The organism is Stenotrophomonas sp. TWI700, from assembly GCF_039673645.1.
Lineage (GTDB): Bacteria > Pseudomonadota > Gammaproteobacteria > Xanthomonadales > Xanthomonadaceae > Stenotrophomonas > Stenotrophomonas maltophilia_AA.
Genome location: NZ_JBDJMB010000004.1, coordinates 1 through 112623, shown reverse-complemented (window position 1 = coordinate 112623; position 112623 = coordinate 1). Strand labels below are relative to the sequence as shown.

General features: G+C 66.6%; 107 protein-coding genes, 13 tRNA genes, 1 other RNA gene and 1 pseudogene (1 of these 122 only partly in view). 84 read left to right on the top strand and 38 right to left on the bottom strand.

Annotation, left to right across the window (positions count from 1 at the left end):
* The 7 genes from ABE473_RS05245 to ABE473_RS05215 form a co-directional block, all read left to right on the top strand.
* Positions 1 to 1284, top strand: partial view of an RHS repeat-associated core domain-containing protein gene (locus ABE473_RS05245; protein ID WP_346488745.1) — the 3' portion only. 1743 nt of this gene lie to the left of the window's left edge; only the last 1284 of its 3027 coding nucleotides appear in the window; its start codon lies beyond the left edge, outside the window; it ends in the stop codon at positions 1282 to 1284.
* Between the two features lie 2 nt (positions 1285 to 1286).
* Entirely contained in the window at positions 1287 to 1793 is a 507-nt protein-coding gene (locus ABE473_RS05240) for a hypothetical protein (protein WP_346488744.1), read from the top strand.
* 197 nt (positions 1794 to 1990) lie between these two features.
* Positions 1991 to 2479: a hypothetical protein gene (locus tag ABE473_RS05235; protein ID WP_346488743.1), complete on the top strand. Its 489-nt coding sequence runs from the start codon at positions 1991 to 1993 to the stop codon at positions 2477 to 2479.
* Between the two features lie 222 nt (positions 2480 to 2701).
* Positions 2702 to 3238, top strand: coding sequence for an RHS repeat domain-containing protein (locus ABE473_RS05230; protein WP_346488742.1), 537 nt, complete (start codon positions 2702 to 2704; stop codon positions 3236 to 3238).
* Between the two features lie 117 nt (positions 3239 to 3355).
* The gene (locus ABE473_RS05225; RefSeq protein WP_346488741.1) at positions 3356 to 3859 is read left to right on the top strand and encodes a hypothetical protein; all 504 of its coding nucleotides are present in this window, start codon (positions 3356 to 3358) and stop codon (positions 3857 to 3859) included.
* Between the two features lie 283 nt (positions 3860 to 4142).
* Positions 4143 to 4637, top strand: coding sequence for a hypothetical protein (locus tag ABE473_RS05220; RefSeq protein WP_346488740.1), 495 nt, complete (start codon positions 4143 to 4145; stop codon positions 4635 to 4637).
* Between the two features lie 71 nt (positions 4638 to 4708).
* Entirely contained in the window at positions 4709 to 5770 is a 1062-nt protein-coding gene (locus ABE473_RS05215) for a suppressor of fused domain protein (protein ID WP_346488739.1), read from the top strand.
* Positions 5771 to 5849: 79 nt separating this feature from the next.
* Here the strand turns inward: ABE473_RS05215 and ABE473_RS05210 are convergent, their stop codons facing one another.
* The 5 genes from ABE473_RS05210 to ABE473_RS05190 all read right to left on the bottom strand — a co-directional run bounded on the left by ABE473_RS05210 (position 5850) and on the right by ABE473_RS05190 (position 11175).
* Entirely contained in the window at positions 5850 to 6461 is a 612-nt protein-coding gene (locus ABE473_RS05210; protein ID WP_346488738.1) for a glutathione S-transferase N-terminal domain-containing protein, read from the bottom strand.
* Positions 6462 to 6550: 89 nt separating this feature from the next.
* Positions 6551 to 7009, bottom strand: coding sequence for a cell wall hydrolase (locus ABE473_RS05205; protein ID WP_346488737.1), 459 nt, complete (start codon positions 7007 to 7009; stop codon positions 6551 to 6553).
* Between the two features lie 292 nt (positions 7010 to 7301).
* Positions 7302 to 9335: an NADPH-dependent 2,4-dienoyl-CoA reductase gene (locus ABE473_RS05200; protein WP_346488736.1), complete on the bottom strand. Its 2034-nt coding sequence runs from the start codon at positions 9333 to 9335 to the stop codon at positions 7302 to 7304.
* A 105-nt stretch (positions 9336 to 9440) separates the two neighbouring features.
* Positions 9441 to 10052, bottom strand: coding sequence for a hypothetical protein (locus ABE473_RS05195; RefSeq protein WP_346488735.1), 612 nt, complete (start codon positions 10050 to 10052; stop codon positions 9441 to 9443).
* 97 nt (positions 10053 to 10149) lie between these two features.
* Entirely contained in the window at positions 10150 to 11175 is a 1026-nt protein-coding gene (locus ABE473_RS05190) for a zinc-binding alcohol dehydrogenase family protein (RefSeq protein ID WP_346488767.1), read from the bottom strand.
* A gap of 374 nt (positions 11176 to 11549) precedes the next feature.
* Between ABE473_RS05190 and ABE473_RS05185 the strand changes: the two genes are divergently transcribed.
* The 4 genes from ABE473_RS05185 to ABE473_RS05170 all read left to right on the top strand — a co-directional run bounded on the left by ABE473_RS05185 (position 11550) and on the right by ABE473_RS05170 (position 14650).
* Positions 11550 to 12641, top strand: a complete 1092-nt coding sequence (locus ABE473_RS05185; protein WP_179460865.1) for an OmpA family protein — start codon at positions 11550 to 11552, stop codon at positions 12639 to 12641.
* Positions 12642 to 12833: 192 nt separating this feature from the next.
* Entirely contained in the window at positions 12834 to 13343 is a 510-nt protein-coding gene (locus ABE473_RS05180) for a hypothetical protein (protein ID WP_179460866.1), read from the top strand.
* Positions 13344 to 13362: 19 nt separating this feature from the next.
* Positions 13363 to 14214 carry a pseudouridine synthase gene (locus ABE473_RS05175; protein WP_346488734.1) on the top strand — a complete coding sequence of 284 codons (852 nt, stop codon included), beginning with the start codon at positions 13363 to 13365 and terminating at the stop codon, positions 14212 to 14214.
* Between the two features lie 91 nt (positions 14215 to 14305).
* Positions 14306 to 14650, top strand: coding sequence for a hypothetical protein (locus ABE473_RS05170; protein ID WP_346488733.1), 345 nt, complete (start codon positions 14306 to 14308; stop codon positions 14648 to 14650).
* Between the two features lie 59 nt (positions 14651 to 14709).
* On the opposite strand, the gene kbl is transcribed toward ABE473_RS05170, so the two are convergent.
* Complete coding sequence (kbl, locus tag ABE473_RS05165; RefSeq protein WP_346488732.1) at positions 14710 to 15921, bottom strand: glycine C-acetyltransferase; 1212 nt, start codon at positions 15919 to 15921, stop codon at positions 14710 to 14712.
* Between the two features lie 197 nt (positions 15922 to 16118).
* Between kbl and ABE473_RS05160 the strand changes: the two genes are divergently transcribed.
* A complete protein-coding gene (locus tag ABE473_RS05160) occupies positions 16119 to 16820 on the top strand; it encodes a TorF family putative porin (RefSeq protein WP_137190938.1) in 702 nt (233 codons plus the stop codon).
* A gap of 198 nt (positions 16821 to 17018) precedes the next feature.
* Here the strand turns inward: ABE473_RS05160 and tdh are convergent, their stop codons facing one another.
* A complete protein-coding gene (gene tdh / locus ABE473_RS05155) occupies positions 17019 to 18041 on the bottom strand; it encodes an L-threonine 3-dehydrogenase (protein WP_346488766.1) in 1023 nt (340 codons plus the stop codon).
* 146 nt (positions 18042 to 18187) lie between these two features.
* Between tdh and ABE473_RS05150 the strand changes: the two genes are divergently transcribed.
* The 8 genes from ABE473_RS05150 to ABE473_RS05115 all read left to right on the top strand — a co-directional run bounded on the left by ABE473_RS05150 (position 18188) and on the right by ABE473_RS05115 (position 27795).
* Positions 18188 to 20350, top strand: coding sequence for a S46 family peptidase (locus ABE473_RS05150; RefSeq protein ID WP_346488731.1), 2163 nt, complete (start codon positions 18188 to 18190; stop codon positions 20348 to 20350).
* A gap of 607 nt (positions 20351 to 20957) precedes the next feature.
* Entirely contained in the window at positions 20958 to 21602 is a 645-nt protein-coding gene (locus ABE473_RS05145; protein ID WP_346488730.1) for a histidine phosphatase family protein, read from the top strand.
* A gap of 105 nt (positions 21603 to 21707) precedes the next feature.
* Positions 21708 to 22214: a hypothetical protein gene (locus ABE473_RS05140; protein ID WP_346488729.1), complete on the top strand. Its 507-nt coding sequence runs from the start codon at positions 21708 to 21710 to the stop codon at positions 22212 to 22214.
* Entirely contained in the window at positions 22196 to 23467 is a 1272-nt protein-coding gene (folC, locus tag ABE473_RS05135; RefSeq protein ID WP_346488728.1) for a bifunctional tetrahydrofolate synthase/dihydrofolate synthase, read from the top strand. The genes ABE473_RS05140 and folC overlap by 19 nt, the downstream gene beginning before the upstream one ends.
* 98 nt (positions 23468 to 23565) lie before the next feature.
* Positions 23566 to 24594 (top strand): SPOR domain-containing protein, encoded by a 1029-nt coding sequence (locus ABE473_RS05130; RefSeq protein WP_346488727.1) that lies wholly within the window; start codon positions 23566 to 23568, stop codon positions 24592 to 24594.
* Between the two features lie 55 nt (positions 24595 to 24649).
* Positions 24650 to 25429, top strand: coding sequence for a CvpA family protein (locus tag ABE473_RS05125; protein WP_346488726.1), 780 nt, complete (start codon positions 24650 to 24652; stop codon positions 25427 to 25429).
* A 29-nt stretch (positions 25430 to 25458) separates the two neighbouring features.
* Entirely contained in the window at positions 25459 to 26925 is a 1467-nt protein-coding gene (gene purF / locus ABE473_RS05120) for an amidophosphoribosyltransferase (RefSeq protein WP_019185825.1), read from the top strand.
* Between the two features lie 9 nt (positions 26926 to 26934).
* Positions 26935 to 27795 (top strand): ferritin-like domain-containing protein, encoded by an 861-nt coding sequence (locus ABE473_RS05115; protein WP_346488725.1) that lies wholly within the window; start codon positions 26935 to 26937, stop codon positions 27793 to 27795.
* Here the strand turns inward: ABE473_RS05115 and ABE473_RS05110 are convergent.
* Complete coding sequence (locus ABE473_RS05110; RefSeq protein ID WP_346488724.1) at positions 27768 to 29249, bottom strand: DUF2235 domain-containing protein; 1482 nt, start codon at positions 29247 to 29249, stop codon at positions 27768 to 27770. The two genes, ABE473_RS05115 and ABE473_RS05110, sit on opposite strands and share 28 nt — an antisense overlap.
* A 244-nt stretch (positions 29250 to 29493) precedes the next feature.
* On the opposite strand from ABE473_RS05110, the gene ABE473_RS05105 reads away from it, so the two are divergent.
* Positions 29494 to 30750: a zinc-dependent metalloprotease gene (locus ABE473_RS05105; RefSeq protein ID WP_346488723.1), complete on the top strand. Its 1257-nt coding sequence runs from the start codon at positions 29494 to 29496 to the stop codon at positions 30748 to 30750.
* A 39-nt stretch (positions 30751 to 30789) separates the two neighbouring features.
* Here ABE473_RS05105 and lpxH read toward each other — a convergent pair whose 3' ends face one another.
* The 8 genes from lpxH to ABE473_RS05065 form a co-directional block, all read right to left on the bottom strand.
* The gene (lpxH, locus tag ABE473_RS05100) at positions 30790 to 31533 is read right to left on the bottom strand and encodes a UDP-2,3-diacylglucosamine diphosphatase (protein ID WP_346488722.1); all 744 of its coding nucleotides are present in this window, start codon (positions 31531 to 31533) and stop codon (positions 30790 to 30792) included.
* Between the two features lie 86 nt (positions 31534 to 31619).
* Positions 31620 to 32153, bottom strand: a complete 534-nt coding sequence (locus ABE473_RS05095) for a phosphatase PAP2 family protein (RefSeq protein ID WP_346488721.1) — start codon at positions 32151 to 32153, stop codon at positions 31620 to 31622.
* Entirely contained in the window at positions 32134 to 33273 is a 1140-nt protein-coding gene (locus ABE473_RS05090; RefSeq protein ID WP_346488720.1) for a glycosyltransferase family 1 protein, read from the bottom strand. The genes ABE473_RS05095 and ABE473_RS05090 overlap by 20 nt, the downstream gene beginning before the upstream one ends.
* Before the next feature lie 131 nt (positions 33274 to 33404).
* Complete coding sequence (gene ppx / locus ABE473_RS05085; protein ID WP_179460880.1) at positions 33405 to 34931, bottom strand: exopolyphosphatase; 1527 nt, start codon at positions 34929 to 34931, stop codon at positions 33405 to 33407.
* A gap of 77 nt (positions 34932 to 35008) precedes the next feature.
* Positions 35009 to 37090, bottom strand: a complete 2082-nt coding sequence (ppk1, locus tag ABE473_RS05080; protein WP_346488719.1) for a polyphosphate kinase 1 — start codon at positions 37088 to 37090, stop codon at positions 35009 to 35011.
* Positions 37087 to 38427, bottom strand: a complete 1341-nt coding sequence (gene phoR / locus ABE473_RS05075) for a phosphate regulon sensor histidine kinase PhoR (protein WP_346488718.1) — start codon at positions 38425 to 38427, stop codon at positions 37087 to 37089. Before phoR ends, ppk1 begins: the two co-directional genes overlap by 4 nt.
* 97 nt (positions 38428 to 38524) lie before the next feature.
* Positions 38525 to 39214 carry a phosphate regulon transcriptional regulator PhoB gene (gene phoB, locus ABE473_RS05070; protein WP_123728486.1) on the bottom strand — a complete coding sequence of 230 codons (690 nt, stop codon included), beginning with the start codon at positions 39212 to 39214 and terminating at the stop codon, positions 38525 to 38527.
* 87 nt (positions 39215 to 39301) lie between these two features.
* A complete protein-coding gene (locus ABE473_RS05065; RefSeq protein WP_346488717.1) occupies positions 39302 to 40942 on the bottom strand; it encodes a M48 family metalloprotease in 1641 nt (546 codons plus the stop codon).
* 142 nt (positions 40943 to 41084) lie between these two features.
* Here ABE473_RS05065 and grxC point away from each other — a divergent pair, with 142 nt between their 5' ends.
* The 3 genes from grxC (at position 41085) to ABE473_RS05050 (ending at position 43160) form a co-directional block, all read left to right on the top strand.
* Positions 41085 to 41384: a glutaredoxin 3 gene (grxC, locus tag ABE473_RS05060; RefSeq protein ID WP_019185813.1), complete on the top strand. Its 300-nt coding sequence runs from the start codon at positions 41085 to 41087 to the stop codon at positions 41382 to 41384.
* Entirely contained in the window at positions 41381 to 41773 is a 393-nt protein-coding gene (locus ABE473_RS05055) for a carboxymuconolactone decarboxylase family protein (RefSeq protein ID WP_019185812.1), read from the top strand. Before grxC ends, ABE473_RS05055 begins: the two co-directional genes overlap by 4 nt.
* Positions 41774 to 42152: 379 nt before the next feature.
* Positions 42153 to 43160, top strand: a complete 1008-nt coding sequence (locus tag ABE473_RS05050; protein WP_176990731.1) for an isocitrate dehydrogenase — start codon at positions 42153 to 42155, stop codon at positions 43158 to 43160.
* 140 nt (positions 43161 to 43300) lie between these two features.
* Here ABE473_RS05050 and ABE473_RS05045 read toward each other — a convergent pair whose 3' ends face one another.
* Positions 43301 to 44059, bottom strand: coding sequence for a Bax inhibitor-1/YccA family protein (locus ABE473_RS05045; protein ID WP_319214360.1), 759 nt, complete (start codon positions 44057 to 44059; stop codon positions 43301 to 43303).
* 179 nt (positions 44060 to 44238) lie between these two features.
* On the opposite strand from ABE473_RS05045, the gene ABE473_RS05040 reads away from it, so the two are divergent.
* The 16 genes from ABE473_RS05040 (at position 44239) to ABE473_RS04965 (ending at position 54565) form a co-directional block, all read left to right on the top strand.
* A tRNA-Pro gene (locus tag ABE473_RS05040) sits at positions 44239 to 44315 on the top strand.
* A gap of 45 nt (positions 44316 to 44360) precedes the next feature.
* Positions 44361 to 44437, top strand: a tRNA-Arg gene (locus ABE473_RS05035).
* Positions 44438 to 44473: 36 nt separating this feature from the next.
* Positions 44474 to 44550 (top strand) — tRNA-His (locus tag ABE473_RS05030).
* Between the two features lie 80 nt (positions 44551 to 44630).
* Positions 44631 to 44706 (top strand) — tRNA-Lys (locus ABE473_RS05025).
* Positions 44707 to 44867: 161 nt separating this feature from the next.
* Positions 44868 to 44943, top strand: a tRNA-Lys gene (locus ABE473_RS05020).
* Positions 44944 to 45041: 98 nt separating this feature from the next.
* Positions 45042 to 45126: transfer RNA gene (locus ABE473_RS05015), tRNA-Leu, on the top strand.
* A 233-nt stretch (positions 45127 to 45359) separates the two neighbouring features.
* Positions 45360 to 46652, top strand: a complete 1293-nt coding sequence (gene tig, locus ABE473_RS05010; RefSeq protein WP_179460886.1) for a trigger factor — start codon at positions 45360 to 45362, stop codon at positions 46650 to 46652.
* A 66-nt stretch (positions 46653 to 46718) separates the two neighbouring features.
* A complete protein-coding gene (clpP, locus tag ABE473_RS05005; RefSeq protein WP_179460887.1) occupies positions 46719 to 47345 on the top strand; it encodes an ATP-dependent Clp endopeptidase proteolytic subunit ClpP in 627 nt (208 codons plus the stop codon).
* A gap of 126 nt (positions 47346 to 47471) precedes the next feature.
* Positions 47472 to 48761, top strand: a complete 1290-nt coding sequence (gene clpX / locus ABE473_RS05000; RefSeq protein WP_019185803.1) for an ATP-dependent Clp protease ATP-binding subunit ClpX — start codon at positions 47472 to 47474, stop codon at positions 48759 to 48761.
* A 142-nt stretch (positions 48762 to 48903) separates the two neighbouring features.
* Positions 48904 to 51378 (top strand): endopeptidase La, encoded by a 2475-nt coding sequence (gene lon / locus ABE473_RS04995; protein ID WP_176990735.1) that lies wholly within the window; start codon positions 48904 to 48906, stop codon positions 51376 to 51378.
* A gap of 207 nt (positions 51379 to 51585) precedes the next feature.
* Positions 51586 to 51858 carry an HU family DNA-binding protein gene (locus ABE473_RS04990; protein WP_019185801.1) on the top strand — a complete coding sequence of 91 codons (273 nt, stop codon included), beginning with the start codon at positions 51586 to 51588 and terminating at the stop codon, positions 51856 to 51858.
* Positions 51859 to 51869: 11 nt separating this feature from the next.
* A tRNA-Val gene (locus ABE473_RS04985) sits at positions 51870 to 51944 on the top strand.
* Positions 51945 to 51973: 29 nt separating this feature from the next.
* Positions 51974 to 52050: transfer RNA gene (locus ABE473_RS04980), tRNA-Asp, on the top strand.
* Positions 52051 to 52133: 83 nt separating this feature from the next.
* Positions 52134 to 52210: transfer RNA gene (locus tag ABE473_RS04975), tRNA-Asp, on the top strand.
* Between the two features lie 90 nt (positions 52211 to 52300).
* A tRNA-Asp gene (locus ABE473_RS04970) sits at positions 52301 to 52377 on the top strand.
* Positions 52378 to 52591: 214 nt separating this feature from the next.
* Complete coding sequence (locus ABE473_RS04965; protein ID WP_346488716.1) at positions 52592 to 54565, top strand: peptidyl-prolyl cis-trans isomerase; 1974 nt, start codon at positions 52592 to 52594, stop codon at positions 54563 to 54565.
* 201 nt (positions 54566 to 54766) lie between these two features.
* Here ABE473_RS04965 and ABE473_RS04960 read toward each other — a convergent pair whose 3' ends face one another.
* Together ABE473_RS04960 and gloB are read right to left on the bottom strand one after the other, a co-directional pair.
* Positions 54767 to 55981: a transglycosylase SLT domain-containing protein gene (locus ABE473_RS04960; protein WP_346488715.1), complete on the bottom strand. Its 1215-nt coding sequence runs from the start codon at positions 55979 to 55981 to the stop codon at positions 54767 to 54769.
* Positions 55978 to 56745 carry a hydroxyacylglutathione hydrolase gene (gene gloB, locus ABE473_RS04955; protein ID WP_346488714.1) on the bottom strand — a complete coding sequence of 256 codons (768 nt, stop codon included), beginning with the start codon at positions 56743 to 56745 and terminating at the stop codon, positions 55978 to 55980. Before gloB ends, ABE473_RS04960 begins: the two co-directional genes overlap by 4 nt.
* Positions 56746 to 56756: 11 nt before the next feature.
* On the opposite strand from gloB, the gene ABE473_RS04950 reads away from it, so the two are divergent.
* From ABE473_RS04950 to dnaQ, 3 genes are read left to right on the top strand one after another with little or no spacing between them, the layout of a single operon-like run.
* Positions 56757 to 57401, top strand: coding sequence for a methyltransferase domain-containing protein (locus tag ABE473_RS04950; RefSeq protein ID WP_346488713.1), 645 nt, complete (start codon positions 56757 to 56759; stop codon positions 57399 to 57401).
* Between the two features lie 11 nt (positions 57402 to 57412).
* Positions 57413 to 57865 (top strand): ribonuclease HI, encoded by a 453-nt coding sequence (rnhA, locus tag ABE473_RS04945; RefSeq protein ID WP_121042991.1) that lies wholly within the window; start codon positions 57413 to 57415, stop codon positions 57863 to 57865.
* A gap of 4 nt (positions 57866 to 57869) precedes the next feature.
* Complete coding sequence (gene dnaQ / locus ABE473_RS04940) at positions 57870 to 58601, top strand: DNA polymerase III subunit epsilon (protein WP_176990740.1); 732 nt, start codon at positions 57870 to 57872, stop codon at positions 58599 to 58601.
* Positions 58602 to 58649: 48 nt separating this feature from the next.
* Here the strand turns inward: dnaQ and ABE473_RS04935 are convergent, their stop codons facing one another.
* Positions 58650 to 59354: a protein phosphatase 2C domain-containing protein gene (locus tag ABE473_RS04935; protein ID WP_176990741.1), complete on the bottom strand. Its 705-nt coding sequence runs from the start codon at positions 59352 to 59354 to the stop codon at positions 58650 to 58652.
* Positions 59355 to 59519: 165 nt separating this feature from the next.
* Between ABE473_RS04935 and ABE473_RS04930 the strand changes: the two genes are divergently transcribed.
* Positions 59520 to 59610 (top strand) — tRNA-Ser (locus ABE473_RS04930).
* A gap of 286 nt (positions 59611 to 59896) precedes the next feature.
* Positions 59897 to 60304 (top strand): DUF6165 family protein, encoded by a 408-nt coding sequence (locus ABE473_RS04925; RefSeq protein WP_179460893.1) that lies wholly within the window; start codon positions 59897 to 59899, stop codon positions 60302 to 60304.
* Here ABE473_RS04925 and ABE473_RS04920 read toward each other — a convergent pair.
* On the bottom strand, positions 60283 to 61338 hold the full coding sequence (locus ABE473_RS04920; protein WP_346488712.1) for a glycosyltransferase family 9 protein: 1056 nt from the start codon (positions 61336 to 61338) through the stop codon (positions 60283 to 60285). The genes ABE473_RS04925 and ABE473_RS04920 overlap by 22 nt on opposite strands.
* A 21-nt stretch (positions 61339 to 61359) precedes the next feature.
* On the opposite strand from ABE473_RS04920, the gene ABE473_RS04915 reads away from it, so the two are divergent.
* The 3 genes from ABE473_RS04915 to ABE473_RS04905 are packed head-to-tail and all read left to right on the top strand — an operon-like array spanning position 61360 to position 63247.
* A complete protein-coding gene (locus tag ABE473_RS04915; protein WP_176990962.1) occupies positions 61360 to 62109 on the top strand; it encodes a 3-deoxy-D-manno-octulosonic acid kinase in 750 nt (249 codons plus the stop codon).
* Positions 62109 to 62876, top strand: coding sequence for an MBL fold metallo-hydrolase (locus ABE473_RS04910; RefSeq protein WP_346488711.1), 768 nt, complete (start codon positions 62109 to 62111; stop codon positions 62874 to 62876). Before ABE473_RS04915 ends, ABE473_RS04910 begins: the two co-directional genes overlap by 1 nt.
* 2 nt (positions 62877 to 62878) lie before the next feature.
* Entirely contained in the window at positions 62879 to 63247 is a 369-nt protein-coding gene (locus ABE473_RS04905; RefSeq protein ID WP_346488710.1) for a nuclear transport factor 2 family protein, read from the top strand.
* A gap of 44 nt (positions 63248 to 63291) precedes the next feature.
* On the opposite strand, the gene ffs is transcribed toward ABE473_RS04905, so the two are convergent.
* Positions 63292 to 63388, bottom strand: an RNA gene (gene ffs / locus ABE473_RS04900) — signal recognition particle sRNA small type.
* A gap of 278 nt (positions 63389 to 63666) precedes the next feature.
* Between ffs and ABE473_RS04895 the strand changes: the two genes are divergently transcribed.
* Positions 63667 to 63984 (top strand): multidrug efflux SMR transporter, encoded by a 318-nt coding sequence (locus ABE473_RS04895; protein ID WP_123728503.1) that lies wholly within the window; start codon positions 63667 to 63669, stop codon positions 63982 to 63984.
* A 95-nt stretch (positions 63985 to 64079) separates the two neighbouring features.
* On the opposite strand, the gene ABE473_RS04890 is transcribed toward ABE473_RS04895, so the two are convergent.
* Positions 64080 to 64532, bottom strand: a complete 453-nt coding sequence (locus ABE473_RS04890) for a GNAT family N-acetyltransferase (protein WP_346488709.1) — start codon at positions 64530 to 64532, stop codon at positions 64080 to 64082.
* A gap of 299 nt (positions 64533 to 64831) precedes the next feature.
* Positions 64832 to 64924, bottom strand: a tRNA-Ser gene (locus ABE473_RS04885).
* Between the two features lie 136 nt (positions 64925 to 65060).
* On the opposite strand from ABE473_RS04885, the gene dnaX reads away from it, so the two are divergent.
* From dnaX to ABE473_RS04865, 4 genes are all read left to right on the top strand, one after another.
* Positions 65061 to 67061: a DNA polymerase III subunit gamma/tau gene (gene dnaX / locus ABE473_RS04880; RefSeq protein WP_346488708.1), complete on the top strand. Its 2001-nt coding sequence runs from the start codon at positions 65061 to 65063 to the stop codon at positions 67059 to 67061.
* Between the two features lie 6 nt (positions 67062 to 67067).
* The gene (locus ABE473_RS04875) at positions 67068 to 67388 is read left to right on the top strand and encodes a YbaB/EbfC family nucleoid-associated protein (protein WP_019185335.1); all 321 of its coding nucleotides are present in this window, start codon (positions 67068 to 67070) and stop codon (positions 67386 to 67388) included.
* 99 nt (positions 67389 to 67487) lie between these two features.
* Positions 67488 to 68087, top strand: a complete 600-nt coding sequence (recR, locus tag ABE473_RS04870; RefSeq protein ID WP_121043040.1) for a recombination mediator RecR — start codon at positions 67488 to 67490, stop codon at positions 68085 to 68087.
* Between the two features lie 81 nt (positions 68088 to 68168).
* Positions 68169 to 68528 carry a histidine triad nucleotide-binding protein gene (locus ABE473_RS04865; protein ID WP_019185337.1) on the top strand — a complete coding sequence of 120 codons (360 nt, stop codon included), beginning with the start codon at positions 68169 to 68171 and terminating at the stop codon, positions 68526 to 68528.
* Positions 68529 to 68584: 56 nt separating this feature from the next.
* Here ABE473_RS04865 and ABE473_RS04860 read toward each other — a convergent pair whose 3' ends face one another.
* The 4 genes from ABE473_RS04860 to ABE473_RS04845 are packed head-to-tail and all read right to left on the bottom strand — an operon-like array spanning position 68585 to position 72962.
* Positions 68585 to 69109, bottom strand: coding sequence for a Slp family lipoprotein (locus ABE473_RS04860; protein ID WP_019185338.1), 525 nt, complete (start codon positions 69107 to 69109; stop codon positions 68585 to 68587).
* The gene (locus ABE473_RS04855; protein ID WP_346488707.1) at positions 69106 to 71058 is read right to left on the bottom strand and encodes a DUF3488 and transglutaminase-like domain-containing protein; all 1953 of its coding nucleotides are present in this window, start codon (positions 71056 to 71058) and stop codon (positions 69106 to 69108) included. The genes ABE473_RS04860 and ABE473_RS04855 overlap by 4 nt, the downstream gene beginning before the upstream one ends.
* Complete coding sequence (locus tag ABE473_RS04850) at positions 71051 to 72007, bottom strand: DUF58 domain-containing protein (protein WP_346488706.1); 957 nt, start codon at positions 72005 to 72007, stop codon at positions 71051 to 71053. The genes ABE473_RS04855 and ABE473_RS04850 overlap by 8 nt, the downstream gene beginning before the upstream one ends.
* 1 nt (position 72008) lies before the next feature.
* Entirely contained in the window at positions 72009 to 72962 is a 954-nt protein-coding gene (locus ABE473_RS04845; protein ID WP_346488705.1) for a MoxR family ATPase, read from the bottom strand.
* 40 nt (positions 72963 to 73002) lie between these two features.
* Between ABE473_RS04845 and ABE473_RS04840 the strand changes: the two genes are divergently transcribed.
* The gene (locus ABE473_RS04840) at positions 73003 to 74844 is read left to right on the top strand and encodes a glycosyltransferase family 39 protein (RefSeq protein WP_346488704.1); all 1842 of its coding nucleotides are present in this window, start codon (positions 73003 to 73005) and stop codon (positions 74842 to 74844) included.
* Between the two features lie 130 nt (positions 74845 to 74974).
* Positions 74975 to 76600, top strand: a complete 1626-nt coding sequence (locus ABE473_RS04835; protein WP_346488703.1) for a hypothetical protein — start codon at positions 74975 to 74977, stop codon at positions 76598 to 76600.
* Positions 76601 to 76603: 3 nt separating this feature from the next.
* Here the strand turns inward: ABE473_RS04835 and ABE473_RS04830 are convergent, their stop codons facing one another.
* A complete protein-coding gene (locus ABE473_RS04830; RefSeq protein ID WP_346488702.1) occupies positions 76604 to 77176 on the bottom strand; it encodes a Maf family nucleotide pyrophosphatase in 573 nt (190 codons plus the stop codon).
* Between the two features lie 113 nt (positions 77177 to 77289).
* On the opposite strand from ABE473_RS04830, the gene ABE473_RS04825 reads away from it, so the two are divergent.
* The 16 genes from ABE473_RS04825 (at position 77290) to ABE473_RS04750 (ending at position 89966) form a co-directional block, all read left to right on the top strand.
* Complete coding sequence (locus tag ABE473_RS04825) at positions 77290 to 77799, top strand: YceD family protein (RefSeq protein WP_121043054.1); 510 nt, start codon at positions 77290 to 77292, stop codon at positions 77797 to 77799.
* A gap of 108 nt (positions 77800 to 77907) precedes the next feature.
* Positions 77908 to 78105, top strand: a complete 198-nt coding sequence (gene rpmF, locus ABE473_RS04820) for a 50S ribosomal protein L32 (RefSeq protein WP_017357626.1) — start codon at positions 77908 to 77910, stop codon at positions 78103 to 78105.
* A gap of 88 nt (positions 78106 to 78193) precedes the next feature.
* Positions 78194 to 79171, top strand: a complete 978-nt coding sequence (locus tag ABE473_RS04815; RefSeq protein WP_176990974.1) for a beta-ketoacyl-ACP synthase III — start codon at positions 78194 to 78196, stop codon at positions 79169 to 79171.
* Positions 79172 to 79246: 75 nt separating this feature from the next.
* On the top strand, positions 79247 to 80029 hold the full coding sequence (locus ABE473_RS04810) for a serine/threonine protein phosphatase (protein ID WP_346479296.1): 783 nt from the start codon (positions 79247 to 79249) through the stop codon (positions 80027 to 80029).
* A gap of 88 nt (positions 80030 to 80117) precedes the next feature.
* On the top strand, positions 80118 to 81062 hold the full coding sequence (fabD, locus tag ABE473_RS04805) for an ACP S-malonyltransferase (RefSeq protein WP_346488701.1): 945 nt from the start codon (positions 80118 to 80120) through the stop codon (positions 81060 to 81062).
* A 74-nt stretch (positions 81063 to 81136) separates the two neighbouring features.
* Positions 81137 to 81880 carry a 3-oxoacyl-ACP reductase FabG gene (fabG, locus tag ABE473_RS04800; protein ID WP_346488700.1) on the top strand — a complete coding sequence of 248 codons (744 nt, stop codon included), beginning with the start codon at positions 81137 to 81139 and terminating at the stop codon, positions 81878 to 81880.
* Positions 81881 to 82033: 153 nt separating this feature from the next.
* Positions 82034 to 82273: an acyl carrier protein gene (acpP, locus tag ABE473_RS04795; protein ID WP_017357544.1), complete on the top strand. Its 240-nt coding sequence runs from the start codon at positions 82034 to 82036 to the stop codon at positions 82271 to 82273.
* A gap of 136 nt (positions 82274 to 82409) precedes the next feature.
* A complete protein-coding gene (gene fabF / locus ABE473_RS04790) occupies positions 82410 to 83672 on the top strand; it encodes a beta-ketoacyl-ACP synthase II (RefSeq protein WP_176990978.1) in 1263 nt (420 codons plus the stop codon).
* A 95-nt stretch (positions 83673 to 83767) separates the two neighbouring features.
* On the top strand, positions 83768 to 85123 hold the full coding sequence (locus tag ABE473_RS04785) for an aminodeoxychorismate synthase component I (protein WP_346488699.1): 1356 nt from the start codon (positions 83768 to 83770) through the stop codon (positions 85121 to 85123).
* A gap of 66 nt (positions 85124 to 85189) precedes the next feature.
* Positions 85190 to 86251, top strand: coding sequence for an endolytic transglycosylase MltG (gene mltG, locus ABE473_RS04780; protein WP_346488698.1), 1062 nt, complete (start codon positions 85190 to 85192; stop codon positions 86249 to 86251).
* Entirely contained in the window at positions 86248 to 86916 is a 669-nt protein-coding gene (gene tmk, locus ABE473_RS04775) for a dTMP kinase (protein ID WP_346488697.1), read from the top strand. The genes mltG and tmk overlap by 4 nt, the downstream gene beginning before the upstream one ends.
* On the top strand, positions 86909 to 87868 hold the full coding sequence (locus ABE473_RS04770; protein ID WP_346479301.1) for a DNA polymerase III subunit delta': 960 nt from the start codon (positions 86909 to 86911) through the stop codon (positions 87866 to 87868). Before tmk ends, ABE473_RS04770 begins: the two co-directional genes overlap by 8 nt.
* On the top strand, positions 87865 to 88218 hold the full coding sequence (locus tag ABE473_RS04765; protein WP_088432861.1) for a PilZ domain-containing protein: 354 nt from the start codon (positions 87865 to 87867) through the stop codon (positions 88216 to 88218). The genes ABE473_RS04770 and ABE473_RS04765 overlap by 4 nt, the downstream gene beginning before the upstream one ends.
* Positions 88219 to 88283: 65 nt before the next feature.
* Positions 88284 to 88358, top strand: a tRNA-Val gene (locus ABE473_RS04760).
* A gap of 240 nt (positions 88359 to 88598) precedes the next feature.
* Positions 88599 to 89216: a PoNe immunity protein domain-containing protein gene (locus ABE473_RS04755; RefSeq protein ID WP_346488696.1), complete on the top strand. Its 618-nt coding sequence runs from the start codon at positions 88599 to 88601 to the stop codon at positions 89214 to 89216.
* A 12-nt stretch (positions 89217 to 89228) separates the two neighbouring features.
* Entirely contained in the window at positions 89229 to 89966 is a 738-nt protein-coding gene (locus ABE473_RS04750) for a DUF6794 domain-containing protein (RefSeq protein ID WP_346488695.1), read from the top strand.
* An 82-nt stretch (positions 89967 to 90048) separates the two neighbouring features.
* Here the strand turns inward: ABE473_RS04750 and ABE473_RS04745 are convergent, their stop codons facing one another.
* Entirely contained in the window at positions 90049 to 91740 is a 1692-nt protein-coding gene (locus ABE473_RS04745) for a hypothetical protein (RefSeq protein ID WP_346488694.1), read from the bottom strand.
* 170 nt (positions 91741 to 91910) lie between these two features.
* Positions 91911 to 92192, bottom strand: coding sequence for a hypothetical protein (locus ABE473_RS04740; RefSeq protein ID WP_346488693.1), 282 nt, complete (start codon positions 92190 to 92192; stop codon positions 91911 to 91913).
* Between the two features lie 407 nt (positions 92193 to 92599).
* Between ABE473_RS04740 and ABE473_RS04735 the strand changes: the two genes are divergently transcribed.
* The 3 genes from ABE473_RS04735 to ABE473_RS04725 all read left to right on the top strand — a co-directional run bounded on the left by ABE473_RS04735 (position 92600) and on the right by ABE473_RS04725 (position 96000).
* Complete coding sequence (locus tag ABE473_RS04735; protein ID WP_346488692.1) at positions 92600 to 93301, top strand: hypothetical protein; 702 nt, start codon at positions 92600 to 92602, stop codon at positions 93299 to 93301.
* Between the two features lie 63 nt (positions 93302 to 93364).
* Positions 93365 to 93778, top strand: a complete 414-nt coding sequence (locus tag ABE473_RS04730; protein ID WP_346488691.1) for a hypothetical protein — start codon at positions 93365 to 93367, stop codon at positions 93776 to 93778.
* A 1301-nt stretch (positions 93779 to 95079) separates the two neighbouring features.
* Positions 95080 to 96000: a phage exclusion protein Lit family protein gene (locus ABE473_RS04725; RefSeq protein WP_346488690.1), complete on the top strand. Its 921-nt coding sequence runs from the start codon at positions 95080 to 95082 to the stop codon at positions 95998 to 96000.
* Positions 96001 to 96096: 96 nt separating this feature from the next.
* Here the strand turns inward: ABE473_RS04725 and ABE473_RS04720 are convergent, their stop codons facing one another.
* Together ABE473_RS04720 and ABE473_RS04715 are read right to left on the bottom strand one after the other, a co-directional pair.
* A complete protein-coding gene (locus tag ABE473_RS04720; protein WP_346488689.1) occupies positions 96097 to 96798 on the bottom strand; it encodes a LytTR family DNA-binding domain-containing protein in 702 nt (233 codons plus the stop codon).
* Positions 96786 to 98495 (bottom strand): histidine kinase, encoded by a 1710-nt coding sequence (locus ABE473_RS04715; RefSeq protein ID WP_346488688.1) that lies wholly within the window; start codon positions 98493 to 98495, stop codon positions 96786 to 96788. The genes ABE473_RS04720 and ABE473_RS04715 overlap by 13 nt, the downstream gene beginning before the upstream one ends.
* Positions 98496 to 98654: 159 nt before the next feature.
* Between ABE473_RS04715 and ABE473_RS04710 the strand changes: the two genes are divergently transcribed.
* The 5 genes from ABE473_RS04710 to ABE473_RS04690 all read left to right on the top strand — a co-directional run bounded on the left by ABE473_RS04710 (position 98655) and on the right by ABE473_RS04690 (position 102378).
* Positions 98655 to 100172, top strand: a complete 1518-nt coding sequence (locus tag ABE473_RS04710) for an alpha/beta fold hydrolase (protein ID WP_346488687.1) — start codon at positions 98655 to 98657, stop codon at positions 100170 to 100172.
* 99 nt (positions 100173 to 100271) lie between these two features.
* Positions 100272 to 100568: a hypothetical protein gene (locus ABE473_RS04705; RefSeq protein WP_346488686.1), complete on the top strand. Its 297-nt coding sequence runs from the start codon at positions 100272 to 100274 to the stop codon at positions 100566 to 100568.
* A gap of 120 nt (positions 100569 to 100688) precedes the next feature.
* Positions 100689 to 101072: a YbjQ family protein gene (locus ABE473_RS04700; protein WP_346488685.1), complete on the top strand. Its 384-nt coding sequence runs from the start codon at positions 100689 to 100691 to the stop codon at positions 101070 to 101072.
* A gap of 86 nt (positions 101073 to 101158) precedes the next feature.
* On the top strand, positions 101159 to 102037 hold the full coding sequence (locus ABE473_RS04695; RefSeq protein ID WP_346488684.1) for an SDR family NAD(P)-dependent oxidoreductase: 879 nt from the start codon (positions 101159 to 101161) through the stop codon (positions 102035 to 102037).
* 116 nt (positions 102038 to 102153) lie between these two features.
* Positions 102154 to 102378 (top strand): hypothetical protein, encoded by a 225-nt coding sequence (locus ABE473_RS04690; RefSeq protein ID WP_346488683.1) that lies wholly within the window; start codon positions 102154 to 102156, stop codon positions 102376 to 102378.
* Here the strand turns inward: ABE473_RS04690 and ABE473_RS04685 are convergent.
* Positions 102375 to 102785 carry a GFA family protein gene (locus ABE473_RS04685; protein ID WP_346488682.1) on the bottom strand — a complete coding sequence of 137 codons (411 nt, stop codon included), beginning with the start codon at positions 102783 to 102785 and terminating at the stop codon, positions 102375 to 102377. The two genes, ABE473_RS04690 and ABE473_RS04685, sit on opposite strands and share 4 nt — an antisense overlap.
* Positions 102786 to 102996: 211 nt before the next feature.
* On the opposite strand from ABE473_RS04685, the gene ABE473_RS04680 reads away from it, so the two are divergent.
* Together ABE473_RS04680 and ABE473_RS04675 are read left to right on the top strand one after the other, a co-directional pair.
* Positions 102997 to 103974, top strand: coding sequence for a DUF4105 domain-containing protein (locus ABE473_RS04680; protein WP_346488765.1), 978 nt, complete (start codon positions 102997 to 102999; stop codon positions 103972 to 103974).
* A gap of 38 nt (positions 103975 to 104012) precedes the next feature.
* On the top strand, positions 104013 to 105920 hold the full coding sequence (locus ABE473_RS04675; RefSeq protein WP_346488764.1) for an alpha/beta fold hydrolase: 1908 nt from the start codon (positions 104013 to 104015) through the stop codon (positions 105918 to 105920).
* 19 nt (positions 105921 to 105939) lie between these two features.
* Here ABE473_RS04675 and ABE473_RS04670 read toward each other — a convergent pair whose 3' ends face one another.
* Entirely contained in the window at positions 105940 to 107313 is a 1374-nt protein-coding gene (locus ABE473_RS04670; RefSeq protein WP_346488681.1) for an MFS transporter, read from the bottom strand.
* A gap of 91 nt (positions 107314 to 107404) precedes the next feature.
* Between ABE473_RS04670 and soxR the strand changes: the two genes are divergently transcribed.
* Positions 107405 to 107839 carry a redox-sensitive transcriptional activator SoxR gene (gene soxR / locus ABE473_RS04665; RefSeq protein WP_176990998.1) on the top strand — a complete coding sequence of 145 codons (435 nt, stop codon included), beginning with the start codon at positions 107405 to 107407 and terminating at the stop codon, positions 107837 to 107839.
* Positions 107840 to 107867: 28 nt separating this feature from the next.
* On the opposite strand, the pseudogene ABE473_RS04660 reads toward soxR, so the two are convergent.
* From ABE473_RS04660 to ABE473_RS04650, 3 genes and pseudogenes are all read right to left on the bottom strand, one after another.
* Positions 107868 to 108467, bottom strand: a pseudogene (locus ABE473_RS04660) (short chain dehydrogenase); the annotation flags it as partial.
* 187 nt (positions 108468 to 108654) lie between these two features.
* Complete coding sequence (gene proC / locus ABE473_RS04655) at positions 108655 to 109476, bottom strand: pyrroline-5-carboxylate reductase (RefSeq protein ID WP_319210784.1); 822 nt, start codon at positions 109474 to 109476, stop codon at positions 108655 to 108657.
* Positions 109477 to 109503: 27 nt separating this feature from the next.
* Complete coding sequence (locus ABE473_RS04650) at positions 109504 to 110184, bottom strand: YggS family pyridoxal phosphate-dependent enzyme (protein WP_346488680.1); 681 nt, start codon at positions 110182 to 110184, stop codon at positions 109504 to 109506.
* A gap of 108 nt (positions 110185 to 110292) precedes the next feature.
* Between ABE473_RS04650 and ABE473_RS04645 the strand changes: the two genes are divergently transcribed.
* Both ABE473_RS04645 and ABE473_RS04640 read left to right on the top strand, forming a co-directional pair.
* Positions 110293 to 111330, top strand: coding sequence for a type IV pilus twitching motility protein PilT (locus ABE473_RS04645; RefSeq protein ID WP_038690018.1), 1038 nt, complete (start codon positions 110293 to 110295; stop codon positions 111328 to 111330).
* Positions 111331 to 111381: 51 nt separating this feature from the next.
* The gene (locus ABE473_RS04640) at positions 111382 to 112518 is read left to right on the top strand and encodes a PilT/PilU family type 4a pilus ATPase (RefSeq protein ID WP_179460932.1); all 1137 of its coding nucleotides are present in this window, start codon (positions 111382 to 111384) and stop codon (positions 112516 to 112518) included.
* The last annotated feature ends 105 nt before the right edge of the window (positions 112519 to 112623 follow it).

The window sequence follows — 112623 nt, the reverse complement described above, 5'->3', positions numbered from 1 at the left end:
CTTACGGCGGCGTACTCACCGGCCTTCGGCGGTGACGGCTGGTACCGCTTCGGTTACGACGCGCTGGACAACCTGCGGACCTGGACCCAGCCGGGCGAAGGTCAGCGCCGCTATGACTACGACGGCAGCAACCGCCTTACCGTCGTGCGCAACGCCGGCGGTGCGGCCATCATCGGCCTGGGCTACGACGTGCAGGGCAACCTGTCGATCAAGAACGGGCAGGGCTACCAGTTCGACTTCGGCAACCGGCTGCGCGTGGCAACCTCGCTGGAGCGCTACCGGTACGACGGCCACGGCCGCCGCAGTTCAGTGGTCGATGCGGGCAGCGGCAAGAACCGGCACTACCTGTACAGCCAGGGTGGTGCACTGGCATATCTATGGGATCAAGGGACGGGCGAGCGCACCCAGTACATCCAGCTGGCGGGCAGCCTGGTGGCAGCGCGCAAGGTTGCTGGCAGTGGGGCAGTCAGTGTGCGCTACCAGCACACCGATGCGCTGGGCAGTCCGGTGGCGGAGACCAATGAGCAGGCGGCGGTGGTGCTGCGGACGGCGTACACGCCGTATGGCGCGAGCATCGGTGCCGCAACAGACGGGGTGGGGTATACCGGGCACGTGATGGATGCCAGTACCGGGCTGACGTACATGCAGCAGCGGTATATGGATCCGACGGTGGGGGTGTTCTTGTCGGTGGATCCGGTAGCCGTGGACTTAAAGGCTGGCGGAAAATTCAACCGATACTCTTATGTATTAGGTAACCCATATAAATTTACCGACCCTGACGGCCGTGATGAAGAGTGGTTCTCGAACGTTGATCAAATGGGGAATCCAGGATTCGGGAATGAGCTCGGAGATGATGCCTTTCACTACAATGGGACGGCTCTTGCAACTGTGGCTTTAGGTGGCTTCACTTTGCCAGGCATCATCAGATCAATCGCGGCGCCCTTCACGAGAGCGATGGGGTCGGAGATTGGAGGTCCTACCGTTGGAGGGGTAAGAGTCGGAAATAGTCCGGCCGACACCAGGTCAGCCCTGGAGGGCGCGGGATACAAGGGTGTGAAGATATCCAACGACTCAGGGACCGAGTCGGGTACTCTTCATAATGTTCCATCCATGAAGATGGATGTGCGAGTTATGGATGGTGGGCCCAAACATGAGCCAAGAGTGTCAGTAACGCGCGAAGGTCATCCCCGTCAGCCTGTAAATCCAGAGAATGGTAGGAATTTTGGAAATATCCCAAGGGCTGAGCAGCGTACGGGTAGTCACATTTTCTATAGGAAGAAATAATAATGGGTGGATTGACTGAGGTGGCTTGGGCGGATCCGGATTCGGCAAGTGATGCGCTAAAGAAGATGTTGGCAGAAGCGCAGTTTGATTCGTTCTGGGTAAGTAGTATTGAAGTGGCGCTTAGGTTTATAAGGCGTGTGAATTCTCTGGAATCTTCAGTGTATGTGGATGTAGTCTTTTCGTGTGCCGCTAAGGTTCGCGCAGGCGATAGTTTGACTGGCATATCGGAGCAAGACTTCTTTTATGGTAGGTCGAAGTTTCTGGCGGATATATATTCTTTCATTGGGATGGATGTTGAAGGCGTCTATTTGGGTGCTGGGGGGGCGTTATTGATCTCTATCGGAAAATCAGTTGTTGAATTGCAACTCTCACAAGAAGATTTAGAGCAGGATAGCTCGGTGTGGGAAGTTAAGGTGGATGTTCGAAAACCTCATCCACTCCCGTTTCCAGCGTCTGTTGCCTGTGTGGCAACTGGCGGGGGGGAGTATGTACTCACGATCGCTAGCTAGCGGCGACAGTGATCCCGCAGCTCGATTCGGCTGGCGCCTATCGCATCATTGGCAGGGCAGCCCAGTCTGCGGGGTTCCGACTCTGATTGTCGCCGCCTTCTGCCCCACTCTATTCTGTACCGTATCCTGATTGACCGCTGCGCTGGCGGCTACAAGCATGACCAAGAGGAACAAGCCCTAAAGGATGCTGGGATAAAATGAAGGGAATAGAAGTCCCGGTAAGAGCTTTCCTTAAGCTGCTCAACGCTGGTTGGACAGATGTGAGCAGCCTTCAGGTGGGAGCAAACCAGCCCAGCCTTCTGGATGATTGGGCGCAGGCATCCTGGGAAGCGATTGTCGAGGGGACCATCCCGTTTTCGGGACAGCCGGTCAGACTTGTTGTCTATGGGAATGGCGCCGATCTGCATGGCGGAAGCAGCCGATTCTCTTTTCCGGGCGATAAGGCTACGCATCAAATAAGATGCCAACCGGTGGGGGACAACGTCGTCGACTGCTTGTCAGGTAGGTTGTTACCTTACCCAGGAGATGGACAGGGCTACGCCTTGGACAGGTTCGTATCCATGTGGGGAGCTTGGTACAAAGAGGGGCCACCGTTCGATCACGCGCTTCTTGAGAGACAGGATGGCGAGTATGTGATCGCATTGGACCAGTTGGACTGGCTACTGATTGAAGTGGCCTCCGACTGACCGGCCTGCCGCTGGGCTCGGAAGAGACGCCGTCGCGATTTGATCGCTATCTGCTCTCAAGAGAATCCGAAGGGCGTGCGGTTTCTCGGGTTACCTTGATCCGGTCTACATCCGTGCGCGTGGCAAGCATCGTCATCCGACTAGAGACGATGGTCGGGATTCGTGCCTACGTCCGGTGGATCAGAATCCAGTTTCCACCGAAGCTTGGCGAAGAGGAGGGCGGTGTCGCATGACGCGCTGGACAACCTGCGCACTTGGACCCAGCCGGGCAAAGGTCAGCGCCGCTATGACTACGACGGCAGCGACCGCCTCATCGTCGTGCGCAACGCGGGCGGTGCGGCCATCATCGGCCTGGGCTACGACGTGCGGGGCAACCTGTCGCTCAAGAACGGGCAGGGCTGCCAGTTCGACTTCGGCAACCGGCTGCGTGTGGCAACTACGCTGCAGCGCTACCGGTACGACGGCCACGGCCGCCGCAGTTCGGTGATCGATGCGGGCAGCGGCAAGAATCGGCACTACCTGTACAGCCAGGGTGGTGCACTGGCGTATTTATGGGATCAGGGGACTGGCGAGCGCGCGCAGTGGATCCAGTTGGCTGTCTGGTGGCGAGAGCCAATGAGAAGGAGGCACAGGTGCTGCGGACTGCGTATACGCTGTACGGCGCTGGCATGGGGGCCGCAAAGGCCGGAGTGGGGTATACCAGTAAGGTGTGTCAGAAATACTCTGCAGACCATGGCTGGGAGATCAGTGCGGAGATAGTGCATCGTGACGGTGGCGCATTCCATATTTCCGATATCGCTGCATCCTCATCTTCTCGCGCAGATGACTAAGGGAGTACTTTTGCAGGGATCCCGTAGCTTGGAGGAATCGATGTTCATGGAAAAGTTCGTGGGCTTGGGACTCATGCTGTTTGCAGTCGTACTGCTGGGATGTCAACAGCGAGCCGCCCCCATCGGGGAAAACCAGGATTGCGGTAGTACAGTCGAAACGCCATGTCGCGCGAGTTTTCGATCACTTGCGGCAAGTCCTTCGTCTTACGAAGGAAGGGCGGTTCGATTAGAGGGGTATCTGACGGTAGAGCGAGAGACGTTCGTTCTTTATTCGTCGAAGGAGTTGTTCGAGGCGGGGGTCCAGGAAGAGGTGGCTGTCAAGTTGCGAGGTCCCATTGAAGCTCAAGAGAGGATATTCAATCAGCATGCCTATTCCTGGGTCTCGCTGGTGGGAAAGTTCATGGCTAGGCAAACTGATGGAACAACGGAGGATCTTCTTTTGGGTGAGGTGCACGCGCCGCTGGTAGTTCGGCCCCTGCGATCTCTTGGTCCACCAGCAAAGCGCACGTTCGGAGACGTGATTCTTGACATGGAGGACCTTGGGAAATAATGGTGTTGCTGCTCCAGAGTGATGTCGCCTTGTTCTTGAGTTTTTAGTCTGAGGAGGCAGGCGGACGTCCATGGCAGCCACCGATCGGCGTCTACGCCTGCGGGAACCGCCGCCCTGGAGTAAGCTCCCGACGTGATTACCCGCAGAGGGGGGGAAGGGCCGGCGCCGGGGGATACGGCCAGGGCGGCTCCCGGGATGTCCGTCGAGTAATCACAAGGGGGCGTACGCGTATCGGCCGTGGGTCGAAGCGGCGCAGCACGGCACCACGTGAAAGGGGGAGCACATGGCGTACATCCATGCCAAGACGGCCGCTGGCCGTCAGGAAATCGAGGATCGTGCACGGCGCCTGCCGCCGGCGTTGCGGTCCATTCTGCTGATGGTCGATGGTCAGCGCGATGACACCGCGTTGACCGCGCTGCTGCCGGGCCTGCGTGCGCCGGACGATGCGCTGGCGCAGCTCTCGGCGATGGGCCTGATCGAGGTCGTCGGCGGCAGTGCCGCACCGGTCGTCGCCGCGGCGCTGACCGCCGGGCGCGAGCAGGACCCGGAGCTCTACAAGCGTCTGTACGACTGGATGAGCGAATCGGTGCGCAGGCACCTCGGTCTGAAGGGCTATTTCATGCAGTTGAAAGTCGAGCGTTGCACCGATGCCGGCAGCCTGGAGAAACTGTGGCCGGACATGGCCGCCGCGATCAGCAAGGCGAAAAGCCCGGCGCTGGCGAATCGCTGGCTGGAAGAGACGCGCGCGCTGCTGCAGGCCGATCCCGTGATCGCCTGAGCAGACGTCTGCACGGCAGTCAGCCAGCGCGCTGTTTAGAATGCGCGCTGTTCTGTTGCAGGAGAGCGGCGATGGTGGATGAGATCGAGGACGACGGCGCACCCGGGTGGGATGCCATCGATGCCGCGTTGAAGGCGGTGTATCCCACGCAGGCGCCGCAGCATTACGGCCCGGTGCTGCGCTCGCTGCTCGGTGGCGAGGATCCACTGGACGGCATCAGCGCGTACTGGAACGATGCGCCGCTGCCGCACTGGCACTTCGTCAGCTACGGCTTCTCCGAGCTGTATGAAAAGGAGAGCGATGATCCGGCCACCAGTGGCTACGGCTTCGAGCTGAGCTTCCGGGTTGCCGCGGCGGCGGGCAGCGAGCCGCCGGCGTGGGCGATGAACTTCCTGCAGAACCTGGCGCGCTACGTGTTCGCCAACGGCAAGGTGTTCCAGCAGGGCCACTACCTCAACGCAGGCGGGCCGATCGCCGCCGACACCGATACGCTGCTGCGGCACATCGCCTTCATGCGCGACCCGCAGCTGCCGCCGCGCGAGACGCCCAACGGGTCGCTGGAGTTCCTGCAGGTGATCGGGCTGACCGATGACGAGATGGATGCGGTGAAGCGCTGGTCGACCACCGGCGTACTCGAGGCGCTGCTGCCGAAGATGCCGCTGTGGATCACCGACATCGCGCGTGGCTCGCTGCTGGACGACGCCGTCCTCGCTGCCGCGGTGGCAGAGGGCGCGGCACGCGAAGGCTCGCAGACGGCCTATCTGTTCCTGGAAAAGCTGGGCGGGTCGGTGCAGGGCGAGGGTGCCGACCAGCAGTTGACCATGACGCTGGGCGCGCGCCAGGTGGAATCGCTGCTCGCGCTGCTGCCGGCGCGGTTGCTGTTCGGGCAGCCGTTGACGCTGGTCAGCAACGATAGTCAGATCACGCTGTCGCCGGCCGCGGTCAATGCGCTGGTGGTCGACGACGACGCGCTGGACTGCCAGCTGGCACCGGCCACGGTACAGGCGCTGGTCGCCACGGTCATGCCACGCCGCGGGACCTATGCGATCCCGGGCTGGCCGGCGCTGCAGGTGGTGGTGGAGCCGAGCGAACTGCGCGATGCCGAGGGCAATGTCGTGCGTACGATCGGGTAGAGCCACGCCATGCGTGGCTCCTTTTTCGACGGGACCGCGCGTTCCGGCCGGACCGCCTGCAGCCACCCATGGGGTGGCTCTACAGGAGGCCTTCCGCCTTCAGTGCCGCCTGCACGCCGGTATCGGCTTCCATGCGCTGCTTGAAGGCGGCGAGGTTGTCCAGGCCGCTCAGGTCGATCTTCGCGCCCGCGGCCCAGCGCAGGGTGATGTAGAAGTACGGATCGGCGAAGCTGCGGAAGCCGGCCAGCCACGGGCGGTCGGCCAACTGCTTGTCGGCGCGTTCGAACAAGCCGCGCAGGCGCTTGCGGGCGGTGGCGCGGAGCGCGTCGTACTGGCTGTCGTCTTCGATGAAGGTGCCCGGTCCGAACAGCGGCTTGAACGCCGGGTGCAGGTCGGAGTTGACGAAGGACAGCCAACGGGTGGCTTCGGCGCGTTGCTTGGGGCTGCCGTCACCGGTCAGGCCGGCCTGCGGGTAGGTATCGGCGATGTAGCCCAGGATGGCCGCGTTCTGGGTCAGTACGAAATCGCCATCGACCACCACCGGCACCGAGCCGGCCGGATTGAGGGCCAGGAACGGCGGCGCCTTCAGGGTGTCCTTGTCGAGCAGTTCCACCTCGAACGGCTGGCCGGTCCACTGCAGGGCGATGTGATCGGCGGTGGAGCAGGCTCCGGGCTTGCTGTACAGCTTCATGGGAACTCCGTTGCGGATGGGTGGAAGGTGAGCCGCCCACTATTCCAGAGCCGGCCCCGCATCCTCAACGGTATGGCCGTAACAGATCGTTACGACGCGCGTGGCTTGAGTTTCTGCACGCGGTAGAAGGTGTGATCGCCGATCGTGGCCACCTGGTAGGCATTGCGCCAGCTCGGGTTGGCGATCGCCAGGGCCGCGAAGTGGCTGGCGCCGGGCACGATCTCCTTGCGCTCACCGGCCGGCAGGGCCCAGTTGCGTTCGGCGTCGAAGGCGACGGTCATCGCTTCCTGCCAGGCATCGGCGTTGCCGAGCTGGGTGCCGGGCGCGACGATGGTCGGGGCGAACTGCTTGCGGGCGGTCACCACCTTGCACATCGAGTCGCCCCAGAGGCCGCTGTCCAGGCGGCGCAGGGCCACTTCCGCGACGGCTTGCTGGCCGCGCAGGGTCTGGTCACGCGCTTCGAGGTAGACGGTCGTGCTCAGGCACAACGAATCGGCGGCAGGCTGCGGCAACAACTGTGACAGCCAGAGAATCCAGGCCAGTTTCATAAATCTCCTTGCTCCGTGTGGGCCGCACCTGGCTGTTCCATCCGATCGTGCGGACGGGGCGTGGGTACGACTTGGCGTCATGGGGAGGCGGCCATCGGGGCCGCCCGGGGGCGGACCCGAAAGAAGACGTGGGGTCCGCGCGCTCACTCGAACTGGGTGGTGAGCGGGAAAGTTGGCGCACGATAGGGGGGGATTTCCCAATACATCCTGAACCCGAAAGCTTGACATTCAGGTTCGGATGTAGGGCTGAATCGGCGGTTCAGCCCCGTATTCAGGTCCGTTTGGACCCGGATCAGAGGGCAGCGGCGACCCGGCTGCCCTGATCGATCGCGCGCTTGGCGTCGAGTTCGGCGGCGACATCCGCACCGCCGATCAGCTGTGCCTGGATGCCGGCTGCCTGCAGCGCGGCGTGCAGATCACGGCGTGGTTCCTGCCCCGCGCAGACCACCACATGGCTCACCGGCAGCAGCTGTTCCTCGCCGTCCACGCGGATGCGCAGGCCGGCGTCGTCCACGCCCAGGTACTCAACGCCACCGAGCATGCTCACGCCCTTGGCCTTGAGCGTGGCGCGGTGGATCCAGCCGGTGGTCTTGCCCAGGCGGGCGCCGGGTTTGCCCGGGCTGCGCTGCAGCAGCCAGACCTTGCGCGCGGGGGCTTCAGGTGCCGGTTTGGCGAGCGCGCCGCGGCCCTCGAACGTCGGGTCCACGCCCCACTCGGCCATCCAGCGCGCCGGGTCCAGCGCGGAGGAGGGCCCCTCGTGGACCAGGAACTCGCCGACATCGAAGCCGATGCCGCCGGCGCCGATGATCGCGACCTGCTCGCCCACCTGGACCCTGCCGAGCAGCACATCCAGGTAGGTGACCACCTTGGGATGGTCGGCCCCGGGGAAATCGACCCGGCGCGGGGTGATGCCGGTGGCGATGACTACCTCGTCGAAACCGGCCAACGCGGCCACGTCGGCCACCGTATCCAGCCTCACCTCGACGCCGGTCTCGCCCAGCTTGTGGCGGAAATAGCGCAGCGTCTCGTGGAATTCTTCCTTGCCCGGGATGCGCTTGGCGACGTTGAACTGCCCGCCGATCTCGCTGCCGGCATCGAACAGCGTCACCGCGTGGCCACGCTCGGCAGCCACGGTCGCGCAGGCCAGCCCGGCCGGACCGGCGCCGACCACGGCGATGCGGCGCGGGGCAGCGGTCGGGCGGTAGACCAGCTCGGTCTCGTGCACCGCGCGCGGGTTGACCAGGCAGCTGGCCGTCTTGTTCTCGAACACGTGGTCCAGGCAGGCCTGGTTGCACGCGATGCAGGTGTTGATCGCCTCGGGGCGGCCGGCGCGCGACTTGTTGGCCCACTGCGGGTCGGCCAGCAGCGGTCGCGCCAGCGAGACCATGTCGGCACCGCCCGCGGCGAGGATGCGCTCGGCAACGTCGGGCATGTTGATGCGGTTGGTCGCGATCACCGGCACGCGGACATGCGGCTTGAGCTTGGCGGTGACCCCGGCAAAGGCGCCGCGCGGGACCGAGGTGGCGATGGTCGGGATGCGCGCCTCGTGCCAGCCGATGCCGGAGTTGATCAGGGTCGCGCCCGCCGCTTCGATGGCCTGCGCCTGCTGCACGATCTCGGCCCAGTTGCTGCCGTCGGGTACGAGGTCCACCAGCGAAAGCCGGTAGATGATGATGAAGTCCGGCCCACAGGCCTCGCGGATGCGGCGCACGATCTCCACCGCGAAGCGCATGCGCTGTGCCGCGTCGCCGCCCCAGCGGTCGGTGCGCTGGTTGGTGCGCGGCGCGATGAACTCATTGATCAGATAGCCTTCCGAGCCCATCACCTCGACGCCGTCGTAGCCGGCTTCGCGGGCCAGCCGCGCGCTGCGTGCGTAATCGGCGATGTGGCGGTCCACGCCGCGCGCGGACAGCGCCCGCGGGGTGAACGGGTTGATCGGCGCCTTCAGCTTGGAAGGTGCCACGGAGAGGGGGTGGTAGGCGTAGCGGCCGGCATGCAGCAGCTGCAGGCAGATCTTGCTGCCGTTGTCGTGCACGGCCCGGGTGACCTGGCGATGCGGTCGCACCTCCCAGGGCCAGGACAGCTTGCCGCCGAACGGCTTGAGCCAGCCGACCACGTTGGGCGCGAAGCCGCCGGTGACGATCAGGCCGACGCCGCCGGCGGCCCGCTCGGCGAAATACGCCGCCAGCCGCGGGAAATCGCGCGCGCGGTCTTCCAGGCCGGTGTGCATGGACCCCATCAGGACCCGGTTGCGCAGCTGCGTGAAGCCCAGATCGAGCGGGGCGAACAGATGCGGATAAGCGGTGGATTCGGCGGCTGGCGACATGTGGATACGCTTGCGTACGGAGGCCCGCAGGGTGCCGCGAATGCCTCTGAAGAGCAAGCGCAGGCGCCCCGGCCGGTGCCGATCGCCGGTCCGGCACCGGCGCTGTTACGGCGCGACGGCGGCCGGGGCGGGCTTGCGGATGCCGAACAGCGGCAGGGTGACCCCGCACAGCGGGCCGATCAGCAGGGCGAAGGCGAGGGTGCCCACGCCGACGTTGCCGCCCAGCCACCAGCCGATCAGCAGCACGGTGCCTTCGATCGCGCTGCGCACGATCCAGATCGGCCAGCCGGTGCGGGCATGCAGGCCGGTCATCAGGCCGTCGCGGGGGCCGGGGCCGAAGCGCGCGCCGATGTACAGGCCGGTGGCGAGCGCGACCAGCAGCAGGCCGCAGACGAATATCGGGATCTGCCAGGCCAGGCCATGCACCTCCGGCAGCAGCCACAGCCCGAACTGCGCGCTGGGGCCGATCAGCATTACGTTGAGTACCGTGCCCAGGCCGGGCTTCTGCCGGATCGGCCACCACAGCAGCAGCACCAGCGCGCCGATCACATTGGTGGCCACGCCGAAGGACAGCGGCGTCTGCAGCGCGATGCCCTGGGAAAGCACATCCCAAGGCGCCACCCCGATCGCCGCGCGGATCATCACCGCTGCGCCGAAGCCGTACAGGAACAGACCGAGCAGGAGTTGCAGCAGGCGCAGGGGCAGGGACGTGGGCATGGCGGATTCACCGGAAGGGCCACTGACTGTAGGCGGCACCGGGCGCCGCCGACAGATACAGATGCAGGCGAATGCGCGCTGACACGTTGCCGCGCGTCTACGCCCAGCCGGACAGCACCAGCTTGCCGATCACGCCGCCACCTTCCAGCTGGCGATGCGCTTCGCGCAGGTTTGCGGCGTTGATCGTGCCCAGGTGCGTGTGCGCGGTCGTGCGCAGCTCGCCGGCGTCGATCAGGCTGGCCGCACGGCTGAGGATGCGGTGCTGCTCGATCATGTCCCCGGTCTGGAAGCGCGCGCGCGCGAACATGAATTCCCAATGGATGCCGATGCACTTGGCTTTGTAGGGGTCGCCGATGCGCAGCGGCCCGCGTGGCTCGACGATCAGGCCGACATGTCCCTGCGGTGCCAGCAGCTCGCCCAGGGTCTCCCAGTAGTGATCGGTATCGGCAAGGTTGAGCGCGACCTGCACCTGCGCGATGCCCAGTGCCTGCAACTGGGCAGCCAGTGGCTGGCGATGATCGATCACGTGGTCGGCGCCCATCTGCAGGCACCACGCGCGGGTTTCCTCGCGCGAGGCGGTGGCGATCACGGTGAAGCCGGCATGCCGTGCCAGCTGGATGGCGATCGAACCGACACCGCCGGCGCCGCCGATGATCAGCAGGTGCTGGCCACGATGGCGGCTGTCTTCAAAGTGCAGCGGCATGCGCTGGAACAGCAGTTCCCATGCGGTCAACGTGGTCAACGGCAACGCCGCGGCCTCGGCGAAATCCAGCGTGGTGGGTTTGCGTCCAACCAGGCGCTCGTCCACCCAGTGATACTGCGCATTGCAACCGGAGCGGGTGACGTCGCCGGCGTAATACACCTCGTCGCCCGCAGCGAAGGCGGTGACGTCAGGACCGACGGCTTCAACGACGCCGGCCGCGTCATAGCCCAGCACGCGCGGCGGATCCTCCTGCTGCGCGCGCGGCGCGCGCTGTTTGGTGTCCACGGGATTGACCGAAACAGCGTGTACCCGCACCAGCAGGTCACGTCCCTGCGGACTGCCAGGCGGGGCGATGCTGAGGTCCTGCAGCGCGGCGGGGTCTTCAATCGGAAGATACTGGGTCAATCCCACGGCTTTCATGTCGGCTCCGTCATCGGGGGGAATGATCTTCATCATACGGATCACGCCGTCGCTGTTTCTGCGCTGAATCAAGGCGCACCGGTGATTTGAACCCTCACGTGAAAAATGTGTCGCGACACCGCCTGAATTTCGCAAAACCCTTGTCATTGCTGGGTCTTGCGGAATTTCATAAACCTGTATAGGGTGCCACCAGCTGGACCCGGTAGAGGTCTGGCGGTCGTCTTCACATGTTACGGGACTGTTAACATCACCTTCACTCGCCTGAGCATAATGTTCGCGGCGGTGGCGTGCTGAATCGGCAGTCTGAAAACGACGCAGTAGTGCTGGCCCATGCCTCTACCGGTTTCATACCCCCGAAATAGGAGCTGTACTCAATGAACAAGAAGATCCTTACTGCCGCGCTGCTGGGCGGTCTGGCTTTCGCCCAGGCTGCATCGGCGCAGGATTTTGACGACCGCTGGTACCTGACCGGTTCGGCCGGCTTCAACTTCCAGGATAGCGACCGTCTGACCAACGACGCTCCGTTCGTTACCCTGGGCCTCGGTAAGTTCATCAGCCCCAACTGGTCGCTGGACGGCGAGCTGAACTACCAGAACCCGAACTTCGATGCCAACCAGGATCTGAACTGGAGCCAGTACGGCGCGTCCGTCGATCTGCGTCGCCACTTCATCCAGGAAGGCCGCGGCTGGAACCCGTACCTGCTGTTCGGCCTGGGTTACCAGAAGTCGGAAGAAGAGTACGCAGCGCTGGACACCAACGGTCCGCGTGAGCGCAAGGACGGCAACTTCGCCGCCAAGCTCGGCGTCGGTCTGCAGACCACCTTCGAAAAGCGCGTCGCCGTGCGTGCCGAAGTGGCCTACCGCGCTGACTTCGACGACCAGAGCGTTGCTGCTCCGAGCGAAGACTGGTTCGGCGACGTGCTGGCTTCGGTCGGTGTCGTGATCCCGCTGGGCCCGGCCCCGGTCGCTGCCGTGCCGGCTCCGGCTCCGGTTGCGCCGAGCTGCGCCGATCTGGATGACGACGGTGACGGCGTCAACAACTGCGACGACAAGTGCCCGAACTCGCAGCCGGGTCAGACCATCGGTCCGGACGGTTGCCCGGTCCCGGTGTCGATCGATCTGAAGGGCGTGAACTTCGACTTCGATAAGTCGAACCTGCGTCCGGACGCGGTTGCGATCCTGAGCGAAGCTTCGGAAATCCTGAAGCGTTACCCGGATCTGCGCGTTGAAGTCGCCGGTCACACCGATTCCAAGGGTTCCGACGCTTACAACCAGAAGCTGTCCGAGCGTCGTGCCACCTCGGTGTACAACTACCTGACCCAGAACGGCGTTGACGCTTCGCGTCTGGTCGGTCCGATCGGTTACGGCGAGAGCCGCCCGATTGCGCCGAACACCAACCCGGATGGTTCGGATAACCCGGAAGGCCGCGCCAAGAACCGTCGTACCGAGCTGAACGTCCAGAACTAATCCTTCTGGCGGTACAGTCTCACCAAGCAGGGCCCGGCATTGCCGGGCCCTGTTTTTTTGTGTGTCCGGGGCGGTTGGATCCCGGAAATCGACAATAAATCCAACAAGTTGCCGTATTCATTGAAGGTGGCGCTTGAAAGACGTTGTGGCGCTGTTAAACTCGCCGCGTCGACCCCTTCCTGGATGCATCCCATGCAGCGTTTTGCACTGGCCGCCGCGCTTGGCCTGGCCCTGGTTCCCGCCGCCCACGCTGCCGTGGACTGTTCGGCACCTGCCAGCGCATCGCCGCTGCCGCTGCCGGCCACCGCGATCGCACCGGTTGCCGAAGAGCTGTACATCCGCAACGTCCAGCTGGGCATGCCCGCCGGCGTGCTGACCTCCAGCTTCGACCGGGAACAGTCGCTGGATCGCGTGCTGCAGCGCCTGCGCATCGACGGCTGCCAGAACATCGCCAAGGCAATTCCGAGCGCACCGGTGATCAATCCGAACGATCCGGCGGCCTACAAGCCGCAGACCGAGTTCGACAACACGCCGTGGCGCTTCGACATGAGCCAGAACGGCAAGCGCATGACCGCTGAAGAATTCGACGCGTGGATGAAGGCGCGTGGCGTGCGCGTGGTCAAGGCACGCCCGGCACCGGCTGCCGTGCCGGCCGCTGCCGCCGAAGCACCGGCTGAGACCAAGCCGGCGGACAAGAAGTAAGCCGCCCGGGCGGAGCACGATGACGACACGCCGGCCACCCGCCGCGACCGCGTCCCGACCACGCCGCCCCGAGCGGCGTGCGAGCCCCGCAACAGGTACCCGCAGCACCGCCGCCAAGGCGACTCCAACCACACCGCGCCATGGCCTGGCGCGTGTGCTCTCCAAGGCCGGGCTGTGCTCGCGCACCGAAGCCGCGCGCTGGATCGCCGACGGCCGGGTCACGGTCGACGGTCGTGTCATCAACAATCCCGAATTTCCGATCATCGACGGTCGCCATCACGTGCGCGTCGATGGTCAGCCGCTGGATGCGCCCAAGCGCGTGCACCTGATGCTCAACAAGCCGCGCGGCCTGGTCACCACCGCGCAGGATGAGCGCGGCCGCGACACCGTGTACCGCTGCTTCGATGCTGCCGGCCTGCCGTGGATCGCGCCGGTCGGGCGCCTGGACAAGGCCAGCGAAGGGCTGCTGCTCTTCAGCAACGATCCGCAGTGGGCCGCGCGCCTGACCGATCCGGCCACCGGCCCGGACAAGACCTATCACGTCCAGATTGACGCCATCCCCGATGCCGCGCAGCTGCAGGCGTTGTGCGCGGGCATCGAGGACGAGGGCGAGCTGCTGCGCGCGCACCGCGCCACGCTGCTGCGCAGCGGCGACAAGACCGCCTGGCTGGAAGTGGTGCTGGAGGAAGGCCGCAACCGGCATATCCGCCGCCTGCTGGCCGCGTTCGACATCAACGTGCTGCGCCTGGTGCGCGTGGCGATCGGCCAGCTGCCGCTGGGCGAGCTGGGCAAGGGCGCCTGGCGCGAGCTCAGCCAGCACGATCTGGATCTGCTGTACGCCGTGGCCGACAGCGCCGCGGCCACACCGTGACCTCGTGGCCTGCCGGCATGTGGCAGGCCAATCGACCCGGGCAATGGATGGCCTTCGAAGGGATGTTCCGTTCAACACCGGGAGTAAGACCATGCACATCCGTAGCCTCACCCGTTCCCTGTTCCGCGGCGCCGGCCTGTTGTTGCCGGCCGCGCTGCTGACCGCCTGTGGCGGCCACAAACAGATCGCCAAGCAGGATCCGCCGGTGACCGACAAGGTGGTGGAGATCAAGATTCCCGAACTGGACGGCCGCGGCAGCTACCGCTTCATGATGAGCGATGGCGACAAGCGCATGAGCGCCGACGAGTTCGACGCCTGGATGAAGGCCAACGGCATCCGCGTGGCCAAGGGCAACGGCCAGGATGGTCCGGTCACCGCGCCGGTGGTGGTGGCCAGCAAGGAATCGGCCAAGGACAAGAAGAAAAAGAAGAAATAAAAAACGCCGGGCATGGCCCGGCGTTTCGGGGGGACGGCGCGCCAGGCGCCGTCGTCCGCTCATCCCTTGATGACGCCCAGCTCCAGGCCGATCCGGGTGAAGGCATCGATCGCACGGTCCAGGTGCGCACGCGTGTGCGCGGCGCTGATCTGGGTGCGGATGCGGGCCTGGCCCTTGGGCACCACCGGGAAGAAGAAGCCGATCGCGTAGATGCCTTCTTCGAGCAGGCGTTCGGCGAACTTCTGCGCCAGCGGCGCGTCGTACAGCATCACCGGGCTGATCGGGTGCACGCCCGGCTTCACGTCGAAACCGGCGGCGGTCATCTTCTCGCGGAAGTAGGCGGTGTTCTGCGCCAGGGTGTCGCGCAGGTCATCGGCGGCGGCCAGCATCTCGAAGGCCTTGATGCCGGCGGCGACCACGTGCGGCGGCAGCGAGTTGGAGAACAGGTACGGGCGCGAGCGCTGGCGCAGCAGTTCGATCACTTCGGCGCTGGCGCAGGTGAAGCCGCCGAGCGCGCCGCCCATGGCCTTGCCCAGGGTGCCGGTGATGATGTCGATCTTCTCCAGCACGCCCTTGACCTCGGCCGAGCCGCGGCCGGTCGCGCCAAGGAAGCCGGTGGCATGGCACTCATCGATGTGCACCAGGGCGTTGTACTTCTTCGCCAGCGCGGTGATCTCGTCCAGCGGGGCGATGAAGCCGTCCATCGAGAACACGCCGTCGGTGGTGATCAGCTTGGTCCTGCAGCCGGCGGCATCGGCGGCCTGCAGCTGGGCTTCCAGATCGGCCATGTCGCAGTTGGCGTAGCGGAAGCGCTTGGCCTTGCACAGGCGCACGCCATCGATGATCGAGGCATGGTTGAGCGCATCGGAGATGATCGCGTCGTGCTCGCCCAGCAGCGGCTCGAACAGGCCGCCGTTGGCGTCGAAGCAGGCCGCGTACAGGATGGTGTCCTGCTTGCCGAAGAAGTCGGCGATCTGCTTTTCCAGCTGCTTGTGCAGGTCCTGGGTGCCGCAGATGAAGCGCACCGAGGCCATGCCGAAGCCGTGGGTATCCAGGGCGTCCTTCGCGGCCTGGATCAGGTCCGGATGGTCGGCCAGGCCCAGATAGTTGTTGGCGCAGAAGTTCAGCACCGTGCGGCCGTCGTCCAGGGTGATCTCGGCCGACTGCGGGCTGGTGATGATGCGTTCGGACTTGAACAGGCTCTGGGCGCGGATCGCCTCCAGTTCTTCAACGTAGTGCTGGGTCAACGAGGCGGTGGTGGCGTCGGTCATGGCAGGCAGTCTTCGGCACGGGAAACCCGGGATTTTACCTGTCGGGGGCGACGGCGGGGTTGCCGCGGGCGGTGGATGGGCGGGGCAGGGCGGGAGACGGTTGCAGACGTGATTGTTGCATCGCAATATCAATCAGGTTAAAAAACTGTAAACCACGCCGTTCCGCCCACCCCCACCCACGTCTGGAGAGACCCCGCATGAACCACGCCACGCGCTGTACCGCCGCCGCTGTGCTCTGCGCCGCCCTGCTTGCCCCGTTCGCCGCCAGCGCCCAGGACGAGGCCGAATCGCCGTTCAGCTGGAACGTCACCGCGGTGTCGGATTACGTGTTCCGTGGTGTGTCCCAGACCGATGAGGATCCGACCCTGCAGGCCGGCTTCACCTATACCTCGCCGGTAGGCCTGTATGCGGGCGTGTGGGGCTCGGGCGTGGACTTCGGGCCGGGCGACCCAAGCACCGAGATCGACTACCTGATCGGCTACGGGGTGGATGTCACCGACGGCGTCAATTTCGACGTGCTGCTCAACCGCTACACCTATCCGGGCGCCAGCGAGCTGAACTACAACGAGCTGATCACCACCACCACCTTCGCCGAGCAGTACAAGCTGACGGTGGCCTACACCGACGACCTGTCCGGGTCCGATACCAAGAGCTGGTATTACGCAGTGGGTGGCGAGTGGGGCCTGCCCAATGATTTCACCCTGAGCGCGAACGTGGGCCGCACCTCGCTCGAGACCGATTTCGGCAAGGACTACACCGACTTCAACGTCGGCGTGAGCCGCCAGTTCGGCCTGTTCAACCTGGGCCTGGGGTACCACGGCACCGATGGCGCCGGTCGCGACAACAACGGCAAGTTGGCGGACAACCGCGTGGTGTTCACCGTGGCTGTTGGCAAGTAGTCGGCCACTGGCCGGCGCCCAACACCACCGGCCACCTCGCGAACCAGAAAAGGCGCCCGGATGGGCGCCTTTTCAATGTTGGCCTCACACCGGAACCCTTGCTGGAGAACAGCCCCCTTGTTGTTCAAGGGGGCGCGCCAACGGCGCGGGGATAAGGTGGAATGGACAATTGATCATCTGTGCCGAAGGCGCAGGTGATCAATTCCAGCTGAGCACCACCTTGCCGGCCTTGCCCTGTTCCATCAGGTCGAAGCCCTTCTGGAAATCGTCGATCGGCAGCTGGTGGGTCAGCACCTTGCCGAGCGGGAAACCGGACAGCACCAGCTGGGTCATCTTGTACCAGGTCTCGTACATCTTGCGGCCGTAGATGCCCTGCACGGTCAGGCCCTTGAAGATGATCTTGTCCCAGTCGCAGCCGGCGCCCTTGGGCATGATGCCGAGCATGGCGATCTTGCCGCCGTGGTACATGCAGTCGAGCATGTCGTTGAACGCGCGCGGGTTGCCGCTCATTTCCAGGCCCACGTCGAAGCCCTCCATGTGCAGGTCCTTCATCACGTCCTTGAGCGAGGTGTTGGCCACGTTGACCACGCGCGTGGCGCCCATGTCGGCGGCCAGCTTCAGGCGGAAATCGTTGACGTCGGTGACCACCACGTTGCGCGCACCAATGTGCTTGCAGATGCCCGCGGCAATGATGCCGATCGGGCCGGCGCCGGTGATCAGCACGTCTTCGCCGATCACGTTGAACTCGAGCGCGCAGTGCGCGGCGTTGCCGTACGGATCGAAGAAGGCGGCCAGCTCGGACGGGATCTGGTCGGGGATCGGCCACAGGTTGCTGGCCGGCATCACCATGTACTCGGCGAAGGCGCCGTTGACGTTGACGCCGATGCCGACGGTGTTCGGGCACAGGTGCGGGCGGCCGCCACGGCAGTTGCGGCAATGGCCGCAGACGATATGGCCTTCGGCCGAGACGCGCTGCCCGACTTCATAGCCGGTCACGCCCGGGCCGATCCCGGCGATGCGGCCGACGAACTCGTGGCCGATGGTCAGGCCCGGCTTGATCGTGCGCTGGCTCCACTCGTCCCACAGGTAGATGTGCAGGTCGGTACCGCAGATGGCGGTCTTTTCCAGCTTGATCAGGACCTCGTTGGGGCCGGGGGTGGGGACCGGAACCTCTTCCAGCCAGATGCCTTTGGCGGCTTCGCGTTTGACCAGGGCCTTCATTGTTTGCTGCGCCATCGGGGTGGAACTCGTCTGGGGGAAAACGCGGATTATAGAGCCGCCGGCGGTTTTCCCATGTTGCAGCGCGGGTGGTTTGGCGGCGCGGCGGCTGGGCTAGAATCGGCGGTTCTTTCACCAGGGGCTGCTCTATGCGCTCGAACCTGCTTGCTTTCTCCGTCGTCGCCAGCCTTGGGCTGGTCCAGGTCGCCCATGCCGCAGAAGGCATGTGGGTGCCGCAGCAGCTGCCGGAAATCGCCGGTCCGCTCAAGCAGGCCGGCCTGAAGCTGTCCCCGGAGCAGATCTCCAACCTGACCGGCGACCCGATGGGCGCGGTCGTGGCGCTGGGCGGCTGCACCGCCAGCTTCGTCTCCCCGCAGGGCCTGGTGGTCACCAACCACCACTGTGCCTACGGTGCGATCCAGCTGAACTCGACGGCCGAGAAGAACCTGATCAAGGACGGCTTCAACGCGCCGAACCTGAAGGACGAGCTGAGCGCCGGCCCGAACGCCCGCGTGTTCGTGCTGGACCAGATCACCGACGTGACCGACCAGGCCAAGGCCGCGATCGCTGCCGCCGGCAAGAACCCGCTGGCCCGCACCCGCGCGCTGGAGGCCTTCGACAAGGCCCAGACCGCCGCCTGTGAAGCCGATGCCGGCTTCCGCTGCCGCCTGTACAGCTTCTCCGGCGGCAACACCTACCGCCTGTTCCGCAACATGGAAATCAAGGACGTGCGCCTGGTCTACGCGCCCCCGGGCAGCGTCGGCAAGTTCGGTGGCGACATCGACAACTGGATGTGGCCGCGCCACACCGGCGACTTCTCGTTCTACCGCGCCTACGTGGGCAAGGACGGCAAGCCGGCCGCCTTCTCCGCCGACAACGTGCCGTACCAGCCCAAGCACTTCCTGAAATTCGCTGACCAGCCGCTGGGCGCCGACGACTTCGTAATGGTGGCCGGCTACCCGGGCCGCACCAACCGCTACGCCCTGGCCGGTGAGTTCAATGAAACCGCCAGCTGGACCTACCCGACCATCGCGCGCCACTACAACGCCGTGCTGAAGATGATCGACGAGGCCGGCAAGGCCGATCCGGACGTCAAGGTGAAGTACGCCGCCACCGCGGCCAGCATGAACAACGTGGCCAAGAACTACGCCGGCCAGCTGGAGGGTTTCAAGCGCATCGACGCGGCCGGCCAGAAGCAGGCCGAAGAGGCCGCCGTGCTGGCCTGGCTGAAGAAGCGCGGCGCCGCCGGCAAGCCGGCCCTGGCCGCGCATGCGCAGCTGATCCAGCACCTGGACACCAGCAAGGCGACGCGTGAGCGCGACCTGTTCGTCAGCCAGTTCAACAGCACCTCCGCGGTGGGGGCGGCGATCAGCCTGTACCGCCTGTCGATCGAGCGCAGCAAGCCCGACGCCGAGCGTGAAGCCGGTTACCAGGAACGCGACCTGCCGTCGATCGAAGGCGGCCTGAAGCAGATGGACCGCCGCTATGTCGCGCGCATGGACCAGCAGCTGCAGACCTACTGGCTGAGCCAGTACGTGGCCCTGCCGGCCGCGCAGCGCAGCAACGAAGTGCTCAACCAGTGGCTGGCGGGCAGCGACGCGGCCGCCGTGCAGGGTCTGGTCGGCAAGCTCTCGGCCACCAAGCTGGGCAGCCTGGATGAGCGCCTGACGTGGTTCAAGGCCGACCGCGCGGCGTTCGAGGCCAGCACCGATCCGGCGATCCAGTACGCGGTGGCGGTGATGCCGGCGCTGCTGAAGCAGGAAGAGCAGAAGAAGACCCGCGAAGGCGAGTCGCTGGTGTCGCGTCCGCTGTACCTGCAGGCCGTGGCCGACTACAAGAAGAGCAAGGGCGAGTTCGTCTATCCGGACGCCAACCTGTCGCTGCGCATCACCTTCGGCAACGTCATGGGCTACGGCAAGGACGGCGTGAACTACACCCCGTTCACCACCCTGGAAGGCGTGGCTGCGAAGGAAACCGGCGAAGATCCGTTCGATTCGCCGAAGGCGCTGCTGGATGCGGTCAAGGCCAAGCGTTACGGCGGTCTGGAAGACAAGCGCATCGGCTCGGTGCCGGTGAACTTCCTGTCCAACCTGGACATCACCGGCGGCAACTCCGGTTCGCCGGTGCTGGATGCCAACGGCAAGCTGGTCGGCCTGGCCTTCGACGGCAACTGGGAGTCGGTGAGCTCGAACTGGGTGTTCGATCCGGTGATGACCCGCATGATCGCGGTCGACAGCCGTTACATGCAGTGGATCATGCAGGAAGTGGCGCCGGCGCCGCAGCTGCTGAAAGAGCTGAACCTGGCCAAGTAAGCCGACACGTCGGTTTCCAGAACCCCGCAGCGGAATCTGCGGGGTTTTTTGTTGTGGCTGAACTGGGGATCCAGGCGTGGCATCTTGTCTCTGAATCCAAGCGCGGCGTCTCGTCTTTCCCGGAGGGAGCGCGCCGGGCAGGGCTGGGCGAGACACGCCGTGAACCCATCCATGGGGGCTCGTACGACCGCATCCATGCGGTCGAACGGTCTCGCCCAGCCCTGCCCGACGCGCTCTGGACAGATGCCCGTGTGCGGACAGAAAGGCGGAGCGGCACTGCAGTTGCTCTTTGCGTCCGCGTCAGCGACGGAAACCTTGGTGGATGAGGCGGGGCAGCCTCTGGCAGGACCGTTCGACGGCATGGATGCCGTCGTACGAGCCCCCAGGGATGGGTTCACGGCGCGTCCTGCCAGAGGCTACCCGGCCTCAGCCAGTGCGGGCCAGTCAGGCGCCACGCTCTATGAGCCATCCGTCCGCAAGCGAGCAATCAACAGCAAACAGCCCCACAGCTTCACAGCCGCGACCGGGTATGATCCCCGTTCGGTGTGGTTTCACAGGATGTGAACGAAACGCCGAAACCTCCTCCCCCCAAGGAACCCTTGTCCGCATGCGCATCCTGCTTGCCCGTCACGGCGAAACGCCGTGGAATGCCGAAGGCCGCTACCAAGGCCAGATCGATATCCCGTTGTCGCCGATCGGCGAAGCCCAGGCCAGCGCGCTGGGCGAACGGCTGAAGTCCGTGGACATCACCCGCGCCGTCGCCTCGCCGCTCGTGCGCGCCCAGCTCACCGCCCAGCTCGCCCTCGGCGCCGAGCGGGCCTCGATGCTGCTGACCGAACCGGACCTGCAGGAAATCGCCCACGGCGAATGGGAAGGCCTGCTCGCCAGCGAAATCCATGACAAGGATCCCTCCCGCCTGCGTGCCTGGCGCGAAGAGCCGGACACCGTGCTGATGCCCGGCGGCGAATCGCTGCGCCTGGTGCTCGAGCGCAGCTGGCGTGGCCTGGCGCGTGCCGCCGAAGGCCTGGGTGAACATGACACCCTGCTGGTCGTCGCCCATGACGCCGTCAACCGCGTGATCCTGTGCCGCATCCTCGGCCTGCCGATCTCGCGCCTGTGGACCTTCCGCCAGGCACCGACCACCCTCAACCTGCTCGAAGGCCCCGACCTCGACCAACTCGAAGTGGTGCGCCTGAACGACTGCGCCCACCACACCCCGTTCTTCGGCGAAGCCAAGCACCGCGCGCTGTAAGCGGTGTGCGTCTGGACGAGACGGCTCGGCCACTGGCTGGCGAGCCGCGCAGGGCCGCCTGTTCCGCCCCATCGCGGGGTGCCGTGGGCGACCGGTGGGCTGGCCGTGGCGTCGCTGTTGGGGTGGTGGGTCGAGTTCCTGCCGCGTCCTGTCCTGTATTCCCCGGCCTGCGTGGCGGCGTCTGCGGTACTCGGCGCCGGCAGCGCGTTCTGGCTGTGCCGCCGCGCACTGACCACGGACGAGGTGCAGCGCACGCTCCGGGCAACCCCCGGGCGATTGCTGCTCGGGTATCTGGCCACGCCGTTCCTGCTTGCCGCGATGTACTGGAGCACCGCCACGCGCACGCTGCCCTGGCTGTATACCGCAGTGGCCGGCCAGCCCTATGCCGAACTGCGCCAGGTACGCACCGACCACGGCGGTCGCCGCTGCGCCTCGATCCGCGGTGAGAGCCTGAAGCAGGGCCTGCGCGATCGTGTCTGCATCGGCCGCAGGCTTTATCATCGCTATCCGCATCAACCCGTCACTGCCCATCTGACCGGCAAGCGCTCCTGGCTGGGGGCCACGGTCAAGCAGATCCACCTGGAACCACCGTCGTGCCACAACGTCCCCTGACCCTCTCCGATTGGCTCGGCTACATCGAGCAGCAGCACCCCGCCACCATCGACATGGGGCTGGACCGGGTGCGTACCGTGGCGCAGGCGATGGGGCTGGGCGCACCGGCCGAGCGCAGCATCGTGGTCGGTGGCACCAACGGCAAGGGCTCCACCGTCGCCTTCATCGAAGCGATCGCCCGTGCCGCCGGCTGGAAGGTCGGCGCGTACACCTCGCCGCACCTGCTGCGCTACAACGAGCGCGTGCGCATCGATGGCGAGGACGCCAGCGATGAGGCACTGATGGCGGCGTTCAATGCCATCGAAGATGCCCGTGGCGACACCACGTTGACCTACTTCGAATACGGCACGCTGGCCGCGCTGCACCTGTTCGCGCAGGCCGGGCTCGACCTGGCCGTGCTGGAAGTCGGCCTCGGCGGTCGCCTGGATGCGGTCAACATCGTCGACAGCGACGTCGCGGTGATCACTACCGTGGACATCGACCACAGCGACTGGCTGGGCGAGGACCGTGAAGCGATCGGCACCGAGAAGGCCGGCATCATCCGTGGCTGGAAGCCGGTCATCCTCGGCGAAATCGACCCGCCCTCGAGTGTGCTCGCGCGTGCCTATCTGGTGGGGGCCAACGCCATCCGGGGCGGCAGCGACTTCTTCGCCGACGACATCGATGGCGAACGCTGGCGCTGGCGCGATGTCGGCTTCCGTCTCGAACTGCCGTACCCGAGCCTGCGTGGCCCGATCCAACGCGCCAATGCCGCCACCGCGATCGCCGCCCTGCGCGCGCTCGATCGTCCGCTGCCGCGCACCGCCTTCATCGAAGGCGTTGCCGCCGCGCGTATCCGCGGCCGCCTGCAGGCCTTCGATCGTGACGGCGTCGAGGTCCTGGTCGATGTCGGTCACAACCCGCAGGCCGCCCGCGAACTGGCGGGCGCACTCAAGGCCGCCCGCGTCAGCGGCAGCACGATCGCTGTGTTCGCCGCGCTGCAGGACAAGGACGCCGCCGGCGTCGTCGATGCCCTGACCGACCAGGTCCAGCAGTGGCATCTGGCCGGGCTGGCCGGTGCCCGTGCGCAGAGCGCGGGGGAACTGCAGGCACGCCTGGACGGCACGGCAGCGGCCGGCGCCACGCTCCACGCCACCGTCGCTGACGCCCTGCAGCACGCCCTGCAGCAGGCCAAGGCCGGTGATCGGGTGCTGGTGTTCGGCTCCTTCCATACCGCTGCCGAGGCACTGCAGACTCTGGATCCCGGCGCCTGAGGGGTCTTTGCAGCGCCGTTCAGCCGCATCAGCCGCCGCACACGCGCGCACCCGTATAATCCCCGTGGCATTCCGCCGCGCCGCCTGCCTGCCTTCACGTGGATACTCCTCTGAAACAGCGACTGATTGGTGCCATCGTCCTGGTGGCGTTGGCCGTGATTTTCCTGCCCATGCTCGTCAAGGGTCCCGCGCCTGACAGTGGCGTTGCCAACGTGCCGATCAGCGCACCGGCCGCGCCATCCGATGGCCAGTTCGAAACCCGTGAGCTGCCGCTGGTCGCACCGACCGGTGGCGCCACCGGCCTGCAGAGCGGGGCATCGACCACCCAGCCACTGGCCGACAGCGCTGCCGCCGCCGATCCGGCGCCGGCCGATACCTCGCCGGCCGTGGCCGCGGGCAATTACGCCGTGAGCTTTGGCGCCTACGCCAGCGAAGCCGATGCCGACCGCGTCATCGCCACGCTGAAGAGCGCCCAGCTGGCGGGCTTCCGCGAGCCGGCCACGATCAATGGCCGCCAGGCCTGGCGTGTCCGCGTGGGCCCCTATGCCGACCGCGCGCTGGCCGAAGCCGGCCGCCTGCAGGCGGTGAAGGTGCGCAACGACGTCAAGGCCGAGGTCATCACCCTGGATGCGCGCGCCGATACCGCGGTCGCCGCCACCCCGGCGGCCGCTGCACCCGCTGCGACGGCGCCGACCGCCTCCAGCGCCGCCGCTGCACCGTCCGGCAACACCGTGAAAACCGAATCCCTGCCGGCCGAACCGGTCGCGGCTGCCCCTAAGCCGGAACCGAAGCCGGCCGCGCCGAAGCCCGAGCCAAAGCCGACCCCGGCACCCAAGCCCGAAACCGCTGCCGCGCCACCGGTCGCGGCCCCGGCTGCGCCGGCCGCCAGCAGCGTCGGCTTCGCCGTGCAGCTGGGTGCCTTCGGCCAGGCGGCCGAGGCCAACGCACTGCGCGACAAGGTCCGTGCCGCCGGCTTCAGCGCCTTCGTCGAGCAGGTCCGCACCGACAAGGGCACCCTCAACCGGGTCCGCGTCGGGCCGGTCGCCAACCGCGGCGATGCGGAGAACCTCAAGGCCCAGGTGGCTGCCAAGGTCGGCGTCGCCGGCATGGTCCGGCCGCATCCCTGATGCCGGCCATGCGCCCGTGCCTTGAGGCCCGAACGTTCCTCCCCGGAGGACGCGCGTGATCGATTTCGTACTGTTGGCGGTGATCGGCATCTCGACCCTGCTCGGGGTGATGCGCGGCTTCGTCAGCATCCTCATCAGCACCCTGTCCTGGCTGCTCGGCAGCTGGGCGGCGCTGATGTTCGGCACGGCGGCCGCAGGCTGGTGGTCGGCGCCGGCCGCGCCCGGTACCGGGCACCTGTTCGCGGGCTACCTGAGCGTGTTCCTGCTGGTGATGGTGGCGGTGTGGGCCATCGGACTGGTGATCCGGCAGGCCGTGCGTTCGACGAGCCTCAACGGCGCCGACCGGATGCTGGGCGGCGTGCTGGGCCTGGCCCGGGGCGGCCTGATCGGTTGCGTGCTGCTGCTGATCGCCTCGTATACGCCGTTGCCGCGCGAGGCGGCCTGGCACGATTCCAACCTGCGCGCGATGCTCAGCCCCGGCGTGGGCTGGATGCAGGCCAGGATGCCGCAGATGCCCGACATGCCGCAGCTGCCCGACCTGCAGGGCATGCCGATGGCGCTGCCTGACGTGAACATGGCGCAACTTCCCGGCTCGGAGTTGGGCAAGCCGCTGCTGACAGGCGATAATGGTGTGCTTGACGGCCTGCTGGCCGGGCGCGGATGGCCGCGACCGCTGGACGAGACGCCAGAGCAGGGGGGAGACCCCGCCGACGTATCGGCGCGTGGGTCCCGCCCAGGTACCCCCGACAACATCGATCCGGCGCTCGTGCGCCCGGATCCCACCGATCCGGCACGGAGCGGTTCCCCCGGCCAGGCACGGCCACCTTCACAGTAAATGGGCGCAGCCCAGCGGAGATTCGCACCATGTGTGGCATCGTCGGAATCGTCGGCAACCAGAACGTCGCCGGGCAGTTGTATGACGGCCTGACCGTCCTCCAGCATCGTGGCCAGGACGCGGCCGGCATCGCCACCGCCGACGGCACCCGCCTGCGCGTGCAGAAGGCCAATGGCCTGGTACGCGATGTGTTCGATGCCAAGCGGATGTCCACGCTGGAAGGCCGCGTTGGTATCGCGCACGTGCGCTATCCCACCGCCGGTTCGGAAGGCATGGACGAGGCGCAGCCGTTCTACGTGAACTCGCCGTACGGCATCGCGCTCGCCCACAACGGCAACCTGATCAATACCGAAGCCCTGCGCCAGCAGGTGTTCGAGCAGGACCGCCGCAACGTCAACACCGATTCGGACAGCGAAGTGCTGCTGAACGTGTTCGCCTTCGAACTGGATGCGCAGCGCCAGCTGACCCCGGAAGCGGCGATCCGCGCCGTGGCCGCCGTGCACCGTCGCGTCAAGGGCGGCTATGCAGTGATCAGCGTGGTGCTGGGCCTGGGCCTGGTCGCCTTCCGCGATCCGCACGGCATCCGTCCGCTGGTGCTGGGCAAGCGCGCCCACGCCGAAGGCGACGAATACATCGTGGCCTCCGAATCGGCCGCACTCGACGTGCTCGGTTTCCAGCGCGTGCGCGACGTGCGCCCGGGCGAAGCGCTGGTCATCACCGCGCGCGGCGAGCTGTTCTCCGAAGTCTGCGCCGAGCCGGTCGAACACAGCCCGTGCATCTTCGAGTACGTGTACTTCGCGCGCCCGGATTCGATGATCGACAACGTCTCGGTGCACAAGGCGCGCATGCGCATGGGCATCAAGCTCGGCGAGAAGATCCTGCGCCTGCGCCCGGACCACGACATCGACACCATCATCCCGATCCCGGATACCTCGCGCGATGCCGCGCTGGAGATCTCCAACACGCTCGGGGTGAAGTACCGCGAAGGCTTCATCAAGAACCGCTACATCGGCCGCACCTTCATCATGCCGGGCCAGGGTGAGCGGGTGAAGTCGGTGCGCCGCAAGCTCAATCCGATCCACCTGGAGTTCCGCAACCGCGTGGTGCTGCTGGTCGATGATTCGATCGTGCGCGGCACCACCAGCCAGCAGATCGTGCAGATGGCGCGCGACGCCGGTGCCCGCAAGGTCTACCTGGCCAGCGCGGCGCCGCCGGTGCGCTACCCGAACATCTACGGCATCGACATGCCGGCCGCCGAAGAACTGGTCGCGCACAACCGCAGCATCGAGGAAATCGAGAAGCACCTGGGCTGCGACTGGCTGATCTACCAGGACATCGAGGACATGGAAGCGGCGGTGAGCGAAGGCAACCCGGAGCTGAAATCGTTCGATTCCTCGTGCTTCAACGGCGTCTATCCGACCGGCATCGAGCCGGGCTATTTCGAGCGCATCCAGCAGCTGCGTTCGGACGATGCCAAGCACAAGCGTCGCGCCTGAGGGCAGGGCATGAGTGATGTGTTGGATACCGCGGCCGGCGATCTGCTGCAGGCCGCGCAGCACTGCCTGGCCGAGCCGGATCCGTTGCGCAAGGTTGCGTTGACCCAGCACTACGCCGTGCAGTTCCGCGCCGGTCGCCTCAAGGCACCGGCCGATGCGCCGGCACCGGACCCGATCCGGATGCCGGGGCGCCCCGGCAAGCCGATCCTGGTCCACCCGCGCGATCTGCCGCGGCGTGGCCTGGGCAGCGTGGAAGGGCGCGCGGCGTTCGTGCACGCCATCGCCCATATCGAACTCAACGCGATCGACCTGGCCTGGGATGCGGTCTACCGCTTCCGTGGCCTGCCGACGTCCTTCCATGCCGACTGGGTCAGCGTGGCCGATGACGAATCGCGCCACTTCATGCTGCTGCACGATCGGCTGCAGGCCAACGGCTATGCCTACGGCGATTTCGATGCGCACAACGGCCTGTGGGAAATGTGCGAGAAGACGGCGCACGACGGACTGGCCCGCATGGCGCTGGTGCCGCGCGTGCTCGAAGCGCGCGGGCTGGATGTCACACCGGGCATGATCGTGAAACTGCGCGCCGGGGGCGACCACGCCACCGCAGATGTGCTGGAGATCATCCTGCGCGAAGAAGTGGCGCACGTCGCCGCCGGCTCGCGCTGGTACCGCTGGTACTGCACGCGCGAAGGGGTCGAGCCGCGCCCGCGCTTCATGGCGCTGCTGAAGGAGTACGCCGGCGGCTTCCTGTATGGCCCGTTCAACCTGGAAGCGCGCCTGCTGGCCGGCTTCGACGAGGAAGAACTCGCCGAGCTGATCGAACAGACCGAACTGCGCGGTCAGGTGTTGGCCAGCACCACGCGCTGACCGCTTGCGGTCGGCCGGTTGATGTAGAACAACCCGGGACCCGGCCGATACGGCAGTTCCCGGGTGCCCGCATCGGCGGCATAGAGCAGGGCGGTGTCGCCCAGCGCATCGAAGTTCCAATGCGCCGACTGCATCAGGTAGCGCTGGCGCAGCAGGCGTTCCTGCGCGGGATCGAGCGGCGTGCCGGCCAGCAGCCGGGCGGCGATGGGCTGCAGTTCCGTCGGCAGCGCAAAGGCAGGCAATGCGTCCGGAGAGGTTGTCCACGCCACCCCGGCGGCCGCGGCACGCTGGTGCAGCAGCCGCAGCGCGATGAACTGGTAACGCGAATCGATCTCGCGGCGCAGCACCACTGCCGCATACGCACGCAGGGTGGGCTGCGGCAGGACGCTGCGGCTCTCGACGCGGCGTTGCGGTTGCCACTGATGCCACACGTCGACCCAGATCGCGTCATCGCCCAGGCCGAGTGCACGCTGCCAGCGACGGCACGTGGCCTGTGCGCTGCGGTACACCGTGGTCGCGCGCAGCAGGTCCAGCGGCGGCACCGCGCCGGGCGCCAATCCGTTGCCACGCAGCAGCTGCCCCTGCGGACGGCTGAGCAGCTTGGGGCCTTCGATGCGCTGGTCGTAGCCGCCGCCGATGTTGGCGTGCACGCCCGGCAGCGCGATCTCTTCATGTTCGGGTGCGACGCTGGTGAGCGCGAAGTGCTCACGGTGTTCGTCGCGCGCCACCAGCTGCACGACCTTGTCCGCGGACCCTGCGGGAAGCGCGACCGCGGGCATCTCATCGCGATGCTGGCGGCCGATCGCCACCACCGTATCGAGCAGCCCCACGAAGCGCACCGGGCGGGCGGTGCCGGGAAATGCCGGTGCCAGCGCCCAGCCCGACCGCACCAGCTGTTCGCGCAGCCATGCGGCGGCCGCCGGCGCGTTGAGCACGTTCACCGCATCGCGCGCGCTGGCCGCGCCGCGCGAGTAGCCGAACAGATCCACCCGCACGCTGCCCAGCGTGCGCCCGGGCTGGGCGCGGGCGAGCTGGCGCAGCGCCCCGGGCAGCAGCTGCTCCAGCGCCTGGCGGCGTTTGGCGCGCACGCCCGTGCGGCCGATCCCGAATGCCAGCCCCATGAGGTCGTCTTCCTCACCGGTGCGCGTGCCCACCCCTTCGATGTAGATCGACAGCGCCAGCGTGTCGCCCACCGGCGGCATCTGCCGGTGATCGGGGTACAGCGCCTGCAGCCGCGCGATGTTGGTCAGGCCATTGCTGTAGCTGCTGGTCAACCGGCTCTGGTAGGGCGATGCATCATCGGCGATCACGGCGGGCGGCCGCGGTGCGGGCGTGGTGGCGCCGGCCGGGCGCGACGCGCGCTGCAGGTTGTCGGCGTTGTTGCGGGTGCCGTCGAAGAACAGGCCGATATGCAGCGACACCGTGGTCGCCGTTGCGGGTTGGGTAGCTGCCACCGCGATGTCGTCCCTGTTCCCCGAGGATGCCTGGCTAAGGTAGCGCGGAATCCACACGCCGCGACAGCACCGGTGGGCCGTCCTGACCTCCCTGAACCAAGATGCGGTCGATCACAGTTCCGGAATCCCATCTGCAATTGCTATTGAATTCACACGACCGCGTCGCGCCAGATGGGCAGGCCGGCTCGCCCGGCGGATTGCAGCAAACCGACTCCACTCCGTTTTTCACTCAAAGAGAGGCGACATGATGTCCAGTTCGATGAGCAAGGCCGCAGGTGTGATCGCGTTGTGTCTGTTGGGCGCCGGTGGCGCCGCCGCCGCCCCGTTGTTCGAGCCGGTCACGGTGCTGACCCGGGCCGGCACTGCCCAGCAACCCGCCCTGCAGGCGCTGATGGGCGCGCCGTCGACCAGCGCGGTGCAGGAGGTGCGCGTGGATGCGGCGGCGGTGGCGTCGGCGCAGAAGCAACTGGAGTTCGAACTGCTGGGGCAGCCGGTGCAGGCCCTGCAGAGCCGGGTGGAGACGCTCGCCGACGGCGGCAGCATCTGGTACGGGCAGATCGGCACGCGCGCCGGCGCACGGCTGCTCAAGGCTGGCGCCCCGGATCCGATGAACGCGGTGATCCTGGTGCGCAACGGCGACACGGTGACCGGCTCGATCCGCAGGGACGGCCAGCTGTACCGGCTGCGTCCGGTCAGCGATGGGCGGCATGTGCTGGTGGAAGTGGATGAGGCGCGCATGCCGGCCGACCATCCGGCCGACTACAACAGCCTGCCCACCATCGCGATGCCGGTCAGTGACCGGGCCGGTATCGCCGCGGCTTCCTCAGGCACCCCGGCCACCATCCGGGTGCTGGTGGTGGCCACCAACGGTGCGGTCGCGGCCTATGGCGGCAACATGCAGTCGCTGGTGCAGCTGGCCGTGGCCGAATCCAACCAGGGCTACGTCAACAGCAATGTCGGCATCACCCTGCAGCTGGCCGGGTACGAGACCACGCCCTATGTGGAATCGAGCAGCTTCTCCACCGATCTGTCGCGCTTCCGCAACACCAGCGATGGCGTGATGGACAGCATCCACGCCAGCCGCAACACCACCCGCGCCGATGTCGCCGTGCTGGTGATCAACAACGCCAGCTCGTGCGGGCTGGCCTCGGGCATCGGCTCCACCGCGGCGACCGCGTTCGCGGCGGTGCATTGGGACTGCGCGACCGGCTACTACTCCTTCGCGCACGAGATCGGCCATCTGCAGAGCGCGCGGCATGACATCGCCACCGACTCCAGCACGTCGCCGTATGCCTACGGCCACGGCTACCGTTACCAGCCGGCGACCGGCACCGGCTGGCGCACGATCATGGCCTACAACTGCACCCGCAGCTGCCCGCGCCTGAACTACTGGTCCAACCCGAACATCACGTACAACGGGATTCCGACGGGCATCGCCAGCAGCGCCGACAACCAGCGTGTGCTGGTCAATACGAAGGCTGCGGTGGCCGCCTTCCGCTGATCTGCGCCTCCCCGCGGCGGCTGTACGCCGTCGCGGGTATCAGCCGGCCAGCGCGTCCAGCGTCCAGCCTTCCGGCGTGACGCGCAGTACCGAGCCCTGCTCGTACCAGTCGCCGAGCACGATGCGGGTGCAGTCGCGGCCGCCGGCCTGCAGTGCATGGATGGCCGGGCGATGGGTGTGGCCGTGGATCATCGTGTCCACGCCATAGCGGGCGAAGGTGGCATCGACCTCCGCAGGGGCAACGTCGGTGACGGTTTCGAACTGGGCGCGGTCGCCCTGCTTCATTTCCGACTGCCGCGCCTGGCTGGCGTCGCGCGCCTTCTGCGCGAACGCGATGCGCGCGGCCAGCGGCTGCGACAGGAACTGCGCCTGGAATACCGGGTCGCGGGTCTGCGCGCGGAACTGCTGGTAGGCGACATCGTCCGTGCACAGCAGGTCGCCGTGCTGCAGCAGCACCGGACGGCCATACAGATCGATCACGCTCGGGTCGGGCAGGATCGTGAACCCCGCGCGCCGCGCATAGTCCTCGCCGACCAGGAAATCGCGGTTGCCGCGGATGAAATACACCGGCACGCCGGCATCGGCCACGGCATGCAGCGCGATGGCCACCGCATCGGCGGCCGGGGAGGGCGTGTCATCGCCGATCCAGGCTTCGAACAGATCGCCCAGGATGTACAGGGCATCGGCCTGCATCGCTTCATCGCGCAGGAAGGCCAGGAACAGGTCGGTGATGGCTGGACGACTCGGGTCCAGGTGCAGATCGGAGATGAACAGCGTGGTCATGCCCACATTGTAAAACGGGATCACGGGACGAGGCATCGCTGCAGGGTGAAGAGTCCGCGTGATTCAAGGGCGCGGGGCGACCGCCGCTACAACGGCAGCCACTGGAGGCTGGCGGCGGCCAGCAGCGCGGCGATCCCGGTCGCGGCCAGCACATCGCTGGGATAGTGCAGGCCCAGCACCACCCGCGACAGCCCGATCAGCGCGGTGAACGGCACCAGCAGCGGTGCCAGCCACGGGTAGTAGGCGAGCGCCACGATCGTGAAGGACACCGCATGCAGCGTGTGCCCGGACGGGAAGCTGAACTCATCCAGCGGCGCCACCCAGGCACGGATGCGCAGATCGGCAGCGAACGGCCGCGGGCGTCGTGTCCAGCGCTTGAGCCCCTTGTACAGCAGCAGGGCCATCACGCCGGTAGCGGCCATGTGCACCGAAGCACGCAGACCGTCGAAGCCATCCAGCAGGACCAGCCCGGCCATCAGCGCGTACCAGAACACGCCATCACCCAGGCGGCTGATCACCGCAAAGGCATGCCGTACACGGCGGCGCCGGCAGTAGTGGTTGGCACGTCGGCACCAGCGCGTTTCGTGCCCGCGCAGGGCATCAAGCGGCGTGGTCGGCATGCGGCCTCCGGGCCTGGGCCAGTTCGGCGAGCAGGGCATCGAACTCGGCCACCACCTGCTGTGGATGCAGCCGCTTCATCGCGGTGGCGGCGTTGCGGCCGAGCCGGTGGCGCAGGGCGTTATCGCCGGCCAACTGCACGGCGGCGGTCACGAATTCGGTGTCGTCGTTCACGGCGATGCCGTTGTCATCGGTGCGCAGGTACTCCCGGGCGGCGCCGTAGTCGAAGGCGACCGTGGCCACGCCGCTGGCCATCGCTTCCAGGGTGACGTTGCCGAAGGTCTCGCTGCGGCTGGGGAACAGGAACAGATCGCCGCTGGCGAAGTGGCGCGCCAGCGCATCGCCGCGCTGCACGCCGCAGAAGATGAAGTCCGGGTTGTCGTGGGCAAGCTTGGCCCGCGCCGGTCCATCGCCGACGAACACGAAGCGCGCCTTGGGCCGCACCTGCTGCAGCCGGCGGAACGCCTTGACCGCCAGCCCGAGATTCTTCTCCGGCGCGATGCGGCCAACGTAGATCGCGGCGAAGCCGTTGCCATCGATGCCCCATTCCTCGCGCAGGGCCGGGTCGCGGCGCTCGGGCTCGAACTGGCTGCTGTCCACCGCGCGTGCCAGCAGGCGGACCCGGTCGAAACCCTGTTCGCCGAGGAACTGCTGGAGTTCCTGGGTTGGCACCAGGGTCGCATCGGCCTGGTTGTGGAAGCGCCGCATCCAGCGCAGCGCGGCGGCCTGCAGCCAGGCCACGCCGTAGTCGGGGAGGTATTCGTCGAAGCGGGTATGGAAGCCGGTGGCGACCGGAATTCCCAATCGGCGTGCGGTGCGCAGGGCCGACCAGCCCAGCGGGCCTTCGGTCGCGATGTAGATCGCATCCGGGCGCTGCTGCTGCCATTGGCGGGTCAGGCGGGACGGCGCTGGCAGGCCGAAGCGCAGGCCGGGGTAGCGCGGTAGGTTGGCGCCGGTCACCAGGACGGTGCCCTCGGCCGCGTCGACATCCGATGACTGCCGCGGGCGGACCAGATCGACCTGGTGGCCGGCGGCACGCAGGCCCAGTTCCAGACCCTGCACGGTCAACGCAACGCCGTTGACTTCAGGGGGATAGGTTTCGGTGACGATGGCATAGCGCATGGCGGGCCTCCGGTATGCCATGCATGCTGGGGCCGGGCGATGTAGCCGACATGACCGCCGTATGACGCCGGCATGACGCCGCTCCCTGGCCGGCAGCCTCACGGCCCCGCAGGGCCGTGTCAGTCACGCGGTCAGGCGACGAAGGGGCGGAACTGTACGCCGAGCCCCGCCATGCCCTCGGTTTCGCCGATCAGATCCGCGCGCAGCAGCGGACGCGCGTCGATGTACGCCTGCGGCAGGATCAGCGACAGCCGAGCGTCATCCGCGGTCAGTTCCAGCGCCGGCATCGGGGTGTCCTCGTGCGCACGGTTGAGCAGGACCGCCAGGCGCAGCAGCGCTGTCATGCGTCGTGCCGGCTGCAGCAGGCGTTCGGGCAGCGCATCGAAGGCGGACTTGGAAATATTGCGCCGATGGCTGCGCACCAGTGCGGCGAGCAGCTGCTGTTCCTGGCGCGAGAACCCGGCGATGTCCGAGTTCTCCAGTACGTAGCTGCCGTGCACGTGATACCCGCTGTGCGCGATCATCAGGCCGAGCTCGTGCAGGCGCGCGGACCAACCGAGCATGCGCGCATCGTCCGGGTCCAACTGCCAGCTTTCCTCGACCTGGGCGAGCAGGTTCATGGCGGTGTTTTCCACGCGGTCGGCCTGCACGGTATCGATGCCGTAGCGCTGGGTCAGTGCGGCGACCGACTCGTCGCGCAGGTCGTTCTCGCTGGCGCGGCCGAGGATGTCGTACAGGATGCCTTCGCGCATGGCCGCTTTGCTGACCAGCAACTTCTGCAGCCCCAGCGCCTGGAAGGCCGCTTCCAGCACCAGGATGCCGCCGGCGATGATCGGGCGGCGATCGGCGGACAGGCCGGGCAGGTCGATGTCCTCGATGCGCTTGGCCTTGAGCAGTTCATCGCGCAGCTGCGGCAGGGCTTCGGCGGTGATCGCGCCCTTGCTCAGCTTCATGGTGGCGCAGATTTCACTGATCGCCTTGTGGGTGCCCGACGAGCCCAGTGCTTCGTGCCAGCCCAGGGCGCGGTATTTGTTGGCGAACTGCTGGAATTCGGCGCCGATTTCGGTCAGCGCATCCTTCCAGCGCTTCTTGCTCAGCTTGCCGCCGGGGAAGAAGCGGCGCGTGCTGGCGATGCAGCCGGCCTGCAGACTTTCGCGCTCCAGGGTCTGCATGCCCTGGCCGATGATGAATTCGGTGGAGCCACCGCCGATGTCGATCACCAGCCGGCGCTGGTCCGGCTTGGGCGGCTGCGCATGGGCCACGCCCAGGTAGATCAGGCGCGCCTCTTCGCGGCCACTGACCACTTCGATGGCATGCCCGAGCGCGGTTTCGGCCGGCATCAGGAAGGCCTGCGGCGAGCGCAGCTGGCGGACCGTGTTGGTGGCCAGGGCACGGACCCGCACCGAGGGGATGGCGCGGATGCGCTGGCCGAACCGGGCCAGGCACTCCAGCGCGCGCTGGCGGGCCTCGGCGGACAGGCCGCCCTTGCCATCCAGGCCATCGGCCATGCGCACGGTCTCGCGCAGGCGGTCGACCACCCGCAACTGCCCGAGGGTGTATCGCGCGATGACCATGTGGAAGCTGTTCGATCCGAGGTCGATGGCGGCGAGCAGGTCGCCATCCTGCAAAGCGGGCGGAGTCGTGGAGGTATGCGGCATTTGCGAATGTTAGCCGAAGGGTGGGGCCTCGCGTCACCGCGCGCCCTTCACAGGGGCTGCGACGCGGGGTCGCAGCCCTACAGGCCCTGCAGCAGGGCCATCTGCGCCGCGTGTGGCGGCTCGTCATGGCCCGGCGTGCACTTGATGTAGCTGCCGTCGGCCTGCAGTTCCCAGGCGTTGAGGTTGTCGTCCAGGTAGTTCTGCAGCACGTCGCGGTAGACCTTGCGCGCCAGTTCCGGGTCCAGGATCGGGAAGCAGGTCTCGACCCGGCGCAGCAGGTTGCGCTCCAGCCAGTCCGCGCTGGCGCAGAACAGCTCCGAGGCGCCGTCGTTGCCGAACCAGTAGACCCGGCTGTGCTCGAGGAAGCGGCCGACGATCGAGCGCACCCGGATGGTGTCCGACACGCCGGGGACGCCCGGTCGCAGCGTGCACGCGCCGCGCACGATCAGGTCGATCTGCACGCCGGCCTGCGAGGCCGCATAGAGAGCGCGGATCATCTGCGGTTCGTTGAGCGCGTTCATCTTGGCGATGATCCGCCCCGGACGGCCACTGGCGGCCAGGCGGGTTTCGCGTTCGATCCGCTGCAGCAGGCCCGGGTGCAGGGTGAAGGGCGACTGCAGCAGGCGCTTGAGCTTCATCCGCGGGGCCAGCCCGGAGAGCTGCTGGAACAGCAGGTGCACATCGTTGCCGATGTCCGGATCGGCGGTGATCAGGCTCAGGTCGGTGTAGGCCCGTGCGGTACCACTGTGATAGTTGCCGGTGCCCAGATGCACGTAACGGCGCAGCTTGCGGCCTTCGCGGCGCACGATCAGCAGCATCTTGGCGTGGGTCTTGAACCCGACCACGCCGTAGACGACCTGCACACCGGCCTCCTGCAGGCGGTCGGCCAGGCCGAGGTTGGCTTCCTCATCGAAGCGCGCGCGCAGCTCGACGACGACGGTGACGTCCTTGCCATTGCGTGCGGCCTGGATCAGCGCATCGACGATCAGCGAATCCTTGCCGGTGCGGTACAGGGTCTGCTTGATCGCCAGCACGTTCGGGTCGACCGCGGCCTGCTTGATCACATCCAGCACGGCGGTGAACGCATCGAAGGGATGGTGCAGCAGCACGTCCCGGCGCGCGACGATCTCGAAGATGCCATCGCTGTCGCGCAGGACGCGCGCGCTCAGCGAGGGGTATTTCAATTCCGGCCGCTGGATCACGTCGTACAGCTGGATCACGCGGTTGAGGTTGACCGGGCCGTCGATGCGGTAGACCGCGTTCTCGGTCAGGCCGAAGTTCTGCAGCAGGGTGCGCACGATGTCGCGCGGGCAGTCCTGCGCGATCTCCAGCCGGACCGCCGGGCGGTAGCCGCGGTCGACCAGTTCGTCGCGCAGCGCCAGGGCCAGGTTCTCGACTTCTTCCTCGTCCACCACCAGCTCGGAATTGCGGGTCACGCGGAACTGGTACGCGCCCTGGACTTCCATGCCCGGGAACATTTCATCGACGAAGGTCGACAGCACCGAGGACAGGAACACGAAGGTCTGCGGGCCGCCGAGTTTCTCCGGCAGCTGGATGATGCGCGGCAGTGACCGTGGCGCGCGCACGATCGCCAGATGCCCGGCGCGACCGAACGCGTCGGTGCCCTTGAGCACCACCACGATGTTCAGCGACTTGTTGAGGATCTTCGGGAACGGATGCGACGGATCCAGGCCGAGCGGCGACAGCACCGGCATGATCTCGTTGCGGAAGTACGCACGCAGCCAGCGCTTCTGGCGGTGGTTCCAGGAGTGCCGGCCGAGCACGTCGATGCCGGCCTCGTGCAGCGCCGGGCGCAGTGTCTCGTTCCAGCAGCGGTATTGCTGGTCGACCAGCTGTGCGGCGCGGTCGTGGATCGCGTTGAGGATCGCCTGCGGGGTCATGCCGTCCGGTGCGGGCGGCAGGCCGAACTCCTGCGCATGGCGCACCGCGGCCGCGCGGATCTCGAAGAACTCATCCAGGTTGGTGCAGGAGATGCACATGAAGCGCAGGCGCTCCAGCAGCGGCACCTGCGGGTCCATGGCCTGGGCCAGCACGCGGAAATTGAAATCCAGCTGGGACAGTTCACGGTTGATGTACAGCGCGGGATCGCGCAGCGGATCGCCGTCCACAGGCACGGCGACGGGAACAGGAGTGCTCATGCGGAAAAGTCTTCAGAAGAAGGAAGGGAGACGACCTCGGTGCGCGCACGCACCTGGTCGGCATCGAAATGGCAGGAGAACGTGCTGCCTTTACCCACCTCGCTCTGGATCTCCAGGCGGGCATGGTGCAGGCCGAGGATGTGCTTGACGATCGACAGCCCCAGCCCGGTGCCGCCGCTCTCGCGCGAGCGGCTGCTGGAGACGCGGTAGAAGCGTTCGGTCAGGCGCGGCAGATGGTTGGCCGGGATGCCGTAGCCGGTGTCGCGCACCGACAGCACCACGCCATCGCCTTCGCGCGCGAACTCGACTTCCACGCGGCCCCCGGCGGGCGTATAGCGCACCGCGTTGGTGACCAGGTTGGAGAACGCGCTGTGCAGTTCCTTGTTGGAGCCCTGCAGGTCCACGCCGGCGGTGTCGATGATGCTGATCTGGTGGCGGCCCTGGCTGTGCGCTTCGGCTTCGCGGCGCAGCGTGGCCAGCATCGGGGTCATCGCCACGGCTTCGGCTTCGGTGTGTTCCTGCGATTCCAGCCGCGACAGGGTGAGCAGGTCTTCGACCAGCTGCGCCATGCGCTGGGATTGCTTGCGCATCTCCTCCAGCATCGGGCCGGTGCCGGGGAAGTCCTCCGGATCCATCATGTCCAGGTAACCGTGCACCACGGTCAGCGGCGTGCGCAGTTCATGCGAGACATTGGCGACGAAGTCGCGGCGCACCTGCTCCAGCCGCAGCAGCTTGCTGACGTCGCGCGCGATCAGCAGCCAGTAGTCGGGCGAGTAGGGAATCAGGCGCAGGTTGAGGCGGATCGCCGGGTCGACCGGCGAGGGCACATCCAGGATCGGTTCGGCGTTGCGGCCACCGGCCAGCCAGTGCGCCAGCGGCATCGGCTGCAGGCGTTCGACCAGTGCTTCGCCGAGATCGCCCGGATGGTGCAGGCCGAGCAGCGAGGTCGCCGATTCGTTGAACCACTGCACGCGCTGGCTGTTGCGGTCGACTACCACCACCGCGTCGGGCAGGGCGGCGGCGGCGGCGCGATAACTGCGCAGCATGTCCAGCAGGCGCCGTTTGCGCGTGCGCATTTCCCACTGGTTGCGGTAGAGCAGGCGGTCCAGTTCGTTCCACACACCGGTGCCGTCACCCATGTCCCAGCGATGGCGCGCGGTGAGCCCGCGCAGCACCCGGCGCAACCGCCAGTAATGCCAGGTCAGCGCACCGATCGAGGCCAGCGCGATGCACATCCAGACATGTCCGACCGCCAGGCCCAGCAAGCCGGCCGCGAGCAGCAGGGCGGCGAGGGTGGCCAGCGTTTTCAACCAGGCAGAACGGATGTGGCGGGGCATTGCGGTCTCGCAGAAAGTGCGGGCCTCGGAATCGATCCAAGGTTATAGCAGGAGTGGCCGGAACCAGCATGCGCGCCCGGTTCCGGCCCGGCGAGACTCAGGTCGAGGTGGAGAACCGGTAGCCGGCGCCACGCACGGTCTGCACCATGTTCTCCGCGGCGAACGGCTCCAGCGTCTTGCGCAGGCGGCGGATGTGCACGTCGATGGTGCGCTCCTCCACGTACACGCTGCCGCCCCACACGTGGTCCAGCAGCTGGGCACGGGTGTAGACACGCTCGGGATGGGTCATGAAGAAGTGCAGCAGGCGGTATTCGGTCGGACCGATCGGTACCGGCTGGTCGCCGGCGAAGACGCGGTGTGCGGCGCCATCGATGCGGATCGTACCGACCGCCACGCTGCCGTCTTCGTCATCGTCGCGGGCACGGCGCATCACCGCACGGATGCGGGCCAGCAGTTCGCGCGCCGAGAACGGCTTGACCACGTAGTCGTCGACACCGGCTTCCAGGCCACCGACGCGGTCGTTCTCTTCGCCGCGCGCGGTCAGCATGATGATCGGCACCTCGCGGGTGAGGGCTTCTTTGCGCCAGCGCCGGGCCAGGTCCAGGCCGCTGGTGCCCGGGAGCATCCAGTCCAGCAGGATCAGGTCCGGGACGCGATCGGCGATGGCGGTCTGCGCCTCGCGGGCGTCGCCGGCATGGATCGGGTCGTAATCGCCCTTGCGCAGGGCAAAGGCGACCATTTCGCGGATCGCGGGTTCGTCATCGACGATCAGGATGCGTTTCTGCACATGCCCACCGTATTACTCATCAGATCGGGATTGAGCCCAGTAGACTACGGTTTCATGACAGGTTTGTGACGGGGTGCCGGGCGGCCCTCAGCGGCGGTCCAGCTCCGGGTCGTCGATGCCCTGGCGGCGCATCTCCAGCACGGTCGGAGTAATGCTCTCGATCCGGGCGTCCACACGGGCGCGGCCGACATAATCCAGGTTCGGCTGCCGCTTCAGCGCCTGCAGCTGGATCAGGGCCTGTTCCGGGCGGCCGCTCAGGAAGGCGGCCTCGGCGTAGGCCTCGCTGGCCCGGGTGGTGTCGCCGGCCAGCTCGCTGGCGCGGGCGAACCGCTGCTGGAAGACCGGATCATTGCCGCTTTGCGACAGCATCGGGCGCAGCATCGCCTGCGCGCGCTGGCCGGCCTCGCGTCCGCCCTGTTCATTGAGGATGGCCGCATAGGTCAGCGCCACCGGCCGGCTGCCCGGGTGCTGGCGCATCAGGGCTTCGAACCGGGCGTTGGCCTGCGCCGGCTGGCCGCTGCGCGACTCCGCCTCACCCAGCGCCAGCGCCACCCAGACATTGTCCGGGTGGTCGCGCAGCAGTTCGCCCAGGTCGCGGCTGGCCTGGGCGGCCGCGCTGTTGCGCAGCCGGCCCAGGGCCAGGCCGTAGCGCTGCGGCTCGGTCAGCCCGTTTTTCTGCGCGCGCTGCAGGCTCTCGTACTCACGGATCACATCGCCAGGCGTGTCGGCACTGAGCACGCGCAGGCGCTCGCGCGCCCATTCGAACTGGCCGGTGCTGCCGCGGCTGAGGGAATTGACCGAAATCTGCATGGAGGCGGGCAGCAACGGGTTGCTCCGCCGCACCAGCGGGTCCGACAGCGCCGGATCGGCCGGGTTGACCCGCTCCTGGCGGACCCCGCCGGGCACTTCCGTGGTGAGCAGCACCGTGTCCTTCTTCATCTGCTCGGCGCGGGCCTTGGCCTCGCTGATGCGGGTGGTCGTGACCGGGTGGGTCTGCAGGAAGTCGGGGACGCTGTAGCCGCCCTGGTTGCCGCGCATCGAGGCCGACATGCGCTCGAAGAAGCCGGCCATGGCATCCACGTCGTAGCCGCTGCGGGCCAGGGTGCGGATGCCCAGGCGGTCGGCCTCGGATTCGTTGGACCGGGTGTAGTTGATCTGGCGCTGCTGCATCAGCCCCATGCCGGAGGTGATCGCGGCCATGGTGGCGTCGCCGGAGGAATTGCCGCCGGCCTGCTGCGCGGCCACGATCGCGGCGAGCATGCCCAGCAGGATCGGGATCTGGTCGCGCTGGGCGCGCTCGACCCCGCGCAAGACGTGCTGCTGGGTGACATGGGCGATTTCGTGGGACAGCACCGCGGCCACCTCGTCTTCGCGTTCGGCGGTCAGCACCAGGCCTGCGTTCACGCCGATATAGCCGCCCAGGGTCGCGAAGGCGTTGATCTGCCGGTCCTTGAGCATGAAGAAGGTGTAGGACTGGCGCGGCTGGGCGCTGTTGGAGCCCAGCCGGGCGCCCATGGTCTGCAGCCAGTCGTCGACCAGGGGATCGTCGAGCAGATAGCCGTAGTTGCGCAGTTCGCGCAGCATCATCCCGCCGTACTCGGCCTGCCGGGCCGGGGTCAGCAGCTCGCCGGCCGAGGAGCCGATGTCCGGCAGCTTGTTTTCCTGCGCCCCGGCCAGCGGCACGGCCAGGGCCAGGGTCAACGCGGCAGAGAGCAGCAAGGGGCGCAAACGAAGCTCCTGGGGGGAAGGCGGGCAACAGCGTGACAGAGCGACGGCAACCTGCAGTTAAACCACAGTGTTGCGACGGTGACGTGGAAAATCCAGCGGACCGCTACCATATACAGACCAACGTTCCGCTGTGGAGTTTCCCGTGAGCCAAGATGCTGTTTCCACCCCCGGTGGCGCACCCGCCATCACCATCTACTCGACCGCGGTGTGCCCGTACTGCGTGGCCGCCAAGAACTTCCTGAAGAGCAAGGGCCGCGACTGGACCGAGGTCCGGATCGACCTGGACCCGGTCGAGCGCGAGAAGATGATGGCCAAGACCCGCCGTACCAGCGTCCCGCAGATCTTCGTCGGCGAGGTCCATGTGGGCGGCTACGACGACATGATGGCCCTGCACCGCGCCGGCAAGCTGGAGCCGCTGCTGGCCGGGCAGGACCCGGCGTGAGCGCGGCCGACGACGGCAGCAAGGACCGCATCGCCGAATTCACCGAGTTCCGCCAGCGCATGAACCAGCGCATCCTGGGCGAACCCAACCAGGTCGTGCGCCGCTTCTTCGCGCTCGACACCCAGACCTACCAGGCCGGCGCGCTGGACGTGAAGACCAAGGAGCTGCTGGGCCTGGTCGCCTCGATGGTGCTGCGCTGCGATGACTGCATCAGCTACCACGTGGCCCAGTGCAAGGACGCCGGCGTGACCCGCGAGGAGTTCTTCGAGACCTTCTCGGTGGGCCTGGTGGTCGGTGGCTCGATCGTGATCCCGCACCTGCGCCGCGCCGTGGACTTCCTGGACCAGCTCGAAGGCGGCGCCGAAGCGCCGGCCGTTCACGAGCATTGAGGTCGGGGCCGTGATGGCCCCACCCCGGTCCCCCGGCAATGTTGTCGCCCTCGGTGGCGCACCATTCAGGTACGAGACCACGTTCAGCAAGCCGGATAGCAATGCCTCTGGAGGAAAGCCCCTTCTGTTGAAGGGGCGCGCCGACAGGCGGGGGTAGAGGAGGAATGCGCGGGCAAACCGCTTCGCGGTTTGCAGGGGCGCGCCAAGGGCGCGGGGTAGAGGAGGAATGCGCGGGCAATTCTGCCTTACCCGCCTTAGACCAATGGCCCATTTGGGGTCCATTGGGCGGGTAAGGCATAATTGCCGATGAAACTTCCCTTGCGCCCGCGCTTCGCGCACCTCACGGACGGCGCTCCCCCTCGGTTCGGAATACACATCAATGACGCAGAAAATCACGGTCATCCGCGGTGACGGCATCGGCCCGGAGATCATGGACGCTACCCTGTTCGTGCTCGGCAAGCTGGACACCGGCTTTGAATACGAAGACGCCGACGCGGGCCTGGTCGCGCTGGAAAAGCACGGCGATCTGATGCCGGCCTCCACGCTGGAGTCGATCGCACGCAACAAGATCGCGCTGAAGAGCCCGCTGACCACGCCGGTCGGTGGTGGCTTCACCTCGATCAACGTCAGCCTGCGTCGCCACTTCGACCTGTACGCCAACGTGCGTCCGGCCGTCTCGTTCCCGAACACCAAGTCGCGTTTCGGCGACGGCGTGGACCTGATCACTGTCCGTGAGAACACCGAAGGCGCGTACCTCGCCGAAGGCCAGGAAGTCTCGGCCGATGGCGAGACCGCCTTCTCCGGCACCCGCATCACCCGCAAGGGCTCCGAGCGCATCGTGCGCTACGCCTTCGAGCTGGCCCGCAGCACCGGCCGCAAGAAGGTCACCGCCGTGCACAAGGCCAACATCATCAAGTCGACCTCGGGCCTGTTCCTGGCTGTGGCCCGCGAAGTGGCGGCCAAGTACCCGGAGATCGAGTTCCAGGAAATGATCGTCGACAACTGCTGCATGCAGCTGGTGATGCGTCCGGAACAGTTCGACATCATCGTGACCACCAACCTGTTCGGCGACATCATCTCCGACCTGTGCGCCGGTCTGGTCGGCGGCCTGGGCCTGGCCCCGGGTGCCAACATCGGTGAGAACGCGGCGATCTTCGAAGCCGTGCACGGCACCGCACCGGACATCGCCGGCCAGGGCAAGGCCAATCCGTGCGCGCTGCTGCTGGCCGCCGCGCAGATGCTGGACCATGTCGGCCAGGTCGAGAACGCCGAGCGCCTGCGCAAGGCCATCGTGGCCACGCTGGAAGCCAAGGATTCGCTGACCGGCGACCTGGGCGGCACCGGCAACACCATGGGCTTCGCCCAGGCCATCGCCAGCCGCCTGTAAGCGCGCGGGTCGGTTGTCCAGAAAGCGGGGCGCTTCGGCGTCCCGCTTTTTTGTTGCCTGTTGTGTGTGTCGCGACAGGCGGCGGAGGCATGAAAAAGGCGCCTTGCGGCGCCTTCGTCATGTCCCTGCGGGTGCGTGGATCAGCGCTGCTGGATCTTGGACAGCAGGCGCAGGAATTCCACGTACAGCCACACCAGCGTGACCATCAGGCCGAACGCGCCGTACCACTCCATGAACTTCGGCGCGCGCGCCTCGGCACCGGTTTCGATGAAGTCGAAATCCAGCACCAGGTTCAAGGCCGCCACCACCACCACGAACAGGCTGAAGGCGATGCCCAGCCAGCCACCTTCGTGGATCATCGGCACGTTGATGTTGAAGAAGCTCAGCACGAACGAGGCCAGGTACAGCAGCGCGATGCCGCCGGTCGCGGCCACCACGCCCAGCTTGAAATTCTCGGTGACCTTGATCAGGCCGCTGCGGTAGACCGCCAGCATCACGAACATCGTGCCGAAGGTCAGCATCACCGCCTGCATCACGATGCCGGGGAACTTGGCATTGAACATCGCCGAGATCGCGCCGAGGAACAGACCTTCCACCAGCGCGTACATCGGCGCGGTGACCGGCGACCATTCCTTCTTGAACACCGTCACCAGGGCCAGCACCAGGCCGCCGATCGCACCGACCAGCGTGTACAGCATCGCGCTGGGGGTGGGCAGGCCATCGGCGTTGATCGACTGGCTCCACGCGAACGCGGCCGTCAGCACGGTGAGCAGCAGCAGCAGGCCGGTCTTGTTGACGGTGCCGTTGATGGTCATCACCTGGTCGGGGCGGGCCACGACCGAGCCGCTGGCCAGGTCGAGGAAGGTCGACTCGGAAAGTGCGGGATTGCCGCTGCGCATTGCCAATCTCCTTGAAGGGGTAGGGGGTTCGGCCATCCGGCCGCTGACCCGAGCATAGCCCAAGCCGCCGTCGGCGATGACGGGATGTGAATTGATGTGTGAAAACCGTTGACAGATGCCACACCGATTCCCACAATAGGCGGCTCTTTCGGGGGGAACCCCGGAGGGAAACAAACCGCCGGGGTATAGCGCAGTCTGGTAGCGCGCCTGCTTTGGGAGCAGGATGTCGGGGGTTCGAATCCCTCTACCCCGACCAAGCCCGCTGCTCAAATCGGGATTGGAGTGCGACAATCCGGACCGAGCGCCCGTAGCTCAACTGGATAGAGCACCGGCCTTCTAAGCCGGCGGTTACAGGTTCGATTCCTGTCGGGCGCACCATCCGGTGCAAGCGGTAGGAGACAAAGGTTTTCAGTGGTGGCTGTAGCTCAGTTGGTTAGAGTTCCGGATTGTGATTCCGGTGGTCGGGGGTTCGAGTCCCCTCAGCCACCCCACTGATTCAAACTGGTTCACCGAAAGTGAATCAGGGTTGCAAAAGGCAGCACACACGCTACAATGTGCGCCTGAGTTTTCAGGGCTGTTAGCTCAGTTGGTAGAGCAGTTGACTCTTAATCAATAGGTCCAAGGTTCGAATCCTTGACAGCCCACCAAGACAGAAGCCATCGGGTCCGCCCGGTGGCTTTTTTCTTGTTCGAGACATCGCGTTGAACAGGCTGGCCGCTGTGCGTCTCCAGACGCCATTCGCCCTCCATTCAAACAAAACGCTTGCGTCGCGTGCAGGAAACCCTGCATAATTCGCCTCCCGATTTTCGGGCTGTTAGCTCAGTTGGTAGAGCAGTTGACTCTTAATCAATAGGTCCAAGGTTCGAATCCTTGACAGCCCACCAAGACAGAAGCCGCCTGGTCCGCCAGGCGGCTTTTTTCTTGCCCGGCGCTTCTGCTTTCGGCCCGGGCCTGCAACAATGCGCACCTGAGTGGAAAACTCGCGAAAGTGGCGGAATTGGTAGACGCCCTGGATTTAGGTTCCAGTGCCGCAAGGCGTGGGGGTTCGAGTCCCCCCTTTCGCACCAGTGCAGGGCGTTTTCGCCGGCACCATGACCATGGGCACGTCCCGGATCGGGGAGACGGCCACATGCTGGGCCCGTGGTGGCCCGGGACGTTCTCGGCCCGCGCTGGCGGCGCTGGCGTTTATCGGCGAAACTACAGGGCTGCGGCGGGCATGCGCGTCCACGACCCCGCGTCCAAAACCCGTTTCATCCATCACATCGTGCCGGGGCCCATGCCGCCGGTGGCAGGAGTCAACATGCAAGCTTCGATCGAATCCACTGGCAATCTGGAACGCCGCCTGACCTTCTCGCTGCCGGAAGACCGTCTGCAGACGCACATCAGCGGCCGTCTGGGCGAGATCGCCCGCACCACGCGCATCAAGGGCTTCCGCCCGGGCAAGGTGCCGGCCAAGGTGATCGAGCAGCGTTTCGGCCAGCAGGTCCGCAGCGAAGCCGTCGACGGCCTGCTGCGTGAAACCTTCGATGCCGCCCTGCGCGAGCACGAACTGCGCATCGCCGGTACCCCGCGCATCGACAAGGGCGAGGGTGAGCTGTCCTTCGTGGCCACCGTCGAGCTGGTGCCGGACTTCGGCGACGTGGACGTCAGCAAGCTGACCGTGGTCCGCCACACCGCCGAGATCAACGACGCCGACATCGACCAGATGATCACCAACCTGCGCGAGCAGCGCCGCAGCTGGAGCCCGGTCACCCGTGGCGCCCAGGACGGCGATCTGGTCGCCCTGGAAACCTGGTCGCAGGCCGGCGATGAGCGCCTGCCGGCCGAAGGCACCGAGAAGGGCAGCGTGATCGTGGGCCAGGGCATGATGTTCGAGCAGATCGAGCAGGGCCTGGTCGGTCTGGCCGCCGGTGAAGAAAAGACCCTGGACGTCGAGTTCCCGGCCGATTGGCGCGTTCCCGCGCTGGCGGGCAAGCAGGTCAAGGTCACCGTGAAGGCGGTGGACGTGTCCGCGCCGGTGCTGCCGGAGGTGGATGCCGAGTTCATCAAGAGCTTCGGCGTGAAGGGCGGCGACGTGGAGCAGTTCCGCAAGGACATCCGCGCCAACCTGGAGCGTGAGCTCAAGGGTGCCCTGATGAACCGCCTGCGCCGCGAAGTCGGTGAGCAGCTGATCGCCGCCTACGCCTCGGTGGAAATGCCGCCGCGCCTGGTCGAGAACGAAGCCCGCGCCATGCTGGCCCAGCAGATCGAGCAGATCCGCCGCAGCGGCCGCAACCCGGGCGACGTCCCGGCCGACGCCCATGAAGGCTTCAAGGACGCCGCTGCCAAGCGCGTGCTGGTCGGCCTGCTGGTCGGTGAAGTGGCCCGCAAGAACGACCTGCGCCTGGACCCGAAGCGCCTGAATGAAACCATGCGCCTGATCGCCTCGACCTACGAAGAGCCGGAGCAGGTCATTGAGATGTACCGCAATGACCCCCAGCTGATGACTGGGCTGCAGAATCGCGTGATGGAAGAGCAGGTGATCGATTGGATCGCCGAGCGCGCCCAGCACACCGAAGAGAAGCTGTCGTTCCAGGACGCGATCCGCCAGTAAGCGGCCCGCGTTTTACGCCCCGCGCCCCGGCGCGGGGTCGTTCCCCCCAAAATAGGTGCCTCACTAATGGACAACCGAACCACAGCCCTGAACATGGTTCCGATGGTGGTCGAACAGACCAGCCGCGGCGAGCGCGCCTATGACATCTATTCGCGCCTGTTGAAAGAGCGTCTGATCTTCCTCGTGGGCCCGATCGACGATCACATGGCCAACGTGGTGGTGGCGCAGCTGCTGTTCCTGGAAGCGGACAACCCGGAAAAGGACATCAGCATCTACATCAACTCGCCCGGTGGCGTGGTCACCGCCGGCATGGCGATCTACGACACCATGCAGTACATCAAGCCGGACGTGAGCACCATCTGCGTCGGCCAGGCGGCCTCGATGGGCGCCCTGCTGCTGGCATCGGGCGCGCCCGGCAAGCGCTATGCGCTGCCGAATTCGCGCGTGATGATCCACCAGCCGCTGGGCGGCTACCAGGGCCAGGCCTCGGACATCGACATCCATGCCCGTGAAATCCTGACCCTGCGTTCGCGCCTGAACGAAGTGCTGGCCAAGCACACCGGCCAGTCGCTGGAGACCATCGCCCGGGATACCGAGCGCGACAACTTCAAGAGCGCGGCCGATGCGGTGGCCTACGGCCTGGTCGACCAGGTCCTGGAGCGTCGTCCGGAAGAGTCGATCCAGCCGGCGTAAGGTTGCACCAGGCCGGGAAACCGGCTTGTTTCCACCGGGTCGGGCAGGACTGGCGTCCTCCTGACCCTGTGCTATTCTCGAATCGAACCCCCGTTCAGTCGGGTGGGGTAACTGGGTAAGCGAAGCATGAGCGAAGACCGCCAAGGTCGTTCCACGGACACCGGCAAGATCCTCTACTGCTCCTTCTGCGGAAAGAGCCAGCATGAGGTGCGCAAGCTGATTGCGGGTCCGAGCGTATTCATCTGCGATGAATGCGTCGAGCTGTGCAACGACATCATCCGTGAGGAGCTGGAGGAGAAGGCGCAGTCGGCCCGCAGTTCGCTGCCCAAGCCGCGCGAGATCCTCGAGGTCCTGGACCAGTACGTGATCGGGCAGAACCGCGCCAAGCGGACCCTGGCCGTGGCCGTATACAACCACTACAAGCGCATCGAGAGCCGTCAGAAGAACGACGAAGTCGAACTGGCGAAGTCGAACATCCTGCTGGTCGGTCCGACCGGTTCGGGCAAGACGCTGCTGGCCGAGACCCTGGCCCGCCTGCTCAACGTGCCGTTCACCATGGCCGACGCCACCACGCTGACCGAAGCCGGTTACGTGGGCGAGGACGTGGAGAACATCATCCAGAAGCTGCTGCAGAAGTGCGACTACGACGTCGAGAAGGCACAGCAGGGCATCGTCTACATCGATGAAATCGACAAGATCTCGCGCAAGAGCGAGAACCCGTCGATCACCCGCGATGTGTCCGGCGAAGGCGTCCAGCAGGCCCTGCTGAAGCTGATCGAAGGCACCGTGGCCAGCGTGCCGCCGCAGGGCGGTCGCAAGCACCCGCAGCAGGAATTCCTGCAGGTCGACACCAAGAACATCCTGTTCATCTGTGGCGGCGCGTTTGCCGGCCTGGACAAGGTGATCCAGCAGCGCTCCAACGATTCGGGCGGCATCGGGTTCGGTGCCAAGGTGAAGAGTTCCGAGCGCAAGCAGGAAGTGGGCAAGATCCTGGCCGAAGTCGAGCCGGAAGATCTGATCAAGTTCGGCCTCATCCCGGAGTTCGTCGGCCGCCTGCCGGTGGTGGCGACCCTGGAAGAGCTGGACGAGGCCGCCCTGGTGCGGATCCTGACCGAGCCGAAGAACGCCATCACCAAGCAGTTCAAGAAGCTGTTCGAGATGGAGCACGTCGAGCTGGAGTTCCGTCCGGACGCCCTGGCCGCCATCGCCCGCAAAGCGCTCAAGCGCAAGACCGGTGCCCGTGGCCTGCGTACGATCGTCGAATCGGTCCTGCTGGACACCATGTATGACCTGCCCTCGGCAGAGAACGTCAGCAAGGTGGTGGTGGACGAATCGGTGATCGAACACAAGTCCGAACCGTACCTGATCTACCAGACGCCACCGGCGCCTGAACAGAAGGCGGCTGGTGCTGAATAATCAGTTCAAGTAATTGAATTGAAAGAAATTTTTCAGAACAGCTTGCATCTAGAAGCCGATGGCCCCATAACGAGGCCATCGGCTTTTTTTGTATCCGGGCGAGGCGCCCGGAGGCCATCCCCACTGTTCCACTGGAGCCCACATGGCCCGTTCCCCAACTGAGACTCTCGACCTGCCGGTACTGCCGCTGCGTGACGTGGTGGTGTTCCCGCACATGGTCATTCCGCTGTTCGTCGGCCGTGACAAGTCCATGCATGCGCTGGAGCAGGCGATGGAGGCCGACAAGCGCATCCTGCTGCTCGCGCAGAAGTCCGCCGAGACGGATGATCCGTCCGCCGCCGATCTGTACCAGGTCGGTACGCTCGCCCAGGTGCTGCAGCTGCTGAAGCTGCCCGATGGCACGATCAAGGTGCTGGTCGAAGGCCTGTCGCGCGTCAACGTCACCGAAGTGACCGAGCGCGATGGCTCGCTGCACGGCGTGGGCATGGAAATCGAATCGGACGAGTCGCGCGAGCCGCGCGAGATCGAGGCGATCGCCCGTTCGCTGATGTCGCTGTTCGAGCAGTACGTCAAAACCAACCGCAAGCTGCCGCCTGAGCTGCTGCAGACCCTGGCCGGCATCGACGAGCCCGCGCGCCTGGCCGACACCATCGCCGCGCACATCAGCGTGCGCCTGGCCGACAAGCAGCGGCTGCTGGAAACGCTGCAGATCGGCGACCGCCTGGAAATGCTGGTCGGCCTGGTCGATGGCGAGATCGACGTCCAGCAGATGGAAAAGCGCATCCGCGGCCGCGTGAAGTCGCAGATGGAAAAGAGCCAGCGCGAGTACTACCTCAACGAGCAGATGAAGGCCATCCAGAAAGAACTGGGTGACCTGGACGATGCGCCGGGCGAGATGGACGAGCTGGCCCGCAAGATCGCCGAGGCGGGCATGCCCAAGCCGGTGGAGACCAAGGCCAAGGCCGAGCTCAACAAGCTCAAGCAGATGTCGCCGATGTCCGCCGAAGCCGCGGTCGTGCGCAATTACCTGGATTGGCTGCTGGGCGTGCCGTGGAAGAAGCGCAGCAAGGTCCGCAAGGATCTCAAGGCCGCGCAGGACACGCTGGACGCCGATCATTTCGGCCTGGACAAGGTCAAGGACCGCATCCTGGAATACCTGGCGGTGCAGTCGCGCGTGAAGCAGATGAAGGGCCCGATCCTGTGCCTGGTCGGCCCGCCCGGCGTGGGCAAGACCTCGCTCGGCCAGTCCATCGCCAAGGCGACCAACCGCAAGTTCGTGCGCATGAGCCTGGGTGGCGTGCGCGACGAGGCCGAGATCCGCGGGCACCGTCGTACCTACGTCGGCTCGATGCCGGGCCGCATCGTGCAGAACCTCAATAAGGTCGGCAGCAAGAACCCGCTGTTCGTGCTCGATGAGATCGACAAGATGTCGATGGACTTCCGTGGCGATCCGTCCTCGGCGCTGCTGGAAGTGCTCGACCCCGAGCAGAACAACGCCTTCAACGATCACTACCTGGAAGTGGACCTGGACCTGTCCGAAGTGATGTTCGTGGCGACCTCCAACTCGCTCAACATCCCCGGCCCGCTGCTGGACCGCATGGAAGTGATCCGCATCCCCGGCTACACCGAGGATGAGAAGCTCAACATCGCCATGCGTTACCTCGTGCCCAAGCAGATCAAGGCCAACGGCCTGAAGCCGGAAGAGCTGGAGATCGAGGCGGACGCCATCCAGGACATCGTGCGCTATTACACGCGCGAGTCCGGCGTGCGCAACCTCGAGCGCGAAGTCGCCAAGATCTGCCGCAAGGTGGTCAAGGAGATCGCCCTCGCCGGTCCGGTCGCGCCGGCCAAGGCTGCGAAGCCGGCCAAGGCCGGCAAGAAGGCCAGCGCGAAGAAGAAGGCGCTGGTGGTGGTCAACGGCAAGAACCTGGACAAGTACCTGGGCGTGCGCCGTGTCGATTTCGGCCGTGCGGAAGAACAGAACGAAGTGGGCCTGGTCACCGGCCTGGCCTGGACCGAAGTCGGCGGCGACCTGTTGCAGATCGAATCCACGCTGGTGCCGGGCAAGGGCCAGCTGATCCTGACCGGCCAGCTCGGCAACGTGATGAAGGAATCCGCTTCGGCGGCCCTGTCGGTGGTGCGTTCGCGTGCCGAGCGGCTGGGCATCGACAACGAGTTCCTGCAGAAGCACGACGTGCACGTCCACGTGCCCGATGGCGCCACCCCGAAGGACGGTCCCAGCGCGGGCATCGCGATGGTGACCTCGCTGGTCTCCACGCTGACCAAGGTGCCGATCCGGGCCGAAGTCGCGATGACCGGCGAGATCACCCTGCGGGGCCGCGTCACGGCCATCGGCGGCCTCAAGGAGAAGCTGCTGGCGGCGCTGCGTGGCGGGATCACCACGGTCATCATCCCCGAGGAGAACCGCAAGGATCTGGCCGATATCCCCGCCAATGTCACCCGTGATCTGAAGATCGTGCCGGTGAAGTGGATCGAGGAAGTGCTCGACCTGGCGCTGGAGACGCCGCTGACCGCGCCGAAGCCCAAGAAAGATGGGCAACGCGTCACGGTACGTGGCAAGTCCAAGACAGCTTCCACCACGCGCGTCAAGCATTGACGCGCGCTGTCCAACTGCCCGAAACCCGCGTCGTTATTGGCTTTTCAGCTTGCGCGGGTAGGGGGGCACTGGTATAAAAGCACCACTCGCGAGTCAGCGTAAATCTGAATTCGGCGAACAGAGAACTTCACTGGCATCCGGCGGCGTATCGTCGTCGGGTGTCTCAATGTTGAATCCGCGGAATCCCCGCCAAAGGAGCTGTAGAGAATGAACAAGACCGAATTGATCGACGCCGTTGCTGAAGCCGCCGACCTGACCAAGGCCGAGTCCAGCCGCGCCGTTGATGCCGTCATCGCTTCCGTCACCAAGGCCCTGAAGGGCGGTGATGCGGTGACGCTGGTGGGCTTCGGCACGTTCCAGGTCCGCGACCGCGCTGCCCGTACCGGCCGCAACCCGAAGACCGGCGACACCATCAAGATCGCTGCGTCGAAGAATCCGTCGTTCAAGGCTGGCAAAGCCCTGAAGGATGCCGTAAACTAAGCGGCTTGCTGGGGTGCTTAGCTCAGCGGTAGAGCGTCTCCTTTACACGGAGAGGGTCGGGGGTTCGAAACCCTCAGCACCCACCAGGCACTGCCAGTAAAAAGGTTTGAAATGTGGAGCGGTAGTTCAGCTGGTTAGAATGCTGGCCTGTCACGCCGGAGGTCGCGGGTTCAAGTCCCGTCCGCTCCGCCAGTTTCAATAGGGCCCCTGAGCGATCGGGGGCCTTGTTTTCTCCAGCGACGCAGGTCGCGGCGGAAACAAAAGCGGTTTAGTGCGGAGCGGTAGTTCAGCTGGTTAGAATGCTGGCCTGTCACGCCGGAGGTCGCGGGTTCAAGTCCCGTCCGCTCCGCCAGTTTTACAAGAACCTCGAAAAAAGCAGCATTTCGGGGTGGGCAATCTGAATATCTTCGGATAGAATGAGCGCCTGCAAAGTTTCAAGTGCGGAGCGGTAGTTCAGCTGGTTAGAATGCTGGCCTGTCACGCCGGAGGTCGCGGGTTCAAGTCCCGTCCGCTCCGCCAATCTTTGAAGAGCCCTTGGTGAAAACCAAGGGCTTTTTTTTTGCCTCCGATCCAGCAGGTCGATCAACTTCGCACTGCCGGTCGTCCGCCAGCCGCCGATCCGCTGGCGTGGCACCGGGCGGATCGTGCGCCGGGGCGCGGCGCGCGGACTTTTGGAGCCTGCCGCGAAGCGGGTTACACTGCCGGGCTCGCCAATCAGGCCTTGATTTTTCCCATGCTGCAGAAACTTCGCGACAAGACCTCGGGCTGGATCGTTACCGTGATCCTGGGGCTGCTGATGATTCCGTTCCTGTTCGTGATCGACTCCAGCTACCTCGGTGGCGTCGGCTCGCAGAACGTGGCCAAAGTTGCCGCACCGCCGACCTGGTGGAAGTCCGCCCCCTCGTGGTGGCCGGTCTCGTTCCTGTGGCAGCACCATGAGATCAGCTCCAACGATTTCCGCGTGCGCTTCGAGCAGGCGCGCCAGCAGGCACGCCAGGAACAGGGCGAGGACTTCGATCCGCGCCAGTTCGAAAGCACGGAAAGCAAGCTGGCCGTGCTGGACCAGATGATCGACGAGCAGGTCGTGCGCCTGGCCGGCGAGCAGTCCGGCATCGTGATCGGCGATGGCGCCGTGCGCGAGTACATCGCCTCGATCCCGGCCTTCCTGGATGCCAACGGCAAGTTCAACCAGGACAACTACCGCATCGCGCTGGCCAGCGGCAATCCGCCGCGCACGCCGACGCAGTTCGAAGCGCTGGTGCGCGAGAGCATCCAGCAGTCGATCATTCCGTCGGCCCTGCAGCGTTCCGGGTTCACCACCCAGAGCGAAGCCGAGCGCCTGATGAAGCTGCTGGGTGAAACCCGCGACGTCGAGCTGGCCGCGCTGCCGGAAATCCCGGCCGATACCGCCGAAGTGACCGACGCGCAGATCAAGCAGTGGTATGACGGCCACACCAAGGATTTCCGCCAGCCGGAAACCGTGTCGCTGGAATACGTCGAGATCAACGGCGCGAACCTGCCGGCTGCCGCCGCGGCCGACGAAGCTACGCTGCGCAAGCGCTATGCGGACGAGAAGGCGCGCTTTGCCACGCCGGAACAGCGCTTGGCCTCGCACATCCTGATCGCCGTCGACGGCAGCGATCCGGCCAAGCTGAAGGCAGCCGAAGAAAAGGCCACGCGCATCGCCGCCGAAGCCAAGGCACCGGGTGCCGATTTCGCTGCACTGGCCAAGGCCAACTCCGAAGATCCGGGTTCCAAGGACACCGGCGGTGACCTGGGCTGGGTCGAGCGCGGCGCGATGGTGAAGCCGTTCGAAGACGCGCTGTTCGCCATGAAGGCGGGCGAGATCACCGGTCCGGTCAAGACCGACTTCGGTTTCCACGTGCTCAAGCTGCGCGAGACCAAGGGCGGTGAAGGCCGTTCGTTCGAAGACGTGCGTGACCAGCTGGTCGCCGAGCAGGCCAAGGCCGACGCCGATCGCGTGTTCACCGAGCTGAGCGGCCGCCTGGTCGACCTGGTCTACAAGAACCCGACCTCGCTGGAAGGCCCGGCCAAGGACATGAGCCTGCCGGTGCAGACCCTCGGCCCGTTCACCCGCACCACCGCCAGTGGCATTGCCGCCAACCCGGCCGTGCTGCGCGCGGCGTTCTCCGACATCCTGACCCAGGATGGCACGGTGAGCGACCCGATCGAGCTGGGCCCGAACCACACCGTGATGATCCGCGTGACCGAGCACAGCCCGGAGCAGGCGCTGCCACTGGTCAAGGCCCGTGAGCAGGTCATCGCTGCGATCCATGCCGACCGCACCCGCCAGGCCTCGGAGAAGGCCGTGGACGCCGTGCTGGCCAAGCTGAAGGCCGGTCAGACCCTGCAGGCGCTGGCTGCCAGCGAGAAGCTGCAGATCAGCCCGCTGCCGGGCCTGCCGCGCACCCAGCCGGTGCCGACCCCGGAGATCAACCGCGCCGTGTTCAGTGCGCCGCTGCCGGCCGAAGGCAAGCCCAGCTACGGCAAGGTCGCCGTGCAGGGCCGCTACGTGATCTATGCGGTCACCAAGGTCAGCCCGGGCAACGTCGCCGAAGTGGACGCCGCCCAGCAGCAGCAGCTCAAGGAACAGCTGAGCCAGATCGACGGCATGGCCGCCGCCAAGGCCTACGTCGACGCGATGCGCAAGCACTTCAAGGTGCAGACCGAAGAAGCCAACCTCTAACCGGGTCGGCTTCTGCAGGAAAACAAACAGCCCGGCACTGCCGGGCTTTTTGTTGTGCGTGCCTCATCCGCCATCCGCCATCCGCCATCCGCCATCCGCCATCCGCCATCCGGGCTCCGCCGGAGCCGGCGGGCATTGCCCGGAAACGACAATGCCCGGCAGAACCGGGCATTGTCGTCACCTGCACTGCGGACCGCGGGGTCAGTCTTCGACGCGCAGCACCGCACCCGGCTTCAGCACGCTGCTGCCGCTGAGCCCATTGAGCGACAGCAGGGCCTTCAGCGGCATCCCGTAGCGGCGGGCGATCGCCCAGGCCGACTCGCCATCCCGCACGGTGTGGCGGCGGCTGCGCGGGCGATCCGCGCTCGCCACGGCGCGGGTGGCCACCGGACCGGGCGCGGTACGCGCGGCCGCGGTGTCCGTCGGCGCGCTCGGCGCCACCGCGATGGCGGCCACGCTGGCGCTGGCATCCACCGGCGCGTGGGCGGTAGGGGCCAGAACCGTCACCTGGCCGGCCGGACGGCCCTTGCCACTGGCCAGGGCCGGATTGAGGCGGGCGATCCGTGCCGGATCCAGGTCGCGCTGCTGGGCCCACTGCTGGACGCTGGTGCCGGCCGGCAGGGTATGACCCTTCAGCACCGGCACGGTGCGGTCCAGCGAGGCCATCACCGCCGGCTCGGTTTCCGCATCTTCCAGCACGCAGGCCAGCGCATGCAGCTTCTCGACATAGGCATAGGTGACCGGCGAGAGCCCCGGCAGTTCGGCCGGACGCGCATTCTGCGCATTCATGCCGGCCTTGCGCAGCGACTGCAGCACCCGGTACTCGCCGGCGTTGTAGGCCATCGTGGCCAGGCGCCAGTCGCCGCCGAACATGCCGTGCAGCGTCTTCAGGTAGCGCACCGCGGCCTGGGTCGAATCCACCGCAGACAACCGGCCGTCATAGCCCGGGGTCATCTGCACGCGGTGGTTCTTGGCGGTGGTGGCGATGAACTGCCACAGGCCGGCCGGGCCACCACCGTTGCGGGCGTTGGGCCGGTAGCCGCTTTCCACGAAGGGAATCAGCGCGAATTCGGTCGGCAGGTCGGATTTGCGCAGCTCTTCGACCACGTAGCCGAACAGCACCAGGGCGTCATCGTCCTGGTTGGCCAACCGCGAGGGGGCATGCGCGAACTGCTTCTGCCAACGCGGGCTGGTCGCCTCGGCGTTGCAGGTGGGTTCGGCCAGGCCAGCGCGGAAGCTGGCGAAGATCTCCTGCCCGTTGCGCACCGAGGCCGGCGGCAGGGCCGCAGCGGTCAGGGGAAGGGAGGACAGGCCGGCCACGTTCTGCGACATGCCGGCGGTCAACGACTGGGCGCCCGCGCTGCCGGCCACGGCGATCGCCAGGCCAAGCGCGAGCGGCAACAATCGCCGACTCATGTTCGAAATCCGTCTTTCCAGTGTCGCAGGCCTGCGACAACATCGACTTCATCGGTAACGGGACGCCCGAGATGGGCGCTGACGGCCGCCTGGATGGCGGGGGTGTTCGTACGCAGGAACGGGTTGCATTCCAGCTCGCTTGCCAGTGAAACCGGCAGCGTGGGCAGGTCATCGCGGCGCATGGCCAAGGCCTCCTCATGGCGCTGCGACAGCGCAGCGTTGGTGGGGTCTACATGCCGCGCGAAGACGGCATTGGACAGGGTGTACTCGTGGGCGCAACAGACCATCAGTTGCGCTGGCAGGGACGCCAGCTTCCGCAGGGATGCCAGAAGCTGGGGAGGCGTACCTTCGAACATGCGCCCACAGCCCAGGCTGAACAACGCATCGCCACTGAAAAGGTGTTCAGCGGTGTGAAACGCGATATGGCTCCGGGTGTGCCCGGGCACGGATACTACGTGGAACCCCAGCCCCAATGCCTGAACGCATTCACCTTCAGCCACCCGGTGGGCAGGGACCGCGATGCGCGGTTCCACCGGTGCGTAGACCTCCACCGCGGGAAAACGGGCCTGCAGCTCGGCCACGCCGCCGATGTGGTCGTCGTGGTGGTGGGTCAACAGAATGCTGTGGGGAACCCATCCCTGCTGCGCTGCGGCGGCCAGAACGGGGTCGGCCTGGCCGGGGTCGATGACGACGGCGCGGCCGTCGTCGGCGACCAGCGCCCAGATGTAATTGTCCGCAAACGCGGGTAGGGCGGTCAGTCGCATAGAATTGGACCATGCCCCTCGTGCCGAGCCCCCGTCAAGCGACAGTCGCATCCTGGTTTGATACTGAACCGGCACAAGCCTTGTGCCGTCTGGAATCCGAGCGGTTGCGCAGCCTGCTCGCCGAGCGCCCGGTGAACCCCTGGCTGTGGGTGGCACCGACACCCGGCTGGCTGGAGCGTGTCGAGCTGCCTGGCCGCGGCCTGCGCCTGTTCCGGGACGGGGCGGCCTACGCCGGGGACGTGCACTGCGGCCTGCCGTTGCCGCTGCCGGACGAGAGCGTCAATGCGATCGTCCTGCAGCACGTCACCGCGCGCGATGCCGAGCAGCTGATCGCCGACTGCGCCCGCGTGCTGATGCCGGGCGGGCGCCTGTGGCTGTCCACCCTCAACCCGTTCAGCCCGTACCGCCGCCAGTGGCGCCATCACGGGCTGATCGTGCGCAGCCCGCAGCGGCTGCGCCACACCCTCACGCAGGCCGGCCTGAGCTGCGAAGACCTGCAGTACCTCGGCCCGATGTGGCGCGACCGCTCGCCGGCCCGGCGCGACCTCGCCCCGCTGCGGGCCGCCTGTCTGTTCACCGCCGAAAAACGCACTCTGGCCCTGCCGGGACCGACGCCCGTGGCCGTGCCACGCTGGCACGGGACCGTGGCCACCTGATCTGGAATGGAATGAAGACGATAGAAATCCACACCGACGGTTCCTGCCTCGGCAATCCCGGCCCCGGCGGCTGGGCGGCGTTGCTGCGCTACAACGCGCACGAGCGTGAGCTGAGCGGTGGTGAAGCGCATACCACCAACAACCGCATGGAACTGATGGCGGCCATCTCGGGGCTGGAAGCGCTCACCGAGCCGTGCAACATCGTGCTGTTCACCGATTCGCAGTACGTGCGCCAGGGCCTGACCGAGTGGATGCCCGGTTGGATCCGCAAGAACTGGAAGACCGCCGGCGGCTCGCCGGTCAAGAACCGGGAGCTGTGGGAGCGCCTGCACGCGGCCACGCTGAAGCACACCATCGACTGGCGCTGGGTCAAGGGCCACTCCGGCGACCCGGACAACGAGCGCGTGGACCAGCTGGCGCGCGACGCCGCGATCCGGATCCGCGCCGCCGGCCCGGTACACTGAGCCCATGCGTCAGATCATCCTTGATACCGAAACCACCGGCCTGGAATGGCGGAAGGGCAACCGCATCGTCGAAATCGGCTGTGTGGAACTGCTCGAGCGCCGCCCCAGTGGCAACAATTACCACCAGTACCTCAAGCCGGACTGCGAGTTCGAGCAGGGCGCGCAGGAAGTCACCGGCCTGACCCTGGAGTTCCTGGCCGACAAGCCGGACTTTGCCCAGGTCGTCGATGACTTCCTCGCCTACATCGACGGCGCCGAGCTGATCATCCACAACGCGGCGTTCGATCTGGGCTTCCTGGACAACGAGCTGTCGCTGCTCGGCGACCACTACGGCAAGATCACCGACCGCTGCACGGTGATCGATACGCTGAAGATGGCGCGCGAGCGCTTCCCCGGCCAGCGCAACTCGCTGGACGCGCTGTGCCGGCGCCTGGGCGTGGACAACGCGCACCGCCAGCTGCACGGCGGCCTGCTCGATGCCCAGATCCTGGGCGATGTGTACATCGCGCTGACCTCCGGCCAGGAAGAAATCGGCTTCGGCTCGGCCGACGACCACAAGCCCGGCAGCGCCCACGCGCAGACCTTCGACACCTCGCGCCTGCTGCCACGCCCGCGCGTGGTCGCCACGGCCTCGGAGCTGGAAGCGCACGAAGCGCGCCTGGCCAAGCTGCGCAAGAAGGCCGGCCGCGCGATCTGGGATGGTGAACCGGAAGCGGTGGAAGCGGTCAGCGCCTGACGCAACAACCCCGGCGGTAAGTCCCGACCGTTGGTCGGGACGGTGGTATCAGTGGCACCGCACCAGGATCACGGTGATGTTGTCCGAGCCGCCGCCATCCAGCGCGGCGGCGACCAGCGTATCCACGCATTCCTGTGCACTGGCATCGTCGAAGGCGAGGGTACGGGCGATGCCCTTGTCCTCGACCTCCTCGGTCAGCCCGTCGCTGCACAGCAGCAACTGCATGCCGGGGCGCAGCTCACCGGTGGTGGTCGCCACATTCAGGTGCGCCGGATCGGTCACGCCCAGCGCCTGGGTCACCACATTGCGGTGCGGATGCGCGCGGGCCTGCTCGGCGGTCAGATTGCCCTGTGCGACCAGTTCCTGGACCACGCTGTGATCCTGGCTGAGCTGGGCCAGCGTGCCATCGCGCCACAGATACGCGCGGCTGTCACCGACCCACGCCACCTCGTATCGATTGCCCTGCACCCGGGCTGCCACCACGGTGGTCCCCATCGGCAGGCTGTCGTTGCGGCGGCGCGAGGTGCGGATGATCTCCTCATCGGCGATCCGGATCGCATGCGCCAGCGTCGCGCCGCGGCGGATCTCGCGCACGATGGTCTCGCGCGCCAGCGCACTGGCCACCTCGCCACAGGCGTGCCCGCCCATGCCATCGGCGACCAGCCACAGCGCCAGTTCGCCATCGCCGTAATACGTATCCTCATTGAGGTCACGGCGCAGGCCGGGGTGGGTCAGGTGTCCGAATTCGATCATGAAGGCGCGTGCCGGTGAGGATTGCGAGGGATAACGGCATGATCGCGGCCCGCCGGACATCCGGCAAGGCATCCATACAGAAGAAATTCACTTCTTTGCCCGCAATGACTTGTCGCCAGCGCGTCCTACCCGTATCATTCGCGTCCCGGTTCGCCGGGACCATCTGGAGAGGTGGCAGAGCGGTTGAATGTACCTGACTCGAAATCAGGCAGGCGTTTATAGCGCCTCGGGGGTTCGAATCCCCCCCTCTCCGCCAGATAAAAAGAAAAGGGCTGCCCATCGGGCAGCCCTTTTCTTTTTATCTGCCTGATGGGCGGATGAGAACCCCCGCCGGGGTTCGACGGATCTGCAGGAGCAGATCCGGACAGACGCACGTCTGGCCCTGGAGCGCGCAGCGCGGAAGGGCTGGGCCCATGGATGGGCCCAGCAATCCCGGCAATGAAGCAGCCACCCCGCAACCCACGCGACGTCATCGCCCCCGCCCCACACCCCGCCAACATACGCTCCGCTAAACTGCCCCCCTCACGTAACGGATCCCCACCATGACCGCTGAAATCCTCGTCCCCGTGTCCTTCGGTGAACTGCTCGACAAGATCTCGATCCTGCAGATCAAGTCCGAGCGCATCAGCGACGAGGCCAAGCTGGCCAACATCCGCACCGAGCTGAGCGCGCTGGAAAAGACCTGGATGGCGCACCCGGCCGGGGTCAAGGACATCGCGCGCCTGCGTGCCGAGCTCAAGGCCGTCAACGAGCGCCTGTGGGACATCGAAGACAACATCCGCCTGCAGGACAAGGCGCAGGCCTTCGACGACCACTTCGTCGAACTGGCCCGCAGCGTCTACCAGCAGAACGATGAGCGCGCCCGCATCAAGAAGGACATCAACCTGGCGCTGGGCTCGCTCTACGTGGAAGAGAAGTCGTACAAGGATTACGCGCCGCGCGGCGTGTAATCGGCGACATAGCGTTCGAAGGCGGCAATGCCGTCCTCGACCGTGATCAGCTGCATCACGTCGTCGAATTCGACCTTCGCGCCCCACTTCAGTTCGCTGGCCGGCTTGCCCAGGAATCTGCGCGCGGCATCGTCGTAGCGGTCCACGCAGTAGCGGCGGTCGGAGTAGGGGCCGCTGCGGTGCGGATTGCTCGCCGCATGCAGGCCCAGCACCTTGGTCCCCATCGCGTTGGCGATATGCATCGGGCCCGAATCCGGCGTCATCACCAGCGCGGCGCGTGCCAACAGGGCCGGCAATTGCTTCAGCGTGTCCTTGCCGACCAGATCCAGCGCCGGCGTGGTGAGCTGTGCCTGGATGGCATCGGCCATGCCGCGTTCGAGGTCGCTGCGCCCGCCGCACAGCACCACGCGCCAGCCGCGTGAGGTGGCGTGGTTGGCCACGGCCGCATAGCGGTCGGCGTACCAGTTGCGGCGCACGTGGCTGGAGCAGGGCGAGATCATCAGCACCGGGCGGCCGTCGTCGGCCCACTGGGCGTTGGCCCATTCGAACGCCGCCGGCGGCACGGCCAGGTCCCAACTCACCTCGGTCTGTTTCAGGCCCAGCGGCTCGCAGAAGCTGCCGATCGCATCGAGCACGTGGATGCCCGGGCGGTCGGGAATGCGCTCATTGATGAAAAGCCCGTGAAGGTCCTTGGAGCGCGATCTGTCGTACCCGATGCGGCGCTTGGCGGGCACGAATGCCGAGAGCACGTTGGCGCGGAAGGCGACCTGCATCTGCAGCAGCGCATCGAAACGCCCGGCGGGAAGGCTGTCGCGCAGGGCCCGCATGCCGGCCACGCCGGTCTTCTTGTCGTAGCTGTGGAAGGTCACGCCGGGCAGCCCGTCGAGCAGCTTGTGGCCGGCCTTGTCGATGATCCAGTGCAGCGACACCCCGGGATCGGCCTGCTGCAGGGTGCGCACCAGCGGCACCACATGGGTTACGTCCCCCAGCGCGGACAAACGCAAAAGACACAAGGAAGAGGACGTTGGTGCCATGGTGTTGTTAGACTCGAAGGAATGGTCGCATTCGACGCCACTGAAGCGCTGACGCCCTGCCGCGATGGACGCGGTATCGGTGCCATTCTGTTCGACCGCGAAGCCCTGCGGCAAGCCGAGATGAGCCTGTTCTCGCCGGCCCACTGGGGCGAGCGGGCGCGGCCGGTCGGCGATGGCGGCCGGGGCGGCGCCTGGTTCGTCGATGCGCCCTTCGGCCACGCCGTGTTGCGCCAGTACCTGCGCGGCGGCCTGGCGGCCAAGCTGAGCCGGGACCACTACATCTGGCGCGGCGCCAACCGCACCCGCAGTTTTGCCGAATTCCGGCTGATGCGTGCCCTGCACGCGCAGAAGCTGCCGGTGCCGCGACCGATCGCCGCGTTCTACATGCGCGAAGGCCTGCGCTACAAGGCGGCGATCCTGATGGAGCGGCTGGAGGGCGTGCGCTCGCTGGCCGACCGCGCGCTGGTCGCCGGGCGCGGCGCCCCCTGGGAAGAGACCGGCCGGCTGATCGCGCGCTTCCACCGCGTGGGGCTGGATCATGCCGATCTCAACGCCCACAACATTCTGTTCGATGCCAACGGCCACGGCTGGCTGATCGATTTCGATCGTGGCGTGCTGCGCATCCCCGCCACCCGCTGGCGCGAGCGCAATCTCAAGCGGCTGTTGCGTTCGCTGATCAAACTGCGTGGTGAGCGCAGCCATGACGACGTCGAGAAGGACTACGCACGGCTGCGCCGCGCCTACGATCTGGCCTGGAACCGGGGTTACTGATGGACTGGGCATTGCGTTTCATGGGGGTCGGCAATGCGTCGGCCGTGCAGCTGGGTTCGCCGATGGCGGTGATCGAGCGCGATGGCAGCCCGTGGCTCACCATCGATTGCGGCGGAGAAGGGCTGACCGCCTTCCAGGCGCACTACGGCCAGGTGCCGCAGGCCCTGTTCGTCACCCATGTGCACCTGGACCATGTCGCCGGTTTCGAGCGCCTGTTCGTGGATGCGTACTTCTCGCCGCAGCGCCGTGGGCGCATCCGCGTCTACGTGCCGGCAAGCGTGGTGCCGCTGCTGCACAAGCGCGTAGCCGATTACCCGAACGTGCTGGCCGAGGGCGGTGCGAATTTCTGGGACGCCTTCCAGCTGATCGTCGTCGGCGACGCGTTCTGGCATGACGGTGTGCGCCTGGAGGTGTTCCCGGTGCGCCATCACTGGCCGGAAACCGCCTATGGCCTGCGCCTGAAGGGTGCGGTCACCTGGAGCGGGGATACCCGTCCGATTCCGGAAATGCTGGCGCGCTACGCCGACGACAACGAGCTGATCGCCCACGACTGCGGCCTGCACGGCAACCCGTCGCACACCGGCGTGGACGACCTGGAACGTGAGTACACGGCCGAGCTGCAGGCGCGGATGATGCTCTATCACTACGCCAGCGAGGCAGACGGCGAGGCATTGCGCCAGCGTGGCCATCGCGTGGCGCTGCCCGGTGAACGCGTGGCGCTGGCCACCCCGACCGCCATGCACGTGCTGGCGCAGGATCCGCCCTGAGCATGGATGACGCGCTGGCCGCCCATCTGCAGGCGCTCGAGCGCGCGTTGCATGCGCCGGCGGTCCGCGGTGATGTCGCACAGTTGGCGGCGCTGCTGGATGACGACTTCAACGAGATCGGCAGTTCGGGCGCGTGCTTCGACCGTGCGGCTGCGTTGGCGGAGATCCCGCGCGAGCGCGCGCAGGTCGAGATCGTGTCCACCGACTACCACGTCGTGTTGCTGGCCCCGACCTTGGCACAGGTGCGCTATCGCAGCTGGTACGTGATCGAGGGCGAGCGCCAGCGCGAGGTGCTGCGCAGTTCGCTGTGGCGACGGCATGGCGAGGCGTGGCGGGTGGTGTTCCACCAGGGCACGCCCGCGGCGCCTTGATCGGCAGCATCGCGAAGGAAAACAGGGGGCCCGAAAAGGTGGCGGCCCCGCCGGCTGACCTCGGCGCCCGCGTCGATCGATACCGTTGCTGCCTTCCGGCCCTGGCGGGATTTTCGACCTAGCGTCGCGAGGGGCCGACGGGGCCACCATAGAGACGTTCCGGCTGCTGGGCGATCAAGGATCAGCCAACCGCAGGCGGAAGCTGCAGCGCAGGAACAGGTCCGGCAGTGCAGTCGCGTATTCTAGCGCATGCGCGGCACGCAGTGCCAGACGCCCAGCCTGAATCCCGTGTAGCCCGTTGCCGCAGGCAGCGGCCACTGCGCGGGCGGGTTGCTAAAATACGCGGCACAGGAGGAACGGCCTCCCCCATTTCGGGACCCACTGACCAGGACGGCCTGGCCCCCATCAAGGAGGGCCACATGGCCTGGATCTATCTGTTGGCAGCTGGTGTACTGGAAATCGTCTGGGCGTTCTCGATGAAGCAATCCGAGGGGTTCAGCAAGCTCACTCCCTCGATCATCACCCTCGTCACCATGATCGCCAGCTTCTGGCTGCTGTCGCTGGCGATGCGCACGTTGCCGCTCGGCACCGCGTACACGATCTGGACCGGCATCGGCGCGGTCGGCGCGTTCGTGATCGGCATTACCTTCCTTGGCGAGCAGGTCAGCGCGATGCGGATTGCCGCGGCGGTGTTGATCGTGAGCGGGCTGGTGTTGATGAAGCTGTCGAGCAGCTGAGGCGTTGAAGCGAAAGCGAAGGCTGCGGCTTCAAGGGTAGAGCCACGCCATGCGTGGCTGGCGCACTGCTGACCCGATCAAATCACTGGCGCCGCTCAGTGCGGCGCCAGTTGGAGCACCATTTCCACCGCATCCAGCCCGGGGCCATGCCCATCGGGGGTGATGTGGGTGACGACGAAGCCGAGGCCGGCGTAGAACGCCTGCGTGTGCTGGCTGGTGCTGAGCGTTACGCGCTGGGCGCCGAGCGTTTCTGCGTGGGCCAGGCGTGCGTGGGAGAGCTGCGTGCCCAGGCCTTGGCGATGCCGGGTGCGGTCGACCATGCCCCAGCAGAAGGCGGCGGTGTGTTCGTTGTCCAGGGCGAGGCCACCGCAGGCGACGATAAGGCCGTTGTGGTGGATCACGAGGTAGTCGTGGGTGCGGTCCGGGTGGAGCAGGTACGCGGCGAAGTCCTGGCGTTCGTGTGGGGCGAAATAGCGCGGCACGTTGGTGTCGAACAGCGCGAGGCAGGCGGGGGCGTCTGTTGGGGTGTAGGGGCGGAGGGTGGGCATGGGGACGACTTTGGCATGGGTGGGCTGCGTTTGGAGCAGCCGGACAGCGGTCCGGTGTATGTGCGCAGATGGGGCAGGGGCGCAGCCGGACGGCTTCGGATGCAGGCTGGCCGCGTCATTGGGATTGCTGGGTGCATCCATGCACCCAGCCCTTCCGCGCTCGCGCGCTCCAGGGCCAGCCGTTCGGCTGTCCGGATTCGCTCCTGGCGAATCCGTCGAACCCGTTGGGGTTCTCGGCCCCCATGCTGTCCGTCGCACAAATAAAAAGGCCGCCCCTGAGGGCGGCCTTTTTATTTGTGTGGCGGAGAGAGGGGGATTCGAACCCCCGAAGCGCGGTTTAGACGCTTACACACTTTCCAGGCGTGCTCCTTCAACCGCTCGGACACCTCTCCGGACCTGCTGCGATAACCCGCTGCAGGGGCGCAGATTCTAGCGGGGGAATTGGAATCGCACAAGCGGTTCGTCACAGAGGGCAGGGGGGCTGGACAGGCGTGGCACAATGGTCGTCCCGATGAAGACGGTGGCCTGATGTCCTATCTCGTCCTTGCCCGCAAGTGGCGTCCGAAGCGTTTTGCCGAGCTGGTGGGCCAGGAACACGTGGTCCGTGCGCTCAGCAATGCGCTGGACAGCGGCCGGGTGCACCATGCGTTCCTGTTTACCGGCACCCGCGGGGTCGGCAAGACCACCATTGCCCGTATTTTCGCCAAGTCGCTGAACTGCGAGCAGGGCACCAGCGCCGATCCGTGCGGTCAGTGTCCGGCCTGTCTGGATATCGACTCCGGCCGCTACATCGATCTGCTCGAGATCGATGCTGCCTCCAATACCGGTGTGGACGATGTCCGCGAGGTGATCGAGAACGCCCAGTACATGCCCTCCCGGGGCAAGTACAAGGTCTACCTGATCGACGAAGTGCACATGCTGTCCAAGGCGGCGTTCAATGCGCTGCTGAAGACGCTGGAAGAGCCGCCGGAGCATGTGAAGTTCCTGCTGGCCACCACCGATCCGCAGAAGCTGCCGGTGACGGTGCTCTCGCGCTGCCTGCAGTTCAACCTGAAGCGGTTGGACGAGGACCAGATCCAGGGCCAGATGACGAAGATCCTGGCCGCCGAGGAGATCGAGTCCGACCCGACCGCGATCGTGCAGTTGGCCAAGGCGGCCGATGGCAGCCTGCGTGACGGCCTGTCGCTGCTGGACCAGGCGATCGCCTATGCCGGTGGCGCGCTGCGCGAGGATGTGGTGCGCGCGATGCTGGGCACGGTCGACCGCACCCAGGTCGCGGCGATGCTGGATGCGCTGGCCGATGGTGATGGCCCGCGCCTGCTGCAGACCGTGGCCCTGCTGGCCGAGTTCTCGCCGGACTGGAGCGGGGTGCTCGATGCCCTGGCCGAAGCCCTGCACCGGATCCAGGTGCAGCAGCTGGTGCCGGGCGCCGCGACGGCAGGCGAGGGGATCGATGCCGAGGCCTTCGCCCAGCGCCTGCGCCCGGAAGTGGTCCAGCTCTGGTATCAGATGGCCCTGGGCGGTCGCCGTGACCTGCACCTGGCCCCGAGCCCGCGTGCCGGGTTCGAGATGGCCGTGCTGCGCATGCTGGCGTTCCGTCCGGCCGCCGCCGTACCGCCGGTGCCCCGCGATCCGGGGACCGGCACCGAAGTGAACAGTGGTGGCCAGGCCAGCGGCCAGGGCACCGGCATGGCCGCTGCGTCAGCGAGCGCGGCTCCGGCTCCAACCGCAGCGCCGACCAAGGCCAGCGCCCCCGTCGCTCAGGCGGCCGCTGTGGCCCCCGTCGTTGCGCCGGTCTCCGCAGCGCCCGAGGCGCCCAGGAAACCTGCCCCGAGCCCGGCCCCGGCAGCCGCCGAACCGGTGAAACCGGCCAAGCCCGCCGTCGTCGCTCCCGCGACCGACGACGATCTGCCGCCGTGGCACCGTGAAAGCGACGCGGCTGATCGCGACGAAGCGCTGGCCGCTGAAATGGCCACCCCGGATGCGGCCATGGTCGCCCCGTGGGAAGCGCCGTCCGAGCGGACCGTGGCACCTGCTGCTCCCGCGCCTGTACGGGATGCCCCGGCCCCGGTGGCCCGCCCGCAGGGCATCGCCATCGCACCCTCGGCGCCGGAGACCGCGCCCTCGGAGGCACAGGGCGACCTGACCGCCGATGCGTGGCTGGAACTGGTCGCCGGCAGCCAGCTCAATGGCCCGTCCAAGCAGCTGGCCGCGCACTCGGCGTTCATCAGCTACCAGCACGGCGTCTTGAAACTGGCGATTTCGCCCGGATTTGAGTATTTGAGTTCGGACCGCTCGCAGGCGGCGCTGATCGCGGCGTTGACCGGCCCCCTGGGGCAGGCCCCGCGCCTGGTGATCGATACCGGCGCGGCCGGTGCCGAGACCCTGCATCAGCGCGCTGACCGCCAGCGTGGCGAACGCCAAACGGCGGCGGAAGCCGCTTTCATGGCCGATCCGTCGGTGCAGTTGCTGGTCCAGCAACACGGTGCCCGGGTCGTCGCCGATTCCATTCGTCCTTTTGAAGAGTAAAGAACCATGCGCGGCAATATCGCCCAACTGATGCAGCAGGCCCAGAAGATGCAGGAAAACCTGCAGAAGGCCCAGGAAGACCTCGCCAAGCTGGAAGTGACCGGCAGCGCCGGCGGCGGCATGGTCAGCGTGACCCTGACCGGCACCAAGGAATGCCGCAAGGTGCGCATCGATCCGTCGGTGCTGTCCGATGCGGAAATGACCGAAGACCTGGTGGCCGCCGCGTTCAACGATGCCTCCAACAAGATCGATGCCGAGTCGAAGAACCGCATGGGTTCGGCGACCGCCGGCATGCAGCTGCCCCCGGGCATGAAGCTGCCGTTCTGACCCACCGCCTGCGCCGGGTGTCTGCCTGGCGCGACCGTGGTGACCGCGCCGCGAAGCCTCCGGGCTTCGCGCGCTTGTTTCTGAGATGAGCGATCCGCCATGAGCCTGCCCCTGCTCGAACAATTGATCGAGGCCTTCCGCGTGTTGCCGGGCGTGGGCCAGAAGACTGCCCAGCGCATGGCGTACCACGTGCTCGAACGCGAGCGCGAGGGCGGCCAGAAGCTGGCCGAGGTGCTGGCCAAGGCGATCGAGCGGATCGGGCATTGCGAACAGTGCCGGGATTTCAGCGAGACCGACATCTGTGCGGTCTGCGCCAACGGCAGCCGCGAGCGCCAGCAGCTGTGTGCGGTGGAATCACCCGCGGATCGCCTGGCGATCGAAACGGCCACAGGGTACCGCGGGGTGTACTTCGTGCTGCAGGGGCGGCTGTCGCCGCTGGACGGCATCGGCCCGCGCGAGCTGGGCCTGGATCAGCTGGAGGCGCGCCTGAAGCAGGGCGAGGTCAACGAGTTGATCATCGCCACCAGCGCTACCGTGGAAGGCGAAGCCACCGCGCATTACCTCGCGCAGATGGCGCGCAGCTGCAAGGTGCGTCCGAGCCGCCTGGCGCAGGGCCTGCCGCTGGGCGGCGAGCTGGAATACGTGGATCGCGGCACGCTGTCGCACGCGTTCGGCACGCGGACCGAAGTCCAGGAGTGACGCCGCGCAGCGCGCGGCAATGATCGAAACCGGACGCGCATCCGCGCTACTCTCCAAAGCCCTGTTCCACGAGGTGCCCTCATGAGCCACGACACCCTGTTCGGCAAGATCATCCGCCGCGAAATTCCGGCCACCATCGTCTACGAGGACGAGGAGGTGCTCGGTTTCAAGGACATCGCCCCGCAGGCGCCGGTGCACGTGCTGTTCATTCCCAAGCACGAGGCGATCCCGACCCTGGATGATGTGCGGCCGGACCAGGCGCACCTGATCGGCAAGCTGGCCATGGCCGCCGCCGAGTACGCGCGCCGCGAAGGTTTCGCGCAGGACGGCTACCGCATCGTCATGAACTGCCGCGAGCATGCCGGGCAGACCGTGTTCCATATCCACCTGCACCTGCTGGCCGGCGCGCAGTTGGGTCACTTCGGTACGCCGAACGGCTGAGCCGGCCAGGCGCAAACAAAAACGCCGCCCGAGGGCGGCGTTTCTGCGTCAGCGTGTTACCACCAGCCCCAGCCGCGGTAGCCCCAGCCCGGACCCCAGCCCGGGCCCCACGGGCCGTACGGGTAGGCGGGCACCACATCGACCTGGCGCTGTTCTGGCCACAGATAGATCACGTCGGCATCCAGCTTCGGCAGGCGATAGTCGTACTCGCCGATGCGGGTGTTCTCGTAGCCGCCGATCTTGCCGATGAAGGTCACGTCGCGGCCCGGCTCGAACACCGCCGGATCGTAGAAGCCGGCGCGGCAGGCGATGAAGCGGCCGTCACTGGCGTCGGCCGAGGTGGTGCTCGGGCGGCCGCTGCCGTTGAGCGGGCGCGAGATCATCTGGAAGCAGGTCTGGCCCTGGCCCGGATTGGTTTCGATGATGCGACCACCCCACCGTACCGGGGTGCCCACCTGCTGGGTGGGAACCGCGTCGCGCGGGCTGACCATACTGAACTGCCCCTGCAACGGCTTGGGCGCGGTGGCGCAGGCAGCCAGTGCCAGAGAGGCAGCAAGGGGAAGCAGGATTTGAATCTTCATGGGGATGCTCCGGAGGTCGGGCGATGCCTGCGCAGGTCGCGCAATAATGAAGTGAGGTCGACGTCAGCGCCAGCGTAGCGCGCCTGGACGAAACGCGCGCTGAGCGACAACAGCGCAGGATCGGGTCGCTGCCGGTCCACCCGGCGCGCCCACTCGCCAGCGGGTTCGGCGCTGGCGCGGGACAGCCCATAGCGTGCGTAACGGCGTCCCAGCCGATGCCAGGCCCGCAACAGCGGGTCGCGCTCGCGTTCGCCGCGGGCCAGCAGCCATGCCATCCAGCCTAGCGCGGCCAGCGCGAAGACGATGAAAATTCCGACCAGTTGGCTCGGATCCAGCCGTTTGAAACCAAACGGTTCAAGAAGCTGCTGCTGGCGGTTGGCATCGAAGGACAGGACCAGGTCGTTCCAGCCCCGGCGCAGCCAATCGCCCATCTGTCCGATCTGCAGCCAGCGGCTGTCGAACGTGGCGTCGGCCGCGCCGGCGGCCAGCCGGTCTTCGAGCGTGTCGTAGACGCGTTCGGGCGCCACGGCGGCGGTCGGGTCGACCCGCACCCAGCCACGCCCGGGCAGCCACACTTCGGCCCAGGCGTGCGCGTCCATCCGGCGCAGCACCCAGTAGTTGCCGTAGGGATTGCGCATGCCGCCAGCGAAGCCGGTCACCACCCGCGCGGGGATGCCGGCGTTGCGCATCAACACGACGAAGGAAGAGCTGAAGTGCTGGCAGAAACCGGCCTGCTGGTCGAACAGGAATTCGTCCACGCCATCGCGGCCCGGCTCGGGCGTATCCAGGGTGTAGACGAAGCTCGCCCGGACCCAGTCGAGCGCGCGCTGCACGATCACCGCATCGTTGCTGCCGGCCTCCTGTCGCCACTGGCGGGCCAGCACGGCCGTGCGCGGGTTCACGCCGGCGGGTAGCTGCAGCGCCAGTCGGCGCTCGTACGGCGTCAACGCTTCGGTATAGGCCACGGCCGGCGCGGAGGTCAGCCGCCAGCGGGTCAATGCGCTCAGCGGCGCGCGACTGCGCAGGCTGTGGTTGGCATCCAGTTCGCTGCCGGGCGGCGCCTGCAGCGGCAGGTCCAGCGCGACCAGCTGGCGGCGGTCGGTCGGCTCGTAATCGATCTGGTACTCCCACTGGGTGGCGGCACGGGTCACTGCGGCGGGCGCGCGTTCGCTCTGCCGCGTGTCCTGTTCCCAGCGCTGGCCATCGAAACGGGTCAGTACCGGGCCGCGCCAGTACCGCTGCTGCGGCGCCGGGATCGCACCGAAGAACTGCACGCGCAGCGCCGGGGTGTCATCGGCCATCAGGTCCAGCCACTGTCCGGGCTCCATCGTGTCCGACAGGCCGGGCTTGCCGACCGCGCGGTCCGGGATGCCCCACAGCGGTTCACTCAACCGCGGGAACAGCCAGAAGCCGGCCAGCGCCAGCGGCAGGCCGAGCAGGACCAGTCGGCCGATACCGCGCAGCTGGCGCTTGAGCGGCGCCGGTGGTGCCTGGCCCTCCAGGTGCGCCAGCCGCTGCAGCGCGAGCAGGGCGACCAGGCCGGCCATCACCGCCAGCGCCATGGTCAGCGGCCCTTGGTCGAGCAGGAACGCGGCGAACGGGCCGAACAGGCCGAAGCCGACCAGGCTGCGGGCATCGCGCAGGCTGCGCAGCTCGCTGGATTTCAGCGCGAGCATGGCTGCCAGCAGCGCGCAGCCGGTGTCGCGGCCGGGGCGCGGGCCCATCTGCCAGTAAATGGCGGCAAGCATGCCGAGCACCAGCAGCAGGCGCAGCGCGCCCGGCAGCAGGCGCTGGCGTGAGGCGGCGGCGGTGAGCAGGGCGACCCCGGCGATGACGGCGGCCAGCACGGTGGGCAACTGCAACAGCAGCGGCACCAGGCCCAGCGCCGCGCTGGCCAGCGTCCAGGCGCGCGCCCCGGGGCTCAGCAGGGAGGCGGGCGTGTCAGTCATGGGGCAACAGCGCCAACGCGCGCTGGCACAGATGGTGATGGGCGCTGCCGTTGCCGGGGCCGAGCACGGGTTGGCCCGGCAGCTTGAGCGTGTAACGGCGGCCTTCGCGTTCGGCCAGGTCGACCCAGCGCGCCATCCGCGCGATCCGTGCTTCGCTGCCCAGCGGCGCCAGGCGCCACCAGTCCAGCACGATCTCCACCCCGACCGGCTTTTCGTACTCGCGCACCAGCAGGGTGTCGCGCCGCGCCGAGTGCTTCCACGCGATGCTGCGGGTGGGGTCGCCGGCGCGATAGGGGCGCAGCTGATGCAGCTCGTCGCCGCTGGCGTGCACGCGGGTATGCAGCGGATCGCCGCCGCTTTCCGGCAGTGCGGGGGCGTGCGATTCCGGTGCGGCATAGACCAGCAGCGGCGTCTCCGGCCACACCCACGACCACGCCCGCACCAGGCCGAGCGGTTGGGTGGTGGCGAGGCGGATCCGCGCCAGGTCGAACCAGCCGCGCTGGCGGGTGGGCAGGTCGAGATCGACTTCGATCTGATCGCTGTCGACCAGATGCCCGAACGCGCCGACGCCGGCGTGCTCCACCTGCAGTCCGCGGCGGGCGCGGGTATCGGCGCGGGACAGGCTGATGCGCAGCCGCAACGGCGCGCCCGCGGTGACCGGTTCGGCCGAGACCGCATCCACCTGCAGGCCGGACAGCTGCAGGTGCGCGCTGATCGCACTGGCGATGCTGACGGTGGCCAGCAGCAGCGCCAGCAGCAGGGCCGGGTTGTTGTTGTAGTTCAGTGCGCCGATCAGCATCGCCGACAGCAGTGCGGCGACGAACAGGCCGAAGCGCGTCGGCAGCACATAGATGCGGCGCCGGTCGAACCGGCACGGCAGCTGCTCCGGTCGGCGCGGCCGCGCCAGGTGTTGCAGTTGCTGCCAGCGGGCTCCCCAGCCGCGGCGCATCTCAGTCGACCTGCACGGTCTGGAGGATGGCGCGGGCCAGTGCCGGCCCGTTGCCGGCTTCGGCCTCCGGCACCAGGCGATGCCCGGCCACCGCGACGAACAGTGTCTGCACGTCTTCGGGCACCACGTGCGCGCGGCCCAGCAGCAGCGCATGCGCCTTCGCCGCGCGCAGCAACGCCAGGCCGGCGCGCGGCGACAGACCGACGCGCACCCCGGCGTGCTGGCGGCTGCGCGCGAGCAGGGCCTGCACGTAGGTGATCAGGGCTTCGCTGGCATGTACCTGGCCGACCGCCTCGCGCAGCGTGCGCACCTGGATCTCGCTCAGGCGCGCGGTGGCCTGCGCGATCAGATGACGGCGATCGGTGCCGCGCAGCAGCTCGCGCTCGGATTCCGGATTGGGGTAGCCCAGCGCCAGCCGCAGCAGGAAGCGGTCCAGCTGGGAGTCCGGCAGCGGGAAGGTGCCGGACAGGTCGACCGGGTTCTGAGTGGCGATGACGAAGAACGGATCCGGCAGCGGATGGGTCACGCCATCCAGGGTCACCTGCTGCTCGGCCATCGCTTCCAGCAGCGCGCTCTGGGTGCGCGGTGGCGCGCGGTTGATCTCGTCGGCCAGCAGCACATGGGTGAAGACCGGGCCGGGGTGGAACTGGAACTGGCGGCTGCCGGCGTCGTATACCGAGACGCCGAGCACATCGGCGGGCAGCAGGTCGGAGGTGAACTGCACCCGCTGGAAGCCCAGCCCGAGGCTGGAGGCCATGGCATGGGCGAGGGTGGTCTTGCCCAGCCCGGGCAGGTCCTCGATCAGCAGATGGCCACCGGAGAGCAGCGCCACGAAGGCCAGCCGCACCTCCTGCGCCTTGCCCAGCACCAGCCCGTTGACCTGATCCTGGGCGGCGCGAAGGGACTGTCGCAGTACATCGGTTAGCATGGCCGGCACGGGGGGCGAATGATCCATGTCCGTCTCGATTCGATGATTCCACTGATTCTATAGAGCAATGCAGGGCGAACAACGCGCACGCACCATATTCCTGTTGTTGTGGACGCTGGTCACCGCCGTCAAATTGGTGGTGGCCGCACGTCTGCCCTTGTTCGTGGACGAAGCTTTCTACTGGCAGGAAGGCCAGCACCTGGCCGCGGCCTATTCGGACCTGCCCGGGCTGACCGCATGGCTGGCGCGCCTGGGCGTGGAAGTGGGCGGCAATCATGTGCTCGCGCTGCGCCTGCCGTTCCTGGCGATCGGTGCGTGGCTGCCCTGGCTGGTCTCGCGGATCGCCACGCGCTGGTTCGGCGCGGTGGCCGGCTGGCAGGCCGGCAGCCTGACGCTGTTGATGCCGCTGTCGGCCACGCTGGGCATGCTGGCCGTGCCGGATGTGCCGATGGCGCTGGCGGCGGTGCTGTGCCTGGATGCCGGCGCGCGCCTGTTGCGCAGTGTCGACGCGGCGGCGGCAGTGAAGCTGGCCGCCGGCCTGGCGATCGGCGCGCTCAGCCATTACCGCTTCATCGGCGTGATCGTGGTCGGCTTCATCGCGCTGCTGGTGCTGCCGCAGGGCCGGCGCATGCTGCGCGATCCGCGCGTCTGGGTCGCACTGGCGGTCGGCGTGGTGGCGTGGTTGCCGCTGCTGTCGTGGAATGCCGACAACCATGATGCGGGCCTGAAATTCCAGGTGGTCGAGCGCCACCCGTGGGCGTTCGAATGGAGCGGGCTGTGGTTCCTGGTGATCCAGCCGATGCTGGTCACCCCGATCCTGTGCATCGCGATGTGGAAGGTGGCCCTGGCCGGTACCCGCTCCGGCGGTGGCGCGCGCGCGCAGTGGCGCTACTTCGGCCTGATAGGTGCGGTATCGACGCTGTCCATCTTCGGCCTGGGCTTCTTCACCGATGTGGAGCGCATCAGTTTCCACTGGCCGCTGCCGGGTTATCTGGCGCTGCTGATCGCGGTGCCGGTGGTGCTCAACGGCTGGCCGCGCTGGCTGCGCCGCACCGGCTGGTGGCTGGCCGGTGCCGGGCTCGCCCTGGCCTTCGGCTACTACCTGATGGTCTCCATCCCGAGCGTGCGCGAGCAGCTGGCGGGCTACAAGTATTACCCGCGCAACTTCGCCGGCTGGGAACCGTTGGCCGGCGCGGTACGCGAAGAGCTGAAACGCATGCCGCCCGGTACGCGCGTGCTGGCCGGCAACTTCAAGGTCGGCGCGGAACTGGGGTTCCAGCTGCGCGACGCCTCGATCGAGGTGCTGCGGCATCCGTTGAACGACAAGCATGGCCGCAGCGCACAGCTCGGCCTGTGGGGGTTGCTGCACGACGGCCAGCGCGATACGCCGATGCTGCTGGTGCTCTCGCCCAGCGATCAACGCTATCGCGATCTGCTGGAGCGTTACCACGCGGTCTGCGAGCAAGTGGGGCCGCTGCCGCCGCCGCGCGTGGTCAGCAACGATCACGGCTATCAGCGCTTCCTGCTTTTCAGGCTGCCGGCCGAGCGCGCCGAAGGGCCGTGCGTGACCCCGGCGATGGCCTGGGTGGATGCGCCTCAGCCCGGCGCGGCAGTCGGCGACCCACTCGAGGTGCGGGGCTGGGCCTTCAAGGATGGCGTCGGCATCGATCGGGTCGAGCTGCTGATCGATGGCACGCCGGTTGGCGATGCGGTCTATGGGCGCGCGTATGACATCACCGGCGCCTGGGAGATTTCCACCGATCCGCAGCACCCCAACGTGGCCTTCGATGCCACGCTGAAGACCGACCACCTTGCGCCCGGCCGCCATTGGCTGGGCATGACGCTGCACGGCAAGGACGGCAGCGTGGAGCAGTGGCAGGAACAGGCCTTCACCGTCCCCGCGCGCTGAGCGCACATGCTCTTCCATGGATGAAACCGTCATGCGCACTACGTCGCAGGAATCTGCCCCCTTGTCTGCTGTCCGCCCGCCTGCTGCCCACGCGCCTGCTGCCCACGCGCCTGCCGCGAAGGTATCGCCCGTGCTGACGCGCCTGCTGTGGTGCGCGGTGGCGGCCGTCGTCGCGGTGGGCCTCGCGGCCATGGCCTGGCTCTCGCCGCGCGTGCTGTACGCCGATCCGTGGCGCTTCACCCAGAAGCTGCTGGAGATGCCGTGGCCGTCCAACGTGCTGGTATCGGACAATGGTCACCGCGAAATCCTGCCGAACCTGGTGCGCTACGCCGAGCTGTGCTGGTTGCACGGCAATCAATGGCTGCAGATCGGCACCGGGATGGTGTTGGCGCTGGCGACGGTGTGGCTGCTGGGCCGCATCCTCAAGACCGATGCGCTGGCGCCGTCGGTGCGCGCGGCTGCCACCCTGGTCGGCGTGTTGTCGATCTTCTGGCTGGGCAGCCAGCGCGCGCTGACCCACGGCAACGAGTCCGTGCATGCCTACCTGATCACCGTCGCGCTGATGGCCGGTGTCGCCCTGCTGCTGCGTGGGGATCGCCGCGGTGCGGTGCTGGCCGCCGTGTGTGGCGTGGCGGCGACGTTCTCCTTCGGCAGTGGCGTGGCGGTGTTCGTCGGGCTGGCGGCGGTGCTGGCGGTGCGTCGTGCACCGGTGTCGCACTGGCTGCCCTTGATCGCCGGGCTGCTCGTGGCGGTCGGCCTGCACCTGGGCATGGGCCGCACGGGCATGCCCTCGCAGATGGGCCTGATGCCGTTGGCACAACTGGACGTGCTGCTGCGCTGGCTGGCCTCGCCCTTCATCTACCTGGCGTGGCCGGCACTGGATCCGGCGGCCGCCCAGCAGCTGCCGTTCGCGCCGGTGCGCAGCGCGGTGCATGCCGTGGCCAGCGCATACCAATCGCTGTTCGGACCGGTGATGACCTCGCGCTGGCCGCATCTGCTGATCGGCGCGGCCGGCGTGGTCGGCCTGCTTGGCATGAGCTGGCGAAGCGGGCATCGCGGGCGCAGCGCCGGGGCAGGGGAATCCGTCGCGCTGGCGATGGCCTGGTTCGGCCTCGCCGTGGGGGGGCTGGTCGCGCTCAGCCGTTGGTCCTATTTCGCCGACTTCCCCGCCCAGTTGGCCGCGCCGCGCTATGTGCCCTGGTCGTGGCTGTTCTGGTCCGGCCTGCTGCTGTGGACGATCGTGCGCGTCGGCCCGCGCCGTCCCCGCGTGGTGGCTTGGGCGGCGCTGCTGCTGGCCGTGGCGGCCCTGCCGAGTACGGCATGGATGGCCTACCTCGGCGCCAGCATGCAGCGTGTGGCCAGCATGACCGCCACGGCCGCGGCGGCGGGCGTGGTCGATCCGGACCAGACCCATGGCGAGAGCGTGCCCGCCGAAGTGCAGGCCGCGCTGCCCAGCCTGCGCGCGCACGGCAGCGCGATGTTCGCCTGGCCGGAAACCGTCTATCTGCAGGAGGCGCGAACGGCGTCAACGGCCGTGGCCGTCCCGATCCGCGAGGTGTCCCTGGTGGCCGTGCGCAACACGCTCGGTGGCACGGCGTGGCGCATCGACTTCGCCGCGCAGAGCAGGGCGCCGCGGCTGGTCCTGCACTGTGCGGGACGGCCGGTGGGCCTGGCCATGCCCGTGGCCGGGCGCTGGGTCGGCTGGGCGACCGGCGACCTCGATGCGGGCTGCCTGCAGGCGCTGCAGCTGCGCTGAGGCTCAGGGCAGGGTGTAGCCGGCCTGGCGCAGCAGCTGGCTCAGCGCGATCAACGGCAGCCCGATCAGGGCACTCGGGTCGCGGTTCTCGATCGCCTCGAACAGGGTGATGCCCAGGCCCTCGCACTTGAAGCTGCCGGCGCAGTCCAGCGGCTGCTCGGCGGCCACGTAGCGGGCGATCTCGGCCGCGCCCAGGGCCCGGAAGTGGACCCGGGTCAGGTCACAGGTCTCCAGCACCTCGCCATCGCGCACCAGGCTCACCGCGGTGTGGAACGCCACCACCTGCCCGGACATCGCGGCCAGCTGCGCGTGTGCAGCGTCGACCGTGCCCGGCTTGCCCAGCGGGGCGCCGTTCAGTTCCGCGACCTGGTCCGAGCCGATCACCCAGCGGCCGGGGTGGGTCCGGGCCACGGCCTCGGCCTTGGCCCGCGCCAGGCGCACCGCCACGGCGCGTGGGGCCTCACCGGGGGCGGGCGTCTCATCCACCTCGGGGCGGACGGTCTCCAGGGGCAGGCCGAGCCGCTCCAGCAGCTCGCGGCGGTAGCGGGAAGTAGAGGCAAGCAGCAGCGGGGTCATGCGACAATACCGGCACGGAAGGCCGGCAGTCTGGGCCCTTCGGGCGGGGATCGGCAACCTGACTGCGCAGGTATTTGACAGCAGCCCGGACGATCCTTAACATTCAGCGGCTTATGTCCGCAAACGTGCCCGAAATGCTGGATGCTTGGCGGATGGTCGCAGCACGCAGGTGCTTCGACGGCCAGGTGGATCTAGCGGAATTGACCCGCCTCCAGGGCCTTGTCGCCGATACCGAAGGAACGTGCACCTATGCACTGGAATTCGCGCACGACGACATCCTGCAGGTATCCTATGTTGAACTGTCCATCGACACCGCGCTGCCGCTGATCTGTCAGCGCAGCCTGCAGCGTTTCCTGTTGCCGGTTTCGATGGTGCAGCGGCTCGGCCTGATCCGCAGCGAAGAGGAAGAGTCCTCGCTGCCGGAAGGCTGGGAACCGTGGCTGGTGCCGGAAGACGGCATGCTGCGACCGCTGGAACTGGTCGAGGACGAACTCGTCCTGGCCGTGCCTGTCGTGCCGCTGTCTCCCGATGGTGAGGCCGTGGACAAGGACTGGGCACCGACCGAAGAAGAAATCAGCAAGGCCAATCCGTTCGCGGCATTGGCGGCACTGAAAAAACAATAGCAGCCGGATTGTCGTCGGCGGCTGCGGCGAAAGCGAAAACTGTGCTGGGCGCTGGCGTCCTGCGCGACGATACGACGAAGCAAAACGAACCGAGTTTGGAGCAATCCCATGGCTGTGCAGAAATCCCGTGTCACCCCGTCCCGCCGCGGTATGCGCCGTGCGCATGACGCCCTGAGCGCCAAGCAGCTGTCCACCGATCCGACCACCGGTGAAGTGCATCTGCGTCACCACATCACCGCTGACGGTTTCTACCGCGGCAAGAAGGTGATCACGACCAAGTCGAACTCGGCCGTCGAAGAAGATTGATTTGTGAAGGCCGCTGCCCGGTCGGGCGGCGGCCTTTACCCCATTCTTCCCGATCACCCCCTTTGGTGATCGTGCTACAGGACATGCAATGAGCAAGCGGATCTACTCGAGGATCGCGGGCACCGGTAGTTATTTGCCCGAAAAAGTGTTGACCAACCAGGATCTGGAGAAAATGGTCGACACCAGCGATGAGTGGATTCAATCGCGCACGGGTATCCGCGAACGGCACATTGCGGCCGAAGGCGAGACCACCAGCGACCTCGGCTACCACGCCGCGGTACGTGCGCTTGAAGCGGCCGGTATCGACGCTTCGCAGCTCGACATGATCGTGGTGGGTACCACCACGCCTGACCTGATTTTCCCGTCCACCGCGTGCCTGATCCAGGCCAAGCTCGGTGCGACCGGCTGCCCCGCCTTCGACGTCAACGCCGCCTGTTCGGGCTTCGTGTTCGCGTTGAGCGTGGCCGACAAATTCATCCGCTCCGGTGATGCACGCCACGTGCTGGTCATCGGTGCAGAAACCCTGACCCGTATCGTCGACTGGACCGAGCGCACCACCTGCGTGCTGTTCGGCGATGGCGCGGGCGCCGTCGTGCTCAAGGCCGACGAAGACACCGGCATCCTCAGCACCCACCTGCACTCGGATGGCAGCAAGAAAGAGCTGCTGTGGAACCCGGTCGGCGTCTCGGCCGGCTTCGGCGAGGGCGAGAATGCCCGTGGCGCGATCCTGATGAAGGGCAACGACGTGTTCAAGTACGCCGTCAAGGCGCTGGACTCGGTCGTCGACGAAACCCTGGAAGCCAACGCGCTGACCAAGGACGACCTGGACTGGCTGATCCCGCACCAGGCCAACCTGCGCATCATCGAAGCCACCGCCAAGCGCCTGGACATGTCCATGGACCAGGTCGTGGTGACGGTGGACAAGCACGGCAACACCTCCTCGGCCTCGGTGCCGATGGCGCTGGACCACGCGGTCCGCTCCGGCCGCGTCGAACGTGGCCAGCTGCTGCTGCTGGAAGCCTTCGGCGGCGGCTTCACCTGGGGTTCTGCTCTGCTGCGCTATTGATAGTGTCAGTTACGACAACGTGACGCTGTCGTTACGGCCCCATTACGGGGCCGTATGCATTTCAGGAGAACTGTCATGGTTGAGCCCATCGTCATTGAAGGGCAGCGCGCCTGGCTGAAGCAGTACGGCGAAGGAAGCCGCGTGGTCGCGCTGGGCCTGCTGAACTTCATCGCCCGCCGCTTCCAGCTCGATGCCCTGCGCCCGCCGCCGCACCGTGGTGGCGACGCCGCCCGCGAAACCGAAGCCCGCCGCCTGTCCGAACTGCAGGCCCAGGGCGTCAACGTCCCCAGCGTGATCGGCAGTGGCCACGCGGCCCTGGTGCTGGGCGACAACGGCTCCTCGTTCAACACCTGCCTGCGCGAAGCCGACGACGCTGGCCGCGACCGCCTCGTGTCCGCGGCCATGAATGCGATCGCCCAGGCGCACAGCAAGGGCGCCTATTTCGGCCAGCCGCTGCCGCGCAACCTCACCTGGGATGGCAGCGCCATCGGCTTCATCGATTTCGAGGAAGACCCGCTGGAAGTCATGGACCTCGCCCAGGCCCAGGCCCGCGACTGGCTGATGTTCGGCTACGGCGTCGCCAAGTACTACGAGGACCGCCCGCAGCAGCTCCAGACCCTCATGGCCCAGGCCATGGACGGCGCCGAAGCCCCGGTCCTCGCGCATGCCCACGACGTCACCGGCCGCCTGCAGGGCCTGGCCCGCGCCAGCCTGAAGATGGGCCGCTCCGCCCGCGCGCTGGCCCACTCCATCCTGATCGTCCACGGCGCCACCACGCTGGGCGTGCTGATGGTCGTGGCCCTCTGCTTCGATTTCTTCACCGACGGCGACCTGGACATCCTCCAGCTGTTCACCTGACGAAGGGCCCGACATACGCGGCAGTACAGACGAAGGGCGACGTTCCCCTTTATCATTCGCCGTTCGATTTTTGCAGGCGGATGATCGCGTGACCGATACCAATCTCGCATTCGTGTTCCCGGGCCAGGGCTCGCAGTCGCTGGGCATGCTGGCCGAACTGGCCGAGCTGCACCCGCAGATCCGCGAGGCCTTCACCGAAGCCTCCGACGGCGCCGGTGTCGACCTGTGGGCGCTGTCGCAGGGCGGTCCCGAGGAAATGCTCAACCGCACTGAATACACCCAGCCGGCCCTGCTTGCGGCCAGCATCGGCGTGTGGCGCGCCTGGAACGCCGTGGGTGGCACCCAGCCCGCCGTGCTGGCCGGTCACAGCCTCGGCGAGTACACCGCCCTGGTGGCCGCCGGCGCGCTGACCCTGCGTGACGGTGCGCACCTCGTGCGCCTGCGCGGCCAGCTGATGCAGGAAGCCGCCCCGACCGGCGTCGGCGCCATGGCCGCCGTGCTCGGCGCCGAAGACGCCCTGGTCGTGGAGGTCTGCGAGCAGGCCGCCGGCAGCCAGGTCGTGGTGCCCGCCAATTACAACTCGCCCGGCCAGATCGTCATCGGTGGCGACGCTGCCGCCGTGGACCGCGCACTGGCCCTGCTGGCCGAGAAGGGCGTCCGCAAGGCCGTCAAGCTCGCCGTCAGCGTGCCCTCGCACACCCCGCTGATGCGCGAAGCCGCCAACCGCCTGGCGGAAACCATGGCCGGCCTGGACTGGCGCGCTCCGGCCCTGCCGGTGGTGCAGAACGTCGATGCCCGCGTGCATGACGGCGTCGACGCCATCCGCCAGGCGCTGGTGCAGCAGCTCTACCTGCCCGTCCAGTGGACCGGCTGCGTGCAGGCCCTGGCCGCCCGTGGCGTGACCCGCGTGGCCGAATGCGGCCCGGGCAAGGTGCTGAGCGGATTGATCAAGCGCATCGACAAATCGCTGGACGCGCGCACACTGTCCACGCCCGCCGATTTCGAGACGGCCCGCGAGACCTGGGCCGCCTGATGTCTTCCGATCGCGTCCGTGCTGGAATGGCTTCGTGCCAGGCCGGCCGGACCGGTCCCGTTTGAGGAAATGAGATGAGCAAGCCCCTTCAGGGTGAAATCGCACTGGTCACCGGCGCCAGCCGGGGTATCGGTGCCGCGATCGCCGACGCACTGGCCGCGCAGGGCGCGACCGTCATCGGCACCGCCACCACCGACGCCGGTGCCGCCGCCATCGGCGATCGCCTGGCCGCCGTGGGTGGCCACGGCCGCGCGCTGAACGTCACCGACGCCGCTGCGCTCGAGGCCGTGCTCGACGGTATCGCCAAGGAATTCGGCGCCATCAGCATCCTGGTCAACAACGCCGGCATCACCCGCGACAACCTGTTGCTGCGGATGAAGGAAGAAGACTGGCAGGCGATCCTGGACACCAACCTGACCAGCGTCTTCCGCACCTCCAAGGCCGTCATCCGCGGCATGATGAAGGCGCGCAAGGGCCGCATCATCAACATCGCCTCGGTGATCGGCGTGACCGGCAATGCCGGCCAGGCCAACTACGCCGCGGCCAAGGCCGGCATCATTGCCTTCTCCAAGTCGCTGGCCAAGGAAATCGGCTCGCGCGGGATCACCGTCAACGTGGTCGCGCCGGGCTTCATCGATACCGACATGACCAAGTCCCTGCCGGAAGAGCAGCGCACCGGCCTGGTCAAGTCGATCGCCCTGGAGCGGCTCGGCGAGCCGTCCGATATCGCCAACGCGGTGGCGTTCCTGGCCGGTCCTTCGGCCAGCTACATCACCGGCGAAACCCTCCATGTGAACGGCGGCATGTACATGCCGTAAGCATGTGGCGCATGGATAGCGCCGCAAGTGGTTGATCCGTTTGATGTTTTGCTGCAATGCAAGGTGTCGCTGGTTTCCACTACACTATCCCACGGTCATCCTTCACCGGATGGCGTCATTTTTGAACCACTACTCCATCTGGAGCGATATCCAATGAGCACCATCGAAGAACGCGTCAAGAAAATCGTCGTCGAACAGCTTGGCGTCAAGGAAGAGGAAGTCACCAACAGCGCATCGTTCGTCGATGACCTGGGCGCTGACTCGCTGGACACCGTTGAACTGGTGATGGCGCTGGAAGAAGAGTTCGAGTGCGAAATCCCGGACGAAGAAGCCGAAAAGATCAGCACCGTGCAGGCTGCGATCGACTACATCAACGCCCACGTCAAGGCTTGATGTCAGGCGGCTCGCGCGCGGCCGTGGCGATTGCCGCGACCGCGTGCGGCAAACCCATGGGGCCGCGCTTGCGGCCCTGTGCTTTTGAGCGTTATACCGCGTGATACCCGCAACATCCGGGTCAGGAGAATCTGCAATGAAGCGTCGCGTCGTCGTTACCGGCATGGGCATGGTCTCGCCATTGGGCAATGATATGGCCAGCAGTTGGAAGGGCATCACCGAAGGCCGTTCCGGCATCGGTCCGCTGACCAACGTTTCGCAGTCCTACCTGGACCGTTTCACCACCAAGATCGCAGGTGAGGTCAGGGACTTCGACATCACCGCCGACAACGAACAGTTCGGCAAATTCCGGGTCACTGGCAAGGATGCCAAGAAGATGGACCCGTTCATTCATTACGGCCTCGGTGCCGCCTTCATGGCCTTGAACGATTCGGGCCTGGAAATCACCGACGGCAACGCCGAGCGCATCGGCGCCATCGTGGGCGCGGGCATCGGCGGCCTGCTGGGCATCGAAGAGCAGACCATCGATTTCCACGAGGGCAAGAAGATCTCGCCCTTCTACGTGCCCAAGACCATCATCAACATGCTCCCGGGCCAGCTGAGCATCATCACCGGCCTGAAGGGTCCGTCGTTCTCGGCGGTGTCCGCCTGCGCGACCTCGAACCACTCGATCGGCACCGCGATGCGCATGATCCAGTACGGCGATGCGGACGTGATGGTGGTCGGCGGTGCAGAGCGCGGCTCCTCGCCGACCGCCCTGGGCGGCTTCTGCGCGATGAAGGCGATGAGCACCCGCAACGATGCCCCGGCAGAAGCCTCGCGCCCGTGGGACAAGGAACGCGACGGCTTCGTGCTCGGCGACGGCGCCGGCATCCTGATCCTGGAAGAGTACGAACACGCCAAGGCGCGTGGCGCGCGCATCTATGCAGAACTGGCCGGTTTCGGCGCCAGCTCGGACGCGTACCACATGACCGCCCCGAGCGAGAACGGCGAAGGCGCGGCACGCTGCATGACCATGGCGTTGAAGGACGCCGGCGTGACCCCGGACCAGGTCGGTTACCTCAACGCGCACGGCACCTCCACGCCGCTGGGCGACCTGGGCGAAACGATGGCCATGAAGACCGCGTTCGGCGACCACGCCTACAAGATGATGGTCAGCTCCACCAAGTCGATGACCGGCCACCTGCTCGGCGCAGCCGGCGGCGTGGAAGCCATCTTCTCGGTGCTGGCGCTGCGCGACAACATCATTCCGCCGACCATCAACCTGCATGAAGCGGGCGAGGGCTGCGACCTGGATTACGTGCCGAACACCGCACGCGAGGCCAAGGTCGATGTGGTGATGTCCAACGGCTTCGGCTTCGGCGGCACCAACGGCACGCTGGTGTTCAAGCGCGTCTGACCGCCCGTTCCGTGTCCTCCCACCCGGGCCGCCATCATGGCGGCCTTGGTGTATCTGGCCCCCGCGCACGCTGCGCGCCCTTCCGGTGTCCTGCCATGTTCCAGACGCTTCCGCTGCCCGCCACCACCGACCTGCTGGCCCTGCAGCGCCTGGCCCCGCAGCGCTACCCGCTGCTGATGGAGTCCACCGCCTCGGGCACCGCCCAGGGCCGCTGGGACCTGCTGCTGATGGGCAACGGTGAAGCGCTCGCACTGCACGCCGACGGCGTGGTGCGCGATGCAGACGGCGTCGCCCATGACGGCCGCTTCCTCGACGTGCTGGACGCGCACTGGGCAGCGCTGCGGCTGCCGCGCGAAGAGACGACGCTGCCGTTCCGCGGTGGCTGGGCACTGATGCTGGATTACGAACTGGCCGGCCAGATCGAGGATGTGCTGGCCTTGCCGGCGCGCGCCGATGGGCTGCCCGCCGCGCTGGCCCTGCGCTGCCCGGCGGCGGTGCTGCATGACCGCGTGCTCGGCCAGTTCCACGCCGTGTGCGAGACCGGGCAGGTGGCGCTGCTGCAGACCCTGCAGGACGACCTCGCCGCGGCCGCCACGTTGGCTCCGCTGCCGACGTGGCAGCCACCGGTCGCGATCGGTGAGGACGCGCCGCAGCGCTTCACCGAGGGCGTCGGCAAGGTGATCGACTACCTGCGTGCGGGTGACGTGTTCCAGGTGAATCTCTCGCGGCGCTGGAATGCGCAGTTCGCCGGGACGCTCTCGCCGCAGGCGCTGTACGCGCAGCTGCGCGTGGCCAATCCCGCGCCGTTCGCCGGGCTGTTCATGGCGCAGGGCAGGGCGGTGGTCAGTTCTTCGCCCGAGCGGCTGGTCTCGGTGCACGGCGATGACGTGCAGACCCGCCCGATCGCCGGCACCCGCCCGCGCTTCGCCGGCGATGACGATGCCGCGCGCATCCAGGAGCTGGTCGGCCATCCCAAGGAGCGCGCCGAGCACGTGATGCTGATCGATCTCGAGCGCAACGACCTCGGCCGCATCTGCGCGCCGGGCAGCGTGGAGGTGGATGAGTTGATGACCGTGGAGAGCTACGCCCACGTGCACCACATCGTCAGCAACGTGCGTGGCCGCCTGCGCGCGGAGGTCAGCCCCGGCCAGGTGATCGCCGCGACCTTCCCTGGCGGCACCATCACCGGCTGCCCCAAGGTGCGCTGCATGCAGATCATCGCCGAGTTGGAGCAGACCGCGCGTGGCGCTTACACCGGCGCGTTCGGCTGGCTGAACCGCGATGGTGACCTGGACCTGAACATCCTGATCCGCACCGCCGAAGTGGCCGCCGACACCGCCAGCTTCCGTACCGGGGCCGGGATCGTGGTGGATTCGGTCGCCGACAAGGAACTGGACGAAACCCGTGCCAAGGCCCGCGGCCTGCTGCGTGCGCTGGGCAGCGATGCCTGAGCCGTTTGGCGGTGTGCAGTACCCGCGCGGTATGCTGCGCGGCGAAGAATTTCATTCGAGGTGACCATGGCGGGTGCGAAACGCGGATGTCTGGCCGTACTGGCCGTGCTGCTGGTGGTGGCCCTGCTGGTCGCGGCCGCAGGCGCATGGTTCTGGCATCGCCAGGGCGCGTTTGCCGATGCGCCGGTCACCCCCAGCGCGGAGAGCGTGGTGATCGCCTCGGGCGATGGCTTCAGCACCGTGCTCGGCAAGCTGCGCCAGGCCGGCGTGGACGAGGGCAGTGACACCCAGTGGCAGCTGCTGGCACGCCAGCTCGACGCCGCCGGCAAGCTCAAGGTCGGTGAATACGCGCTCGATCCCGCGCTGACCCCGCGCGAGCTGCTGACCCGCATGCGCCAGGGCCGCGTTCTGCAGCACCGCGTCACCATCGTGGAAGGCTGGAACATCCGCCAGCTGCGCGCCGCGCTCAAGCGTGCCGATCCGCTGGTGCACACCACCGATGCGCTGGACGATGCCGCGCTGATGAAGGCGCTTGGTTTCCCCGGCGAACACCCGGAAGGCCGCTTCCTGCCCGAGACCTACGTCTACCAGCGCGGTGACAGCGACATCGACGTGCTCAAGCGCGCGCATGCCGCGATGGAAAAAGAACTCACCGCCGCGTGGGACAGCCGCGTGGATGATCTGCCGCTGAACTCACCGTATGAGCTGCTGATCCTTGCCTCGATCATCGAGAAGGAAACCGCACTGCCCAGCGAGCGCCCGCAGATCGCCGGGGTGTTCATGCGCCGCCTGAAGATCGGCATGCGCCTGCAGACCGACCCGACCGTGATCTACGGCATCGGCAGCAGCTACGACGGCAACATCCGCAAGCGCGACCTCACCACCGATACGCCGTACAACACGTACACGCGCGCCGGCCTCACCCCGACCCCGATCGCCATGCCCGGGCGCGATGCGCTGCATGCCGCCGCGCAGCCGGCCAAGGGCGATGCGCTGTACTTCGTGGCGGTCGGCGATGGCAGTGGCGCGCACATCTTCTCGGCCAACTACACCGACCACAACGCCGCCGTTGCCCGCTACCTGCAGCAGCTGCGCAGCAAACGTACCCAAGAGGCCGCACCCCGATGAGTCCCGCGCTGCACCGGCACCCGCATTTCGTCAGCCTGGAAGGGGGCGAGGGCGCCGGCAAGACCACCGCCATCAACGCGATCCGCGAGGCCCTGCAGGCGCGCGGGCATGAGGTGGTGCTGACCCGCGAGCCCGGCGGGACCGCGCTGGCCGAGCGCATCCGCGCGCTGGTGCTCAAGCCGGACGCGGAGATCGCCGCCGAGCCGCTCTCGGCCGAGGCCGAGCTGCTGCTGGTGTTCGCCGCCCGCGCCCAGCACGTGCGCCAGGTGATCGCCCCGGCGCTGCAGCGCGGTGCCTATGTGCTGTGCGACCGCTTCACCGATTCCAGCTACGCCTACCAGGGCGGTGGCCGCGGCCTGGACCCGGCGTGGATCGCCGATCTGGAGCGCCGCGCCGTCGGCCTGCTGCCCGGCCTGACCCTGCTGCTGGATGTGGACGTAGCCGTCGGCCGCGCGCGCGCCAACGGCCGCGACATGTGGCCGGACCGGATTGAAAGCGAGCACGATGATTTCTTCCAGCGGGTGCGCGCGGTGTTCCGCCAGCGCGCCAGCGAAGACCCCGCACGTTACCGCCTGATCGACGCCGGCCAGGACCAGGCCGGCGTCGCCGGCGCGGTGGTGGCGGCCGTGGATGCATGGTTGGCACAGGAGCCGGAACGTGGCTGAACCCTTTTCCCCCTGGCAGCAGCGCGCCTATGACCAGACCGTGGCCGCGCTCGACGCCGGTCGCCTCGGCCACGGCCTGCTGTTCTGCGGCCCGGCCGGCCTGGGCAAGCTCGGCGTCGCGCTGCGGCTGGCCGAGCATGTGCTGGGGCAGGGCGAGCCGGCCGCGGCCAAGCGCAGCGCCCAGCTGCTGGCCGCCGGCACCCACCCGGACCTGCAGCGGATCTCGTTCATCCCCAACAAATCCGGCGACAAGCTGCGCACCGAGATCGTGATCGAGCAGATCCGCGAGGTCTCGCAGAAGCTCTCGCTGACCCCGCAGTACGGCGTGGCCCAGGTGGTGATCGTCGATCCCGCCGACGCCATCAACCGCGCCGCCTGCAACGCCCTGCTCAAGACCCTGGAAGAGCCGCAGCCCGGCCGCTACCTGTGGCTGATCAGCGCCGACCCAGCGCGCCTGCCGGCCACCATCCGCAGCCGCTGCCAGCGCCTGGAGTTCAAGCTGCCGCCGCGCGAGGAAGCGCTCGCCTGGCTGCAGACCCTGGGCCACAGCGAGGCCAGCGCCCGCGAAGCGCTGGACGCCGCCCGCGGCCACCCCGGCCTCGCCGACCAGTGGCTGCGCGAGGATGGCCTGGCCCTGCGCCGGCAGGTCGCCACCGACCTGGAAGCCCTCGTCGCCGGCCGCTCCGGCGCGGTGGAACTGGCCCAGCGCTGGACCGCCGACGACAACGCCGCCGTGCGCCTGCGGCACGCCGCCGATCTCGCCCTGGCCCAGGCCACCGGTGGTGGCTTGACCGATCCCGATCGATTGCACAAGCTGGCCGCCTGGTTCGATGCGGCCAACCGCACCCGTGACCTGCTGCGCACCACGGTGCGCGCCGATCTTGCGGTGGTGGAGCTGCTGCTGGCCTGGGGAAAGGTCAACGAACGGCACGCCAAGGGGAATAGAGCATGAGCGCCACCAACGCCCGACAGGGCATCCTGTCCCTTGCCGTCAAGGACAAGGCCGCGCTGTACAGCGCCTACATGCCGTTCGTGAAGAACGGCGGCATCTTCGTGCCCACGCCCAAGCGCTACTTCCTGGGCGATGAGGTGTTCCTGCTGCTCACCCTGCCGGACTCCAGCGAGCGCCTGCCAGTGGCCGGCAAGGTGATCTGGGTGACCCCCGCCGGGGCCCAGGGCAACCGTGCCGCAGGCATTGGCGTGCAGCTGGCCGATGGCGCGGAAGGGGAGACCGTCCGCCACCGGATCGAGACCCTGCTGGCCGGCATCCTGACCGCGGACAAGCCCACGCACACGATGTGAAGAAATTTCGGCGAAACCGTTGACGTCGAAATTTGCCGCCCTATAATGAGCGGCTCAGCAGCATCGGGCGGTTAGCTCAGCGGTAGAGCATTGCCTTCACACGGCAAGGGTCACAAGTTCGAACCTTGTACCGCCCACCACGCTGCAACATGAAGAAGCCGGCCGTTTGGTCGGCTTTTTTGTTTGCGGCGCCCGGCGATCCCGGGGGCACATGCCCGGTCAAGGAAGATCCATGCAGCCACGCCAAGCCCCGCTTGAAGCCCAGCACTACGCGCAGTTCCTGGAAGACCGCCAAGCGACGATCGCCTTTTTCAAGGAACACCGCTTCCAGTCCGATTCGGACACGGAAGAACGCTCGCTGCGCGCGCTGGTTCCAGCGGTTGGCAGCCGAGCACCTGTACATCACCTACACCGCCGGCCACCCGGTCGAGTCGCTGCCGCCCCTGCTGGAAGCACTGGTGGAACACGTGGAGCATCGCCAGCAGATGCTTGCCCAGTACGAGCGGCAGCCGCTGATTGCGCCGTTTGCGATCGATCATTGGCCGGATGAGTACCTGGAATGCACGCAGTTGTTCGCGCTGTGCATCCTGTTGGGGCGTCCGGACCTGCTGGCGCGCGTGGCCGCCTTGATGGACCAGGCCAACTTCGTCGCCAGCGATACGCTGTATGAAGATCTGCTGATGCGCGTGCTGCCGGACCGGCATGATGTCGACGAGTGGTTCCACGACTACTGCACGCCGCTGGTCCAGGCCATCTACGCCGATACACCGGAAGAGGCCAGTACCCTGCTCACCACCTACTGCGAGGGCTGGTACGCCGCCTTCGAGCACGCGCCCTGGCATGACAGCCATGTGGACGACGATGGCCGCTTCTTCGGCTACTGGGCGTTCGAGGCGGCCGCCATCGCGTATCTCTACGATATCGACGACAGCGCCATCGACCATCGCGTCTATCCGCGCGACCTGGTGGACTACGCGCGCCGCCAGCGCCCGCGCTGAGGCCGGCCAGTCATGCGCAAGACGTTGATCTGGACGATCACGGTGCTTTCGCTGGGGCTGGTCGCATGCGCGCCGCGGTCGCCTGAAGCGCCGACGAGCACATCCTGGCCCAGTACGGTTGACGAAGCCGTCGATCAACTTCTGAGCGATCTGCCCGTCGATGGCGTCGATTGGATGCGGCGAAACCCAAAGGACGCTGTCATCAGCCAGCTCTACATGGGGTACGGCACAGGCGTGCGCAACCAGTTCGGCTTGTGGGGTGGCAACGACGACCTGCTCACGTCCTGCGGAACGGACGATCCAGAGGGGTGTTCGATCGTCATCCTCGAGCGACTGTGGGACAGAGTGCAGGCGAAAACAGATCCCGAGTTACGCGCCTCCCTGCACTGCCAGTTCGCAATGATGCACAAGATCCGGATCGACACGACGGGTTGGTATCTGCTCACCGTTGGAGAAATGCTTGACGCCATGCAGGTGCAGATCGATCGCCAGGTGGCCGACGCGGCTGCGCCTGGCTGCCCCACTCAGTTGCGCATCGTGCCTGTGGGCGACTTGAACCGCCAATGCTTCGTGCGTGCGGAACATGAGCAGGAACAGCCGCTGGACACGGCGCTGATGTGGCTCGGGTTCCGAAACGGACTCACCCCTCGCCATGCGCCGCCGAATCTGGAGTTCAGGTTCAACACGGCATGCGCTTGGCCCGAGCGGCCGATGCAGTTTGTGCCTGAAGCCAAAACGTCCACTCGCTGAGAGCGGAGTCGGAGAGGTTGCGGATGTCCGATTCTGGCCGGAAGCGAACCCTCGCTTCAGGACGATCTCTTTGGTGCGAGCGCTATTCCCCCGCACCAGCTGACAGGCTGTCCCAGATACGTCCGTCACGTTGCGCTTCAGTGGTGACGTTGATCACCGCCTGTTCGCCCAGACGATCACGCAACTGCTGCAGATAAAGGCTGCGAGGTGACACCACCTGGCCCATCGATTGCACGATCCCCGCTGGCTCCTCAGGCGGGAATTTCCCGGGTGCAATAGCGCCGACCTGTCCCACGCTCCAGTTCATCGCGAAGGGCGGCGCCTGGACGACGTAGATGTCGTGCTCGGTGTTCCAGAACATCTGCTGCGCGCCCGCCCACCCGTGCCCCGTTCCGCTGTACCGGCGGTTCTGTGCCCGCAGCATGTATCCCTTGGTATTGTCGTACAGCGTGCCGGTGGACCAGCGATGATGTGGACCACTGTCATTGCTGTCACCTACGGCGAGGCAGTCCAGAAACACATTGGGACCGGGTACCCGTGCGCCGATGACGAAAGTATGCCTGCCGCCCTGGTTGTAGCAGCGCTGGATCAGATTGAAGGCGGCGTTGCCCTCGTACAGGAACACATAGCGGCGGGCGCCTTGGGTTTCGCCATACCTCGGGTCGAGATAGGCAATGTCCTGCAGGGTATTGAACTGCGCGCCGTTGCGGGTCACGAAGCCATGCGACACATAACGCACGGTCACGTCGCGAACCCATGAGTTGTAGATTGCACCCAAGCGGAGTGCGGTAAAGGGGCCGGAATCGGCAGTGCCGTTGACCGTGCCGGTCTCGGGGTTACCCTCAAGGCGAAGGTCTTCGATGCCGACCTGCGAGATGCGGATGGGATCCGTGCGATAGACGCTGCCGCCACCGTAGCGCGTCGCGATGGCATCCATGATCGGGGCATCCAGGCTGATCGTGTCGTGGTCTACGGCAGTGACGACGCGTTCGCTGTACACAGCGTAGTCGCTGGGCGTCCATCGGTATCGTGCGGTATCGATGCCCTCGGGGCCGACCCAGCGGGCATTGGGTTCCCTCGCGATCGATACCGTATCGCCCACGCGATAGCCGGCTGCGGACCTCACCGTGATCCGTATCGCCCCCACCGGCACATAGTCCATGGTGATGGCGGTCCGGCGTGGGTCCAGAGCGGCGCGGGGAACCGCGGATTCGCTGCTGCCCACTTCAAGAATCCTGCCCTGCCGATCGCTGACTTCGGAGCGGATCACCGTGCCGTCGGCACTTCGACCTTCACCGCGCAGGACCACGCCGCTGGCCCGGATGGTCAGCGTCTTGCTCAATCTATAGTGGCCGCGCCGCAGCAGAACAGCGCCGCGTAGGCCCCGGCTGTCCTGGACACGGACGGCGACCGCGTCGATGGCTGCCTGGATGCGGGGATAGTCGTCACCCTCCGCGTTTGGCTCAAGGATCTCGATAACAGGAATGCTGGAGCGGGTCGGCAGACTGACGCCGCCGCCTTGATAGCCGGCGCGGGAGAAGTCCGGGACGATGTTGCGCGCGTGATCGCTACCGCGTTCGGAGTACAAGGCATAGCGCAGCAGGCCGTTGCTGCCCAGTTCTACCAAGGGGGCGTCTTCGGCATTGTTGATAGGGTGGATGAAGGCGCTGGTCTCAGAGGCAGGCTCCGCCGCTGATAACGTAGAAAACGGACAGACTGGCAAGGCCACGAGCGTCAGCGCTGCGACTCGGCGAAACGCCGGGAGGAAAGGCATGCGGGCGACGTCCTTCCAGGGAGGAGTAGCTTGCAATGTTAGCAACTGCTTCCACCGATGCATTCTGTGCAGCCGAGACGGGCAGATCTGCTCTTGGCGGATTGCACACGTTCGGGCAACACAACGGTGCCGATCGCTGATAGCGTTCTTTTCTGACCCGGAACGGACATTTATCCTGGGGCGATCAGGTCGATAGCAGGAATTACACGATACGTTTCACCTGGGATCAAATAGAGTTCCTCGAACTGCTCGGCGTCATACCGAAGTTCAGCGATGAGTACAGTGGGGACTATACGTTTGTGGTGGAGCAGCTCCCGTTGACTCTCGCCATCGGCCTCAATGAAGACACTGGAGACTGCTCGATCCTGCTTCTTTGCAGTGGAAACGAGATTTTCCGGGCGATATACGTTGATAGCCCAGGCGCGCGCGTCGTTCGCGATAAGCGCGGTCACTTCATGTAGGTCCGTGCCCCGGATCGTTCAACGGAGCCTACGATTCGCGTCAGCCGCTGTACGTGAATCCTCAGTGACACATTGAATTGTCCGGCCGTTGTGAGGCCCTGTAGACGCCCAGTTTCAACGTCCGCTTCTGGCCGAAAGCGGACATTGGCGGGGCAGGGGTTAGGAAGATTTGTCGGGCGTAGGAGGACGGCAGCTTCCGACCCCAAGCGGACGTCTGCGGGCGCGGGCTTGCGACAGTGGCCGAGCGCGCCGCTGAGCCCGGTTAGACCCCGGCTTGTTAGCCGGAGCCAGCCGCACTAAGATCGAGATGCATCAAGAGGAAACCCCATCACACAGTGCTTTGTGGATAATTCGTATAACTGGACCCGCGGTGCCGCCCATTAGGTAGATGGAGTTCAATGGACAGTTCAGAGATCGCCACAAAAGAACTGTTAGTCCACATGGGATTCACAGATGTTGCGTATGAGCCAGATGGCAATGTCCCACCGGACTTCGTGATCAACGGGAGAATTGCGGTCGAGGCAAGGAGGCTGAATCAGAATTTTGATGATGGCTCTGGTGCTCGCGGCTTGGAGGAAGTGACGTACCCGTTGTGGCAAAAGATGACGCGCCTTGTTGAGTCTATTGCGGAAACAGATGGAGTTAGCTGGTTTGTATTCTTTCGTTTCAGTCGACCGGCTCCTCCATGGAAGGAAATCGAGTTGCAGTTGCGTGGCGCCTTGCTCGAATTTACGGCTCGTGCGGACAAGCGGAGGATGGTGGTCCTATCACTACCAAACTTTGAGGTTGAGGTGGCAGAAGCATCTAACCCATTAGAGACGTTCTTTTGTATGGGGGGTATGAGTGATCGTCAGGCTGGCGGCTGGGTGGTAGCCGAGTTCATCGCCAACATCGAGCACTGCGCGTCCGAGAAGCTTCGAAAGACTCTCCCGTTCCGTGATAAATACAAAAGCTGGTGGCTTGCCCTGACGAATTTCACCGGCATGAGACTGAACGAGAAAGACCAAGATCAACTTCGTCAGCATCTGCCTCGTCAAGAAGGCTGGGACAAGATCCTATTGATCAATCCGCACAATCCGACGGATTGGATTGAGATCTAGTAGTTCGTTCAAGCCGATGTGTCTGGCCCGGATTAACTCAGGTATCAGCCACCAGGAGACTATGTGTCTATTGAAACGTTAGGTCTGGCAATCAGCCTCATCAGCCTTGCACTAGGTCTTCTGTCATCTTGGCAACAGCTCAAGTCCCTTCTGCTCCGCGCCGCACGGTACGGAGGTAAGACGGCGAAGTCATGGGCGCAGAACGAGCAGCGGCAGGTAGAGCTCTATTTGGATCAGCCCGCTGCTCTTGTTGCCTATCTGGCGAAATCTTGCATCACGGTCTTCCTGCTGTTCATTGCGTTGATCTTCATTCGCCCAGCCATCCTGCAAGAATATTTGGGGCTTTTCGCTAGCGTTGCCAAAGCAGTATTTCTTTCGCCAGCATGCGTGATTGGCTTGGTACTCGGCGCCATCTCTAGCAGGTGCTCGGATATCATCAGGCTAGCTCAAAAGCGCAGGGCACTGGCTGCTGGCTAACAATTCATTCAAGCCAATGCCGCTTCGCGGAATGGCCTAACTCTGGCGTAAGGTGCTATGTCACACTTCTTCGATCTCATCGGGATGCACCAGAAGCTATTCCGATTGAGTCACTTTGCATTAGGTTCGCGCGAGTACGCGCGACTCAGACAGCTTCAGCGAGGCGAGATCGACCACCAATCAGATTGGTCTATCTACTACATCCAGATTAGAACTGCGATCAGTAATGACCTAATTGAGCTGGCCGCCAAGGTTCGCATTGCCCAAGACACAATGCTTGGGAGGGTAAGCGAGGCGGAACTTACGGAGATGGAAACTGACGCAGTCGCGGGCCCCGTGATCGGCCAAGTGACACTCGGCTCCTTCGCGCTGACACTGCGAGAATCATGCAATAAGATCATCCACGCCACACAGTTTGAACTTGGTATCGCGGCTGCGCGAAGCACTAACCCGTCAAGCCGCTACAACTATTGGGATGGCAGTTGCACCCTCGAAGGCGTCCAGAACCGAAGGCCGTGGAAGGTGAGACTTGACGTCCACAACTGGTGCGCTGCCATGGAGGCATTCTCTGAGTCAATGTCTCAACATGTAGATTGGTAGAGCAATGGCACCTAACCATTCATCTAAGCCCACGCAGCTTCGCGGCGAGGCTTAACTCAGGCGTTGAACTTCCGCTTCTGGCCGCAGTGCGTCATGCGACCCAAAGCAGACGCTCATCAAAGGCATTTATCTGGGCTTGCGTGCCGACGCCATCCCGATAGCCGATCCCGGAGCAACCAGTCACAACCGCGCATACTGGTGCTGGTTAGGAGTTAGACGCCCTACTTCGAGGACCCCATTCGTTCGATTTCCAACACGTTCTTTCACCAAGCCGAAGTCACCCAAGTCGATCGCAGGGACCGCTGGCCGCTCGAACGGGCCTTCCTCTCCGAGCCGGCGACGAACCACTTGGGGTGGACCACCCAGGTCCACGACTGGAACGCCATCCAGCGGTCCGCATTCGTGCGGCCCGGCGGTCGCTGGAGGGGCTGAAGCCGTTCGTTCCGTACTTTGAGGAGTGGCGCAACCCGAACATGATCTTGGTATCGGCGTACGACAGCACATCATCGCGCGATGATGGGCTTGATTAACCTGCACCACGACCTGCCGGCGGACTATGGTGCGCGAACGCGAGTCATCGGTGTCCTGCCGGGCTTAGAACGTCTGCGAAATCGCTGCCTAAGCTGACGTCCATGTGAAGAGACTAAATAGTAATGGACGGCAAGTTCTGCCGATCCGTTTCACTATAAGGACATCAATCTATGAACAATCCATCACCACTCACCCTTCGCGACGCGGTTCACAACATGCTCCAAGGGGCCACGCCAGAGAGGACCGAAGAACTAAAAAACTATTGGGGCGAGTTCGGCCTCCAAATCCAGATGCTGGAGGACGACGGCCCCGATGGACTGGTCGTCTTGGACGCCGGTGGTTACATATTCATACGCTTCAATCGCCGCGTCATGCGACTGTTCTGGCTCGCCAGTTTCGCGCTATGGGAGGGCTATGCCGCGTACCACCATTACGTAACGAGCGGCGAAGCCGACCTGACTCGATTTGAGGAGATCCTCGATTGCTTCGAAGCCACTCGCATCGCGGGCAATGTCGACGAGGTGCCTTGGCCGGACTTTCTACCGCCGGCAGGCGAGCTCGTCGACCACGTCCCCGGTGACCCGGCGCGTGTCGGGGGCGAGCTGGCAATTTTCGGTACGGGCTGGGCGGTGCTGCACGAGTTGCAGCATCTGATTCACCAGCAAGCCGGGACGTCGGCCCCTTGGGATGACGTGGAAGCGTGTAAGCGCGAGGAACATTCGTGCGACGCGTTCGCCACTGCCTTCCTTCTCGAGCGCATTTCCGACCAGGCGGCGGCAACCGGTCAGCCGGCCTCGGGAATATCCGCCAAGCGGCAAACTGGCATCTACTGCGCCATGTTCGCCTTGACGCTGCTGTCGCGCGCGAACTGGGGACCAGGCGAGCGCCATCCGGCGCTGCAGGAACGCATCGATGCTATTGCCGGCGTTATGGACGCGCACAGGACGAGCAAGGTGGCCGCCATCATTGCAGTCTCGGCCTTCGCATCGCTAAAGCTGGCCTATCCCGATGCGCCGGACCCGTTCGGTGCGGTCAACCTGGTTGCCCTCCGCGAGGGATGGAATCCCGAGGACCCGCTGTTCGAGGACTGATGCAATGCTGCGGCCAACAGGAGCCTCCTCCGGCTAGCGAAGGACCGCTTATGGCCGAAAGCGGACAGTGGTGCTGCAGCGATCTTCTGGAAGAGGTTATGTCGTCCCAAGCTCCCCACGCACCTCCTCAACAAACGCCCGCCCCACCGGCACCTCAGCGCCATCATTCAACACCAACCAATACCGGCTCCCCGAAGCCGCATGCAACGTCCGCACATGCGTCAGATTGACCAGATACGACCGATGGCAACGCACAAAGTCCGGTGGTAGCACGGCAGTAAGACTCGCCAGCGATTTGTCATGCAGCTCACTCCGCCCATCGCGCATACGTACTTCGCTGTAGTCCCCATCAGCACGAATCCAAAGCACATCGGCCAGCTCCACCATCGCCGTCCCCTGCGCATGCCAGATGCCCAGGTAACGCGCCGCCCCGGACCGATAGCGCCCAACATCCAGCAACCGCTCCAGCGCCTGCCCCAGCCGTTCGCGTGAGAAAGGCTTCGGCACGAAATCCAGCACCCCATGCTCAAACGCCTGCAGCGCCCGCTCCCGATGCGCGGAGACCACCACGCAGTGGTATCGGCCAGCCACCACGCGCTTCAGCAGGTCGAAGCCATCCTCTCCACCCAGATTCAAATCCAGCAGCAGGCCGTCATACACGCTGCGCTGCAGCCGGTCACCCGCGGCGTCCAGGTCGGCCACGGCATCGAATCGGGCGCGGCTGCCGTCCAGTTCGGTGCATATCCGTAGCAGCCGCTGGCGGACCAGCAGTTCGTCCTCGACGATCAGGATGCGCATGTCAGCTCCATGCGGCCGTACCAGTCGTTGCCATCGGGACCTTGTTCAAAGCGCCAGCCCTCCGGGCAGGTAGCTGCAAGGCTGGCATCGATATAGCGCGTGCCCGTGCCTTGCCCGCGATGTGGGGCAGTGCCACGTGCACTGCGCAGTTCCAGCATCCAACGGTCGCCCTCGCGTTGAATGCGCAGGCGGAACGGATGCCCGGCACACGCCCCCGCCCCCGCGTGGGTGAGGGCATTCTCGACCTGTGCATGCAGCACGCCGGGCGGCAGCCACAGGCCGTTTTGTTCGCCCTCTACCTCAAAGCCGATGTGGCGATCCAGTGCGAGCCCGACGATGTCCAGGTGGTTGCGGCACAGCGCCAGCTCTTCGTCCAGCGGCACGCTGGGGCGGGTGCTGCTCTCGCGCAGGCGGTCGAACTGCTCGGCCAGCGATTCGACCAGGCGGCTGGCGCGCATTGGTGCCTGTTCGATCAGTTCCTGCAGGCCGGTGAGGGTGTTCATCAGCCAATGCGGCTGGATGCCCCGTTGCAGCAGCTGCAGCGAGAGGCGGGCGCGCTCTTCGCGCAGCTGCGCGTTGTGGTGGTCCAGCGTACGCAGCTGGGCGGCGTGGCGGATCAGCAGGAAGCCCATCAGCACCGCCAGGAACAGGAAGTACGGGCCGTCGAGGAATATGCCGCCGGCCAGCGGCACGGCGAGTGCACCGGCCACCACCAGGGTCAGGATCGGCCAGCGCTCGTCGGGCTCGCCGCGGGCGCGTAGCAGCACGTAGACGGAGGTCAGCAGGCTGAGCAGCAGGAGTGCGGCACCGCGGCCGTCGAAGCTGGGCACGAAGGCGGCCAGCGCCAACAATGTGGCGAGATAGGCGACGCGGGCTGTCTTCGGCACCGCGACGCCGAAACGACGCGCCAGGTAAGCCGGCAGCAGGATCGCCGCGGCGAGGTGCAGCAGAAGCAGCATGAGCAGTCGCGGGCCGTGCCACGGATAGGCATAGCCGACCAGCGGACGCCATGCTTCGACGACGGGCAATGCAAGGCCGACGACACCCAATGCGAGCAGCAGGCGCGCACCCGGTACCCGTGGACGGCCGCGCTGTGCAGCGAGGAAGTAGAGGCAGGCCGCACCCAGCGCCCCCGTGGCAAGCGCGGCGATCAACCACGGTCCAAGGCTGAGGCGGTAGATCGAGGCGGCTGGCCCGACCGCAACGAAGGCATCCGCGCCCCGCAGTGTGAACCACTGATGGTGGCTGGAGGCGAGCAGCACCAGCGCGTCGGTGCCGCTGGAGGAAGAGGGCGGGAGCACACGGATGATGTCCACCTGCCCCGGCTGCTCTTCGTCCGCGTTGCGGCCGACGGTGCCATTGGCGGCCAACGGCTGGCCGTTCCAGAAGGGCTGGCTGGCGGCGCGTACCGAGATGCGCAGTGCACGGTCGGCCGCGTGGTGTGCCGGCTGCGCAGGCAGGCGCCAGCGCAGCCAGTAGGGGCCGCGCCACTGCACCAGTTCGCGCTGGTTGGCCGGTTGCCACGCCAGTGTCCTGGGCGGAGCGGTGGGGAATGCGCCGTCAGCGCCCAGCGTGGCGGGTGCCATCTCCTGGGCCTCGTAGTAGCGCACGCCCGGCGGAGGCGCGACCAGCAGCAGCCACGCGGCGACCGCGATGAGCAGGACGGCGAGGGCGGTCAGGGTGCGTGGGATCTGCATGGGCCCATCGTATCGGTTGCACGGAGTCACTGGACCCCCGCCTGGAGCTGTTCGGCGGACGGGCCGTGCTCGGCTGGCGTGGGGAGGGTGATGCTGGCGGCGTGGTGCATGCGCCGTCACTCGGCGCTCGATTCCCTTACCTCCCACCCGGAGCCCGTCATGTCCAATGTCCCGATGTCCCTGTTCCGTTCTCCTGCTCCCGGCCTGTGCCTGCGGGTCACGCGGTGGGCAGCGCTCTGCCTGACCCTGGTCGGTGCGGCACCCGTGCTGGCAGCTGATGCGCCGGCGCCGTTGGTGTTCACCCCGTATGCGCTCGAGACACAGAAGCACGGCACGATCGCGGCCGAGGCGGGCTACCTGGAGGTGCCGCGCCGACATGCCGATCCGAACGGACCGCGCCTGCGCCTGCGGGTGGTGCGTCTGCCGGCGACCGGTGGCGATGGCCGCGCCGCACCGGTGGTGTATCTGGCCGGTGGTCCGGGTGGCTCGGGGATCGGGACCGGGCGCGGCCCGCGCTGGCCGGTGTTCGATCAGGTCCGGCGCGAAACCGACGTGCTGCTGCTCGATCAGCGCGGGGCGGGTGAGTCCGAGCCACCGCCGGCATGCCCGCATGAGCACACGTTCGACGATGCAAAGCCGCTGCAGCGCGATGCGGCGCTCGCCGCGCTGCGTGACGTTGCTGCCCGCTGCGTGGCGTACTGGCAGGAGGCGGGTGTGGATCTGGCTGACTACACCACCGCGGAAAGTGCCGGCGATCTGGAGGACCTGCGGCGCGCGTTGAAGGTGCCGAAGATCAGCCTGTGGGGCATGAGCTACGGCACGCATCTGGCGCTGGCCACGGTGCGCCTGCACGGCGCAGGTCTCGACCGCGTGGTGCTGATGGGGACGGAAGGACCTGATGACACGTTGAAGCTGCCGCTGTCGGCCGATGCGTTGCTGGCGGAGCTGGGCGTGCTGGCCAAGGCGGCGGGATTCGATGATCTCACCGGCTCGGCCACGCGCGTCCTGGCAGCACTGCGCGAGCAGCCGCGGCAGGGCCGCAGTGACATGCACGGCGGCAAGCAGGTGACCATCGGCGAGTACGACGCACAGCTGGCGATCACCGCCTGCCTCGGGCGCCGCATGACCCAGCAGTGGCTTCCACTGATGCTGCGCGATGCCGAGCACGGCGACTACGACCTGCTGGCGGCGACGGTCCTGCTGCTGCGCGGTGAGCACGGCAGCTACAGCGCGATGTCACTGGCGATGGATGTGGCCTCGGGGCAGAGCCCGCAGCGCCGTGCCCTGGCCGAGGCGCAGGCCCGCGAGAGCCTGTTCGGCGACGCGCTGAATTTCCCGTTCCCGGCGCTCGGTGATGGCCTGGGGCTGGTCGATCTCGGCGACGCTTTCCGCGGGCCGCTGCGCAGCAAGGTGCCGGTGCTGTTCATCAGTGGCACGCTGGATGGGCGCACCCCGCCGGCCAACGCCGAGGCGCTGCGGCCGGGCTTCAGCGACAGCCGCACGCTGCGGGTGCGTGGTGCCAGTCACGACAATGAACTGTGGCTGGGGAACCCTGCCATCGCCATGAGCATCACCAACTTCCTCGCCGGTCGACCGGTGCAGGACCGCGCGCTCGAGGTGGCCGCGCCGGCGTTCGCCAAGAGCAAAAGCGATCTGGTGGATCCGCGCGGTCGCTGAGGACGATCCGATGGCGTCCGTGTGTGCAGGTGCTGGGGACCGGCCGAGGTGTATGGTTTCGGCTGACCCCGGCGCGCTGCGCCAACACAGGAGGACGCGATGACCGATCCAACGGTGGATTCCGTGCACGGCACGCCGGACGATTACGGCGACACGCTATACCGGGTGTACTTCGAAGTTGGCGAGTGGGAGGGCATTGCTCGCGATGCGATCATCACGTTCCTTGTCGAGCGCGCCAGCGGCAACCCTGCCTTTGATTTCGACGCCTCTATGCTGCACGCGCGTCCGCACGGCTACGAAGTGGACCTGCCGATGCAGCTGATCCCCGAGGTGGTGCGTGCGCTGGCAGAGCAGAATGTGGCGGTGTACCAGGTGGTCAGGCTCGGTGGGGTATAGCGGCGCCGGCAGGCGAGTGGACGTCACATCCGTGCGCGTCTTGGCGCTATCCTTCCGCCAGCTCCAGCCGCACCCTGCGCGCTGGCCTGACCGATGCACTCACCCTGGATAGAGGCAGCAATGGCGGATCCTTACAACAGCGGTGGCCGCGCAGGCCCTGCAACCCGGCTCGATGATGCGATGGTGACCACGGCGATGGAGCTGCCGGGTTTCCGTGTTGTGCGCAGTCTGGGCGTGGTGCGTGGCATCACCGTGCGATCGCGTTCGATCGTGGGCAACTTCCTCGGCGGGCTGCAGACCCTCTTCGGCGGCAACATCACCATCTACACGCAGCTGTGCGAGCAGGCGCGCGAAGAGACCTACCGGGACATGTCCAACCACGCGCGGCTGCTCGGCGCCAACGCGATCATCGCGATGCGCTATGACGCCACCGACGTGATGACCGGCCTGACCGAAGTGCTGTGCTACGGCACGGCAGTGATCGTCGAGCCCACGCACTTCTAGGGATCCCGCGTGCGATACGCCCCGCGTATCGCAGCAAGCTCTCATCGGTATTGGCATCCGCGCGGCCCAGGGCGGATGCTGTCCGCATGACGATCAACGACACACTTTCTTTCGCCGGGCAGGTTGCTCTGGTCACCGGTGCCGCGGGTGGCCTCGGCGTCGCCTACAGCCGGCTGTTGGCGCAGCGCGGGGCGCACGTGGTCATGCAGGATGTCGGGGCCGCACTGGACGGTACCGGCCGCGATCCGCAGCGGATCGATCACGCTGTTGCGCGTCTGCGTGCAGAGGGGCTCTCTGTCGAGGCCAGCCGCCAGGACATCCAGACCCGCTCCCTGGCCGCCGCGCTGGTCGCCGATATCCTGCAACGGCATGGCCGCCTGGACGTGATCCTGCACAACGCGGGCTGGGTCGAGTACCAGCGGATCGATGCGCTGGACGAGGATCGTTTCGACCACATGATGGCGGTCGCGGCCAAGGCGCCGCTCTGGCTAGCCCAGGCCGCATGGCCGGCCATGCAGGCGCAGGGCCATGGCCGCATCGTGCTGACCACCTCCGACCGCGCGCTGTATCCGCAGTACGTGCAGCACGGGCTGGTGGCGTACGCGGCGGCGAAGTCGGCCGCGGTCGGGATCGTCAACGTGCTGGCGGCCGAAGGTGCGGCGCATGGCATCGTGGTCAATGCGGTATCACCGGTGGCCAAAACCCGGATGTGGGGCGTGGAAGGCGAGCCGGACGAGCTGCACCCGGAGGCCGTGGCGCCGGGCGTCGTGTTCCTGGCCTCGCGCGCCTGCATCGAGGGCGGCTGGATCCTGCGCGCCAGCAACGGCCAGTTCCATGCCACGCGACTGACCGAGGCCGAGGGTGTGCACTATCCGCGTGATCTGCGGGCCGTAGTGGCGGGAAACATCGAGGCGGTTGCCAGGCAGTGGCCGCAGATCGCCACGGCGGCTGTCGAGCCACGCTGACGGCGGCGTACGCCTGCTGGAGCGGCCGATTTCATCTTTCTGACCCATTCCATTCACGGTTTCCATGCCGGCGCGGCAGTAGCGTAGATCGTCCCCACACCGGTTGGAGACATGCCATGAATCCCCTGCAGACGGCGGCCCGCGCCATGCGTAACGGACTGGAAGAAGTGGCAGCGCTGCTGGTCGGCCAGCGCGCCGAGTCCCTGCGCGAGGACGATACCGCCGCGCCCGGGGTGGGCATCCCGCTGCCACGCCGGCTGCCGCTCAAGCGCCCGCTGCTGCATGGGCGCAAGGGCATGGCCCCGTGGCAGAAGATCGGCCCGGGCCGCGAGCGCCGCTAAGCGCGGGTGGCATCGGCCGGGTGGTTGACCCCGTCGTTGACCGGTACCTCGCCGATGTCGAACGGATTGACCCCGTCCAGGCAGCCGACGTTATAGCCGTATTCGTCCGGCGACGAGCGGCGCTGATGATGCGTGTAGATGCCGCACACGCTGCAGAAGTGATGGCGCGCGACGTGGGTATTGAACTGGTACAGGCGCAGGACGTCATGGCCCTGTACGACCTCCAGATCGGCCAGCTTGACCGAGGCGACGATCGCGCCACGTCGCCGGCACATCGAACAGTCGCAGCGGCGGGGCGACACCACGCCGTCGGGCAGGTGCAGGCGCAGGACCACGGCCCCGCAATGGCAGCGCAGCAGATGGTGGCGCTGGATGGGCACCCCGCCCACGGTGGTCAGACCCTGCATGCTTGGCGCTTCCTTGATGGCCGTTGATCGCGCAAGTATGCGACCGGCCCGGGGGGCGGAGCCAGCCGGTGCGGGGTCCCGGGGTGAACGGCGGCCCGAAGCTGAACAGGCTCGACATGCGGCGCACACAGGGGTTATGGCTAACTAGCGCCCCGGATAGACGACGGATCGATGCGTGAAGAAGGCAGGACGATGGGGGCTGGCACTGCTGATGCTGCTGGCGGCGCTGTGGATCACCGGTTTGCTGGCCTACCAGCTGCCGGGTCCGGGCTGGGTGCGGTATCTGCTGGTCGGGCTGTGGGGCGTGTTCGCCGTCACCGGGGCGATCGGCGTGGCGCGTGCGCGCGCCGGGCGCTGGCCGGGCGTGCTGTACGGCGTGGCGCTGGTGCTCTCGGGCATCTGGTGGCTGCTGCTGACCCCGCGCCAGGACCGGGTCTGGGCCGATGATGTCGCCCAGCGCCTGAAGGTGGTGCAGGTCGATGGCTCGCGCGTGGTGCTCGACAACGTCCGTGACTTCACCTGGCGCAGCGAGACCGACTACGACGCGCGCTGGGTGCGCCGCGAGTACAACCTGGACCAGCTGCGCTCTGCCGACCTGATCCTGTCCTACTGGATGGGCCCCATGATCGCGCACACGCTGATCTCGTTCGGCTTCGATGACGGCCGTTACCTGGTGTTCTCGCTGGAGATCCGCAAGGAGCGCGGTGAGTCCTTCTCCGCGCTCGGCGGCTTCTTCCGCAAGTTCGAGATGACCCTGGTCGCCTCGGAGGAAACCGACATCGTGCGCACGCGTACCAACGCACGCGGCGAAGATGTCTATCTGTACCGCCTGCACGGCATGACCCAGGAGCAGCTCAAGGCTTTGTTCGTCTCCTATCTCGGCGAGGCCCGCAAGCTCGATGCCGCGCCGGCGTTCTACAACACGCTGACCAGCAACTGCACGACCATCGTGTACGAACTGGCCAGGCAGATCGCGCCGGGCCTGCCGATGGACTACCGGCTGCTGGCCTCGGGCTACTTCGCCGAATACGCGCGCGATCTGGGGGTGCTCACGCCGGGGGTACCGTTCGAGACGCTGAAGGCGCGCGGGCGGATCACCGATCGCGCGCGGGCGAGCAATGAAAACGATGATTTTTCACAGGTGATCCGCCGGGGTGTTCCGGGGACAGGGCAGGGAAGCGTTCCATGAGGTCGATTGTGAAACTGCTCGCGCACCGCGCGTTGCCGATGACGGCCGTGGTGCTCTCGCTGCTGCTCTCCAGCGGCTGTGCGATGGTCACCATGAAGCAGGTGGCCCCGACCGAGTACCTCGCCAACAAGCGTGGCGACGTGCTCACCTCGGGCAAGCTCAGCGCCGCCTCGCAGGAAACGCTGAGCGTGATCGGCATGGACGTGGCGCAGTGCGAAAAGGATGTCACCGCCTGCCAGAAGACCCTCGCCGACACCGATGTCCTGCCGGAGGAGCAGCGCTTGTCGGCGCAGTCCGAGCTCTGGGTGAAGACCGCGCTCGCACTGACCCCCAAGCCCAAGGACCGCGAGAAAACGCCGATGTCCGATGCCGCGCTGGATGCGTGGCTGGAAGCGGCGCGCTATGCCTACGCGTACCTGTTCTTCAGCGGGCGCACGCCTTCGGACCGCGCCTTCGAAGATCGCCAGACGCAGGTGCGCGATTACTACAACTACGCCGCCGAGCAGACCGCCGCGGTGGTGTTCAAGCGCAGCCGCGAAAGCGCGCTCGAGGGCGAGGATTACAACGCCGCGGTGGCCGGTGAGCGCTGGACGCTGACCTCCGATTTCGATGAGCTGCGCATGCAGAGCATCCCGACCCGGATGGTGTCCGCCTCGGCGGTGAGCTTCGCCGGCCTGCGCAGCACCTATCGGCGCGATGGCTTTGGTGCGGAGCTGGTGGTGATCATGGATCCGCCCAAGCTGGTGGCCCCGGCCGATGGCGAGAAGGCGGAGATTCCCCAGTACAGCGAGATGTCAGCGATCAACGCCACCGCGCTGCTGCGTTTCAAGGGCAACGACCTGCGGCAGGTGCTCGATACCACCCAGGTGCTGTTCGATGTGTACTCGCCCGAGTCCACCGAGAGCGTGAACCTGCACGGCGAGAAGGTACCCCTGGCCGGCAACTTCACCGCCGCCTACGGTATGTGGCTGGCGCAGTCCGGCTTTGCCACGCAGTCGCTGCGCACGCTGTTCGGCCTGAGCGAAGGCATCGGCGCACCGCACATGTACCTGATGCAGCCATGGGATCCGAACCGCCGCATCATCTTCATGCTGCACGGCCTGGGCAGCAGCCCGGAGGCCTGGGTGAACGTGGCCAACGAGATCATGGGTGATCCCGAGCTGCGCCGGCACTTCCAGGTCTGGCAGGTGTATTACCCGACCAATGCCCCGATCGCGCTCAACCGCTACGAGATCAACCAGGCCTTCGACAACACGCTCAAGCATTTCGATCCGAGCGGCAGCACGCCGGCGTCGAAGGACATGGTGTTCATCGGGCACAGCATGGGCGGCGTGCTCGCGCGCCTGCTGGTGACCTCGTCCGGTGATGTGCTCTGGAACGACCTGCTGGCCAACTACGACCTCAAGGGCGAGCGCCTCAAGCGGGTCGAAACCAAGCTGGGCCCGCTGCTGCACTTCACGGCCGAACCGAACGTGGAGCGGGCGATCTTCATCGCCGCCCCGCACAAGGGCACGGATATCGCGGGCAATCGGGTAGGGCGTCTGATCGGCCGGCTGGTGCGGCTGCCGATCACCATCCTGGGCAAGTTCGAGGATGTGTTCCTGACCCTGCAGGAATCCGAATCGGCCAACAGCACCACCAAGCTGCAGATTCCCAACAGCATCGACAACCTCAAGGCCAGCGATCCGTTCGTGAAGGCGGCCGGTGCGCTGCCGATCACGCCGGGCCTGAAGTACCACTCGATCATCGCCCAGCGCAAACCGGACGTGCCGCTGCTGCAGTCCGACGATGGCCTGGTGCCGTACTGGAGCGCGCATCTGGAGGGCGCGGTGTCGGAGAAGGTGATCATCTCCGGGCACAGCGTGCAGGAAACCCCGCAGGCCGTGCTGGAGATCCGTCGGATCCTGCGCGAGGATCTGAAAGAGGTCGGCGACACGCACCCGTAAGGGGCGTGTCCGGTGACGGTCAGATGCGCCGCGCGACGACGACGCTCAACAGCGCCAGCACCAGCATGATCGCGAAGGTCAGCAGGTAGCCCAGCGCTTCCCGGCCGTCCAGGAACAGCGCGAACAGCGAGCCGGACACGGCCAGCGTGGTCGCCACGGCCAGGGCCTCGCTGAGCTGCAGGGCGGACGTGTTGGCGCCCTGTTGTGCCGGCGGTGACAGCGACAGGGTGAGCACCGAGAGGCTGGGATAGATCAGGCCCATGCCCAGCCCGGTCAGCACCCAGCCGACCATCGCCGACCACAGCGGCATGCCCGGCTGGATCGCCAGCGACGTGGCCAGGATGCCCACGCACATCAGCAGCGCGCCGGCCTGCAGCAACTGTCGGCGCGACCAGCCACGCTGCTGGTGGCCCTGCAGCCACGAGCCGGAGAACCAGCCCAGCGCGCCCAGGCTCAGTGCGATACCGGCCACGACGGGCGTCAAGCCACGTTCGCGCTGCAGCAGCAAGGGCAGGAATGCTTCGCAGCCGAAGAACGCGGAGGCCGCGATCCCGCGCAGCGCGATCACGCTGGGCAGTCCGCGGCGCAGGGTCAGCGTGCCGGTCGGCAACAGCTTCCAGCTGCACAGCGCCAGCACGCCCAGCGCCGGCATCAGCAGCGCCACGGCATGCCATCCCTGCTGTTGCCCGCCGATGTACAGCGCCAGCGCGCCCAACGAAGCACCCACTGCCCACGGCACGACGTTGCGGCCGGTGCTGCCCGCGGTCACTACGCCGACCTGCCGCAGGGCAGGGCGCAGCAGCAAGGCGGCCGGGATCGCCAGCAGCGGCACGATCAGGAACACCCAGCGCCAGCCCAGGTGCTGCACGATCAGGCCGCTGATGCTGGGGCCGATCAGCGAAGGCACCACCCAGCCGGCGGAGAACGCCGCGAAGACGCGGGGTCGCATCGGCTCGGGAAACGAGCGCCCGACCAGCACGTACAGCGCGACCGAAATCGCACCGGCGCCCAGGCCCTGCATCAGGCGCCCGAGCACCAGCACCGGCATGTGCTGGGCGAACCCGGCCACCAGCAGGCCCGCGATGAAACAGGCCAGGCCCAGCCACAGGGGCCGCGCCGGGCCGCGCTGGTCACTCCAGCGCCCGGACAGCGTCATCCCGATCACGCTGGTGGCCAGGGTGCCGCCGAACGCCAGGGCGTACAGGCGCAGTCCGTCCAGGTCGTGGGCCACGGTCGGCATCGCCGCGGCCACGGCCAGCGCCTCGAACCCATGCAGCGAGACCAGTGCGACCATCCCGATCGTGGTCGCGCGATAGGCCGGCGACAGGATCGACGGGATCGGGGCGTCCTCCACCGGAGCGGTGGTGGGTGGCGAGGAAACTTCAACGGACATGCGGATTCCAGACATCGGGAGGAGGGCCGGGCTTGCAGTACACCCCCGGCGGCGCGCAGGATGCCACCTGAACCATGGTTGAGGTCAAGCAGTGATCGCGCAGGAACTGAGTGTAGGCGAAGTCGCCAAGCGGAGCGGCGTGGCCGTCTCGGCGTTGCATTTCTACGAGCGCAAGGGCCTGATCCGCAGCCTGCGCACCGCCGGCAACCAGCGTCGTTTTGCCCGCGATGTGCTGCGCCGGCTGGCAGTGATCCGCGTGGCCCAGCGAGTGGGAATGCCGTTGGAAGCGGTGGCGACCGCGTTTGCCGCCCTGCCCGAGAACAAGACGCCGACCAAGGCCGAGTGGGCGAAGATGTCAGCGCTGTGGCGCAGCGAGCTGGACCAGCGCATCGAGCAGTTGCTGCTGTTGCGCGACCAGCTCACCGACTGCATCGGCTGTGGGTGCCTGTCGTTGAAGCGGTGCCGGCTGACCAATCCCGGCGACACGCTGGGCGATCAGGGCGACGGCCCCCGCCGCTGGGAGTAGTGCCGGCCGCAGGCCGGCCCCCCCCACACCACACGGTGAACACCTGGCCGCACTGTATCCCTTCCACGCTGCGCTGGTACGCCAGCGACGCGCGCTGTGCCGTCACCGGTTCGAAGCCCGGGAAATACGCGCCGTAGTCGTCCATCGACTCGGCCAGCACGTTCGGGCTGACCGCATTGATGCGCAGCCCGCGCGGCAGCAGTTCGCAGGCGGCCGCACGCACGAATCCTTCCAGCGCGGCGTTGGCGGCCGTGGCGTTGGCACCATCGCGGATCGGCTGGGCGCTGATGATGCCGCTGGTCAGGGTGATCGAGCCGCCGGTGTTCAGGTGATGCTGGGCGGCCAGGCTCAACCGCACCTGACCGAGCAGCTTGTCCTGCAGCCCCCGATTGAAGTCGGCCGGCCGCATCTGCGCCAGCGGACCGAAGTGCACCTGGCCGGTGGTCGCGATCACCGCATCGACCTTGCCTACCTTCGCGAACAGCGCGTCCACGCTGGCGTCGTCGGTCAGATCGACCTGCACATCGCCGCCGTGGCGACCGGCGCGGATCAGTTCATGGTGGACGCCGAGGGTGTTGGCGACCGCCTGGCCCAGGGTGCCGCTGGCACCGACAAGCAGGATCTTCATGTGCATCTCTCCGTAAACATAGAGGGTAGTGCCACGCCATGCGTGGCTGCTTCTCGTTCCCGCATCGCGGGCCAGCCACCCATGGGGTGGCTCTACGCGGTCAGGGTACGGCCAAGGTAGCGGGGGGCTCTACGCGGTCAGAGGGCGGCCAAGGTAGTGCCACGCCATGCGTGGCTGCGTCTGGTCGTCAATCATTCGCCGCCGACAATGCCTGCCCGCGCGTTGTCGCTGCGTCGATCGCGCGCGCGACCATGGCTTCAAAGCCATCCGCCTGGAAGCTTTCGATCGCCGCCTGGGTAGTGCCGTTCGGCGAGGTCACGCGGCGGCGCAGCTCGGCCGGGGCTTCGCCGGATTCATCCAGCATGCGCGAGGCACCGAGCAGGGTCTGCACAACCAGCGTGCGGGCCGCATCGGCGGGCAGGCCCTGGGCGATGCCGGCGGCTTCCATCGCTTCAGCCAGCAGGAACACGTAGGCCGGGCCACTGCCGGAGACGGCGGTGACCGCATCCATGCGCGCTTCGTCGTCGATCCACACGGTGCGCCCGGCGCTGGCCAGCACGGTATCGGCCTGCGCGCGCTGCGCGTCGCTCACCGCGGCGGTGGCGAACAGCCCGGTGACGCCGGCGCCGAGCAGGGCCGGCGTGTTGGGCATCGCGCGGACCACGGCCTGGCCGCCACCCAGCCACCGGTCCAGCTGGCCGCTGGTGATGCCCGCGGCGATGGAGACCACCAGCGGCTGCTTGCCGTGCGCGATATCGGTCAGCGACGCGCAGACATCGCGCAGCACCTGCGGCTTCACCGCCAGCACCCAGACCGAGCCCTGCGCGGCGGCTTCGCTCGCGCTGGCGTAGGTCCTGATGCCGAATTCGGCGGTCAGCTGCTCACGCAGTCCGGTCACCGGCTCGGCGACGTGGATGCTGGCCGGGGCCACGCCCTGGCGGACCAGGCCGGCGATCAGGCTGCGGGCCATGTTGCCGCCGCCGATGAAGGTGATGGGGGACGTGCTCATGAACTCTCCTTGGAACGGGCGGGGCGCTCAGGCGGGTCGCGGGCGGGCGCCGAACAGCGCGGTGCCGATGCGGACCATCGTGGCGCCATGGGCGATGGCTTCAGGGTAGTCGCTGCTCATCCCCATCGACAGCGTATCCACCTGTGGATGCGCTGCGGCCAGCGTGGCGAACAACGCGGCCATGTTGGTGAAGGCCGCCTGCCGGCGGTCCGCCTCCGGCCAGGGCGCCGGGATCGCCATCAGCCCGCGCAGGCGCAGCTGCGGTGCGGCGGTGATGGCAGCGGCGAGGGTCTGGATGTCCTGCGGGGCGCAGCCGTGCTTGCTGTCCTCGTCATCGATGTTGACCTGGATCAGCACGTTCAGCGGCGGCTGGCCGGGCGGGCGGTGCGCGGCCAGCGCGGTGACCAGCTTGGGCCGGTCCACGCTCTGCACCCAGTCGAAATGGCGGGCGGCCAGCTCGGCCTTGTTGGACTGCAGGTGGCCGATCAGGTGCCATTCCAGGCCCAGTGTCGCCAATGCCTCGATCTTGGCCACCGCTTCCTGCACGTAGTTCTCGCCGAAGGCCCGCTGGCCCTGCGCGGCCAGGGCCTGCACGGCCTCGGCCGGCTGGGTCTTGGAGACCGCCAGCAGGACGGGATCTGGCCGCCCGGCGGCCACCGCCGCGTTGTGCAGGTTCGTCAGGATGGCAGGCAGGGTCTGGGCGGTCACGGCGGGTCCGGTGGATCAGGGGCTGGAGCGTATTGTGCACATCTCGCTCTATACTGCCGCCCGGGGAAAGAACCTTCCAGTCGCAGCAGTCATGGGGAGTAGCAGCGCATGGATATCGCCGAACTATTGGCGTTTTCTGTAAAGAACAAAGCGTCGGATCTTCATCTGTCGGCCGGCCTGCCGCCGATGATCCGCGTCGACGGCGATGTCCGCCGCATCAACATTCCGGCCTTGGACCACAAGCAGGTCCACGCGCTGGTGTACGACATCATGTCGGACAAGCAGCGTCGCGATTACGAAGAGTTCCTCGAGGTCGATTTCTCGTTCGAGATTCCCTCGCTGGCGCGCTTCCGTGTCAACGCCTTCAACCAGAACCGTGGCGCGGGTGCGGTGTTCCGTACCATTCCGTCCGAGGTGCTTACGCTGGAAGACCTGGCCGTGCCGCCGATCTTCCGCGAGCTGATCGACCAGCCGCAGGGCCTGATCCTGGTGACCGGCCCGACCGGTTCGGGCAAGTCGACCACGCTGGCGGCGATGATCGACCACATCAACAAGAACGAATACGGCCACATCCTCACCGTCGAGGATCCGATCGAATTCGTGCACACCTCGCAGAAGTGCCTGATCAACCAGCGCGAAGTGCATCGCGATACGCACGGCTTCAACGAAGCGCTGCGTTCGGCCCTGCGTGAAGACCCGGACATCATCCTGGTCGGCGAACTGCGCGATCTGGAAACGATCCGCCTGGCGCTGACCGCCGCGGAAACCGGCCACCTGGTGTTCGGGACGCTGCACACCAGCTCGGCCGCCAAGACCATCGACCGCATCATCGACGTGTTCCCCGCGGGCGAAAAGCCGATGGTGCGCTCGATGCTGTCCGAGTCGCTGCGCGCGGTGATCTCGCAGGCACTGCTGAAGAAGGTCGGTGGCGGGCGTACCGCGGCCTGGGAAATCATGGTCGGCACCCCGGCCATCCGCAACCTGATCCGCGAAGACAAGGTCGCGCAGATGTACTCGGCGATCCAGACCGGCCAGCAGATGGGCATGATGACCCTGGACCAGCACCTGCAGGATCTGGTCAAGCGCAGCCTGATCACCCGCAACCAGGCGCGCGAGTACGCCAAGGACAAGCGGATTTTCGAATAGTGGTAGTGCCGGCCGCTGGCCGGCTCCTGAAAACCCTCGGAGTACACCGCGATGAGCACCACCACCATCGACTTCACCTCGTTCCTCAAGCTGATGGCGCACCAGAAGGCGTCGGACCTGTTCATCACCGCGGGCATGCCGCCGGCGATCAAGGTCAACGGCAAGATTTCGCCGATCACCCAGACCCCGTTGACGCCGCAGCAGAGCCGCGACCTGGTGCTGAACGTGATGACGCCGGCGCAGCGCGAAGAGTTCGAGAAAACCCACGAATGCAACTTCGCCATCGGCCTGTCCGGTGTCGGCCGCTTCCGCGTGAGCTGCTTCTACCAGCGCAACCAGGTCGGCATGGTGCTGCGCCGGATCGAGACGCGCATTCCCACCGTGGAAGAGCTCAACCTGCCGCCGATCATCAAGACGCTGGCGATGACCAAGCGCGGCATCATCCTGTTCGTGGGCGCCACCGGTACCGGCAAGTCCACCTCGCTGGCGGCGATGATCGGCTACCGCAACCACAACTCGACCGGCCACATCATCACCATCGAAGACCCGATCGAATTCGTGCACAAGCACGAGGGCTGCATCATCACCCAGCGTGAAGTCGGCATCGATACCGACAGCTGGGAAGCCGCGCTGAAGAACACGCTGCGCCAGGCGCCGGACGTGATCATGATCGGCGAAGTACGTACCCGCGAGGGCATGGACCACGCCATCGCCTTCGCCGAAACCGGCCACCTGGTGCTGTGCACGCTGCACGCCAACAACGCCAACCAGGCGATGGACCGCATCATCAACTTCTTCCCGGAAGACCGCCGCAACCAGCTGCTGATGGATCTGTCGCTGAACCTCAAGGGCGTGGTTGCCCAGCAGTTGATTCCTTCGCCGGATGGCAAATCGCGCAAGGTCGCGATGGAGATCATGCTGGGTACGCCGCTGGTCCAGGATTACATCCGCGACGGCGAAATCCACAAGCTCAAGGAAGTGATGAAGGAGTCGGTGCAGCTGGGCATGCGCACCTTCGACCAGAGCCTGTTCGAGCTGTACCAGGCGGGCGAGATCAGCTACGAAGATGCGCTGCGCTACGCCGATTCGCAGAACGAAGTGCGGCTGCGGATCAAGCTCTCCCAGGGCGGCGATGCACGCACGCTGTCGCAGGGGCTGGATGGGGTGGAGATTTCGGAGGTCCGCTGAGCGGGGCGGTGGGGCGCACGACCAACGGTCGTGCGCTAACCGTGCCACCCAAACCGGGTAGGTGCCGACAGTTGGTGGGCCCACACCACAACCCCCGCTTAAGGC

Coding starts and splice junctions, on each gene's coding strand:
- ABE473_RS05240 (WP_346488744.1), top strand. CDS start 1,287: ATGGGTGGATTGACTGAGGTGGCTTGGGCGGATCCGGATTCGGCAAGT.
- ABE473_RS05235 (WP_346488743.1), top strand. CDS start 1,991: ATGAAGGGAATAGAAGTCCCGGTAAGAGCTTTCCTTAAGCTGCTCAAC.
- ABE473_RS05225 (WP_346488741.1), top strand. CDS start 3,356: ATGGAAAAGTTCGTGGGCTTGGGACTCATGCTGTTTGCAGTCGTACTG.
- ABE473_RS05220 (WP_346488740.1), top strand. CDS start 4,143: ATGGCGTACATCCATGCCAAGACGGCCGCTGGCCGTCAGGAAATCGAG.
- ABE473_RS05215 (WP_346488739.1), top strand. CDS start 4,709: ATGGTGGATGAGATCGAGGACGACGGCGCACCCGGGTGGGATGCCATC.
- ABE473_RS05210 (WP_346488738.1), bottom strand. CDS start 6,461: ATGAAGCTGTACAGCAAGCCCGGAGCCTGCTCCACCGCCGATCACATC.
- ABE473_RS05205 (WP_346488737.1), bottom strand. CDS start 7,009: ATGAAACTGGCCTGGATTCTCTGGCTGTCACAGTTGTTGCCGCAGCCT.
- ABE473_RS05200 (WP_346488736.1), bottom strand. CDS start 9,335: ATGTCGCCAGCCGCCGAATCCACCGCTTATCCGCATCTGTTCGCCCCG.
- ABE473_RS05195 (WP_346488735.1), bottom strand. CDS start 10,052: ATGCCCACGTCCCTGCCCCTGCGCCTGCTGCAACTCCTGCTCGGTCTG.
- ABE473_RS05190 (WP_346488767.1), bottom strand. CDS start 11,175: ATGAAAGCCGTGGGATTGACCCAGTATCTTCCGATTGAAGACCCCGCC.
- ABE473_RS05185 (WP_179460865.1), top strand. CDS start 11,550: ATGAACAAGAAGATCCTTACTGCCGCGCTGCTGGGCGGTCTGGCTTTC.
- ABE473_RS05180 (WP_179460866.1), top strand. CDS start 12,834: ATGCAGCGTTTTGCACTGGCCGCCGCGCTTGGCCTGGCCCTGGTTCCC.
- ABE473_RS05175 (WP_346488734.1), top strand. CDS start 13,363: ATGACGACACGCCGGCCACCCGCCGCGACCGCGTCCCGACCACGCCGC.
- ABE473_RS05170 (WP_346488733.1), top strand. CDS start 14,306: ATGCACATCCGTAGCCTCACCCGTTCCCTGTTCCGCGGCGCCGGCCTG.
- kbl (WP_346488732.1), bottom strand. CDS start 15,921: ATGACCGACGCCACCACCGCCTCGTTGACCCAGCACTACGTTGAAGAA.
- ABE473_RS05160 (WP_137190938.1), top strand. CDS start 16,119: ATGAACCACGCCACGCGCTGTACCGCCGCCGCTGTGCTCTGCGCCGCC.
- tdh (WP_346488766.1), bottom strand. CDS start 18,041: ATGAAGGCCCTGGTCAAACGCGAAGCCGCCAAAGGCATCTGGCTGGAA.
- ABE473_RS05150 (WP_346488731.1), top strand. CDS start 18,188: ATGCGCTCGAACCTGCTTGCTTTCTCCGTCGTCGCCAGCCTTGGGCTG.
- ABE473_RS05145 (WP_346488730.1), top strand. CDS start 20,958: ATGCGCATCCTGCTTGCCCGTCACGGCGAAACGCCGTGGAATGCCGAA.
- purF (WP_019185825.1), top strand. CDS start 25,459: ATGTGTGGCATCGTCGGAATCGTCGGCAACCAGAACGTCGCCGGGCAG.
- ABE473_RS05115 (WP_346488725.1), top strand. CDS start 26,935: ATGAGTGATGTGTTGGATACCGCGGCCGGCGATCTGCTGCAGGCCGCG.
- ABE473_RS05105 (WP_346488723.1), top strand. CDS start 29,494: ATGATGTCCAGTTCGATGAGCAAGGCCGCAGGTGTGATCGCGTTGTGT.
- lpxH (WP_346488722.1), bottom strand. CDS start 31,533: ATGACCACGCTGTTCATCTCCGATCTGCACCTGGACCCGAGTCGTCCA.
- ABE473_RS05095 (WP_346488721.1), bottom strand. CDS start 32,153: ATGCCGACCACGCCGCTTGATGCCCTGCGCGGGCACGAAACGCGCTGG.
- ABE473_RS05090 (WP_346488720.1), bottom strand. CDS start 33,273: ATGCGCTATGCCATCGTCACCGAAACCTATCCCCCTGAAGTCAACGGC.
- ppx (WP_179460880.1), bottom strand. CDS start 34,931: ATGCCGCATACCTCCACGACTCCGCCCGCTTTGCAGGATGGCGACCTG.
- ppk1 (WP_346488719.1), bottom strand. CDS start 37,090: ATGAGCACTCCTGTTCCCGTCGCCGTGCCTGTGGACGGCGATCCGCTG.
- phoR (WP_346488718.1), bottom strand. CDS start 38,427: ATGCCCCGCCACATCCGTTCTGCCTGGTTGAAAACGCTGGCCACCCTC.
- ABE473_RS05050 (WP_176990731.1), top strand. CDS start 42,153: ATGACGCAGAAAATCACGGTCATCCGCGGTGACGGCATCGGCCCGGAG.
- ABE473_RS05045 (WP_319214360.1), bottom strand. CDS start 44,059: ATGCGCAGCGGCAATCCCGCACTTTCCGAGTCGACCTTCCTCGACCTG.
- tig (WP_179460886.1), top strand. CDS start 45,360: ATGCAAGCTTCGATCGAATCCACTGGCAATCTGGAACGCCGCCTGACC.
- clpP (WP_179460887.1), top strand. CDS start 46,719: ATGGACAACCGAACCACAGCCCTGAACATGGTTCCGATGGTGGTCGAA.
- clpX (WP_019185803.1), top strand. CDS start 47,472: ATGAGCGAAGACCGCCAAGGTCGTTCCACGGACACCGGCAAGATCCTC.
- lon (WP_176990735.1), top strand. CDS start 48,904: ATGGCCCGTTCCCCAACTGAGACTCTCGACCTGCCGGTACTGCCGCTG.
- ABE473_RS04990 (WP_019185801.1), top strand. CDS start 51,586: ATGAACAAGACCGAATTGATCGACGCCGTTGCTGAAGCCGCCGACCTG.
- ABE473_RS04965 (WP_346488716.1), top strand. CDS start 52,592: ATGCTGCAGAAACTTCGCGACAAGACCTCGGGCTGGATCGTTACCGTG.
- ABE473_RS04960 (WP_346488715.1), bottom strand. CDS start 55,981: ATGAGTCGGCGATTGTTGCCGCTCGCGCTTGGCCTGGCGATCGCCGTG.
- gloB (WP_346488714.1), bottom strand. CDS start 56,745: ATGCGACTGACCGCCCTACCCGCGTTTGCGGACAATTACATCTGGGCG.
- ABE473_RS04950 (WP_346488713.1), top strand. CDS start 56,757: ATGCCCCTCGTGCCGAGCCCCCGTCAAGCGACAGTCGCATCCTGGTTT.
- rnhA (WP_121042991.1), top strand. CDS start 57,413: ATGAAGACGATAGAAATCCACACCGACGGTTCCTGCCTCGGCAATCCC.
- dnaQ (WP_176990740.1), top strand. CDS start 57,870: ATGCGTCAGATCATCCTTGATACCGAAACCACCGGCCTGGAATGGCGG.
- ABE473_RS04935 (WP_176990741.1), bottom strand. CDS start 59,354: ATGATCGAATTCGGACACCTGACCCACCCCGGCCTGCGCCGTGACCTC.
- ABE473_RS04925 (WP_179460893.1), top strand. CDS start 59,897: ATGACCGCTGAAATCCTCGTCCCCGTGTCCTTCGGTGAACTGCTCGAC.
- ABE473_RS04920 (WP_346488712.1), bottom strand. CDS start 61,338: ATGGCACCAACGTCCTCTTCCTTGTGTCTTTTGCGTTTGTCCGCGCTG.
- ABE473_RS04915 (WP_176990962.1), top strand. CDS start 61,360: ATGGTCGCATTCGACGCCACTGAAGCGCTGACGCCCTGCCGCGATGGA.
- ABE473_RS04910 (WP_346488711.1), top strand. CDS start 62,109: ATGGACTGGGCATTGCGTTTCATGGGGGTCGGCAATGCGTCGGCCGTG.
- ABE473_RS04905 (WP_346488710.1), top strand. CDS start 62,879: ATGGATGACGCGCTGGCCGCCCATCTGCAGGCGCTCGAGCGCGCGTTG.
- ABE473_RS04895 (WP_123728503.1), top strand. CDS start 63,667: ATGGCCTGGATCTATCTGTTGGCAGCTGGTGTACTGGAAATCGTCTGG.
- ABE473_RS04890 (WP_346488709.1), bottom strand. CDS start 64,532: ATGCCCACCCTCCGCCCCTACACCCCAACAGACGCCCCCGCCTGCCTC.
- dnaX (WP_346488708.1), top strand. CDS start 65,061: ATGTCCTATCTCGTCCTTGCCCGCAAGTGGCGTCCGAAGCGTTTTGCC.
- ABE473_RS04875 (WP_019185335.1), top strand. CDS start 67,068: ATGCGCGGCAATATCGCCCAACTGATGCAGCAGGCCCAGAAGATGCAG.
- recR (WP_121043040.1), top strand. CDS start 67,488: ATGAGCCTGCCCCTGCTCGAACAATTGATCGAGGCCTTCCGCGTGTTG.
- ABE473_RS04865 (WP_019185337.1), top strand. CDS start 68,169: ATGAGCCACGACACCCTGTTCGGCAAGATCATCCGCCGCGAAATTCCG.
- ABE473_RS04860 (WP_019185338.1), bottom strand. CDS start 69,109: ATGAAGATTCAAATCCTGCTTCCCCTTGCTGCCTCTCTGGCACTGGCT.
- ABE473_RS04855 (WP_346488707.1), bottom strand. CDS start 71,058: ATGACTGACACGCCCGCCTCCCTGCTGAGCCCCGGGGCGCGCGCCTGG.
- ABE473_RS04850 (WP_346488706.1), bottom strand. CDS start 72,007: ATGCGCCGCGGCTGGGGAGCCCGCTGGCAGCAACTGCAACACCTGGCG.
- ABE473_RS04845 (WP_346488705.1), bottom strand. CDS start 72,962: ATGGATCATTCGCCCCCCGTGCCGGCCATGCTAACCGATGTACTGCGA.
- ABE473_RS04840 (WP_346488704.1), top strand. CDS start 73,003: ATGCAGGGCGAACAACGCGCACGCACCATATTCCTGTTGTTGTGGACG.
- ABE473_RS04830 (WP_346488702.1), bottom strand. CDS start 77,176: ATGACCCCGCTGCTGCTTGCCTCTACTTCCCGCTACCGCCGCGAGCTG.
- ABE473_RS04825 (WP_121043054.1), top strand. CDS start 77,290: ATGTCCGCAAACGTGCCCGAAATGCTGGATGCTTGGCGGATGGTCGCA.
- rpmF (WP_017357626.1), top strand. CDS start 77,908: ATGGCTGTGCAGAAATCCCGTGTCACCCCGTCCCGCCGCGGTATGCGC.
- ABE473_RS04815 (WP_176990974.1), top strand. CDS start 78,194: ATGAGCAAGCGGATCTACTCGAGGATCGCGGGCACCGGTAGTTATTTG.
- ABE473_RS04810 (WP_346479296.1), top strand. CDS start 79,247: ATGGTTGAGCCCATCGTCATTGAAGGGCAGCGCGCCTGGCTGAAGCAG.
- fabG (WP_346488700.1), top strand. CDS start 81,137: ATGAGCAAGCCCCTTCAGGGTGAAATCGCACTGGTCACCGGCGCCAGC.
- acpP (WP_017357544.1), top strand. CDS start 82,034: ATGAGCACCATCGAAGAACGCGTCAAGAAAATCGTCGTCGAACAGCTT.
- fabF (WP_176990978.1), top strand. CDS start 82,410: ATGAAGCGTCGCGTCGTCGTTACCGGCATGGGCATGGTCTCGCCATTG.
- ABE473_RS04785 (WP_346488699.1), top strand. CDS start 83,768: ATGTTCCAGACGCTTCCGCTGCCCGCCACCACCGACCTGCTGGCCCTG.
- mltG (WP_346488698.1), top strand. CDS start 85,190: ATGGCGGGTGCGAAACGCGGATGTCTGGCCGTACTGGCCGTGCTGCTG.
- tmk (WP_346488697.1), top strand. CDS start 86,248: ATGAGTCCCGCGCTGCACCGGCACCCGCATTTCGTCAGCCTGGAAGGG.
- ABE473_RS04765 (WP_088432861.1), top strand. CDS start 87,865: ATGAGCGCCACCAACGCCCGACAGGGCATCCTGTCCCTTGCCGTCAAG.
- ABE473_RS04750 (WP_346488695.1), top strand. CDS start 89,229: ATGCGCAAGACGTTGATCTGGACGATCACGGTGCTTTCGCTGGGGCTG.
- ABE473_RS04745 (WP_346488694.1), bottom strand. CDS start 91,740: ATGCCTTTCCTCCCGGCGTTTCGCCGAGTCGCAGCGCTGACGCTCGTG.
- ABE473_RS04735 (WP_346488692.1), top strand. CDS start 92,600: ATGGACAGTTCAGAGATCGCCACAAAAGAACTGTTAGTCCACATGGGA.
- ABE473_RS04725 (WP_346488690.1), top strand. CDS start 95,080: ATGAACAATCCATCACCACTCACCCTTCGCGACGCGGTTCACAACATG.
- ABE473_RS04720 (WP_346488689.1), bottom strand. CDS start 96,798: ATGCGCATCCTGATCGTCGAGGACGAACTGCTGGTCCGCCAGCGGCTG.
- ABE473_RS04715 (WP_346488688.1), bottom strand. CDS start 98,495: ATGCAGATCCCACGCACCCTGACCGCCCTCGCCGTCCTGCTCATCGCG.
- ABE473_RS04710 (WP_346488687.1), top strand. CDS start 98,655: ATGTCCAATGTCCCGATGTCCCTGTTCCGTTCTCCTGCTCCCGGCCTG.
- ABE473_RS04705 (WP_346488686.1), top strand. CDS start 100,272: ATGACCGATCCAACGGTGGATTCCGTGCACGGCACGCCGGACGATTAC.
- ABE473_RS04700 (WP_346488685.1), top strand. CDS start 100,689: ATGGCGGATCCTTACAACAGCGGTGGCCGCGCAGGCCCTGCAACCCGG.
- ABE473_RS04695 (WP_346488684.1), top strand. CDS start 101,159: ATGACGATCAACGACACACTTTCTTTCGCCGGGCAGGTTGCTCTGGTC.
- ABE473_RS04690 (WP_346488683.1), top strand. CDS start 102,154: ATGAATCCCCTGCAGACGGCGGCCCGCGCCATGCGTAACGGACTGGAA.
- ABE473_RS04685 (WP_346488682.1), bottom strand. CDS start 102,785: ATGCAGGGTCTGACCACCGTGGGCGGGGTGCCCATCCAGCGCCACCAT.
- ABE473_RS04680 (WP_346488765.1), top strand. CDS start 102,997: ATGCTGCTGGCGGCGCTGTGGATCACCGGTTTGCTGGCCTACCAGCTG.
- ABE473_RS04675 (WP_346488764.1), top strand. CDS start 104,013: ATGACGGCCGTGGTGCTCTCGCTGCTGCTCTCCAGCGGCTGTGCGATG.
- ABE473_RS04670 (WP_346488681.1), bottom strand. CDS start 107,313: ATGTCCGTTGAAGTTTCCTCGCCACCCACCACCGCTCCGGTGGAGGAC.
- proC (WP_319210784.1), bottom strand. CDS start 109,476: ATGAGCACGTCCCCCATCACCTTCATCGGCGGCGGCAACATGGCCCGC.
- ABE473_RS04645 (WP_038690018.1), top strand. CDS start 110,293: ATGGATATCGCCGAACTATTGGCGTTTTCTGTAAAGAACAAAGCGTCG.
- ABE473_RS04640 (WP_179460932.1), top strand. CDS start 111,382: ATGAGCACCACCACCATCGACTTCACCTCGTTCCTCAAGCTGATGGCG.